The organism is Arenimonas sp. MALMAid1274, assembly GCF_049195245.1.
In the GTDB taxonomy this organism is placed as follows: domain Bacteria; phylum Pseudomonadota; class Gammaproteobacteria; order Xanthomonadales; family Xanthomonadaceae; genus Arenimonas.
The window spans coordinates 493110-605430 of the sequence record NZ_JBMIRR010000027.1; the positions used below are offsets into that span (position 1 = coordinate 493110).

A 112321-nucleotide genomic window follows, 5' to 3' on the forward strand; every position below is an offset into this window, starting at 1 on the left:
GGGGCGAGTGGCGCTGCGATGGTCCCGTGTCCGCCGCCGGCGCCGCCGCGCAAACGCTGGCCCTGTCGATCGCGCCGACCGCGACCCGGGCCGAACTCGCACTCGGCAAGCGTCGGATTGCCTACACGAGCCAGGCCTCTTCTCCGGACCTCTCGCGCATCGACCTGAACGCCGTTCCGGTGGCCTGGCTCAAGGCGTACCTGGCCGGCCTGTGGGCCGAAGGCCAGTGGACTCAGGGCCAGTTGTCGGGCCGCATCGACGTGATCGCCCCGCAGTCCGGTCCGTTCGAAGTCCGCACCGACCTGCAGCTTGACGATATCGGCCTCGAAACGCCGGACGGCTGGCTGGCCGCTGCCGGCCTGTCCACGCGGCTTCGGCTGGACTATCGCGAGCAGGGTACGCGCACGCGCGTGCAGGCCAGGCTGGACACCCGCACCGGCGAATTCCTCGCGCAGGGACTTTATGTGCCGCTCCCCTCCACGCCGGTGCAGCTGCAGGTGACCGCCGAACAGGACGGCGCGGGTCCCTGGCGACTGCCGGAGCTGAGCTGGCTGGACGGCCAGGTGCTGCGCGTGCAGGGGCAGGCGGCACTCACCCCTGACCTCGATCTGGCCGAGTTGAAGCTGGACATGAAGCTGGGCGACCTGGCCGTGGCCCGGGATCGCTACCTCAGCGGATTCCTGGCGCCCGCCGGCTTCGGCGACCTGGTGCTGAGCGGACAGGCCCGCGCGTCCCTGCAGTTGGCCGGTGGCGAACTGGCCGCGATGGCCCTGGACCTGGCGCAGGTCAATGCCGTTGATCCGAAGCAGCGCTTCACGCTGGCGGGCGTTCAGGGCGACCTGCGCTGGACCGCGGCCCCGGCACCCGTGGCAGGTCGGCTGGGCTGGCAAAGCGGTGCGCTCTACGGCATCGGCCTGGGTCCGGCCGAACTGGATTTCGAGAGCCGCGACGGCGAGCTGCGTCTGCAGCAGCCCGAGGCCATCGCCGTACTCGGCGGCAAGCTCAGCCTCGACCAGCTGCGCTGGCAGGCTCCGGCAGGCGGGCAGGGTACGCGTTTCCAGCTCGGCGCCACCCTGGATGGGCTCGACCTGGGCAGCCTCTCGCAGCGCCTGGGTTGGCCGGCCTTTACCGGCTCGCTGTCGGGACGTATCCCGGCGGCGCGCTACGAGAACGGCGTGCTGACGCTTGATGGCGGTCTGGCCATGCAGGTGTTCGGTGGCCAGGTGGCGCTGTCGGAGCTGGTGATGGAGCGCCCCTTCGGTGTCGCGCCGACGCTGTCGGCCGACATCCGGATTCAGGACCTCGACCTGGAGCCGCTGACGGCCGCGTTCGAATTCGGATCCATCACCGGCCGGCTGGACGGGCGCATCGCCGGCCTGCGCATGGTCGACTGGTCGCCGGTGGCCTTCGATGCACGCCTGGAATCGGACCCGGACTGGAAAGGCAAGCGCCGCATCAGCCAGCGGGCGGTGGAGGACATCTCCAAGGTCGGCGGCGCCGGGCTGGTCGCGGGCCTGCAGACCCAGGTGCTGAAGTTCTTCGACGACTTCGGCTACGCGCGCCTGGGCCTGGCCTGCCGGTTGCGCGACAACGTCTGCGCAATGGACGGGGTGGGTTCAGCGGGCGACGGCTATACCATCGTCGAAGGCGCCGGGCTGCCGCGGATCCAGGTGGTCGGCTTCCGTCGCCAGGTGGATTGGCCTACCTTGCTCGAGCGCCTCACCGCCGCCACGCAGGGCCAGTCACCGGTCATCGAATAACCAGGAGCCAAAGATGGGCAAGTTGAAATCGCGTTTCGTGTTCCCCTCGCTCCTGGCCAGCGGCCTGCTGGTGCTGGGCGCCTGCGTCACCATCAATGTCTACTTCCCCGCGGCCGAAGCCCAGGAAGCGGCGGAGGAGTTCGTCGAGAAGGTGATCGGCGAGGACCTCACGCCGGCGCCGCAGGGCGGCGAGCCCCAGGCCTGGCACCCGGCACCGCCCGCGCGCGAGGAAGGCTTCAGCCTGCTCTCGCTGGTCATCGGCACCGCGCACGCGCAGAGCGCTGACATCACTATCCGTACGCCGGCCATCCAGGCCATCCAAGACCGCATGTCGGCGCGCTTCCAGTCCAGCCTGCAGCCGCATTTCGACAGCGGCGCGCTCGGCTTCGGCAAGGACGGCCGGGTGGTGCTTCGCGATGCCGCCAAGGTGGGCCTGAAGGACCGCGTGGCGGTCACCCAGCTGGTGGCCGAGGAGAACCGCGACCGCGATGCCGTCTACCGCGAGATCGCCGTGGCCAACGGCCACCCGGAATGGGAAGCCCAGATCCGTGAGACCTTCGCCAAGCAGTGGGTCGCCAGTGCCCGCGCGGGCTGGTGGTACCAGGCCAGCGACGGCAGCTGGAAGCAGAAATAGCCCGGCCGCCTGGCAGGACCAGGCGGTCAGCGGCAGGCGGGGCGCGGATTTGCGACAATCCACGCCCCGTTTTTTTTTGGTCTCGCCGTGGCCCGATCCCGATCAAAGATCCACCAGGTATTCGAACTGGCCATCGATGGCATGACCCACGACGGCCGCGGCGTCGGCCGGCGCGAGGGCAAGGCGGTGTTCGTCTCGGGTGCGCTGCCGGGTGAGACCGTGCGCGTGGAGCAGACCGGGCGCAACCGCAGCTTCGACGAGGGCCGCACCCTGGAGGTGCTGCAGGCATCGCCGCAACGGGTGGAGCCGCGTTGCCCGCACTTCGGCACCTGTGCCGGCTGCGTGCTGCAGCACCTGGAGGCCCCGGGCCAGATCGCCGCCAAGCACGGCGTGCTGCAGGACAGCCTGCAGCGCCTTGGCCACGTCACGCCCGAGCGCGTGCTCGAGCCGCTGGTGGACGCGGCCTGGGGCTATCGGCGCAAGGGGCGCTTCTCGGTGCGCTACGTGGAGAAGAAGGGCAAGGTGGTGGTGGGCTTCCGCGAGTCCAACCCGCGCTTCGTCGCCGACCTCACGCAGTGCCACACCGTGGTGCCCGAGATCGGCCAGCGCATTCCCGCACTGGCCGACTTGGTCGACAGCCTGGATGGCCGCCGCACCCTGCCGCAGATCGAATTCATCGCCGGCGACGAGGGCGTGGCGCTGGTCTTCCGCCACCTGGAGCCATTGAGCGCGGCCGACGTCGAGCGGCTGCGTGCTTTCGCGTGCGACACCGGGTTCGCCGTCTTCCTGCAGCCGGGCGGGCTGGACACCGTGCATGCGCTGTGGCCCGAGCAGATGCCGCTGTCGTTCTCGCTGGGTGGCCTGGGGCTTTCGCTGGCGTTCCGGCCGCTGGATTTCATCCAGGTCAACGCAGGCCTGAACGACAAGATGATCGCGCGGGCCCTGGAGTTGCTCGACCCGCAGCCGCAGGACCGCGTGCTCGACCTGTTCTGCGGCCTGGGAAATTTCACGCTGCCGCTGGCGCAGCGCGCCGGGCAGGTGGTGGGCGTGGAAGGGGATGCCGGCCTGGTCGAGCGTGCACGGGCCAATGCAATCCGCAATGGCCTGGGCAATGTGGCCTTCCATGCAGCCGACCTGCCCAAGGACCTGTCGGGCGAGCCCTGGATGCGCGACGGCTTTGACAAGCTGCTGCTGGACCCGCCGCGCGCCGGCGCCGCCGAGGTGCTGGCGCAGCTGCCGCTGGAGGGCATCCGCCGCATCGTCTACGTGTCCTGCCACCCCGGATCGCTGGCGCGCGACGCCGGGTTCCTGGTGCGCGAGCGCGGTTATGCGCTCAAGGCGGCCGGCGCGATGGACATGTTCCCGCAGACCGCGCACGTGGAATCGATCGCATTGTTCGAGAAGTGACGCACGCAGGCACTACAATCGGGGCGTGCCGATCCCCGGCACCGCGGCAGGAGCAGTACCGGATGGGCGTGGAAATCGAACGCAAGTTCCTGGTCGCCAGCGACCACTGGCGGTCGCACGTGACGCGGTCCGTGCGCATGGCGCAGGGCTACATCAACGACATGGCCGCGCTGCGCGAGGCGCGCCAGAACGCCTCGGTTCGCGTGCGCATCGCCGGCGACGAGGCCTTCCTCAACCTCAAGTCGCGTGAACCCGGCCCGAGCCGCCAGGAGTTCGACTACCCGATCCCGGTGGCCGATGCCGAGGCGCTGCTGGCGCTGTGCGTCGGCGGGCGCGTGCAGAAGGTGCGGCACTACATCCCGCAGGACGACCTGACCTGGGAAGTGGACGAATTCGACGGCGACAATGCCGGCCTGGTGGTGGCCGAACTGGAGCTGCCGGCGGTGGACGCCGCCTTCGCGCGGCCGGCATGGCTGGGCGAGGAAGTGACCGACGAACAGCGCTACTACAACCTGGCGCTGGCCGAACGACCGTATTCCGCGTGGTCCGCACGGGAGCGCAGCTGATGCTGGTCATCGGTACCAGCGGCCCCGAGCTGCTGCCGTCGGAACGCGACTGGCTGCAGCATCCGGCGGTGGCCGGCGTCATCCTGTTCAGCCGCAATTTCCAGTCGCGCGACCAGGTGCGCGAACTGTGCGCCGCCATCCGCGACGCCGCGCCGCGTCCGCAGCTGATCTGCGTGGACCAGGAAGGCGGCCGCGTGCAGCGCTTCCGCGACGGCTACCATCCGCTGCCCTCGCTGGAAGGCTTTGGCAGGCTGTTCGCGGTGGATCCGCGCGCCGCCACCCAGCTGGCGCGCGAACATGCCTGGCTGATGGCCAGCGAGATCCGCGTCTCCGGCCTGGACCTGAGCTTCGCGCCGGTGGTGGACCTGGGCCGCGGCAACCGCGCGATCGGCGACCGTGCCTTCCACGCCGAGCCCGACATCGTCGCCGAGTTCACCCGCGCCTACGTGGCCGGCATGCACGAGGCCGGCATGGCGGCCACGCTGAAACACTTCCCGGGCCACGGCTCGGTGCTCGAGGACACGCACTTCGACGATGCCGTCGATCCCCGCGGCCTGGACGAACTCGAAGCCGCCGACCTGCGCCCGTTCGCGGCCGGCATCGCCGCCGGCGCCGATGCGGTGATGATGGCGCACGTGCGTTATCCGGCCGTGGCGTCCGAGCCCGCGGGCTATTCGCCGCACTGGATCCGCACCCTGCTGCGCGAGCGCCTGGGCTTCCGCGGCGTGGTGTTCTCCGACGACATCGGCATGGCCGCGGCGCTGGCGGCCGGCGGCGTCAAGGCGCGCATCAATGCCCACCTGGATGCCGGTTGCGACGCGGTGCTGGCCTGCGCGCCGGCGCTGGTGCCCGACGCGCTGGCCTGCATGGACACGCGACCCGCGGTTTCGCCGGGCGGCCTGGCCGCGCTGATGGGGCGCGGAAACCTCGACTGGCCCGGCCTGGCGGCCGAGTCGCGTTACGATCAGGCCCGGACGCGTCTGTCCGGGCTGACCACCGGAGTGAGCTGAGATGCCGATGACCCTGGCCACCGCGTTGCCGCAGTCGGAGTTGCTGTTCGACCGCGAAGAGATCGACTCGCAGATCCGCCGCATCGCCGCCGACATCGACGCCGACTATGCCGAGGGTCCGCGCCCGGTCTACCTCACGATCATGCACGGCGGCATGCCGTTCGCGGCGCAGCTGGCCCTGTCGCTGGCGATCGACCTGGAGTTCGACTACCTGCACGCCACCCGCTACCGCGGCGCCACCACCGGCTCCGGACTGGCCTGGCTGCACCGGCCGGCAACGCCGTTGCGCGGCCGCCGGGTGCTGCTGGCCGACGACATCCTGGACGAGGGCCACACCCTGAAGGCCGTCAAGCACTGGTGCGAGGACGAGGGCGCCGCCGACGTGCGCATCGCGGTGCTGGCGATCAAGAACCACGACCGTCGCGTCGAGGGCATCGAGGCCGATTACATCGCGCTGGAGGTGCCCGACCGCTACGTCTACGGCTACGGCATGGACTTCCACGAACAGGGCCGCAACCTGCCCGCCATCTACGCCCTGGGGCCCTGACATGGATGACATCGCGCTGGCCGTGATCGGCGGTACCGGTCTGTACAAGCTGGCCGCGCTGGACGAGGTCGAAGCGCTGGAAGGCATGACGCCCTACGGCGCGGCCTCGGGGCCGGTGCGGGTGGGGCGCATCGCCGGCCAGCGCGTGGCCTTCATGGCGCGCCATGGCGAGGGGCATTCGCTGCCGCCGCACCAGGTCAACTATCGCGCCAATCTCTGGCGGCTCAAGCAGGTCGGTGCGCGCCAGGTGCTGGCCATCAATGCGGTGGGCGGCATCACCGAACGTTTCGGGCCGCGCGTACTGGCGCTGCCCGACCAGCTGATCGACTACACCTGGGGCCGCATCTCCACCTTCTGCGAGGAGCCCGGCACCGAGGTGCTGCACGTGGACTTCGGTGATCCCTATACCCCGGCCCTGCGCGCGCGCGTGCTGGCCGCGGCCGCCCGCTCGGGCACCGCGCTGGTCGACGGCGGCTGTTATGGCGCCACCCAGGGACCACGCCTGGAGACCCGTGCCGAAATCGCCCGCCTGCGCCGCGACGGCTGCGACCTGGTCGGCATGACCGGCATGCCGGAAGCCGGCCTGGCCCGCGAGCTGGGACTGGACTATGCCTGCCTGGCGGTGGTGGCCAACTGGGCCGCCGGCTGCGGCGACGATGCCGAGATCACGCTGGCCGAAGTGCTGGCCAATGTCGAGGCCGCCAGCGCCGGCCTGCCCGCGTTGCTCGAGGCCCTGCTGGGGTAATTGTCAGGCGTTTTTCCCTTGATTATGCTCGGGCCGTGCACGTGGCCGGGGCACTGGCAGGGGCACGCCTGTACAACCGCATTCGAGGGATGGTCATGAGTCTGGGTACCGTGAAGTGGTTCAACGACGCCAAGGGGTTCGGTTTCATTTCGCCCGAGGACGGCAGCGCCGATGTGTTCGTGCATTATTCGGCAATCGCCGCCAAGGGTTTCCGTTCGCTGCAGGAAGGGCAGCGGGTCAGTTTCGAAGTGGTGCAGGGGCCCAAGGGCGCCCAGGCCGCCAACGTCGCGCCGGCCTGATCTGGTTTTCCATTCGCTTCACCGTAGGCCCTGCGTAAGCGGGGCCTTCTTTTTTTCTAGTGATCGAACTGGAGGCGAGCCAGCTCGGCGTACAGCCCGTTCTGGGCCAGCAGCTCGGCGTGGGTGCCGGTGGCGACGATGCGGCCCTGGTCCATCACCACGATGCGGTCGGCCTTGAGCACGGTGGCCAGGCGGTGCGCGATCACCAGGGTGGTGCGGCCCTGCATCAGCCGCTCCAGCGCCTGCTGCACCGCGCGTTCGCTCTGGGCATCCAGCGCGCTGGTGGCCTCGTCCAGCAGCAGGATGGGCGCGTCCTTGAGCAGGGCCCGCGCGATCGCCAGCCGCTGCTGCTGGCCGCCGGAAAGGCGCGCTCCGCGCTCGCCCAGTTCGCTGTCGTAACCCTCCGGCAGTGCCTGCAGGAACTCGTGCGCTTCGGCGCTGCGCGCGGCGGCCTCGATCTGCGCCGCATCGGCCTCGAGCCGGCCATAGCGGATGTTCTCGCGCGCGCTGGCGCCGAAGATCACCGGGTCCTGCGGCACCAGGGCCACGTGGCGACGCAGCTGCGCCGGATCCAGGCTGCGCAGGTCCACGCCATCCACGCTGACCTGGCCCGCCTCCGGATCATGGAAGCGCAGCAGCAGCTGGAACACGGTGCTCTTTCCGGCACCGGACGGCCCGACCAGGGCCACCGTCTCGCCCGGTTCGACCACCAGGCTGAAGTCCTGCAGGGCGGCCCGGTCCGGGCGGGTGGGGTAGTGGAAGACCACGTCCTGCATCGCGATGCGGCCCCGAACCGGCACCGGCAACATCGCCGGCGGCGCAGGCACGGCCAGGGCCGTGCGTTCCTGCAGCAGTTCGTTGATGCGGGCCATGCCGCCGGCCGCGCGCTGCACCTCGGCCCAGACCTCGGTCAGCGCGCCGACCGAGCCGGCGCCGAGCAGCGCGTAGAGCACGAACTGGCCCAGCGTGCCCGGCGTCATGGTCCCGGCGATCACGTCCTGCGCGCCGATCCACAGCACTGCGGTGATCGAGCCGAACACCAGCACGATGACGATGGCGGTGAGCAGGGCCTGCAGCCGGATCCGCTTGCGCGCGGCGCCCAGGGCCACCTGCACGGCGTCCGAGAAACGACCGCTCTCGTAGCCTTCGCGGGCATAGCTCTGCACGGTGTGCATCGCGCCCAGGGTTTCGCCGGCACGGGCGTTGGCGTCGGCCACGCGGTCCTGGCTGTCCTTGGCCACGCCCCGCACCTTGCGGCCGGAAAGCGCCATCGGCAGCACCACCAGCGGAATGCCCAGCAGCGCGAACAGCGCCAGGCGCGGGCTGGTCACGGCCAGCATCACCGCGCTGCCGGTGACCGTGATGCCACTGCGCAGGGCCACCGACATGCTGGAGCCGACCACGCTGCGCAGCAGTTCGGTATCCGCCGACAGCCGGGAAAGCAGCTCGCCGGTGCGGGTCTTCTCGAAGAAGGCCTGGTCCAGCCCGAGCAGGTGCGCATACAGCGACCGGCGCAGGTCGGCGATCACCCGCTCGCCCAGCAGCGACACAAAATAGAAACGCGCGGCCGTGGCCAAGGCGAGCATCACCGCCACCGCGAACAGCAGCGCGAACCAGCGGTCCACCGAACTGCCCGCGACGAAGCCCTGGTCGATCATGTACTTCACTGCCACGGGCAGCAGCAGGGTGGCGCCGGAAGAAAAGGCCAGGGCGGTGAGCCAGCAGGCCAGCAGTCCGCGGTGCGGCCGCAGGTAGGGCAGCAGTCCGCGCAGGGAATTGACCGGGGGGCGCGGGGCGGCGGCGGTATCGCTCATGCGGGGTCGGTCTCGGAACGGTGGAGGCGGGCCGTGCCCCGGCTCAGGTCGCGCAGGCGATCGGACAAGTCCTGATAGCTGGAGGCGGGGAGGCGCAATCGCAAGTGCAGGCCCTGCGGGTCGAAGCGTTCGTCGAGCTTTTCCGCGCCCAGCGCTTCGATCAGGCCATGCACCTTGCCTGCGAGGTTGAAATCACAGTCGAGCGCGGCCTCGCAGGTCTGCACCAGGCGCCGGCGTGGCGCGGCGCGCAGGCATTCGGCGGCGGCGCAGCCGTAGGCGCGCACCAGCCCGCCGACGCCCAGGTTGGTGCCGCCATACCAGCGGGTCACCACCACGGCCACCTGGTCCATGGCCTGGCCGTCGATCGCGGCCAGGATCGGCCGGCCCGCACTGCCGCCGGGTTCGCCATCGTCACTGGAGCGGTAGTGCTGGCCGATGCGGTAGGCCCAGCAGTTGTGCGTGGCCTCCGGGTCGGCGACCAGCTGCAGCCAGGCGAGCGCCGCGTCGGCCGATGTCACCGGTGTGGCCTGGGCCAGGAACCGACTTTTCCTGGCTTCCAGCGCGAACCGCGCCGGGGCGGCCAAGGTGTCGCGCGGCATCAGCGCAGTCGCGCCAGGTCGCTGGGCACGGGCGCGTCCGGGTAGGTCCTGATGAAGAGCCGCAGGCTGGCGCGAGCACCGGCGGCATCGCCGACGCTGCGCCGTTCGCGGACGCGGTCCAGCCAGGCGGCCGGTGCCAGGCGTGCATCTTCGGCGACCGGCGGCAGGGCAGCGGCACGCGCCTTGGCGGCGGCCTGCTGCAGCGACTGCGGCGCCGGTTCGGCGAGCGCGGCGCGGTCCACATCCGCCGCCTGGTCGGCAAGGGCATCGGCGCGCGTGCGCTGCTCGCTGCGTCGCTGGCTGTTCTCCGCCTCGGCCTGGGCGCGGGCGAACGCGGCCGCTGCGCCGGAGCCTGCGGCGTCCGGCGCCGAGCTTTCCGCGGCAGCGAATTCGTCGGCGGTTGCGCCCAGGCGATAGGCATCGGCGTCATCCGCGGACGGCGGCGGCGCGAAGGCGCCTGCTTCTTCCGGCGCGGCCGGCATCGTCGGCGCCACCACCGGCGGCGCCGCAGGGAAGGGCACGGGGGCCGGCGGCGGTGCCACGGCGGCCGGGGCGGGCGGCGGCGGAGGCGGCGAGGGCCGCACGCGCCGCAGTTCGCTTGACTGGGTCGGCGGCGGCCCGGGCATCGGTACGATCTCGCGTTCTGGCTCGACCAGGTCAACGCTGAGGCGATCGGGGGCCTCGGGCTTGTCCTGGGTCTTCTCGGCCAGGGTGGCCTGCGGCACGGGCGCCAGCGGCGGACGAAGCTGCATGCCCACGCCCACGGCCAGGACGGCGGCGGCCGCCGTGCCGATGGCCCAGCTGGGCAACCAGCGCAGGGGCTTGATGGCGCGCCGCGGACGCGGCGCCTGGGATTCGTCGGCGGCCACCGCATCGGAGGCCGCCTTCAGGATGGCCGCGTCGAGCCGCGCGGACGGCTCGCCGGCCGGCAGGGCACGCAGGACCCGGGCCAGGGCGAGTTCATCGTCCTGGTGCGGGTGCTTGCGGGGATCCTGCGGCTGGGTCACGGGGCTATTGTCACTCTTTGGCCACGGCAATCGAAGCATCGGTGCCGGCAGCCATCGCCGGGCCCTCGGAAGGCGCCAGGCGACGCGCCTGCGCCAGCAGCTGCAGGAACTCCGCGCGGTAGCCCCAGGCATCGCTGCCGCGGGCACCAAGCGCCAGCGCTTCCACCTGGTCCCAGCCGAAGCGGCCCACGTTGCCACCGCCGCGCAACAGGTCGGCGTAGGCCGCGACCGCGGCGGCAAAGCGCAGGCCTTCGCTGGGCTGCATCGTCAGCGCAGAGCGCGTGACCGGTCGCTCCAACAGCACGCTGCGGTCCTCGCCGGGCAACTTGTAGCGGAGCTTGAGGTGGGCCAGCTCCTGGCCACGGCCCTGGGTGGCGGGCTGGGGCGCGTAGCGCAGCGCGTCGCTGGACTCGCAGCCCGCACCCACCAGGCAGATTTCATACAGCGCGGTCACGTCGTGGCCCGCGCCGATCTCGCCCGCGTCCACCTGGTCGTTGTTGAAGTCCTCGCGGGCCAGCGCACGGTTTTCGTAGCCGATCAGGCGGTACTCGGCCACCATCGCCGGGTTGAACTCGACCTGGATCTTGACGTCGCTGGCGATGGTCATCAGCGTCGAGCTCATTTCCTCGACCAGCACCTTGCGGCCTTCCATCAGGTTGTCGATGTACGCGTGGTTGCCGTCGCCCACGTCGGCCAGCTTTTCGGCCAGCGCCTCGTTGTAGTTGCCCTGGCCGAAGCCAAGCGTGGTCAGCGCGATGCCGGACTTGCGGCCCTGTTCGACCTTGGTCTCCAGTGCGCGCTCGTCGTAGATGCCGACGTTGAAGTCGCCGTCGGTGGCCAGCACGATGCGGTTCACGCCGCCGTCGATGAAGGATTGCCGGGCCATCAGGTAGGCCAGGTCGATGCCTTCGCCACCGTTGGTCGAACCGCCGGCCTCGAGCCGGTCCAGCGCCTGCAGGATCTCGTCATGGCGGTCGCCCGACGTCGGCGGCAGCACCAGACCGGCGCTGCCGGCATACACCACGATGGACACGCGGTCCTGCGCGCGCAGGCGCGGCACCAGCTGGCGGAAGCTTTCCTTGAGCAGGGGCAGCTTGTCCTGCTCGGCCATCGAGCCCGAGGTGTCGATCAGGAACACCAGGTTCGAGGCCGGGATTTCGCTGGCGGGTACGTCATAGCCCTGGATGCCCACCTGCAGCAGCAGGCGCTTGTCGTTCCACGGCGCCGGTGCCAGCTCGGTGGCCACCGCGAAGGGCTGGCTGCGATCGCGCGGACCGGCGTAGCCATAGTCGAAGTAGTTGATCATCTCCTCGACCCGCACCGCGTCCTTGGGCGGCAGCTGGCCCTGGGCCAGCATGCGGCGCACATTGCTGTAGCTGCCGGTGTCGACGTCGATGGAGAAGGTGGACACCGGATTCTCGGCGGTGCGCACGATGCCGTTGTCATCGAACTCCGCATAGCGCTCGGTATTCGGCTCGGCCGTGACCATCCTGGGCATGGCCATGACGGCCTGCGGCGCCACCGAAGCGGGCGGGGCGGGCGGGGCCGGCGGCGGCGCGTAGTATTCCTGCGCCACCATGGCCGCCTGGTCCTGTGACTTGCGGCGCGATTCCATCTCGGCCGCACGGCCCGCGGCGGCCTCGGCCAGCAGGCGGTCGGCGCGCGGCTTGGATGTCAGGTTCGCCTGCGGAAGCGGCGCGGTGTCGGCGGTCGCGTCAGCGACGACGGGTTCGGGCCGCGGGTTGCCGGCGCCGGCCGGCTCCGAAGCGGTTTCCATGGACTTCTGGGCGCAGCCGGCGGCTACGGCGAGGGCAAGGCAGCTGATGACGAAACGACGCATGGCAGAACTCCTGGTGGGGGTGGCCCTGCTGTCAACGGGCCAGTCCAGGAAACGGGGTTGACCGGTCATGGCCGCAGCCTCGCGCGCAGCTTGTCCATGGCGTAGCGCAGGCGCGATTTCACCGTCTCCCGGCCCACGCCGGTGATCTTGCCGATCTCCTCCAGGCTCAATTCCTGCTCCAGCCGCAGCAACACCACCTCGCGCTGATCGTCAGGCAACTCCTCCAGGGCCCGCTGCAGGCGGCGGCGTTCCTCGAAGGCCGACAGGGTGCGCTCGGGCGTTTCCGGATCCGGCACCTTGGCGGCCAGTTCGTCGGCGTCCTCGGGCGCACTGGGGCGATGCTGCTTCGCGCGCCAGTGGTCGGTGAGGCGGTTGTGCGCGATCTGGTAGAGCCAGGTGGCGAAGCGGGCATCGGGCCGGTAGCGTTCTCGCGCGGTGATCACGCGCTGCCACACGTCCTGGAAGTACTCCTCGGCCAGGCCCGGATCGCGCAGCTGCCGCGCCAGGTGCCGGAACAGCGGGCCGCGGTGGCGCGAATACAGGGCCTGGAACGCGGCGATGTCGCCGGCCCCGTACGCCAGCATCAATTCTTCGTCGGTCGGCTCCCCCTGCATGCCGGAAGCCTACGGGCTTTCCGGTAGCCGTTGAAGCCGCCCGATGGCCCGCCGGCCGGCGCGCCGCGGGTGTAAATTGCCGGTATGCCGATCCGCCCGCCCAGACGCCAGGCCGAGGGCCGCGAGCTTGCCCCGCCCGGGGGCAGCTGGCTGCGCCCGGGCCGGCATTGGTTGGCCGGGCTGGGCGTTCTCGCGCTGGGCGTCTACTTCAGTGTCAACACCGCCGAGCTCGAACGCGAGCGCGACCTGAGCCAGCGGCGCGCGCAAGTGCAGACCGACCTGCTCAGTTTCCGCTCCCAGCTCGAGCGCGACATCTACGCCAGCGTCGCCCTGGTGCGCGGGCTGGCGGTGCAGATCGTTCTGCGCGACGGGGTGTCGGAGGAGGACTTCCGCGCGACGGCCGAAGAACTGCTGATCAATCAGCCGCGCATCGTCAACCTGTCGCTGGCGCCGAAGTTCGTGGTCACCAGCATCTACCCCCTGCCTGGCAATGAAGCCGCGCTTGGCATCCGCCTGCTCGAGGAGCCGGGGCAGAAGGAGGCCATGCTGCGTGCGATCACCGAAGACGGACCGGTGCTGGCGGGCCCCTTCAAGCTGGTGCAGGGCGGCGAGGCGCTCGCGCTGCGCGTTCCGATCTGGGTGAACGTGGAAGGCGTGCCGCGCTACTGGGGCGCGGTCAGCATGGTGCTGGACTACGAGCAGACGCTGGAGCGCGCGGGCCTGCCGAAGCTGGCCAAGGAATTCGAGCTGGACATCGTCGGTCGCGATGCGACCGGGCCCGGCGGCGAGATCATCCGCGGCCCCCGCCTGCTGGCCTCGGATCGTCCGGTGAAGATGCCGATCTTCCTGCCCGGCGGAAGCTGGCTGATGTCGGCGGTGCCGCGCGAGGGCTGGCATCACAAACCGTGGTGGGAAACCACCGGTTTCCTGGTCCGCGTCGTATTGAGCATGCTGGCGGCGCTGGCGATCGCTCGCATCCTTCACGACCGCCAGCGCATCCGCCGGCTTGCGGGCATGGATGTCCTGACCAACCTGCCCAACCGGCGCTGGGCGCTGCAGCAGCTGGACCGCATGATTGCGCGCGGGCGGCGTGGCGACGATGGTTTCGCGCTGCTGTCCTTCGACCTGGACGGTTTCAAGCCGGTGAACGACACCTACGGCCACGCCGCTGGCGACCTGCTGCTGGCCGAAATCGGCCGGCGCCTCAGCGACGCCGTGCGGCCGGGCGACCTGGTGGCGCGCATGGGCGGCGACGAGTTCCTGGTGCTGGTGCCGACCGCGCAGGGCGTGGATGAAGACTGGCTGCGTGCGGTGGCGCTGCGTGTGCAGTCGGCCATCAACCGGCCGGTGCAGATCGAGGGTCACTGGGTGGTGGTGGGTGCCAGCATCGGCGTGGCGCGCTTCCCCGAAGACGGTGACCAGGCCGAAGTGCTGCTGCGCAAGGCCGACGAGGCGATGTACCGGGCCAAAAGCGGGCGCACCCACGGCGTGGAGTTCGCGGGCGGACCCGTGCGCGCTGGTACGTCGCCCCAAGGGAGCTGAGCCCGCGACCGCGGATCAGGCGTCGCCGGTACCGTCGGGCCCGGAACTGGCCTCTACCCTCAGCGTGAGTCGGCCCTCGGCCAAACGTGCGGTGACGGACTGGCCGGGCGCAGCGTCCGAGGGGCGGCGCAGCACCCCGCCATCGCTGTCGCGCTGCAGGATGGCGTAGCCGCGCGCCAGCGTCGCCAGCGGACTCACGCCTGCCAATGTCCTTGCCAGTCCCTGCAGCTGCAGGCGGCGGCGCTGCATGCGCTGCTGCGTCAAGGCGTGCAGCCGCTCGCGCAGAAGCTGCAGGCGATGGGCGTGCCGCTGCAGCGACTGCTGCGGATGGGCCTGGTCCAGGCGGCGCAGGGCCCGCGCCAGCCGTTCGCTGCGGCGGGCGAGGGAGGATTCCAGGGCCTGGTCCAGCCGTCGCTGCAGGGCGGCGAGGCGGCCACGGCCACGCTCGAGCCGCAGGTGCGGGCGCAGCGCCTGCAGCTTGAGGTAGGCCTGGTCGGCGCGCTGCGCGCGGGCCGCGGTGCCGCGCGCCAGCAGGGCCTGCAGCTGGCGGTGTCGCTGCTGCAGCCGCGCGAGCAGCTCGCCGCGCTCGGGCACGATCAGCTCGGCGGCGGCCGACGGCGTCGGCGCGCGCAGGTCAGCCGCGAAATCGCTGAGGCTCGAGTCGATCTCGTGGCCCACGGCCGACACCACCGGCACCGGCGAGGCGACGATCTCGCGCGCCAGGGCTTCGTCGTTGAAGGCCCACAGGTCTTCCAGCGAACCGCCGCCGCGCGTGAGCAGCAGCAGGTCGTAGCGGCCCGAGCGGCCCGCCCGTACCAGCATGTCCAGGATCTGCGCGGCGGCACCGTCGCCCTGCACCGGCACCGGCAGCACGTCCACCGCCAGCAGCGGAAAGCGGCGGCCCAGCACGCTGATCACGTCGCGCACCGCGGCTCCGCGCGGCGAGGTGATCACGCCCAGGCGACGTGGGAAGGCGGGCAGGGGCCGCTTGCGGGCCGGATCGAACAGCCCTTCGGCCGCGAGGCGCGCCTTCAGCTGCTCGAAGGCGCGGCGCAGTGCGCCTTCGCCGGCCTCCTCCAGGTGGTCGAGCACCAGCTGGTAGTCGCCGCGCGCCTCGTACAGGGTCAGGCGGCCGCGGGCCAGCACCTGCAGGCCATCGCGCGGCTGGAAGCGCAGGGCCTGGGCCTTGGGCTTGAACAGCGCGCAGCGCACCTGGGCGCGGTCGTCCTTCAGGGTGAAATAGGCGTGTCCGGAGGCCGGGCGCGAGTAGTTGCTGATCTCGCCCTCGACCCAGACCTGGGGGAAGCTGCCCTCCAGCAGGTCGCGCGCCAGCGCATTGAGCTGGGACGGGCGCAGGACCTGGCGTTCACGGGCAAGCTGGATCATGTCGGGGGCCGGACTCGGCCTGACAGGATACCGCGCCCGCGCGGGGGTAGGGCCCGGGCACCGCGCCGGTCTAAACTGACGGCACCACGAGGACCCCCGATGAGCGAAAGCTACCGAAGACTGAGCCAGGACCTGCCGCCCACCCACGGGGGCGCCACCGGGTTCGCCGCCGAGCCGCGCAAGGTGAAGGCCTGGGTCGCGGCACTGCCGCGCGCCAACGCCGAGGCCGCCGAGCAGGAACTGGCGCGCGCGCTGGAGGCGCTGTCGTCGCAGAAGCTCGACGGTGGCCAGCGCCTGGCCGCGCTGGAAGAACTGCGCGCGGCCGTGGTCGAGTCCATCACCCTGCTCGAGCGGCAGTTCGCCAGCAACCCGCTGCCCCTGCCGGCCGACAAGGCGCGGGCGGCCGCGTCTGCGGAAAAGTTCCACCTCGCGCTGGGCCACGGCTATCGCGCCGCGGCGGCAGACCTGTGCGCGCCCTCCGGCTCGGTGCCGTTCCTGCGCGGTGGCAGCGTGCTGCAGGCGCTGCAGCGCGCGGCCTGGCACTACTCGCGCGCCCTGGCGCTCGCCTGGCGGGTGTACCGGCCGCCGGCGGCCGGTACCTGGCAGGGCCTGCATCGGGTTCACCGCTTCGCGGCTTCCATCAAGCTCGACCGCAAGACGGTGGACGACAAGCTTGCCGGTGGCCAGGTCGACGTCTACACGGTCTACGTCCAGACGCTGTTGCTCGCGGCGATCAATCCCTATGCCTTCGGTCAGGCCGAGCAGGACAGCCTGTGGCCCATCACCCGCGGCTACGCTGCGCGTTGTGGCCTTAGCGAGCAGCCGCCCGATGCGCTGGCCCCGGTCGTGCCCGAAGACGCCGACCGCGGACCCGGACCGGGGGCGGGCGATGAATCCCATTCCCTGTGGCTGGACCTGCGCGCCTTTTCCACTGATGTCGAGCGCGCGCTGGGCCGGGTGCGCGACGGACAGGCCGAGCTCAGCCCGGGACCGGGTCCCGGCGTGCGCGTCGGCAACGACCTGCTGATCCGCCTGCGTCGTGCCTTCGGCCAGATCGCCGCGCGTGGCCTGGTGCGGCTGCCGGCCGGGCATCGCCTGGAAACCGTGCTGGGCCTGAGCGGCCTGCACTATTTCCTGGCCGGCCAGCGCGATTTCGACACCTTCATGAAACATTCCGCGCAGGGCACGGTGCACGTGGTCAGCGGCGCCAGCTGGACCCAGGGCGCGGCCAACATGACCCGCGTCAACCGCTTCACCGGCAAGGTGCTCGACCAGAGTCTTGGCGGGTATCGCATGGTCTGGGAAAGCGCCGACCAGGCGCGGGCGCGCGTCGGCGAACTGGTCGGCCTGAACTTCGGCGACGAAGGCGAGGACGCCGAGTGGATGGTGGGCGTGATGCGCTGGCTGCGCTACGAGGACGACGGCAGCCTGTCGGCGGGCGTCGAACTTCTGTCGCGCAAGTCCAGCGCGGTCGCCCTGCGGGTGGTCAGCGCCGATGGCGGTAGTCGCCAGATCAACCGCGCCGTGGAGATCTTCCCGATCGAGGGCGGCACCGGTCGCTGCTTCGTTTCCAATGCCGCGATCGAGTCGGGCAGCCGCATCGAGGTCATCCATGACAGCAGCGGCCAGTTCCCGGAGCTCACGCCGCGCGGTCCCGACCTGCTGCCCGAGGTGGAGGTGGTGCTCAACGCCGGCGACTACGTGCTGCTGGGCGAGCGGCGTGCGGAAACGGAGGCGGCGGCATGAGCGAGGCCCGCGCCAACCCGCGCCGCGCCACCCGGGCCGTCAGCGTGGACAAGGTGGTGATCGGTGGCGGCGCGCCCGTGGTGGTGCAGTCGATGACCAACACCGACACTGCCGACGTCGCCGGCACCGTGAAGCAGGTGGCCGAACTCTGGCGCGCCGGTTCCGAGCTGGTGCGCATCACGGTCAACAATCCCGAATCGGCCGCCGCCGTGCCGCGCATCCGCGAAAAGCTCGACATGATGTCGGTGCCGGTGCCGCTGGTCGGCGACTTCCACTACAACGGCGACCGGCTTTTGGCCGCCGAACCGGCCTGTGCCGAGGCGCTGGCCAAGTACCGCATCAATCCCGGCAACGTCGGCTTCGGGCGCAAGCGCGACACGCAGTTCGCGGCCATCGTCGAGATGGCGGTGCGCTTCGGCAAGCCGGTCCGCATCGGCGTCAACTGGGGCTCGCTGGACCAGGCCCTGGCGGCGCGCCTGATGGACGAGAACGCGGCGCGCGCCGAGCCCTGGGATGCGGCGCGGGTGCTGCGCGAGGCGCTGGTGGTGTCGGCGCTGGAGTCGGCCGAGCGCGCGGTCGAGATCGGCCTGCCGCGGGACCGCATCGTGCTGTCGGCCAAGGTCAGCGGCGTGCAGGAGCTGATCGCGGTCTACCGCGACCTGGCCACGCGCTCGGACTTCCCGCTGCACCTGGGCCTGACCGAGGCCGGCATGGGCAGCAAGGGCATCGTGGCCTCCAGCGCCGCGCTGGCGGTGCTGATGCAGGAAGGCATCGGCGACACCATCCGCATTTCGCTCACGCCCGAGCCGGGCGCCTCGCGCAACCTGGAAGTCACCGTAGCGCAGGAGCTGCTGCAGACCATGGGGCTGCGCGCATTCACGCCGCTGGTTACCGCCTGCCCGGGCTGCGGCCGCACGACGTCGGAGTTCTTCCAGGTGCTGGCGCAGAAGGTGCAGGCGCACGTGCGCGGCCAGATGCCGGTGTGGAAGCTCAAGTACCCCGGCGTCGAGAACCTGTCGCTGGCGGTGATGGGCTGCGTGGTCAACGGGCCCGGTGAATCGCGGCATGCCGACATCGGCATTTCGCTGCCGGGCACCGGCGAGGCGCCCACCGCCCCGGTGTTCATCGATGGCGAGAAGGCGATGACGCTGCGTGGCGAGAACATCGCCGACGAGTTCGTCGCGGTGATCGACCAGTACGTGGCACGGCGCTACGCGGGACCGTCGCCCTGACCCCGGTCCGCAGGCTGCTGGCGCACTGGCCTGCGCTGGTCGAGGCCACCGCCCGGTTCCTGACGCGCCGGGTGCGTCGTCTGGCGCTGGCCTTCCTGGGCGTGGCGCTGCCGCTGGCCCTGTTCGCCGAGCTGGCCGAGGACGTGCACGAGGCCGACACCTTCGGCTTCGACGAGCCGTTGCTGCGCTTCGCGCGCGACTTCACCTCGCCCGGCATGGATGCCGCCATGACGCTGGGCAGCGAGCTGGGCTTCGCCTGGGGCGTGATTCCGGTGGACCTGCTGCTGTTCGTGGGCCTGCTGGTGGCCACGCACGTGCGTCGCGCGATCTTCTTCGGCGTGACGGTGGGCGGCTCGGCCCTGCTCAACCTGGCGGGCAAGGCCGTGTTCGAACGCGAACGCCCCGACCTGTGGCTGTCGATCGCGCCCGAACACACCTTCAGTTTTCCCAGCGGCCACGCCATGGGCTCGGCGACGCTGGCGGCCGCGGTGCTGCTGCTGGTCTGGCATACGGCCTGGCGCTGGCCCGCCCTGGTGCTGGGCGGACTGTTCGCGCTGTGGGTCGGCGCGTCGCGGGTTTACCTGGGGGTGCACTATCCGTCCGACATCCTGGCCGGTTGGGCGGCGGCGCTGACCTGGTCCTGCCTGGTCTACCTGATCGTGCGGCCCAACCATCGCGGCCCGCCCGAGCCCGCGGGCGAAGACCTGCCGCCCTAGGCGTCCTGCACGCAGACCCGGTTGCGGCCTTCGTCCTTGGCGCGGTACAGCGCGGCGTCGGCCGCCCGCATCAGGGTGCTGCGGTCGCCGCGGCGCGGATCCAGTCCGGCGATGCCGATGCTGATGGTGATCTGCCTCGGCTCGCCGCCGAGCTCGAACACGCTGGCCGCGACGGCTTCGCGCAGCCGTTCAGCGAAGGCCGTGGCCGCGCCGAGGTCCGACTCCGGCAGCAGCACCGCGAACTCTTCCCCGCCGATCCGCGCGGCAATGTCCTCGCCGCGCACGAAGCCACGCACCACGCCTGCCAGCTGTCGCAGCACGCCGTCCCCGGCGATGTGGCCGTAGCGGTCGTTGACGGGCTTGAACAGGTCCACGTCGATGATGCACATCACCAGCGGCCGGTCGTGGCGCAGCGCCCGGGCGATTTCCTTGTCCACGAGGTCGACGAAGTGGCGGCGGTTGTAGAGCTCGGTGAGGGCATCGTGCGTGGCCAGCTGGTAGACCTCCTCGTGGTAGCGGGCCTCGACGCTGGAGTGGCTGATGAACTTGAGGATGGATTCGCCCAGGGTGACGTGGTCGCCGTCGGCGAGCAGGGTTTCGGTGATGGGCTGTTCGTTCACCCGGGTCCGGTTCGTCGCCTCCAGGTCCCGGATGCGGTAGGCCTCGCCCTCGCGCCAGATCTGGCAATGCTGGCGCGACACCGAGTTGTGCGGAATGTGCAGGTCGGCCTCCTGCGAGCGGCCGACGATGACGGGCTTGTCCTCGATGTCGGCCCGTTTGCCCAGGCCTTCGCCGTGGATGACCACCACGCAGGCCGAACGCGGCCCGCTGCGGCGCGGTCCGGCGCTGAGCAGGGTCAACTGGGCGGTGATGGGGTCGGCGTCGCTTCGGCTCATGGCGGGGGTGGAACGGACATCCCGGGTGGCCAGCCGAGTCTAGCCGAGCCCGGCCGCGACGCGCGCGTCCGGACGTTGGGGTAATGGACGAACCCGGGTGGCCGGTTCCAGAATCGATCCAGCGCCATGACAAGCTCCCAAGACCCCAACGACCTCGACCCGACCCAGGGCCTGCCCACCCGCACGGGGGCGCCGGCGGCTGCCGGCACCGGCACCTTGCCGCCCGGGTCGCGCCTGGGGCGCTACCGCATCGAGACCCTGCTCGGGCAGGGCGGCATGGGCGAGGTCTACCGCGCCGAGCAGCTGGAGCCGGTGCGGCGCACCGTGGCGCTGAAGCTGCTGCATGCGCGCCGGCTGGACGCGCGCCACCTGGCCTACTTCGAAATCGAGCGCCAGCTGCTGGCGCAGATGAAGCATCCGGCCATCGCCCAGGTCTACGACGCCGGTGCGACGCCCGACGGCTTTCCCTTTTTCGCGATGGAGTTCATCGAGGGCGAGCCGCTCACGCGTTACTGCGAGGCGCGCAAGCTGCCGCTGCGGGCGCGCATCGAGCTGTTCATCCGCATCTGCGAAGGCGTGCAGCATGCGCACCAGAAGGGCGTCATCCATCGCGACCTCAAGCCCGGCAACATCCTGGTGGCGGACGTGGATGGCCGTGCCCTGCCCAAGATCATCGACTTCGGCATCGCCACGGCCGCCCGCCGTTCCCTGTCGCCCGGGGAACCCGAGGGCGGGTTCGAGCGCGCCGGCACGCCCGACTACATGAGCCCCGAACAGGCCGGCCTGGCGCCGGGCGTCGAAGTGGACACGCGCAGCGACGTCTACTCGCTGGGTGTGCTGCTGTACGAACTGCTGGCGGGCCGGCGGCCCGGCGTGGGCATGGACACCAGTGCCGCCGCGCACACCGCCAGCACCAGCCTGCGGCCGCCCTGGGAGCAGATCGCGACGCTGGCGCCCGGCAACGTCGAGGCGCGCGCAGAACAGCTGGGGCTGAGCCGGCCACGCCTGCGCAAGCTGCTGCGCTCGGAGCTGGACTGGGTGGTGATGAAGGCCATGCGCCGCGAACGCGCCGAGCGCTACCGTTCGGCGGCCGAGCTGGCCGACGAGTTGCGGCGCTTCCTGGAGGACCGGCCGCTGCTGGCGGTGCCCCATACGCGTCGCTACGTGCTGGGCACCTACCTGCGGCGGCATCGCGTCGCGGCGCTCGCCGTCGGCGCCATCTCGCTGGCGGTGCTGGCGGGCCTGGGCATGTCGCTGTATGGCCTGCACCAGGCGACCGTGCAGCGTGAACTGGCCGAACAACGCAGCGCCGAACTCGAGCGGGTGGCGGCGTTCCAGCAGTCGATGCTGGAAGGCATCGACATCGAGGCGATGGGCATCAGCCTGACTTCGGGCCTGCGCTCGCAGCTGCAGAAGTCGGCGCCGGAGAAGCTGCCGATGCTCGAGCAGGCGCTGGCCAGCAGCAGCCCGCCGGACCTGGCGCGGTCCCTGATCGGGCGCGACGTGCTGTCCGCCGCGCAGGTGGCCATCGGCCGTGATTTCGAAGACCAGCCCGAGCTGGCCGCCGACCTGCGCCTGTCGGTCGGCAAGGTGCAGCTGGCGCTGGGGCTGTCGGAGGAAGCGGCGGCGACGTTCGCGCAGGTGGCCGAGTACCGGGCCGGTGCCCATGGCGCGACCGCGCTGGAAACGCTGCAGGCCCGCAACCTGCAGAGCGAAGCCACCGCGCGGGCCGGCCGGCTGCCCGAAGCGCAGGCGCTGGTCGAGGCCACGCTGGCGGCGACCACCGCCCCGTCGGCCGACCGCGACCTTCGCCTGGACGCGGAACGCCAGCAGGCCAGCCTGGTGTTCGCGCAGGGCGACCGTCCGCGTGCCCGCGCGCTGCAGCAGGCGCTCTACTATCGCGAACGGGCCGTGCGCGCGGCGTCCGATCCGCTGCTGCTGGCTCTGCAGGACGACCTGGGCCTGAGCATGGGTCGCATGGGCGACATCCGCGAGGCGCGGGCCATCTTCGAAACCCTGTACACGCAGCGGCTGGCCGCGCTTGGGCCGGACGACGACACCACCGCCAACACCATGGGCCGGCTGGCGGTGATGCGGGCGATGGACGGCGACACCGAGGCCGCGGTGGCCCTGCAGCGCGAACGCGCGGCGATCAGCGAGCGCAAGCTCGGCGCCGAACACCCGTTCACGCTGTCCGAGCGCGGCAACCTGGCCAACATGCTGCTGGACCTGCGCGAATACGACGAGGCGGAGCGTTTGATGCGGGCGGTGTACGAGGCCCGGCAGGGGCTGATGGGAGCCGATTCACCGGCCACGCTGCGCGCCAAGCTCAACCTGGCCTCGCTGCTCGCGCGCCGGCAGCGCTTCGACGAGGCGCTGGGCATGGAGGGCGAACTGCTGCAGGCGCGCCGTCGGCTGCTGGGGCCGCGCCATCCCGACACCGTGTTCCTGGAGGTCAACCACGCCAGCACCCTGCATCGCGCCGGCCGCCCTCCGGCGGTGGTGCAGGCGCAGCTGGACCATGCCCGCCCGCTTTCGATCGAGGTGCTGGGGGAGAAACATCCGCAGAGCAACGTGGCCGACATGGTGCAGTGCCTGACCTGGCTGCGGGCGGGTCGCTACCCGCAGGCCATCGGGCTGCTGCGCGAGCTTCGGGCGCGCTCGGAGGCCGAGCGCGAAACGGGCGACACGCCGAATCCGCGCATAGGCTGGGCCCTGGCCACCGCGCTGGAGCGCAGCGGCCAGGCCGCGGAAGCGCGCGCGGTCTTCGCCAGCGACGTGCAGTGGCTGCATGACCTGCCGCCGTCTGAGCGCGATGCCGAGCAGCAGGCGGCGCTGGACAGCCTGGCCGAGGAAGCCGCGCACCTGCCGCGCGCACGCTGAGCAGCGGTGCCGCAGGCTCAGCGTGGACCGGGCGTTTCGCCGCCGATGTCGGGATCGGTCACGGTTTGCCGGGCCAGCCGCGATTCGCGCCGGGCGATGTACACATTGGAGCCGAAGATGATGGCCGCGCCCAGCACGGTCCAGCGGTCCAGGCTTTCGTCGAAGAGCAGGTAGCCGAACACCGACACCACCAGGATCTGCAGGAAGCTGATCGGCGTCAGCATCGAGGCATCGCCCAGTTTCAGCGCACGGGTCCAGAACAGGTGCGCCGTGCTGCCCAGGAAGCCGGCCAGCACCAGCCACAGCCAGGTGATGCCCTGCGGCATTTCCCACACCATCAGCGCCGGCACCAGCGACATCGGGATCCACAGCAGGGTGGTGTAGATCACGATCGCGTCCGGGTGCTCGGTGCGCGAGAGGAACTTGATGCTGATCGCGACGCTGGCGCTGGCCACCGCCGCCAGCAGGGCCACCAGGCTGGCGGCGGTGAAGGCATCGCTGCCGGGACGCACGATCACCATCACGCCCAGGAAGCCGACCAGCACCGCGCTCCAGCGCCGCGCGCGAACAATTTCGCCCAGCACCAGCACCGCGCCGATGGTGACGAACAGCGGCGTCGAATACGACAGCGCGATTGCCTGCGCCAGCGGCAGGTGCACGATGGCCCAGAAGCCGGCCAGCATGGACACGATGCCGATCAGGCAGCGCACGACGTAGAAGGGCAGCTTGCGGGTGCGAAGGATCGACGGGCCATGCCGCAGCAGCAGCGGCAGCACGAACACGAAGCCGAACACGTTGCGGAAGAACGCGATCTCGAAGGCGTGCAGCTGCTTGGACGCCAGCCGGATGCACACCGCCATGCAGCCGAAGAACACCGTGCTGGCCGCCATCAGCAGCACCGCGCGGGTGACGTTGGCGGCGCGGGCGTCGGCGGCGCTGGTGGCGCTCACGCGCCGGGGTCGTCGAAGCGGGCGCCGATGATGCGGGGTTCGGGCTCGAGCGCGACGCCGAAGCGGTCGTGCACGGAAGCCGCGACGCGCCGCGCCAGCGCCAGCAGCTGGGCGCCGCTGGCCTGGCCGTGGTTGACCAGCACCAGGGCGTGCTGCGCCGCCACGCCGGCATCGCCCTCGCGGAAGCCCTTCCAGCCGCAGGCTTCGATCAGCCAGGCGGCGGACAGCTTGCGCTGGCCCTCGTCGCCGGGGAACACGGGCAGGGTGGGGTGCCGGTCCTTGAGCGCATCGGCCACCGCCGCCGGCACCACCGGATTCTTGAAGAAGCTGCCGGCATTGCCCAGCACCGCCGGATTGGGCAGCTTGCGCGTGCGGATGCGGCTGATGGCTTCGGCCACGTGCACCGCTCGCGGCGTGTCGACCTTCATGGCCGCCAGCTCTTCGCGCACGCCGGCATAGTCGAGCCGCAGTTCCCGCTGGCGCGGCAGGGTGAACTCGACCGCGGTCACGACCCAGCGTTCGGGTTCCCGCTTGAAGACGCTGTCGCGGTAGCCGAAGGCGCAGTCCTCGCGGTCGAGCCGCTTGACCTGCCCGGTGTCGCGCTGGAAGGCCTCGACCGCGGTGATGAATTCGCCCACCTCGACGCCGTAGGCGCCGATGTTCTGGATCGGCGCCGCGCCCACCGTGCCGGGGATCAGGGCCATGTTCTCCAGCCCCAGCAGGCCGCGGGCCAGGGTCCAGCCCACCAGGTCGTTCCAGTTCATGCCGGCCTCGGCGCGCACCACGGCGGCCTCGGGGCCGTCCTGCACGATGCGCACGCCGGCCATCGTCAGGCAGATCGCCACGCCCGGAAAATCGCCGGCGAACAGCAGGTTGCTGCCTTCGCCCAGCATCAGCACGGGGCCATCGCGCAGCATCGCGAACTCGAACAGCCCGGCCAGTGCATCGGCGCGCGACACGTCGGCCATCATCGCGGCGCGGGCGGGGACCCGGAAGGTGTTGCGGCCGGCCAGCGAGACATCCTCGGCCAGCTGGTAGCCGCTCATGCCGGGCCGCCCTCGCGCCGGCGGCGGATCGCGTCCACGCATTCGGCGATCAGCTCGGGTCCGCGGTAGACCAGGCCGGTGTAGAACTGCACCATCTGCGCGCCCGCCGTGATCTTGCCGGCCGCGTCGGCGCCGCTGAGGATGCCGCCCACGCCGATGATGGGGATGGCCGGATCCAGCCGCGACCGCAGCCGCCGCATGATCGCGGTGGACTTGCCGTACAGCGGCTGGCCCGACAGCCCGCCGGTTTCGTGGGCCAGCTTGTGGCCTTCCACGGGCAGGCGGTCGGTGGTGGTGTTGGTGGCGATCACGCCGTCCACCTTCAGGTCGCCCAGCACGCGCCCGCAGGCGTCCACGTCGTCGTCGGACAGGTCGGGCGCGACCTTCACCAGCATCGGCACGCGTTTGCCGTGCTGGGCGCCGAATTTTTCCTGCGCCTCGCGCAGGGTGCCGATCAGCTGGCGCAGCGCCTGTTCTTCCTGCAGCTCGCGCAGGCCGGCGGTGTTGGGCGAGGAGATGTTGATGGTGATGTAGTCGGCCAGCGGGTACACGCGCTCCAGGCAGTAGAGGTAATCGTCCACCGCGTCTTCGTTGGGCGTGTCCTTGTTCTTGCCGATGTTGATGCCCAGCAGCCCGCGCTTGCGGCGCGCGCGGCCGACGTTGCGCACCAGCGCATCCACGCCCTCGTTGTTGAAGCCCAGGCGGTTGATCACCGCGTTGTGCTCGGGGAGACGGAACATGCGCGGCTTGGGGTTGCCTTCCTGCGGCCGGGGCGTGGTGGTGCCGACCTCGACGAAGCCGAAGCCCAGGCCCAGCAGCGCGTCCACGTGCGCGCCGTTCTTGTCCAGGCCGGCTGCACAGCCGACCGGATTGGGGAAGGTCAGACCGAAGGCCTTGGTGGGCAGGGGCTTGGGCCGCAGCGCCACCATGGGATTGAGGCCGGTGCCGTAGGCCAGCTCCAGGGCCTGCAGCCCCAGCCCATGCGCGCGCTCCGCGTCGAGGTGGAACAGGAACGGTCGGGCAAGGGAATACATCGCGTGGGCTCAGTACTGTCCGCTGATGCCCAGCATCGTCAGCAGCACGGCCAACCCGCCGAGGAAGAACACGAAGGCCAGGATGGTCAGCAGGCTGATGATCACCATGGCCCAGCCCAGCACCAGGCCCACCACGGCCAGCCCATCGCCTTCCATCCCGCCCTGGCTGCGGCGGATTTCCGAGCGCGCCATGTGGCCGGTGACGATCGCGGCCAGGCTGCCCAGCCACGGCAGCAGGGTCCAGCCCAGGATGCCGGAGATCAAACTGATGATGGCCAGCACGCTGGTGGGCTTGCCGGCCGGCGCCGGCGCGGGCGCCGGCGAGGCCGGCGGCAGCGGGGCCGGCGACGGCGGCGGGGAGGGCGGCAGCGGGGTGTCGGTCATCGTCGTTCCTCAGAGGTCGAACTTGATGCCCTGGGCCAGCGGCAGCGCGTTGGAATAGTTGATGGTATTGGTCTGGCGCCGCATGTACACCTTCCACGCATCCGAGCCGGATTCGCGGCCACCGCCGGTTTCCTTCTCGCCGCCGAAGGCGCCGCCGATCTCCGCGCCCGAGGTGCCGATGTTGACGTTGGCGATGCCGCAGTCGGAGCCGGCCGCGGACAGGAACTGCTCGGCCGCGCGCAGGTCGGTGGTGAAGATGGACGAGGACAGGCCCTGAGGCACGGCGTTCTGAAGTTCGATCGCCTCGTCCAGGGTCGCGTACGGCATCACGTACAGGATCGGCGCGAAGGTTTCGGTCTGCACCACCTCGGCGCTGTTGTGCAGTCCGGTGATGATCGTGGGCAGCACGAAGTTGCCCTTGCCCTCGATGCGCGCGCCGCCGGTCTCGACCTTGCCGCCGGCGGCCTTGGCCTTGGCGACGGCGTCGAGGTAGGCATCCACGGCGTCGGAGCTGTTGAGCGGGCCCATCAGGTTGGCCGCGTCGGTGGGGTCGCCGATCTTCTTCTCCACCTGCTTGTAGGCCGCCACCAGCTTGGCCAGCACGTCGGCGTAGATGGATTCGTGCACGAACAGGCGGCGCGTGGTGGTGCAGCGCTGGCCGGCGGTGCCGACGGCGCCGAAGGCGATGGCCGGGATGGCCAGCTTCAGGTCGGCCGAGGGGTCGACGATGATCGCGTTGTTGCCACCCAGCTCCAGCAGCGAGCGGCCCATGCGGCGCGCCACGCGCTCGCCGACCATGCGGCCGACCTTGGTCGAGCCGGTGAAGCTGATCAGCGGGATGCGCCGGTCGTCCACGAAGGCCGAGGCCAGGTCGGTGCCGCCGTCGTTGAACAGGAAGAAGATGTCCGGGAAGCCACCGGCCTGCAGCGCCTCGTTGCAGATCTTCATCGACGCGATCGCCGACAGCGGCGTCTTGGGCGAGGGCTTCCAGATGCAGATGTCGCCGCAGACGCCGGCGAGGAACGAGTTCCAGGCCCAGACGGCCACCGGGAAGTTGAACGCGCTGATGATGCCGACGATGCCCAGCGGCTGGTACTGCTCGTACATGCGGTGGCCCGGACGCTCGGAGTGCATGGTCAGGCCGTAGAGCTGGCGCGACAGGCCGACGGCGAATTCGCCGATGTCGATCATCTCCTGCACTTCGCCGTCGCCCTCGGGCTTGGACTTGCCCATCTCCAGCGCCACCAGCGAACCCAGCGCGTCCTTGTGCCTGCGCAGCGCGTCGGCGCACAGGCGGATCGCTTCGCCGCGCTTGGGCGCCGGCGTGGTGCGCCAGACCTTGAAGGCGGCCTGGGCGCGCTCGAGGATCAGGTCGTAGTCGGCCTGCGACGAGGCCTGCACGCGGCCGAGCACTTCGCCGGTGCTGGGATTGACGGGCTCGATGACGCCGGCGTCGCGGGTCTTGGACCACTCGCCGCGGCCGAGGTAGGTGCCCGATTCGTTGTCGGACAGGCCGAGGGCGGTGAGGACGGGATGGGTCATTGCGGGCTCCAGGGATGCGTTGGCCTATGCCGGCCAGGAATGGCGGCCCCGATACGATTCGAACGTACGACCTTCCCCTTAGGAGGGGGACGCTCTATCCAGCTGAGCTACGGGGCCTAGGTCCGGGATTATCGCAGAAAGCCCCGGCCGCTGGCCCGGCGGCTGCGGGGCTGGCGTCCTGGATCCGCCGCCGGAACACGCCCGGACCCGCGCTACAGGCTCCGCAGGGCCGCGGCCAGGGCCGCCTCGTCCGCGGCCAGCGGCTCGGCGTGGGCAGGGCGCGCAAGCATGGCTTCCAGGGCGGGCGGCAAGGGGACCACGCCACCCACCAGCGGTTCGACCACGTCGGGGAACTTGGCGGGGTGCGCGGTGGCAACCACGCACCAGTCACCGGTTTCCCCACGCTGCCGCAGCCGCTGCAGCACGTGCGCGGCGGTGGCGGTATGCGGGCAAAGCACGCGCTGCAGCCGCCCGTGGACCTCGCGAATGGTCTGCTCGATCTGGCGGTCGGACACCGCCTCGGCCGACAGCGCCGGCCGCAGCTCCTGCTCGTCGGGGTAGAGCCAGTCAAGCCGCTCGAAGTTGCTGGGCGAACCCACGTCCATCGCATTGGCCAGCGTCGGTATCGCCGGGCGCGGCCGATATTCGCCGCCGGCGAAAAACTCCGGCAGCACCTGGTTGGCATTCGTAGCCAGCACCAGCCGATCGATCGGCAGACCCATCCGCTTGGCCAGCAGGCAGGCCAGGCCATTGCCCAGATTGCCCGAGGGCACGATGAAGGACAGCGGACGCCGCAGCGAGCGCCAGTGCGCCAGGCTGGCCTGCGCGTAGTAGGCCATCTGCGGCAGCAGCCGGCCCAGGCTGATGCTGTTGGCCGAGGTCAGCGGCACCTGCGCCCGCAGCGCGTCGTCCGCCAGTGCGGCTTTCACCAGGCGCTGGCAGTCGTCGAAGTTGCCGGCCACCTTGAAGGCATGCACGTTGTCGCCGAAGCAGCCCAGCTGGTGCGCCTGCCTTGGCGAGACCAGCCCGTGCGGATACAGGATGGCCACGCGGAACCCGGGCCGGCGGTGGAAGGCGGCCGCCACTGCGGCGCCGGTATCGCCCGAGGTCGCGACCAGCACCGTGAGCGGCGTGGTGCGCGCCGGTCCGGCTGCCAGGCAGCCCGCGAGAAAGGCGGCGCCATAGTCCTTGAAGGCCGCAGTGGGCCCATGGAACAGCTCGAGCATCTGGTCGCCGCCATCGCCGAAGGCCCGCAGCGGCGGCGGCACCGCGAAGGCCGCGCGGCAGATCCCGGGCAGCGAGGGCGCCAGGGGATCATCCTGAAAGAAGGGCGTCAGCAGCTTTTCGGCGACGGACGCCAGGGAGGAAAGCCCGGAAAAATCCTCTGGGCTGCGTCGGGGCAGGGCCGTGGGCATGTACAGGCCGCCGTCGGGCGCAAGTCCTGCCACCATCGCCTCGCTGGCGCCCACCGGGGCAGCGCGGCCGCGCGTGCTGATCATCCTCATGCGCGCAGCCCCGCCGCCGGGCCGGCGATGGGCGAGACGCGCTGGTCGCTGGCCAGGCCCGCTTCGGCAAAGGCATCGGTCATCGCCTGCGCGGCCACTTCGGCCGCAGCGCGCGACTCGAACCAGCCAAACACGCTGGGGCCCGCGCCGGAAATGCTGGCGCCCATCGCGCCGCAGTCCAGCGCGGCCTGCTTCACGGCAGCGAATCCCGGAATCAGCGCGGCGCGCCGCGGTTCCACCAGCGTGTCGCGCAGGCCCGCGCGCACCAGCCCCGCATTGCCGCGCTCGCAGCCCAGCAGCACCTGCGCCAGCGCCGCGCTTTGCGTCACGAATTCGGGCAAGGCGTAGTGGCCCGCCAGGGCGGCGCGCGCCGCGCGCGTTTCCAGCACGAAATGCGGGTGCACGACGGCGCAGTGCCAGCGCTCGGGCACCGACACCGACACCAGCCGGTCGGCAGTGGCCAGTACCAGCCCGCCCAGCAGCATCGGCCCGACGTTGTCGCCGTGCCGGCCGCCGCTGGCCACCGCCTCGCCTTCCAGCGCAAACGGATACAGGGCGGCGTTGGAAAGTGGCTTCTCGAGCAGCGCATTGGCCGCGACCAATGCCGCCACGCACGAAGCCGCCGAACCGCCCAGGCCCGAACCCAGGGCGATGCCCTTGTCGAGCTCGATCTCGAAGCCGAAAGGCAGCGACAGGGCCGCACGCAGCGCCAGCAGCGCCGCACCGGCGGTGTTGGCGGCCGCGTCGCGGGGCAGCTCGGTTGCCAGTCCGCGCACGGCGGCGATGCGCACCACGGGTTCGTCGATGCGCCGCACGGTGGCGACATCGCCAGGCCCCGACAGGCTGTGGCCCAGGATGTCGAAGCCGACGCCGACGTTGCCCACCGACGCGGGCGCATAGGCGCGGGCGACGTCGGCGATCACAGGCGGGCTCCCAGCGATGCGGCCAGCCGCAACAGGTCGGAGAACACGCCGGCCGCGGTCACTTCCGGGCCCGCGCCCGGTCCCTGCACGATCAGTGGATTGTCGCGATAGCGACGGGTGGTGAACTGCACGATGTTGTCCGTCAGGCGGAGGTGGGCGAAGGCGTGGTCGGCCGGCAGTTCCGCCAGGGCCACACCGGCCCGCCGATCGTGCCCGAGTCGGGCGACATAGCGAAGCACGGCGCCACGCTGGCGGGCGCCGGCAAGCCGAGCGGCCATGGGAGCATCGAGCTGATGCAGCGAGGCCAGGAACCGCTCGCGGTCGCCGCCCGCAAGCGCCGTGGGCACGAGGCTTTCCACGGCGACGTCGGCCAGCGACAGGCCGATGCCGGCCTCGCGCGCCAGGATCACCAGCTTGCGCGCCACGTCCACGCCCGACAGGTCGTCGCGCGGGTCGGGTTCGGTGTAGCCCAGCGCATGCGCCTCGCGCACCAGCGCCGAGAACGGATGGCTGCCGTCGTAGCGGTTGAACAGCCAGGCCAGCGTGCCCGAGAGGATGCCTTCCACGGCGATCAGCTCGTCGCCGGTGTCGAGCAGGTCGCGCAGGGTCTGGATCACCGGCAGGCCCGCGCCGACGGTGGCCTCGTAGCGGAAACGTGAGCCGCCGGCGAGCCGTGCCGCCTCGATGGCCTGCCGGCGCGCCCAGTCGCCGGCGGCCGCATGCTTGTTGGGCGTGATCACGTGGATGCCGGCCGCCAGCCAGGCCGGATAGCGCGCGGCCACGGCATCGCTGGCGCTGCAGTCGATGATCACCGCATGCGGCAGGTGCGCGTCCAGCAGGTGCGGCGCCAGCGCGTCCAGATCGCCTTCGCCCGCTTCGGCCAGGTGGTCGCGCCACTGGCCGGGCGCGCCGTGTTCAGCGCGCCACAGCCGGCGGCTGTCGGCCAGCGCGCGAAGGCGCAGGTCCAGGCCCGCATCGCGCTGCAGCCGCGGCATCGCCGACTGCAGCTGGTCCAGCAGCGCGGCCCCCACCTTGCCCGGTCCGATCACCGCCAGCGCCACCGTCTGTGGTGACAGCCAGAAACTGGCGTGCGCCGCCCGCAGCGCACGGGTGGCGTCGGCCGCGGCGACGGCCACCGAGATGTTGCGCTCGGAGGCGCCCTGTGCGATCGCACGGATGTTCACCCGCGCCCGCGCCAGGGCGCTGAGCAGCTGCGCGGCCACGCCGGGCGTGCCCGCCATGCCGTCGCCGACCGCGGCCAGTACGCTGATGCCGTCCACGCGCTGCACGCCCTGCACCTGGCCCGCCGCCGCCTCGCGTGCGAATGCGTGGCTCAGCGCCGACTCGGCCGCGACCGCGTCCTGCTCGCGCACGACGCAGCAGATCGAATGCTCCGACGAGCCCTGCGAGATCATGACCACCGAAATACGCGCGGCGTGCAGGGCCGCGAACACCCGTTCGGCGGTGCCGGGCACGCCGATCAGGCCCGCGCCTTCCAGGCTGACCAGGGCCAGGCCCGGGCTCAGGGTCAGTCCCTTCACCGGGCCACCGGCATCGCCTTCGGCACCGATGCGGGTGCCGGGCCGCTCGGGGCGGAAGGTGTTGCGGATCCAGACCGGCATGTTGCGCGCGATGGCCGGGGTGAGGGTCTGCGGATGGATCACCTTGGCGCCGAAGTAGGCCAGTTCACAGGCCTCGCGATAGCTCAGGGCCGGCAGGGGCACCGCTTCGGGGACCAGGCGCGGATCGGCCGACAGCACGCCGTCCACGTCGGTCCAGATGTGCAGTTCGTCGGCTTCGAACAGGGCCGCGAAGATCGCGCCGGAATAGTCGCTGCCGTTGCGGCCCAGCACGGTCGGCCGGCCGTCGGCACCGCCGGCGACGAAGCCGGTCGCCACCACGCGCGGCGAGGGGTGACGCGCGCGCCAGTCGCGCAGCGCGGTGGCGCTGCGGGCCCAGTCCACCGTCACGCCCAGTTCGCCGTGCGCGACCACCAGCACCTCGCGGGCATCCAGCACGGCGACGTCGGCCCCGAGGCCCCGCAGGTGCGCCCCGAGCAATCGTGCCGACCACACTTCGCCCAGGCCCTGGATGCGTTCCAGGGTCGGGCCACCCGGCGTGGCCAGTACCGCCACGGCCTGCAGAAGCGCGGCCAGTTGCTCGAACTCGGCAACCAGCCATGCCGCCAGCCCGCCGTCGTCATTGCCGGTCAATGCCGCGGCGGTGTCGTGATGACGTTTGGCCAGCGCCGACCAGGCGGCTCGCCAGTCCCCGCCGCCAGCCGCGGCGTTGGCCAGGGCGATCAGTGCATCGGTGACGCCCTGCATCGCCGAGACCACCACCACCTGTGCCGGCTCTTCCGCCTGCAGCATCAGCTTGGCGACATGTCGTATGCGGTCGGCGTCGGCCAGCGAGCTGCCGCCGAACTTGTGTGCCCGAAGACGCGGAGGCGCGAGGGGAGCGGGAAGGGATTCGGACAGCGACGCGTTCATGCAACCTCCGGTGGAGGCCGCGCATCGGGTCAGGGGGTGGGGGTGTGCGACGGGCCCGCCCTCTGTCGAGGTGCGGGGCCGAGAGTGGATGGATTATCCAGGCAAGACCGACCGCACCACCGCGAAGGTGGTAGTGGTAATGGTCGTGGTGGTCGGACGCCGGGACATGGCCTGACTGTGCCGTTGGCTTGTCGCGCCTGTCAAGGCGGAGTCGGGGGCTTCGGCCCGTCAGGCGCCGACCGGCCGCGAACCCGGGGCAAACGGCCAAAAAAAACCGGACCCAGGGTCCGGTTCCTTGAATCTTGGTGGAGAGGATGGGGATCGAACCCACGACCTCATCGATGCGAACGATGCGCTCTCCCAGCTGAGCTACCCCCCCACAGAAGGTCCGCGAATTATACGGGCGCCGTCGGGCGATGGCTAGCCGGGGGCGCCTGCCCTGGGGATCAGGGGCGCCAGGGCGGGTTCCAGCAGTTCGCGACGCCATCCCTGCAGTGCATCGGGCCAGCCGCGGCCCTCGAGCAGGGCCTCCAGGTGGCGGCGCGCGCACAGCAGGCCTTCGGGCAGCCCGTGCTGCTGCGCCACGGTGGCCACGGCCTCCTGCAGGGCCTTCACCCGCTGCTTGTCCAGGCTGTCGGCCTTGACCAGGGGAATGTCGAGCTCGTCCGCGGCAAGCGGCGCGGTCACGCGGTCGAACAGTTCGCCACGCGCCTTGCGCGGCGCCTTGGGGTGGCGGTCGAGGGTCGCGTTGAACTCGCCCTGGTCCTGCGGCGGACGCCGTGCCAGCGCCACCGCCAGTTCGTTGTCGATGATCCAGCTCTTGGGCTTGTCGCTGCGGCGGGCCTCGATATCGCGCCAGCGCAGGATCCGGCACAGACGGGCCTGGCCGGCCGCGTCGAGGCTTTGCGCGCTGCGCACCGCCAGGTGCGGATAGGGTTCTTCGCCTTCCTGCGCGGCCTGGCGCAGCGAACGTTCCGCGTCGCCCTGCAGCCAGGCGTGGCGGCCGAGCTCGTGCAGTCTTGCGTCGAGCAGGGCATGCACCGCGTGCAGGTGGCGCACGTCGTCGGCGGCGTATTCGCGCTGCGACTCGCTCAGCGGACGCCGCAGCCAGTCCGAACGCGTCTCGCCCTTGGCCAGGGTGATGCCGGTGACCTGTTCCACCAGCTTCTGGTAGCCCAGGCCGGCGCCAAGCCCGGCCAGGGCCGCGGCCACCTGGGTGTCGAACAGCGGCGCGGGCAGGGCGGCGCAGCCCCGCTGCAGGGCCTGCAGGTCCTCGCTGGCGCTGTGCATCAGCTTGGTCACCGCCGGGTCCACCAGCAGCGGGCGCAGGGCCGCGTCCATGCCGGGTACCAGCGGGTCCACCAGCAGGATGTCGTCGGGGATGGCGATCTGCACCAGCGCCAGCTGAGGGTAGTAGGTGCGTTCGCGGATGAATTCGGTGTCCAGCGCCACCAGGGGCTGGCCGGCCCAGCGGGCGAGGCGTTCGGACAGGGCTTGCGGAGTATCGATCCAGAGGCTCAAGGGGGACTGCTGCGGTTGCCAGAAGCCGGCACCTTAGCCTAAGTTCGGTTCGCCCATGTCGTCCCGGCACGCGGCCCTGAACGAGATGCCATGACCCGACTGCCGCGAAACCCCGTTTCGGCCCTGCTGCTGGCCGCGGTGCTGCTGGCCGCGGTGCTGCTGGCCGGCTGCGGCAGCGATGCGCCTGTGCCGGCGGACGCGGGCGAGACTCCGGCCGCGGTGGATCCGGCCGAGCTGGAGGCGGGGGTCGAGGAAGCGGCGGTCGAGGACGATGCCGAGCCGCTGGACTGGACGCCCGACATTCTTCCGGTGCCCAAGGACGATGTGCGTGCGGCCCTTCGCGACGCTGACGAGGCGCGCGGGCAGGGCCGGCTGCTGGGTGGCGACCTGGCGGAAGTCGCCGGCGGCGAGCCGGTGGCCGCTGTGACCGCCACGGAAGCCGCGGCCGCCGATTTGCCGGGGTCGGCACAGGACGAAGACGCGGTTGAACCCGGTGCGCTGGAAATACTGCTTGGCGTGCTGGCCACCGACGCCGCGAACGAATCCGCCAACAGTGGCGTGGATGAAATCGCCAGCGAACTGATCGAACGCGGCCGGCGCGCGCTGGACGAAGGCCGCGTGGCCGACGCACGCCGCCTGGAGCGCGTGCTGGCGCGCGCCAGGGCACAGCACCCGGGGCTGGCCTCGTACCGCGAGGCGATCGAGGCGGCGCGCCGCGCCCAGCTGCTGACCCGTCGCGGCGATGCGCGCGTTCGCGCCGACCGCATCTTCCGGCCCGAAGGCAAGGGCGCCGTGGCCGCCTACCGCGAGGCACTGCAGGCCTATCCCGATTTCCTGCCGGCGCGCGATGGCCTGGTGCGACTGCAGGCCGAGCACCTCAACCGCGCGCTGGCCGCGGCGCAGTCGGGCGACTATGCCGACTCGGAAAAGCTGCAGGCCGATGCGGCCCGCATCCTGCCCTCGTCACCGGCGCTGCAGGACATGGCCGCGCGCATCGTCGAACTGCGCCAGGGCCGCACCGAACAGCTGCTCGAGCAGGGCCATGCGGCGGTGGACGCGCTGGACCTTGAGCTGGCGGCGCGCCGGCTGGCGGAAGCCGAGCGCGTGTCGCTGCAGGCGCGTGGCCTGGACAGCCTGCGCGAACGCATCGAGCTGGCCCGGCACTACGGACGCTTCCGTCCGGGCCAGGTTTTCCGCGAACCGCTGGCGGCCGGCGGCGAAGCGCCGGAGATGGTGGTGCTGGCGCACGGCCGCTTCGTGATGGGATCGCCGGAGGATGAGCCCGGTCGCCAGGAAAACGAAGGCCCCTCGCACGAGATCAGCTTCAACCGCGGCTTCGCGATCGCGCGCAACGAAACCACGGTGGCCGACTTCCGTCGCTTCGTCGCCGCCACGCAGTACCGCAGCGTGGCCACGCGTCGCGGCCGGTCCACGGTGTACGACGAGCGCGGCGGTGCGATGAGCGAACATGCCGGCGTGGACTGGCGCCGTGACCATGCCGGCCGCCCGGCCGAGCCCGAGCTGCCGGTGGTGCACGTGGCCTTCGAGGACGCCGAGGCCTACGTCGCCTGGCTGTCGGCGCAGACCGGCCAGCGCTACCGGCTGCCCAGCGAAGCCGAGTTCGAGTACGCCCTGCGCGGCGGCAGCAGCCAGGCCTATGCCTGGGGCGCCGGTACGCCACCGCGGGTGGTGGGCAACCTCACCGGCGACGGCGACCAGTCGCGGCTCAAGCGCAACTGGTCCAATGCCATCGCGGGGTACTCCGATGGCCATTGGGGCCCGGCGCCGGTGCGCAGTTATCCGGCCGAGGCGATGGGCACCTTCGACCTGGTCGGGAACGTGTCGGAATGGGTGATGGACTGCTGGCACGACAGCTACCGGCGCGCGCCGGCCGACGGCACCGCCTGGGTCAATCCGGGCTGCGAGGAGCGCGTGATCCGCGGCGCCTCCTGGGCGAGCACGCTGGATCGCGCGCGCTCGGCCTATCGGCAGCCGTCGCCGGCCGACACCACGCATGCGCGGCTTGGTTTCCGCGTGGTGCGCGAGCTCTGAAGCTTCGTTGCGGCGGGGTGGTCGGCGCGATCGCGCGGCCGCAGCGGTTCAGCGCGTGCGCGCCTTGGCGGCACGCGTGCGCTTGGCGCGCGGCTTGGCGGGGAGCGTGCCGCCGCCGCCGGTGAGGCCCTGCTGCAGCGAACGCCACAGCTCCATGTTGCGCTCGGCCAGCTGGTTGAGCAGCGCCCAGGGGGTCTGGCCGACCAGGCTGCCGATCTGGCCGCGCAGCTGTTCGCGCTGGTCGAGGAAAAACTGCAGGCTGCGCTCAAGGAAGCCGCCCATCATTCCCTGCAGCGAATCGCCGCGGAAGCGGATCACCTGGGTCAGCAGTTCGGTGGTGAAGATCGGCTGCCCGCGCTCCTCGTGCTCGGCGATGATCTGCATCAGCACGCTGCGCGTGAGGTCGTTGCCCGAGCGCGCGTCGCGCACCTCGAACTGCTCGCGGTCAACGATCAGCTGGCGCACGTCCTCGAGCGTGATGTAGCTGGAGATCTCGGTGTCGTAAAGGCGTCGGTTCGGGTACTTCTTGATGATGCGTACTTGGGACATGCAGGGCACCGGGTCTTGTCCCGCGACGTCCGCGGTTGGGCCCCGAAGCATCCCCCACCGGGGCAGCGCACGCAAGCGGTGCGCGGCCATGTTTTTCAGGCCTTCACGCGGGCGGGGAAGTGCCGCTAACGGCGGCAGCCGACGCGGTGGGGATACGCGCCGGATCGAAGGCCGCGATGGCCTGCACGAGCGCGCTGCCGGGCGCGGCCGTCGTGCGTAATGCCGACTCGTCCTGGCCGAGCAGGCCCCAGGCCGTGCGCAGCGCCGGCCAGGGGTCGGTGCCGTCCACCGGCAGCGACCGCAGTGACTTGCTCAGCTTGTTGCCGTCTTCATCCAGCACCAGGGGCAGGTGCGCGTAATGCGGCGTCGGCAGCCCCAGGCAGCGCTGCAGGTGGATCTGCCGCGGCGTGGAATCGAGCAGGTCGGCGCCGCGCACCACGTGGGTAATGCCCTGCGCGGCGTCGTCCACCACCACCGCGAACTGGTAGGCCCAGCAGCCGTCCGCGCGGCGCAGCACGAAGTCGCCCACCGCGTCAGCCAATGCCTGCGACTGGGGGCCCGCCAGTTCATCAAGAAACGTGATCACGCGTTCGGGAACGCGCAGGCGTATCGAGACCTGAGTCGCCGTCTCGTCGCGGTGCTCGGCCAGGCAGCGCCGATGGATACCGCCGGCCGCCGTCAGCTGGCTGCGGCTGCATCGGCAGGGAAAAGCCAGGCCCGCATCCAGCAGTTTCTGCAGCTGAACGGTGTAGTCAGCTTCGCGCGTTGACTGCTTCATCACGGGTCCGTCGGACACCATCCCGAATGCGGCCAGGGTTTCCAGCTGTCGTTCAGCGGCGCCGGGAACTTCGCGCGGCGGATCCAGGTCTTCGACTCGGATCCACCATTCGCCGCCGGCGCGCCGCGCCATCATCCAGCTGCCCAGGGCCGCCACCAGCGAACCCAGGTGCAGCGGGCCGGTGGGCGAGGGGGCGAAACGTCCCCGGTAGTGAGGGTGCGGGCTCATGGACCTTGAATTTAACGCCCGCGGCGACCATCTGTCCTGCATGCCGCGTGATCGCGGCGATCACCACAACGGAAAACCTACGCCATGTTCAAGCGCATAGCCCTCTTCCTTGCCACCAACCTGGCCGTCATGGTCCTGTTGGGCATCGTCCTGAGCGTGCTCCAGGGCGTGTTCGGCATTTCCTTCGGCAACAACGCCGGCCTGCTGCTGATGGCCGCCGTGTTCGGCTTCGGCGGTGCCTTCATTTCGCTGGCCTTGTCCAAGTGGATGGCCAAGCGCAGCACGGGCCTGCAGCTGATCACCCAGCCGCGCAACGAGATGGAGGCCTGGCTGCTGGCCACCGTGCGCCGCCAGGCCGATGCGGCCGGCATCGCCATGCCCGAAGTGGGCGTGTTCGACGCGCCCGAGATGAACGCGTTTGCCACCGGCCCCAGCCGCAACAATTCCCTGGTGGCGGTGTCCACCGGCCTGCTGCGCGGCATGAACCGCGACGAGGCCGAGGCGGTGCTGGCGCATGAGGTCAGCCACGTCGCCAACGGCGACATGGTGACCATGGCCCTGATCCAGGGCGTGCTCAACACCTTCGTGATCTTCCTGGCGCGCATCGTCGGCCGCATCGTGGATTCCTGGATCACGGGCAACCGCGAGGGCACGGGTCCGTTCTACTTCGTGATCGTGCTGGCGCTGGACCTGGTGTTCGGCCTGTTCGCCTCGATCATCGCGATGGGCTTCAGCCGCTGGCGCGAGTTCCGCGCCGATGCCGGCGGCGCCCAGTTGGCGGGCCGAGACAAGATGGTGTCCGCGCTGCAGCGCCTGGCCAGCACTTACGGCCACAGCAGCCTGCCCAACGAGGTGCGCGCCTTCGGCATCTCCGGTGCCGTCGGCCACGGCCTGCGCAAGCTGTTCATGAGCCACCCGCCGCTGGCCGAGCGCATCCAGGCCCTGCGCGAACTCCCCGCCGCTACCCAGACCGTGCGGGGCTGACGCCAGTGGGCTGCTCCTTGTCTTGATTGCAGGCCTTGTATTCTTGACGCGGATTAACGCGGACGAACGCGGATAAAGCCGATCAAGGCAATGGCTGGACGCAGCCACAAAAAAAAGGGGGCGATCAACCTGATCGCCCCCTTTCTGTTTCTGCCCGGCGGACACTCCAAACTTCTTTGCTTCTATCCGCGTCCCTCCGCGTTAATCCGCGTCAAGAAAATCCGCGTCAAAAAAATCCGCGTTCATCCGCGTAAATCCGCGGCCAAAAAAATCAGCCGAAATCGTAGTTCATGGCAGGACCCGCGGCGGCGAGGAAGTTGCCTTCGACGAAGTCCATGCCCATGCCGAACAGCACGCTCATGGTGCCGGCGTCGGAGACGAACTCGGCCACGGTCTGCTTGCCGGCGGCGTGGGCCTTGGTGACGATGTCGCGCACCTGCTTCTGCACTTCGGCGTTCTTGCCCAGCTCCATGATGAAGCCGCGGTCGATCTTGAGGATGGCCGGGTCGAAGTGGCTCAGCATCTGGAACGAATTCAGGCCTGTGCCGAACTGTTCCAGCGCCACGCGGCAGCCCAGGGCGGACACGGCCTTCTGGAACGACTGCACGGCCTTGAGGTGGGTGAAGACCTTGGACTCGGGGATCTGCAGCACCAGGCGGTCGCCGGCCACGCCGTGCGCCTTGAGCTGCTCGCCGATGAAGACCTCCAGCCCGCCCTCGACGAGGGATGCCGGCGTGACCTTGACGAACAGGTTGGTGTGCTTGCCGGCCTTGGCGCGTTCGGCGATGACGGCGATGGCCCGCTGGATCACCCAGCGGTCGATGTCGTCGAGCAGGCCGTGTTCCTCGGCGATGGCCAGGTAGGTCATCGGCGGGATGATCTCGCCGCCCTGGCCCTTCATGCGCAGGTAGACGTCGTAGTTCTCTTCCTCGGCGCCGGTGAGGCTGATGATCGGCTGGTAGTGCAGCACGAACTGGTCGCCGGCCAGGGCCTCGCGGATGCGTTCGACCCAGGCCTGGATGCGCTCTTCCTCGGCGCGGTCGCGGGCCGCCGGATCGAAGATCTCCGTGCGGTTGCCCCCCATGCCCACGCAGGAGGCCAGGCACTGGCTGGACTTGCCCATCACCTGCGACACGCTGGCGATCTTTTCGCCGATCTGGACGCCGCCGATGCTCACGCCCAGGTTTACGGAGCGGTCGCCCACTTCCAGGATGTGGCCGTGGAAGGCTTCGCGGATCTTCTCGGCCTGGGCCAGGCTGTGGTTGTGGTCGTGCGCCAGGCACAGCACGGCGAAGCCGTGGTCGCTCAGGCGCGCTGCCACGGTGTCGGCGTCCAGCGCCGAGGACAGGCGCTCGGCGATGCCCTTGATCAGGTCGTCGGCGGCCGCCAGGCCGATTTCGCCCAGCAGGTTTTCGTAATGGTCGGGCTCGACCAGCAGGAAAGCCTGCGAGCCCTTGCCCTCGGTGGCGCGCACCACGGCCGATTCGAGCTCGGTCATGAAGTGCTGGCGGTTGTACAGGCCGGTCAGCGCATCGCGCTGGCGGAGGGTGTCGAGCTCCCTGACCATTTCCGCGTCCACCGTCTGCTGGCGGAACACGATCTGCAGGCAGGCCTCGCCCTCGTAGGTGGCCTGGGTGAACTCCATGACCGCATCAAAGGTGCTGCCGTCGGTGCGCTGGGCCTGCAGCTCCATCTGCCGCGGCGGCGTCTCGCCCTTGCTCAGCTTCTTGAGCAGCTGCTTGAAGGCGTCGGCGTGGGCCGAGCCGATCAGGTCGAGCACCGACAGGCCTTCGATCTCGTCGAAGCCCTCGAAGCCGAACATTTCCAGGTAGGCGTCGTTGGCGCGGATGTGCATGCCTTCGTGCACATAGGCAATGGGGTCGCGCGAGGAGGCAATCAGCGCGTCGCAGCGGCGCTCCGTCTCGCGCAGCGAGGCTTCCAGGTGGCGCAGGCCGCGCCGGGCCAGCAGGGCGGCGAATTCGCTGCGCACCACGGCCTGGACGTGCTCCGGGCGGTTGCGCAGGGCGATGTCGCGGGTGCCGGCCGCCAGTGCGGCCAGCGCCGTCTTTTCGTCCAGCACGGTGGTGGACGCCAGCACCGGGATGTCCTTGCCGGTGGCGGTGACCTGTTCGACCACCTTCTGCAGCGCAAGGTACTTCGCGTCGATCGAGGCCAGCACCAGGTCGATACTCTGCGTGGCCAGCAGCTGCACCAGCTCGTCCTCGGACTCGGGGCGCTGCGGGCGCACGGCCATGCCGCCATTGCGCAGATGGCTGATCAGCTGCTCGGCGTCCTCAAGTTGGTCTTCCACCAGGAGCAGGCGGATCACGGCGTCCTGCTGTGCCATCGAGGGGTGCTCCTTTATCCATCAAGGGCTTGCAAGGGGGGATTGAGACAATACCAAAAGAGCCGCAAGGAAAACCATCACAGGGGCAACTTGGCCGGGGCGCCGGCCACCTCGCGCACCAGGCGCGGCACCAGGTAGCCCGGCAGGCGGGCGGCCAGCGCGGCGTGCAGGGCCCGGGAACGGTTCTCGGGCACCTCGAAGTGCGCAGTTCCGGCGACCCGGTCGAGCTGGTGCAGGTAGTAGGGCAGCACCCCCGCCTCGAACAGGGCCTCGGACAGGTCGGCCAGCGTGCCGGCCTCGTCATTCACCCCGCGCAGCAGCACCGCCTGGTTGAGCAGGGTGGCCCCGGCCTGCTGCAGGCGGCGCAGCGCGGCGGCCACCGGCGCGTCGATTTCGTTGGCGTGGTTGGCGTGCACCACCACCACCACGCGCTGGGGCAGGGCCGACAGCCACGCCAGCAGGGGCTCGTCCACGCGTTCGGGCAGCACGATCGGCAAGCGCGTGTGCAGGCGCAGCCGGCGCACGTGACCCAGGCGGGCCAGGCCGCGGGTGAACTCCTCGAGCTTGGCCGTGGCCAGCGACAGCGGGTCGCCGCCCGAAAGCAGCACTTCGTGGATGCCGGTGTCGGCGGCCAGGTAGTCCAGGGCCTCGCGCCACTGGCCGGCCGCGGCCGTCTCCTGGCCGTAGGGGAAATGACGGCGGAAGCAGTAGCGGCAGTGCACCGCGCAGCTGCCGGTGGCCACCAGCAGGGCCCGGCCGTCGTATTTGTGGATCACGCCGGAGCCGCCGCGGGCGTCGGCGTCGCCGACGGCGTCCAGCCCGAAGCCGGGAACCACGCGGTCCTCGTCATCCAGCGGCAGCACCTGGCGCAGCAGGGGATCGTGCGGGTCGCCGCGACGCATGCGGGCCGCGAAGCCGCGCGGCACGCGCAGCGGGAACTGGGCCGTGGCGTCGGCCGAGACCCGGGCCGACAGCGCGGGCAGGTCCAGCAGGGCCAGCAGTTCGGCCGGATCGCGGATCGCATCGCGCCACAGCGTCTGCCACCGGGCCGGGCTGGCGGCGGCGTCGGGCTGCAGGGAAGGGGGCGGGGCGGTTATCATGTCGGGCTTGTACGGGGCCGCAGGGGCCTCTTGGAAGACCACCATTGTAGCCGTGCCGCCGCCCTGTCCCGCGGCGCCCGGCCTTTCACCCAGGAGCAAGGCATGGCCACCTACGGCATGAACGACGTCAAGAACGGCATGAAGATCATCGTCAACGGCGAGCCGTGCGTCATCACCGACACCGAATACGTCAAGCCCGGCAAGGGCCAGGCCTTCACCCGCATCAAGTACCGGTTCATCAAGACCGGCCGCGTGGTCGAGCTGACGATGAAGGCCACTGACGACCTGGAAGCCGCCGACGTCGTGGACACCGACATGCAGTTCCTCTACACCGACGGCGAGTACTGGCATTTCATGCAGCAGGACACGTTCGAGCAGGTGCAGGCCGACTCGGCCGGCGTGGGCGACACCAAGAACTACCTCAAGGGCGAGGAGCCCTGCGTGGTCACGCTGTGGAACGGCACCCCGATCGCGGTGCAGGCGCCCAACTTCGTCGAGCTCAAGATCATCGAGACCGACCCGGGCGTGCGCGGCGACACCTCGGGCGGCGGCGGCAAGCCGGCCAAGCTCGAGACCGGTGCCGTGGTGCGCGTGCCGCTGTTCGTGAACCAGGACGAGATCATCAAGGTCGATACCCGCTCCGGCGAGTACGTCTCGCGGGTCAAGTAAGCCGATGCGCCGGGCGTTGGCCGTCTGTCTCGCGGGGGTGGTGCTCGTGGCGCCCGCCGCGGCGGCACCGCTGGACCGGGAGATCTATCCCAACGCCAGCGTCTACCGCGAGCCGGGCGTCACTGCGCTGCCGGGCAATGGCCTGGCCAAGGTGATCCGAGAGTCCTGCCCCGGGCAGGCCCGCGGAATGATCCACTTTCTGAACCTCGATGGTCGGCTGATCCGCGTCCGCAAGACCTGGCCCATCTATCTGGAACTGGCGCCGGGCGAACGCTCGCTCGAGATGGAGTACCTGGCGCCGTCCAGCCGTGGGGCTGGCCAGTGGTCGGGCACCGTCACGGTCCGCGCGTCGCTGCAGGCGGGCACCGCCTATGTCGTGCGATACCGGCGCACGGCCGAAGACGGCGTCAAAGCATGGTTGGAGCCGCTTCCGGACTTTGCGGGCGTCGGCCAGCTCACCGAAGTGTGTTTCCAGACCCCCGATCGCAAGGATGCCGACCCGCGATGACCGCCCCAGCATCGACGCCAGTTCCCCCCGTGACCTGCGACCTCCTGATCGAGGCGGGATGGGTGGTGCCCGTCGAACCGCATGCGGTGGTGCTGGAAGACCACGCCGTGGCCGTGCGCGATGGCGTGATCCTGGCGGTGTTGCCGCAGGCCGAGGCGCGCGAGCGGTTCAGCGCCCGCGAGGTGGTCAGCCGTCCGGGCTCGGTGCTGATCCCGGGCCTGGTCAATGCGCACTGCCACAACCCGATGACCCTGATGCGGGGCGTCGCCGACGACCTGCCGCTGATGACCTGGCTGCAGCAGCACATCTGGCCGATCGAAGGGCAGGTGATCGGGCCCGAGTTCGTGGCCGACGGCATCGAGCTGGCCGTGGCCGAGATGCTGCGCGGCGGCACCACCTGCTGCAACGAGAACTACTTCTTCCCCGACGTGCAGGCCGCGACCTATTCGCGCCTGGGCTTCCGCGCGCTGGTCGGACTGCCGGTCATCGCGTTCCCGACCGCGTGGGCCAAATCGCAGGACGAGTACTTCGACAAGGCGCTGGAGGTGCACGACAACTGGCGCCGCGATCCGCTGGTGCGCACCTGCTTCGCGCCGCACGCGCCCTATACCGTGGGCGACGACAGCTTCGAGCGCATCCGCATGCTCACCGACCAGCTCGACCTGCTGGTGCACCTGCACGTGCACGAGACCGCGCACGAGGTCGAGGAGTCGCAGCGCGAACACGGCATGCGCCAGATCGCCCGGCTCGACCGCCTGGGCCTGGTGACCGAGCGCCTGATCGCGGTGCACATGACCCAGCTCACCGACGCCGAGATCGCGCTGTGCGCCGAACGCGGCGTGTCGGTGGCGCACTGCCCCGAATCCAACCTCAAGCTGGCCTCGGGCTTCTGCCCGGTGCACAGGCTGCACCACGCCGGCGTCAATCTGGCGCTGGGCACCGACGGCTGCGCCAGCAACAACGACCTGGACATGTTCGGCGAGATGCGCACCGCGGCCCTGCTGGCCAAGGGCGTGGCCAGCGACGCCTCGGCGCTGGATGCCGCCAGCGCCCTGCGCATGGCCACGCTGGGCGGCGCGCGCGCGATGGGGCTGGGCGAGATGGTGGGTTCGATCGAGGTCGGGAAGCAGGCCGACCTGGCCTGCGTGGACCTGGACGCGCTGGAAACCCAGCCGATGTACAGCGCCATCTCGCAGCTGGTCTACGCCACCGGCCGCCACCAGGTCGGCGACGTCTGGGTCGCCGGCGTGCGCAAGCTGGCCGAGGGCCGGCTGGTGGACATGGACGTGCCCGCGATCCGCGCACGAACCCGCCAGTGGCAGCAGCGCATCGCCGGCATCCAGGGGGCGAAGTGAGCGCGCCGGCCGCCAATGCCAGCCAGGCCGAACTGGACAAGTTCGGCGCGCTGGCCAACCGTTGGTGGGATCCGGAAGGTCCGCAGCGCCCGCTGCATGAACTCAACCCGGCACGGCTGGGCTACGTGCGCGATCGAACGACGCTGGCGGGCGCCCGCGTGCTCGACGTCGGCTGCGGCGCCGGCCTGCTCAGCGAGGCGCTGGCGCGCGAAGGCGCCGTCGTCACGGCGCTGGACCTGGCGCCCGAGCTGATCGACGTCGCCCGCCTGCACCTGCTCGAATCCGGACTCACGGTGGACTACCGGCTGCAGTCGGTCGAAGCCCTGGCCGCCGAGGCTCCGGGGTCGTTCGATGCGATCACCTGCATGGAAATGCTGGAGCACGTGCCCGATCCCGCGGCCATCATCGGCGCCTGCCGGTCCCTGCTGCGGCCGGGCGGCCAGCTGTTCCTGTCCACGCTCAACCGTACGCCCGCGGCGTTCGCGGTGGCGATCGTCGGCGCGGAATACATCGCACGCCTTTTGCCACGCGGTACCCACGACTACAAGCAGTTCATCAGGCCGTCGGAACTGTCGGCGTGGCTGCGCGCCGCCGGCCTGTCGATCCGGGACGTCAGCGGTCTGGCCTACGATCCGATCCGCCGCAAGGCCTGGGTCGGCGGGCCCACCGCCATCAACTACCTGGCCTGCGCGGTGAAACCCTGATGTCCGCAAGCCTGGGCGTGGTGCTGTTCGACCTCGACGGCACCCTGGTCGACAGCGCGCCCGACCTCTGCAACGCGGTCAACCGCGTGCTGTCCGACCTGGGTCGCCCGCCGGTGCCGCTGGCGCGCCTGCGGCAGGTGGTGTCGAAGGGTGGCCGCGCGATGCTGGCCGTGGCCCTGCCGGAACTGGACGCGGACCAGCGCGAACCGCTGCTGGCGCCGTTCCTGGCCTACTACGGCCAGGCGCTGGCGAACGACAGCGCGGTGTTCGACGGCGTTGCCGAACTGCTGGCGGCCATCGAAGGCCGCGGCCTGCGCTGGGGCATCGTCACCAACAAGCCCGAAGGCCTGGCGCGCGGCGTGGTCGAAGGCTTCGGCTGGACCACGCGCTGCGCGGTGCTGGTCGGTGGCGACACCTTGCCCCGGCGCAAGCCCGATCCCGATCCGCTGCTGCTGGCCTGCGAGCGGCTCGGCGTGGCGCCTGCGGATGCGCTCTACGTCGGCGACGATCTTCGCGACATCCAGGCCGCGCGGGCCGCCGGCATGCCCTCGGTGGCCGCGCTGTGGGGCTATCGCGAGCCCGGCGACGACCCCTCGGTCTGGGGCGCGGACCACGCCTTCAACCATCCCCGCGACCTGCTGTCGCGCCCGGGCCTGCTGCCGGAATGAACGCGCCGGCGGTCGAAGCGGCGGCCCATTTCGTGGCCAAGTGGCACCGGCGCGAACCGGAGATGGCGCTGGCCGAAGTGTTCTCTGCCCCCGGCCAGCGCGAGCGCTTCCGCGCCTGGGGCGCCCTGGCGCATGAGCTGCGCGAGGCGGCGTTCGAACTCAGCGATGCGCGCGTGACCGCCGTGAAGTGCCAGTGGTGGGCCGAGGAACTGGTGCGGCTGGGGCAGGGCGCCGGCCGGCATCCGGTCAGTACGGCGCTGGCCGTGCCGGCGCTGCCGTGGCCGCGGCTGGCGCGCACCCTGCTGGACCAGGCGCAATACGACGCGCGACCGGCCGATGCGGCCGAGGCCATCACGCCGCTGCTGCCGTTCGCGCAGGCCCTGGCCGAGGTCGAAGCCGGCCTGTTCGATGCGCCGGCCGCGGATGCCCGCGCCATCGTCGTGCACTGGCTGCTGCACCGCCTGCCCGCCGGCCTGGCCTCGCCCGACCAGGCCCGGCTTCCGCTCAAGCTGCTCGCGCGGCATGGCCTCACCGTGGACCAGGTGGCGCAGGGGCAGGGCGAGGCCCTGCTGGCCGACTGGGCCACGATGCTGCTGGCGGAAACGGCGCCCTCGGGTCAGGGCAGCCTGTTCGCGCGCCTGCGCCATCGCTACACCCGCGCCCGCCTGCAGCGGCTGGCGGCGGGCAAAGGCTTCGCGCCGCCGCCGGGCTTCGCCAGCGTCTGGCGCGCCTGGCGCGTGGCCCGCGGCCGCTGAGACGCATCGTTGCGACATCGCCCGCGTGACTTGACGTAGCCTGCACCCGCCCTCACCTAGCTTCCCGTGACCTTGAACAGGAACGCCGACATGGCTCCCAGCACCCTCGACAACACCGCCCGCGTGATGCCCGACATCGCGGCCGAGCCCCGCCAGGCGCAGGCCGGCGTGCTCGACTGGGTCGGCATGGGCGAGATCGAGATGCCCGTCAGCCTCGCCGGCGACCAGGGCAGGACGCTCAGCAGCGGCGCCCGGGTCAACGCCTTCGTGAACCTGCGGCGCGGCGACGTGCGCGGCATCCACATGTCGCGACTGTACCTGCACGTGGACAAGGCGCTGTCGAACGAGCCGGTGACGCCGGCCAGCATCCGTCGCCTGCTGAAGGATTTCCTGGAATCGCACGCCGACCTGTCCGACCGCGCCATGGTCAGCCTGCGCTTCGAGCACCTGGTACGCCGCAAGGCGCTGGCCAGCGACAACAGCGGCTGGAAGAGCTATCCGGTCAGCATCACGGGCGTGATGGACCGCGGACATTTCGCGCTGGAGCTGGGCCTGCAGGCCGAATACTCCAGCACCTGCCCATGCTCGGCGGCGCTGGCGCGGCAGCTGATCCAGGAACAGTTCGACGCCGATTTCGCCGCCGGCAAGCCGGTGGACCGCGAGGCCGTGCTGGCCTGGCTGGGCACCGAGCAGGGCATCCGCGCCACGCCGCACAGCCAGCGCAGCCTGGCCGAGGTGAAGATCCGGCTGGTGCCTTCGTTCAAGGATTTCCCGATCGTCGAAATCATCGACCGCATCGAGGACGCGCTCAAGACGCCGGTGCAGACCGCGGTCAAGCGCGTGGACGAGCAGGCCTTTGCGCTGCTCAACGGCCAGAACCTGATGTTCTGCGAGGACGCGGCCCGGCGCATGCAGGCCGCGCTGGAGCAGGACGAGCGCATCAGCGACTTCTGGCTGCGCGCTTCGCACCACGAAAGCCTGCACCCGCACGATGCGGTGGCGGTGGCGACCAAGGGCGTGGCGGGAGGTTACACCTCGCTGCCCGACGGGCTCGCCGCGCGCTGAGCGGAGTCAGGCGCGGGCGCAGGCCGGCGCTTCGAAATACCGTCCCGCGGCACGGCGCAGCGCCGGCGCCAGGGCGTCGCCCTCCGCTGATACATGCTCGCCGGGCTTGCGGCCCGGCCAGAACAGGTACGCACCCTGCGGGTCGGGCACCACGAGCTCGATCTCTTCGCCGGCTTCCCGCAGCACCATCCGTTGCCCCACCACGACGGCGGAGTCCGGCGCCAGCGCCGTAGTCTCGCGCAGGCAACGCACGGACAGCGCGACCGCGGCTTCGACCTGGGCGACGGTGCCACTGCGAGGGTCCTGCGCGGACGGGTCTGCCGCGACGTAACCCACGATCGCAGGCGCGACCAGCTCGAACGCAGGGGTGCGCATCGCCACCTTCGCGCGCTCGAGCACCAGCAGCGGGTCGATCCGCACATCGAACCAGTTCATGCCCCAGTGCAGGTGCGGCCCCGTGGCACGACCGGTGGCGCCGACCGCAGCCACGACCTGGCCCTGTTCGACGCGGTCGCCGACCTTCACGTCGATGCGCGACAGGTGCAGGAAGTTCGAACTGATGCCGTGACCATGGTCGATGATCAGCGTGCCGCCGGTGATGTAGAAATCCTTCGCGGCCAGCGTGACGATGCCGGCTGCCGGCGCCTTCACCGGCGTGCCGGTGGCCACGGCGATGTCCATGCCCGAATGCGGGCTGCCCGGGCTGCCGTTGTAGATACGCTGGTTGCCGAAGCGCCCGCTGATGCGTCCGGTCACCGGCCAGATGAAGGCCTTGGCAAAATCTGCGCGGGCGTCGTCGGCCTGGCGGGCGGCATTAACCTGCGCCGCCTCGCGCGCGATGCGTGCGGCGACTTCCGGCGGCGGCGACACGGTGCGTGGCGGCACGCCGCTGACCTTCTCCACCGGCCAGTCGCGGGCCGTGACCGCGATCTCGACCGACTGCGGGGCGCCCTCCGGCGGGCGCACCGTCACCTGGATGGGGCCGGTTGCATCGCGGCCAATGCCGAACACCACGCTGCCGTAGCCGGTGACCCGCAGGCGGCGCCCGGCGTACTCCACTTCGCTGCCGGCCGGCACCTTGCCGATCACCATGGCGCCTTGCGACACCGATTCCGGGAACACGACCCGCGCGGCGTCCTGCTCGGGTCCGACGCTTTGCCTGGCCATCGCAGGCATCGCCATCGCCAAGGTCGCCAGCAGGGCGCCCAGCAGCCACCTCATCGCGCGAACGCCAAGGCCTGGCCGATCGGTGCGCCGACATGCTGGCGGCCATCCCAAGCCAGCTGCCCGTTGACGAAGGTCGAGGCCACGCGCGAGCGGAAGGTCTCGCCCTCGAACGGCGACCAGCCGCAGCGCGACAGCACGTCCTCGCGCCGCACCACGAAGGGCGCGTCCGGATCCACCAGCACCAGGTCGGCGAAATAGCCTTCGCGCAGGTAGCCGCGCTGCTGGATGCCGAAGCGGATGGCCGGCGCGTGGCAAATCTTCTGCACCAGGTGCGGCAGGCTGAAGTGGCCATCGTGCACCTTCTGCAGCGCGCAGCTCAGGAAATCCTGCACCAGCGGCAGGCCTGACGGCGCCGTGAGGTAAGGCTGCTGCTTCTCGGCCAGGGTGTGCGGCGCATGGTCGGTGGCCAGCACGTCCACGCGGTCCTCGGCCACCGCGCGGATGATCGCGGCGCGGTCGCTGGCTTCCTTGATGGCGGGATTGCACTTGATGAAGTTGCCGCGGGTGGCGTAGTCGGCGCGCGCGAAGTGCAGGAAGTGCACGCAGGTCTCGGCGGTGATCTGCTTGCCGTCCACCGGGCCGGGCTCGAACAGCATCAGCTCCTCGGCGGTGCTGATGTGCAGCACGTGCAGGGCGGTGCCGTGGCGCCGGGCCAGCTCCAGCGCCAGCCGCGTAGACTTGATGCAGGCCTCGCGCGAGCGGATCTCGCCGTGCAGGTCCACGGGAATGTCGTCGCCGTACTTCGCACGCGCCCTGGCCATCTCGGCGTCGATCATCGGCGTGTCTTCGCAGTGCGTGATGATCGGCACGCGGCACTCGCGGAACATCGCGTCCAGGATGTCGGGGTCGTCCACCAGCATGTTGCCGGTCGAGGCGCCCATGAAGATCTTCAGCCCCGGCGTGGTGGCGGGGTCGATGCGTTTGACGTTCTCGAGGTTGTCGTTGCTGGCGCCGAAGTAGAAGCCGAAATTGGCGCGCGAGCGGCCGGCGGCGCGCCGGTACTTGTCGGCCAGCGCGTCGTTGTCGAGCGTGGGCGGCTTGGTGTTGGGCATCTCCAGGTAGCTGGTGACGCCGCCGGCCACTGCGGCCGCCGGTTCGCTGGACAGGTCGCCCTTGTGTTCCAGGCCGGGCTCGCGGAAGTGCACCTGGGCATCGATCACGCCCGGCAGCAGCCAATGGCCCCGGGCATCGTGCACGGTCTCGCCCTCGCGGGCATCGAGACTGGCGCCGATCTGGTCGATGCGGTCGCCGCGCACGCGCAGGTCGCCCTCGAATTCCCGGCCTTCATTGACCATCCTCGCGTTCTTGATCAGCAGCTGCTTCATGGGTTTCCCTTCGTGGGCCAGGTTTGGGGCACCTCGTCCAGGCCGCCCGGGTGCAGGGGATGGCAGCGGCCGATGCGTTTAACTCCCAGCCAGCTGCCGCGCAGCACGCCGAAGCGGTCCACCGCCTGCATGGTGTACTCCGAACAGCTGGGATAGAAGCGGCAGCGCTGGCCCAGCAGCGGGCTGATGGCCAGCTTGTAGCCCCGGAGCAGCAGGATGACGGTTTTTTTCACTGATTGCGCCGGCAACAAAGCGGGCTTAAGGTTGCCGCTGGAGAAGGACTAGGCTATAACACGCCGCCTTCGAGCCTCAAGGAAAGAGAGGAATCGCCCTAGTGGCCGCAAAGAAACCAGCCAAGAAGGCCGCCAAGCCGGCCGCCAAGAAGCCCGTCAAGGTCAGCAAGCCGGTGAAGAAGCCGGTTGCCAAGTCCAAGCCGGCCGCCAAACCCGTCAAGAAGGCGCCTGCGCCTGCAAAGAAGGTCACCACGTCCGTCAAGAAGGCCGCAAAGCCCGTTGCCAAGGGCAAGCCGGCTGCAAAGCCGGTGAAGAAGGCCGCCAAACCGGCCGCCAAATCCATCGCCAAGAAACCGGCCGCCAAGCCGGCCAAGCCCGCGGTCAAGGCTCCGGCCAAGCCGGTGGCCAAGGTCACCGCCAAGGTCGCTGCCAAGCCCGCGGCCAAGCCGGTCGCGAAGCCGATTGCGAAACCCGCGCCGAAGCCGGCCGAGAAGCCGTCCACCCCGCCGGCCGCCAAGGCCAAGCCGGCGGCAGCGCCCGCGCCTGCGCCCAAGGCGGCCGCTACGGCGCCGAAGCGCGAAGGCGGCGTCCGCGCCGGCTACGTCAAGCCGAGCGCGCCGCGTCCCGAGCGCATGAAGCCCGCGGCCAGCCGCGAACGCGTCACGCTGCCCGCCGGCTACAAGCCGGGCCCGAAAGAGGAATACATGGGCCCGATGCAGCTGGAGTACTTCCGCCAGCGTTTGCTGCAGTGGAAGGACGACCTGGTGGACGAGTCCAAGCAGACCATCGAGAACCTCAAGGAAGAAGTGCGTGACGTCGGCGACGAAGCCGAGCGCGCCAGCCGCGAATCCGAGAACTCGCTGGAGCTCCGCACCCGCGACCGCTACCGCAAGCTGATCAGCAAGATCGACAGCACGCTCAAGCGCATCGAGGACGGCAGCTACGGCTACTGCGTGGACACCGGCGAAGAGATCGGCCTGGACCGCCTGGAAGCCCGCCTCACCGCCGAGCGCACCATCGACGCCCAGGAACGCTGGGAACACCGCCAGAAACAGATGGGCGAATAACCCGCCCGCCTTCTGGCACCGACAGGGCCCCGCGATTGCGGGGCCTTGTTTTTTTTGGCCGCGGATTTACGCGGATAAGAGCGGATCGAATTCAGTTCGTGGGCTGCGCGTTGCACGCGATCGATCGGATGCTTGCAAGCGCCGCGGCCAACACCCATCCAGCACCATCGGCGCTTATCCGCGTCCATCTGCGCAAATCCGCGGCAAAAACCCTACTTACCGAAGTCGTAGAACTTCCAGTCCCCCCGCAGGCCACCCGAGAGCGAGTCACCGCGCAGGCGCGCCCGCACCACGGCCACCGGCATGGGTCCACCCTTGAGGATGGCGTCGTGGAAGTCGCGTTCGCCCATCTTGCCGCCCAGCACGAGTTCCCGGTGCAGGGCCTGGAACTGCAGGCCACCGATCATGTAGGCGATCTGGTAGAGCGGGCCGTAGTCGCCGGCGAAGCTGCGCCGCACTTCGGCGCGTGCGTTCTCACGTTCATGCCCGACGCGTTCCACCAGCAGGTCCACCGCCTGGTCGGGCGTCATCCTGCCGGTGTGGAAGCCCAGCGAGAACAGGATGCGCGCGGCCCGGTGGCTGCGCCAGAACAGCATGCCGATCCTGTCTTCGGGCGTGGCCGCGAAGCCGCGTTCGTACAGGCGGAATTCCCAGTACAGCGCCCAGCCCTCGGTCCAGAACGGCGTGTCGAACAGCTCGCGGTGGGTCTGGTAGCGGGTGTTGTAGAAATATTGCAGGTGGTGGCCCGGGATCAGCTCGTGGTGCACCACGGCGCGCGAGAAGTGGCGGTTGTTGCCGCGCAGTGCCATCAGCTTCTTGTCGTGCGGCATGGTGTCGGTGGGGTAGGCGACCCACACGTCCTGACCGCCCAGGAAGAACGGCGCCTGCAGCTGGTACTCCGGCGTGAGCATGGTCATGCGCCAGTCGCGCTTGGCCAGTTCGGGCACGGTGACCAGGTTGTTGTCTTCCAGGTAGCGGATCGCCTCGTCGGCCAGTTCCACCACGAGCCGCGGCTGGTCGCCGGGCGCCGGGTGGCGCGCCTTCACCGCCTCCAGCGCCTGCCGCCAGTCGGGCTGGCCCATCTCGGCGGCTGCTTTTTCCATTTCGCGCTGGCACCAGGCCAGTTCGCGTTCGGCCAGGGCGATCAGCTGCTCGGGCGTATAGGGGATCAACTCGTGCCGCAGGTCGGCCAGCAGGGCCTCGCGGCCGATTGGATCGCCGATGATGGTTTCCGGGTCGTTGGCGCCGGCCAGCTTTTCCCGCAGCAGCTTGGCATGTGCTTCCAGCGCCTGGTCCAGGGCTTCGTAGGGCTGCCGGGTCCACCAGCTGAACTGCGGGTCGTAGCCGGCATGGAAGCCGTACCACTCCTTGAGGTCGGCGCGCACGCCATCGGCCAGCCGCGCCGCGCGATTGGCGACGATTGGCGACACGTCCAGTGCCTTCGGATCCTTGGCCAGGCGTGCTTGCAGCTGCAGCAGCTCGCGGCGGCTGCGGTCGAGCTGCTCGGCGCTGGCCCGCGCATCGGGATAGGCCAGCGCGCGGCGGGCTTCGGCCAGCGCAATCAGGCCATCCACGCCGGGCAGCAGCGGGGCAGCCGCAACGTACCGCGCCCGCTCGAAGTCGAGCTGCTGCCGCCGATAGTCGAGGTCTCGCCGCATCAGCGACAGGTCGATCGCGTCTTCCACGCCCAGGCTGCCGGCATCCACTTCCTGCAGCCGGGCCTGCCAGGCCTGGTACAGCGCGCGAAGGGCCGCTTCCCGACGCGGTCCGGCGGTGACGTCCTGCACGCGCTGCAGGCTGGCCAGGTCGCTGCGGAAACGCGCGACGATGGGCGCCATGCGCTGCGCATCGGCCGGCATGTCGGCCAGCGCCGGCGCCAGATCGGCGGGCGCGGCCGGCGAAGTCAGCGGCGCGAGCAGCGCAGCGGCGACGCAAAAGGCCAGCAGGCGGCGGGCGATGGGCATGCGGATTACTCCTGGGGCGGCGCGAGCCGGCGGGCGGTGGCCTGGATGAAATCGAGCAGCGAGGCCATGCCATTGCTGCGCGTCGCGGAAAGATGTTTGGCCAGGCCGATGGCGCCGACGTAGTCGGGCGGCGTGGCGAGGATCTCGGCGGCGCTGCGGCCGGAGTACACGCGCAGCGCGAGGAAGATCAGCCCGGACACGATGGTCGAGTCGCTGATGGCGTGAAATTCGATGGCCTCGGCATCGCCTTCGGCCACGATCCAGACCATGGACTGGCAGCCCAGCAGGCGGTTGGCCTCGGTCTTCCATTCCTCGGGCAGCGGCGGCAGCTTGCGCCCGAGGTCGATCAGGTACTGGTAGCGTTCGGACCAGTCGGCGAAGTAGGCGAACTCTTCGGCGATCGCGGCCTGCGCCAGCGCCGCGCTGGCCTCGGTCGGCCGCATCAGCCGCGCCTCCAGCGCACGCCCTGGGCGGTGTCTTCCAACAGTACGCCTTCGCTGGCCAGCTGGCGGCGAATGGCGTCGGCGCGGATGAAGTCGCGCGCCTGCTTGGCAGCGTTGCGCTCGTCCACCAGGGCCTGGATGCGGACGTCGTCGCCATCCACGCTGCCGCGGCCGAACCAGGCGGCCGGCGGCTGCTGCAGCAGGCCCAGCAGCTTGCCGCCGCCCAGCAGTTCGGCCTTGAGGCTGGCACGCGTGAGCGGACTGTCGGCCTTGCGCGCTTCGCCGGCGATGCGGGCCAGTTCGGCCAGCGCGGCCGGGGTGTTGAGGTCGTCGCAAAGCGCGGACTCGACCTCGATCGGCACCATCGGCTCGATCACCGGCACGTCGGCCAGGTCGCGCAGGGTGCCGTACAGGCGATCGAGCGTGCGCACGCTCTGTTCGATCAGGGCATCGGACCAGTCCAGCGGCTGCCGGTAGTGGGCCGAGAGCAGGGCGTAGCGCAGGGCCTCGGGCGGATGCTGCTCCAGCAGGTCGTGCACCAGGTAGACGTTGCCCACCGACTTGGACATCTTGGCACCGCCCAGGTTGAGCATGCCGTTGTGCAGCCAGTAGCGGGCGAAGACCTGGCCGCCGTGGGCGCAGGTGCTCTGGGCGATCTCGTTCTCGTGGTGCGGAAACTGCAGGTCCACGCCACCGCCATGGATGTCGATGGTTTCGCCCAGGTGGGTGGCGGCCATGGCCGAGCACTCGATGTGCCAGCCCGGGCGGCCCACGCCCCAGGGCGAGTCCCAGCCCGGCAGGTCGGGTGGGGAGGGTTTCCACAGCACGAAGTCGCCGGGATCGCGCTTGTACGGCGCCACCTCGACCCGGGCTCCGGCCAGCATTTCTTCGGGGTCGCGGCGCGAGAGCTTGCCGTAGTCGGGGAAGCTGGCCACCGAGAACAGCACGTGGCCCTCGGCGGCATAGGCATGGCCGCTTTCCACGAGCTGCCCCATCATGGCGATGATCTGCGGGATGTGGGCGGTGGCGTAGGGCACCACGTCCGGCGGCGCCACGCCCAGGCGGGCCATGTCGTCCTGGTAGGCCGCAGCGTACTTGTCGGTGATGCGGCTGATGGGCACGCCCAGCTCGCGGGCCGCGTGGTTGATCTTGTCGTCCACGTCGGTGATGTTGCGGGCGTAGACCAGGCGCGGGTAGCGCCGCCGCAGCAGGTTGGCCAGCACGCCGAAGACCACGGGCGGACGGGCATTGCCGATGTGGACGTAGTTGTAGACGGTGGGCCCGCAGACGTACATCGTGACCCGGCGGGGGTCCTGGGGCTCGAAGGCTTCGAGCTGCCTGTGCAGGTTGTTGTAGAGGCGCAGTTCCATGGCGGAAGGCAGTCTGAAAGCCTGAGTCTAGCAAGCCCGGAACGGCCGTTTAACGAAAATCTTAGGCTTGGGTTCAGGCGTTTGCTGTTTGAATGCCGGCCATGAGCATGGCGCGCGGTCCGGCAGGTCCGGACTGGACCGGGGAGGTCCGGCGCCTGGCCCGCCCCGACGGAGATCGACCATGAGCACCGCAACCCGCCTCCTTCCGATCCTGCTGCTGGCCTGCACCGGCCCGGCCCTGGCCCAGTACGACCCCGACTACGACGACGGCAGCTACTACGCCGAAAGCGCCCCGGAGAACGTCAGCTACGGCTACGCCCAGGTCCTGCGGGCCGACGAGGTGGTGGAAACCGTGCGCACCCGGGTGCCGGAAGAGCGCTGCAGCGATACCGAATACCGCCAGTCCGGCCGCACCACCGGCGGCACCGTGATCGGTGCCATCGTGGGCGCCGCGCTGGGCAATACGGTCGGCGACGGCGATGGCCGCCGCGCGGCCACCGTGGCCGGTGCCGTGGCCGGTGGCGCCATCGGCAACAACATCGCCCGCCAGCGCGCCGAGGCCGAGTCCCGGGGCTGCCAGCTGGTCGAGGTCGAGCGCGAGGAGCGCCAGGTCGTGGGTTACGACGTCGAGTACATGTACAAGGGCGACAAGTACATGTCGCGCCTGCCCTACGATCCGGGCAACCGCCTGCGCATCCGCGTCTCGGTCACGCCCGACGACGTCGAGACCGCCGCGCGCTGAGTTGCCACCCGGCCCCGCGCTCGGCATACTCCCGTCCCATGAACCTGTCCAAGGCCGCCACCGACGTCCTCAGCTCCGCCTACATGGCGGCGGGCATGACCTCGCGTGCGCGCCGACCGGAACCCTCCACGCCAGCTGGGTAACCCGGACGTAGCCGCATGTTCACCGGAAAAGCCCAGCCTAGCGCTGGGCTTTTTTGTTTTCCGACCTCCCACAGGACGCCCTGACCCGATGAAGCACTTCCTCAACACCCAGGACTGGACCCGGCCCGAGCTGGACGCGCTGCTGGCGCAAGCGGCTGCGTTCAAGCGCTCCCGGTCCGGCGACCAGCTCAAGGGCAAGTCGATCGCCCTGGTGTTCTTCAATCCCTCGCTGCGCACCCGCACCAGCTTCGAACTGGGTGCGTTCCAGCTGGGTGGCCATGCCGTGGTGCTGCAGCCGGGCAAGGACGCGTGGCCGATCGAGTTCAAGCTGGGCACGGTGATGGACGGCGAGGCCGAGGAGCACATCGCCGAGGTGGCGCGGGTGCTGTCGCGCTACGTGGACCTGATCGCGGTGCGCGCCTTCCCGAAGTTCCAGGACTGGGCGGTGGACCGCGAGGACCAGGTGCTGCGCAGCTTCGCCAAATATTCCACGGTGCCGGTCATCAACCTGGAGACCATCACCCACCCCTGCCAGGAACTGGCGCACGTGATGGCGCTGCAGGAACACTTCGGCACGACTGACCTGCGCGGCCGGAAGTTCGTGCTGACCTGGACCTACCATCCCAAGCCGCTGAACACGGCAGTGGCCAATTCCGCGCTCACCATCGCCACGCGCATGGGGATGGACGTGACCCTGCTGTGCCCCACGCCCGAGTACGTGCTCGACGAGCGCTACATGGGCTGGGCGGCCGACAACGTCGCCGAAAGTGGCGGCTCGCTGCAGGTCAGCCACGACCCGGCCCAGGCCTATGCCGGAGCCGACGTGGTGTATGCCAAGAGCTGGGGCGCGCTGCCGTACTTCGGCCGCTGGGACGCCGAAAAGCCGATCCGCGAGGCGCACCGACACTTCATCGTGGACGAAGCCAAGATGGCGCTGACCAATCAGGGCGTCTTCAGCCATTGCCTGCCGCTGCGCCGCAACGTCAAGGCCACCGACGGGGTGATGGATGCGCCTTACTGCATCGCCATCGAGGAGGCCGAGAACCGGCTGCATGTGCAGAAGGCGATCATGGCGGCGTTGGCCACGCAATAGTGGCACCTCTACTTCTTCGTTCAATTACTTCGGATCGCACACCATGACCCCTGCCAAGCCCATCGTCCTCGCCTTCTCCGGCGGCCTCGACACCAGCTTCTGCATTCCCTGGCTGCAGGAGCGCGGCTGGGCCGTGCATACCGTGTTCGCCGACACCGGCGGCGTGGATGCCGAAGAGCGGGCCTACATCGAGGCGCGGGCGGCCGAACTTGGCGCGGCCAGCCACGTCACCGTGGACGGCGGTCCGGCGATCTGGGACGGCTTCGTCAAGCCCTTCGTGATGGCGGGCGAGGGCTACCAGGGCCAGTACCCGCTGCTGGTGTCGGACCGTTACCTGATCGTGGACGCGGCGCTGCGGCGCGCCGCCGAAGTCGGCACGCGCGCCATCGCGCACGGCTGCACCGGCATGGGCAACGACCAGGTGCGCTTCGACCTGGCGGTGAAGGCCGCCGGCGACTACGAGATCGTGGCGCCGATCCGCGAGATCCAGAAGGAACACACCCAGACCCGCGCCTATGAACAGGCCTACCTGGAGCAGCGCGGCTTCGAGGTGCGCGCCAAGCAGAAGGCCTACACCATCAACGAGAACCTGCTGGGCCTGACCATGTCCGGCGGCGAGATCGACCGCTGGGAGGCGCCGGGCGAGGGCGCCCGCGGCTGGTGCGCGCCGCGCGCCGAGTGGCCGGCCGCGCCGCTGCGCGCCACGCTGAGCTTCCGCGCCGGCGAGGCGGTGGCGCTGGACGGACAGCCGATGGCCGGCGCGGCGCTGCTGGCCCGCCTCAATGCCGCGTTCGGCAAGTACGGCGTGGGCCGCGGCATGTACACCGGCGACACCACGATCGGCCTCAAGGGCCGCATCATTTTCGAGGCGCCCGGCCTGGCCGTGCTGCTGGCGGCGCACCGCGCGCTGGAAGAAGCCGTGCTGACCAAGCACCAGAACCGCTTCAAGCCCGAAGTGGCGCGCAAGTGGGTCGAGCTGGTCTACGAAGGCTTCTACAACGATCCGCTCAAGACCGACCTGGAAGCCTTCCTGGCCTCCAGCCAGGCCTGCGTCAACGGCGAGGTGGTGGTCGAGACCCAGGGCGGCCGCGTGGACGCGGTCGCCGTGCGCTCGCCGCACCTGCTGCATGCCAAGGGCGCCACCTATGCCCAGTCCGCGGACTGGGGCGTGGCCGAGGCCGAAGGTTTCATCCGCCTCTACGGCATGAGCAGCACGCTCTGGGCCGAAGTCAACCGCAGGGACTGAGATGAGCGATCTGCTGCCCGAGGTCCTGGAACACCTGAAGGCGCTGGTGTCGTTCGACACCCGCAACCCGCCGCGCGAGATCGGCACGGGCGGCATCTTCGACTACCTGCGCGCGCAGCTGCCGGATTTCCGCGTGCAGGTCACCGACCACGGCGCCGGCGCGGTTTCCATGCTGGCCGTGCGTGGCGCGCCCCGGCGTGTGTTCAACGTGCACCTGGACACGGTGCCGGCGTCGCCCGCGTGGACCGCTGATCCGCATGTCCTGCGCGTCACCGCCGATCGCGCCATCGCGCTGGGTGCCTGCGACATCAAGGGCGCCGCCGCCGCCCTGGTGGCCGCCGCGCGGCGCACCCCCGGCGACGTGGCCTTCCTGTTCACCACCGACGAGGAAGCCAATGACGCGCGCTGCATCGCGGCCTTCCTGGCCAGTGACCACGGCTTCACCGAAGCCATCGTCGCCGAGCCGACCATGGGCCAGGCCGTGCTGGCGCATCGCGGCATCAGTTCCGTGCTGATGCGCTTCCGCGGCGAGGCGGGCCATGCTTCGGGCCAGCAGGCGCGCGAGACCAGCGCGCTGCACGCGGCGATCCGCTGGGGCGGGCAGGCGCTGGACTTCGTGCAGGCGCAGGACCACCTGCGCTTTGGCGGGCTGACCGGCCTGCGCTTCAACATCGGCCGCGTCGAGGGCGGCATCAAGGCCAACATGATCGCGCCCAGCGCCGAGCTGCGCTTCGGATTCCGGCCGCTGCCCTCGCAGTCGCCGGAGACGCTGCACGAGCTGTTCCGCAGCTTTGCACCCGCCGGGCTGCTGGCGTCGTACGAGGAGACCTTCAGCGGCCCCTCGCTGCCGTCGGGTGACGTCGCCCGCGCCGAGGAGCGCCGCCTGGCCGCGCGCGACCTGGCCGACGATCTGGGCCTGCCGATCGGCAACGCCGTGGACTTCTGGACGGAGGCCTCGTTGTTTTCGCAGGCCGGCCTCACCGCCTTCGTGTACGGACCCGGCGACATCGCCCAGGCCCACACCGCCGACGAATGGGTGTCGCTGGACCAGCTGCATGCCGTCGCCACTTCCTACTGCCGCCTGATGGAACACCAATGAACGACCTGAGCCTGCGATCGCACGTTCCCCTCTCGCCCCTGCTGGCCACCGGCGCCCTGGACGCCAGCCGGAGGACGCTTCCGGGATTCTCCTTCGACCACGCCGACGCTGACCATGACTGAGATGCGCACCACGATCGTCCGGCTGCTGTCCAACATGGCCAGCGCCAAGGAGATCCAGCAGTACCTCAAGCGCTTCTCGCAGCTCGACGCCGAGCGCTTCGCCGTGGTCAAGGTCGGCGGCGCGATCCTGCGCGACGACCTCGATGCGCTGGTGTCCTCGCTGTCCTTCCTGCAGCAGGTGGGCCTGACGCCGATCGTGATCCACGGCGCCGGCCCGCAGCTGGACGAACGCATGAAGGCGGCGAAGATCGAGAAAGTCACCGTGGACGGCCTGCGCGTCACCGACGCGGCCGGCCTGGCGATCGTGCGCCAGGTGTCGCAGCAGGAAAACCTGCGCCTGGTCGAGGCCCTGCAGGCGCAGGGCGTGCGTGCCACCTCGATCACCTCGGGCGTGTTCGAGTGCGATTTCCTGGGCAAGCGCAAGTACGGCCTGGTCGGCAAGGTGGATGCGGTGCACGTGGCCAGCATCCAGGCCGCGATCAAGGTCGGCTCGATCCCCGTGATCGCGTCGCTGGGCGAGACCGCCGGCGGCCAGATCCTCAACATCAACGCCGACTGGGCCGCCAACGAGCTGGTCAAGACCCTGCAGCCCTACAAGATCATCTTCCTCACCGGCACCGGCGGCCTGCTAGACGGCGACGGCCAGGTGATCGACTCGATCAACCTGAGCACCGAGTACGCCGAGCTGCTGCGCCAGCCCTGGCTGCACTCGGGCATGAAGCTGAAGATCGAGCAGATCCACGACCTGCTGATGGAGCTGCCGCCCTCGAGCTCGGTGTCGATCACGCGGCCCGACCAGCTGGCCAAGGAGCTGTTCACCCACCGCGGCTCGGGCACCCTGGTGCGCCGCGGCGAGCAGGTGCGTGCGGTCACGTCGTGGAAGAAGCTCGACCTGAAGCGGCTCAAGGTGCTGATCGAGTCCGGCTTTGGCCGCAAGCTGGCGCCCGACTATTTCGAGCGCACCGTGCTGCACAAGGCCTACGTGAGCGAACACTACCGCGCCGCGCTGGTGATCACGCTCGAGGACGGCATCCCGCACCTGGACAAGTTCGCGGTCAGCGACGACGCGCAGGGCGAAGGCCTGGGTCGCGCCGCGTGGCAGGTGATGCGCAGCGAGATGCCCCAGCTGTTCTGGCGCGCGCGCGCCGGCAACCCGGTGAACGATTTCTACTTCGACGAAGCCGATGGCTGCCTCAAGGGCGAGAAGTGGAACGTGTTCTGGTACGGGCTGGAGGGCTGGGAGCAGATCCGCTATGCGGTCGAGCACTGCCTTGCCCGCCCCGCGACCTTGAAGGGCTGAGCGGATGGATGCGTCCGCCTGGAGCCGGGTGCCGACGCTGCGCGGTGAGCATGTGCAGCTGGAGCCGCTGGAGGCCCACCATGGCGACGACCTGGTCCGGGCCGCCGCCGATGGCGAGCTGTGGAGGCTCTGGTACACGACCGTGCCCGGCCCCAACACCGTGCAGGCCTACCTTGACCGCGCCCTGGCCGATCGCGCCGCCGGCACCGCCATGCCCTTCCTGGTGCGCGACGGCGAGGGCAGGGCGGTCGGCAGCACGCGCTATTTCCAGATGGATCCGTTGATCCCGCGCCTTGAGATCGGCTTCACCTGGTACGCGCGCCGGGTGCAGCGCACGGCGCTCAACACCCAGGCCAAGCGGCTGTTGCTGGGTCATGCCTTTGATGTGCTGGGATGCGCGGTGGTGGAGCTGCGCACGCACGCGTTCAACCACGCCTCGCGCGCCGCGATCGAGCGCCTGGGCGCGCATCGCGACGGGGTGCTGCGCCGGCAGATGCGCATGCCCGATGGCCACCTGCGCGACACCGTGGTCTATTCCATCCTGGACGACGAGTGGCCGGTCGTCCGGCGCCACCTCGACCACAAGCTGCAGAACGGAGCCGCCTCGTGAGCACCAAGATTTCCCTGGGACTGGTGGGCGCGCGCGGCCACGTCGGCGCCGAGCTGATCCGTCTGGTGGCGGCGCATCCGCGCTTTTCGCTGTCCTTCGTCTCCTCACGCGAACGGGCCGGTCAAGGGCTGGCCGAGCATGAGCCGACCTATGCGGGCGATCTGCGCTACGTGAACCTGGACGCGGAGACCGCCGGCCGGCAGGGTGCGGACGCCGTGGTGCTGGCCTTGCCCAACGGCATGGCGTCACCCTTCGTGGCAGCACTGGACGACGCGGCTCCCGCCACCGTCGTGGTCGACCTCTCGGCCGACTATCGCTTCGACGCGGGCTGGTACTACGGCTTGCCCGAACTTACCCGCGCCGCGGCGGCCGGCGCCACCCGCATCAGCAACCCGGGCTGCTACGCCACCGCGATGCAGCTGGCGATCGCACCTATGCGCGACGCGCTGGCCGGGCCGGTGCAGTGCTTCGGCGTGTCGGGCTATTCGGGCGCCGGCACCGGCCCCTCGGACAAGAACGACCCGGAAAAACTGCGCGACAACCTGATGCCGTATGCCCTGACGGGCCACGTGCACGAGGCCGAGGTCACCCGCCAGCTCGGCCAGGCCGTGGAGTTCATGCCGCACGTGGCGCCGCATTTCCGCGGCATCACGCTCACCGCCAACCTGCACCTGGCCGACGCGCACACGCCCGATGGCGTCCGGCAGGCCTACGAGCGCCAGTACGGCGACGAGCCCCTGGTGCGGGTCGTGGACCCGGCACCGTGGGTCAACCGCATCGCCGGGCGCCACCACGCCGAGGTCGGCGGCTTCACGCTGTCGGCCGACGGACGCCGGCTGGTGGTGGTGTGCACGCTGGACAACCTGCTCAAGGGCGCCGCCACCCAGGCCCTGCAAAACCTCAACCTGGCCTTCGGCCTGCCCGAAACGATGGGGATCCCCGCATGAGCGACCTGCTGTGGCAGAAACCGGGCGTGGAAGTCGACGCGCGCATCCAGGCCTTCCTGGCCGGCGACGACGTGCTGCTGGACCGCGAGTTCATCGGCCACGACATCCAGGCCAGCCGGGCGCACGCGCGAGGCCTGGCGCGCATCGGCCTGCTGACGGCCGACGAGTGCGAGGGCCTGTGCCGGGAACTGGATGGGCTGGCCGCCGACGTCGCCAGCGGCGCCTTCGTGCTCGATGCGCGCTACGAAGACTGCCATTCTGCGATCGAATCGCGCCTGGTCGAACGCCTGGGCGACACCGGCCGCAAGATCCACACGGGCCGCAGCCGCAACGACCAGATCCTGGTGGCCACGCGCCTGTGGCTGAAACAGCGCCTGGGCGAACTGCGCGCGCTGTGCGTGGAAACGGCGCGCACCTGCCTGGACCGCGCCGACAGCGAACGCCTGCCGATGCCCGGCTACACCCACCTGCAGCGCGCCGTGGTCTCGTCCACCGCGATGTGGTGGGCGGGCTTCGCCGAGGCCTACCTGGACAACGCCACGCGCGCCACGCAGGCGCTGGACTGGGTGGACGCCAACCCGCTCGGCACCGCGGCCGGCTATGGCGTGAACCTGCCGCTGGACCGTGACTTCACCACCGCCGAACTGGGCTTTGCGCGCACCCAGGTCAGCCCGCTGTACGCGCAGCTCTCGCGCGGCAAGTTCGAGATCGGCGCGATCGACGCGCTGGGCGCCGCGCTGCTGGACCTGCGCCGCCTGGCCTGGGACCTGAGCCTGTTCACCACTGCCGAATTCGGCTTCGTGACGCTGCCGGCGCAGTACACCACGGGCTCCTCGATCATGCCCAACAAGCGCAATCCCGACCTGGTGGAGCTGATGCGCGGCACCTATGCCAGCGTGTCGGCCGCGCGCGTGGAGATCGAACAGCTGCTGTCGCTGCCCTCGGGTTATCACCGCGACCTGCAGTTCAGCAAGGGATCGCTGGTGCATGCCTTCGGCCGCGGGCTGGGCGCGCTGGCGCTGCTGCCGGCCCTGCTGCGTGGCCTGCAGTGGCGGCCGGCGCAGATGGCCGCCGCGTTCGACCCGGGCATGTATTCCACCGACCGCGCCATTGAACTGGCGGTCTCGGGACTGCCCTTCCGCGAGGCCTACCGTCAGGCGGCAGCCGATCCGCTGCCGCGCGCCGGCGCCGATCCGCAGGCCAGCCTGGATGCGCGCGTCTCGCCGGGCGGCGCCGGCGACCTGGGCCTGGCCACGCTGCGCGCACGCCTGGACGCGCTGGACACGTGAGTCCGCGCGTGCGGGCGCCGCGCTGAGCGCTTATTCCGTGGGCTTGCCCGGCGCGCGCAGTACCCGCAGCGACATCGCCAGCACCAGGGCCGCGCCGATCACCAGCACCGCCCAAAGCAACCAGCGGCGATGTTCGGGCCCGCGGTCGGGCTGCAGCACGGCATCGCCGCCATCGCCCGCCCCGCCGGTGCCAAGCGTTGCCAAGGCCGGTTGCCAGCCTGCGGGCCGGTTCTTGCCGGATGCCGCCAGCGCGGCCTGCACCGGATAGTCCGGACGCATCGTGCGCACGCTTCCCGCCATCAGCCGGTACGGGGCCGGGCCCTGGGCCAGCATCACGAAGTTGTCGGGGCGATAGGACAGCACCAGGGTCGGGGCCTGCACCGGCACGGGCTGCACGCGCAGGCGCCACTGGCGGTCGCGCCGTGAGTCGATGTCGGTCGGCAGGTGGCGCACTTCCTCGTCGCCTTCGCCGAGACGGAAGGCGGTCAGTGCAGCGATAGGCGTCCACGACCCGTCGGCGCCCGTGCGGCTTTCGACCTGCACCGACGCGACCGAATTCGCCGCCGGCAGGCGAAGGTCCACGCGCTCGACCGGGATCGGGCCGGGACTGGTGTAATCGTAGGCGCCGGGCTCGTCGGGAACGTCTCGCCCCTGCAGAACGATTTCGCGGCGCGGCGAGCGCAGCCGTCCGGTCTCGACGGTTTCCTGCTCCAGCCCGCCCAGCGAAGGCCAGGCTTCGCCTTCGGCGAGCCGCAGCCGCAGGTAACGGGTGGACGAGGGCGCGAACTCCAGGCGCAGCCGCTCCACCCGCAGACCGTTGTCCACGATCGCCACCACGGCCAGGTCCTGGCCCAGCACCTGCCACTGCGCCAGATCGTCCGAACCCAGCACGCTGACGCGCAGGTTGACCGGCATCGCGGCATCGGCGGCCAGCTGCAGTCGTATCGCCGACACGGCCGACGGGTCTTCACCCAGGTCCACGAGCAGGTCGCTGCCGGGGCTGGTGGCCGGTACGGTGCCGTCGTCGAGCTGCAGCTCGCGCACGCGGCCGTCGGCGTCGCGCTCGAGCCGCAGCGAGAGCGTGTCGTCGCCGCCCCCGGTCGCCGCCACGGGCACCCGCAGCCAGTTCAGGGCGCGCCGCGCTTCCCGCGTGGTGGGCGCGTCGGGCAGCGCGGAGAACGGCACCGCCTGGCCGTCGGCGTTGAACACCATCAGGTCGCGCAGGTCGTCGCGGGCAATGCGGGCGTAGGTCGCCTCGTCGAGTTCGATGCGGTAGGCGCTTTCCTGGCCGGGCACCTGCAGTGGCCATTGCCAGGCAAAGTCGGCGGGAGCCTGCGCCAGGGCCAGGCCTGGCAGGGCAGCGAGCAGCAGCAGCGTCAGGCGCATCGGGACTACTCCGAACGGGGCGGGGTGGGGGCCAGGCGGCCGACGATGATCAGCAGCAAACCGACCGCGACGAAGGAGACGATGCCGGTGATGTTGCCCAGGAACTGGCGGTCCACCAGCAGCAGCTTGAGCAGCACGACACCCAGCAGCCCGGCGCCGATCCACCACAGCGGCCGGTTGTGCCGGCGCGATCCGAGGATCCAGGTCACCACACCGGCCACGCACCAGGCCACGGTCAGGCTGGTCTGGGCAATGCGATCCGACAGCAGCCCCGGCGACCAGGGCAGGTCGGCCAGGTGGTGGCAGGCGCGCAGCACCGACATCGTCAGCGTTAGCAACGCCGCCCCCGCCCACAGCGACCAGCCGGCCTTGCCGTGGCCGCGCGCCTCGCGTTCGCGCAGCACGCCGATGCCCAGGGCCAGCGTGCCGATGAGGAACAGCTCGAGCGGATTGAGCACCGGCAACCAGGCCAGTGGGGTGGCCTTGCCCGGCAGGAACTGCCCGACCAGCCAGCCGCAGGCCAGCGCGAACCCGGCCATCATCAGCCACGCCTTGCGCCAGGTCAGGAAGTCGGGCGCCAGCGGCCAACCGGCCACGGCCGGACGTCGCCACGCAGCCATGAACAGCAATCCCACCGGCGCGAGCGCGGCCGGCAGCAGCCAGCCATCGCCCAGGCCGCCATCGCGATCGAGCACGCGCACCAGACTGATGCCCAGCGCCAGCGAGATCATCGACAGCCAGGCCAGGTGCGCGAAGGGCAGGCCGCCCGAGCGCGGGTCGCGCAAGGGTCGCAGGCTCAGCAGCAGCACCGCCGCCACACCCCACCACGGCAGCAGCGGCGGCGCGAACCAGTGCTGCATCGCGAACGCCGGCCAGACCTGCAGCGGCTCGTCCAGCGCCGCCAGCGACAGCGGCAGCGCGATCACGCAGGCCGCCAGCACCGGCCAGGACAGGCGCGGCCAGGCCAGGGGTTTGCGCAGCAGCGCGGCCAGCATCGCGCTCAGCGCCGCGAACAGGCCATAGGCGGTGGCATCGGACACCGGCCTGAGATTGACCTCGATCTCGCGCATGCCGAGCAGCGTCCACCAGCCCAGGCCCAGCAGGAACAGCCCGATGGCGATCAAGCGATTTCCCTGGCCGCGCTCGTAGAACCACGCGGCGGCCAGCGCGGTCAGCGCCAGCAGCACTAGGTTGAGCGCATGGCCATTGGCCAGGAAGCGGTCCGCCGTGCCCAGGTCGTGGGTGAACAGACTTGCGCCCCAGGCCAGGCCCGCCAGACCCAGCAGGGCCAGGCCCGACCAGCGCGTGAGCCGGCTCGGCTGACGCAGGCCCAGCCACACCATGCCCAGGCCCTGCAGCGCCCATGCGGCCGAGGTCCAGCGCGCCGACAGCGCGAGCGGGATCGCCAGCGTGGCGAACACCACGCCCATCGACGCCGCGCTCCGCGCCAGCAGGCGCAGGCGCGGATTGCGCAGCGCCCACATCGCCAGGCCGGCGTAGACGGCCGCCACCGCGACGGCGCTCAGGGCCAGCAGCATCCGGTCGTCACCGACCAGGCCCGCCTGCATCGGGAAGGCCAGCAGCGGCGTGCCGAACAGCAGCGTGCCGTCCACCTTGCCGTTCTTCTCGCGGCCGGCCAGGGCGTACAGCACCGGGATGGCCACATAGAACAGGAAGAACAGCACCAGGAAGGGTTCGACCGTCGCGAACTTCTCCGGACGGTAGTACTCGGCGCCCCACAGCCCGCCGATGACGAAGGTGAAGGCGAAGCCGATCAGGTTGAGCGCCCGCCACGGGCGCTTCCACGCGATCAGGAACACGGCGGTGTTGAGCACCGCGTAGTAGCTGAAGAGCGCGACATGGTTGCCGCTGCCGGTCGAGATCAGCACCGGGGCCAGGTAGCCGCCGATGAAGCCCAGCACCGCCAGCGCGGGCGCGTCCTGCTTCACTGCCAGCACACTGGCACCCGCCACCAGGATCACGATCATCGCGAAGGCCGGCATCGGATCGAGCAGCTTGTAGTACGCGAAGGCCGCGAACACCGTCAGCAGCAGCACGCCGATCGCGCCGCCCTGCAGGCTCAGGCCGAACGCGGGCCGCTCGCGCGCGGTGCGCAGGCCCCAAAGCAGGCCGGCGATGGCGCCGGCCGCCACCAGGCTCAGGCGCACTTCGATGGGCATCGTGAACCAGCCGGCATCGGCGCCGTACTTGAGCAGGGCGGCCACGCCGAACATCAGCACCAGCAGGCCCAGCTTGACGGGCACGTTGCCTTCGAACAGCCAGGCCTTGGCGGTCAGCAGCGCGCGCTCGAGCACGTTGGGCGGTTCGGGCGGCGGCGGGGTCCAGGCAGGTGCCGGCGCGGCAGCCGCGACCGGCACGGCCGGCGGCTGGGGTACGCCGGTCTGCGGCAGCGGCGCCGGTTCGGCCACGGAGGCCGCGGCGACCCCGGCCGCGGCCGATGGCACCGCGGTCGCGACGGGAAGTTCGGGCGGGGTCGGCGCAGGGGACAGGTCGGCGGGTGTTGTGGCGGCCTCCGGGGTGGCGGCAAGCGTGCCCAGTGCCGGGCGCCGCGCAAGGGCTTCCACCCGGGCCAGCCGCTGCTCGAGCTCGCCCACGCGCCGCCGCAGGCCGCTGGCCTGGCCCAGCAGGGCACCGATCAGTCCGCCGCCGACGAAACCGAAGAAGGCGGCGTGCACGCCCGCCACGATCGCCCCCAGCACCGCGCCCAGCAAGCCCAGAACCCAGCTCATCCGCTTCCCCACGAGATCGACGCGCCGAGTGTAGCCAACCCGGTGGCCGCGTGAACGCCGGGCCCGGAAACGAAAACGCCGCCCTTGCGGGGCGGCGTGTCGTTTGCAACAAGTGGTCGGGGAGACAGGATTTGAACCTGCGACTTCTACGTCCCGAACGTAGCGCTCTACCAGGCTGAGCTACACCCCGAGGGATTCGAGCCGGCTATTCTAGTGGGGAAGCCCGGCACGGGCAAGCCCGGGCCGCGCCACCGCGCCGCGGCGGGGGCCGGCGCGCGCCGCTGTCGGTAGAATGCGCCATCGTCCTGGAGTGCCCGCCTTGATCAAGCCCCGCACCACCCCCGGGGTCATGGAGCTCTTGCCCCGTGACCAGATCGCCTTCCAGCGCATGCTGGACGTGATCCGCCGCAACTACGAGCGCTTCGGCTTCCTGCCGGTGGAAACGCCGGTGTTCGAACTGTCCGAAGTGCTGCTGACCAAGACCGGCGGCGAAACCGAGCGCCAGGTCTATTTCGTGCAGTCCACCGGCGCGCTGGGCAATGCCGCCGAATCCAGCGGCCTGCCCGAGCTGGCCCTGCGCTTCGACCTCACCGTGCCACTGGCGCGCTACGTCGCCGAACACGAGCACGACCTGGCCTTCCCGTTCCGTCGCTACCAGATCCAGCGCGTCTACCGCGGCGAACGCGCCCAGCGCGGCCGTTTCCGCGAGTTCTACCAGTGCGACATCGACGTGATCGGCAAGGACGCACTGAGCGTGCGCCACGACGCCGAGATGCCGGCCGTGATCCACGCGGTGTTCTCCGAACTGGGCGTGGGTCCGTTCACCATCCAGCTCAACAACCGCAAGCTGCTGCGCGGCTTCTTCGAAGGCGTGGGCATCGCCGAGGGCGAACGCCAGGCGCTGGTGCTGCGCGAGATCGACAAGCTGGACAAGCGCGGCGCCGAGGCGGTGCGGGCCACGCTCACCGGCGAGGGCTTCGGCCTGTCGCAGGACGTGGTGGACCGCATCATGGGCTTCGTGCAGGCGCGCTCCACCTCGCACGCCGACGCGCTGGCAAGGCTCGACGCGCTGGGCGCCGGCAGCGCCGTGCTCGACGAGGGTCGGGACGAACTGCGCCAGGTGCTGGCCCTGCTCAAGGGCTACGGCATCCCCGAGAAGAACTACGCGCTCAACTTCAGCATCGCCCGCGGCCTGGACTACTACACCGGCACCGTCTACGAGACCACGCTGGACGCGCATCCGCAGATCGGCTCGGTCTGCTCCGGCGGTCGCTACGACAACCTGGCCAGCAGCTACACGAAATCACGGCTGCCGGGCGTGGGCATTTCCATCGGGGCCACCCGTCTGTTCTGGCAGCTGCGCGAAGCCGGCATCCTTTCGACCGCGGAAAGTTCGGTGCAGGCCCTGGTGGGTCTGATGGACGACGGCAGGCTGGCCGACTCGCTGGACATCGCCCGGCGCCTGCGCGCGGCCGGCATCAATGCCGAGGTGCAGCTGGAAGCGAAGAAGCTGGCCAAGCAGTTCCAGTACGCCGACCGCGCCGGCATCCGCTTCGTGGTGCTGTATGGCGACGACGAGGCCGCGCGCAACGTGGTCAAGGTCAAGGACCTGCGCAGCCAGGACCAGTTCGAATGCAGACGCGAAGAGTTGGCTGCCGCCCTGAAGGTGGAGCTGGAGCAGCAGCGGGCGATGGGGGCGCAGTGACATGAAGCCCATCCTGCTCGACGGCAACAGCCTCAATCGCGCGCAGTTGGCCGAGATCGCGCACGGCGCGCCGGTGCGGCTGGATCCGGCCGGCATGGCGGCGGTGCAGCGCGCCGCGGATTTCCTGGCCGAGCAGGTGCGGCGGCAGGAGCCGATCTACGGCGTCTCCACCGGCTTCGGCAGCAATGCCGACAAGCTGCTGGGTGCGCATCGCGTACGCGCCGGCCTGCCGGGCGCGGCCGACTCGGGCGACAGCGTGCTCGAAGAGCTGCAGCACAACCTGATCGTCACCCACGCGGTCTGCGTGGGCGAACCCTTCGCGCCGCCGGTGGTGCGGGCGATGCTGGCGATCCGCATCAACACCCTGATGCGCGGCCACTCGGGCATCCGCCCGTCGGTGCTGGAAGCCCTGGCCGCGCTGCTCAACGCCGGCATCGTGCCGGTGGTGCCGCAGAAGGGCTCGGTGGGCGCCAGCGGCGATCTCGCGCCGCTGTCGCACCTGGCCATCGTGCTGCTGGGCGGCGGCGAGGCCTTCTACGACGGCGAACGCATGCCCGGTGCCGACGCGCTGCGCCTGGCCGGGCTGTCGCCGGTGAAGCTGTCGCACAAGGAAGGCCTGGCGCTGAACAACGGCACCGCGCAGATGCTGGCCACCGCCGTGCTGGCGATCGAACGCCTGGAAGACCTGCTCGACACCGCCGACCTGGCCGCCGCGATGACGCTGGACGCCTTCGCCGGACGCCTGCGCGCTTTCGATCCGCACGTGCATGCGCTGCGCCCGCATCCGGGCCAGGTGCACGTGGCCGCAAACCTGCGCCAGCTGCTGCAGGGCTCCACGCTGTCGGACATCGCCTACCACCTGGTGCCGCGCTTCCGGCCCTGGCAGCCCGACAGCTGGACCGTGCCGGCGCGCCAGGCGCTGGGCTTCGACCTGGGGTGGGACTGGGTGCCGTTCTCGCAGCGGCACGGGCGCGAGCGTTTTTACCAGCGCTTCCGCCCCTTCCGCGGCGGCAAGAAGCACCAGCCGCAGGACAGCTACTCGCTGCGCTGCATCCCGCAGGTGCACGGCGCGGTGCGCGACGCGCTCGAGCAGGCCAAGCGGGTCGTGGACATCGAACTCAACGCGGTCACGGACAATCCGCTGCTGTTCCCGGACCTGGCCGAAGCGGCCGACGGCAGCGGCCGAGGCATCCAGATCGAAGACCAGGTCGTTTCGGCCGGCCACTTCCACGGCATGCCGCTGGCGCTGGCGATGAGCTACCTCAAGGCCGCCATTCCGGTGCTGGCCTCGATCTCCGAGCGGCGCCTGAACAAGCTGGTCGATCCGGCCACCAATGACGGCCTGCCGCCGTTCCTGATCGGCAACGAGGACGGCACCGAGAGCGGCTTCATGATCGTGCAGTACACCGCCGCCGCCCTGGTCAACGACCTGTGCAGCCGGGCCCATCCGGCAAGCGTGTACTCCATCCCCACCAGCGCCAACGCCGAGGACCACGTGTCCATGGGCGCCAACGAAGGCCGCCACGTGCTGGACATGACCCAGGACCTGGGCCACGTCCTGGCGCTGGAGCTCTACACCGCGGCGCAGGCACTGGACTACCGCCGCGACATGATCAACGCCGCGCGCGGCCTGGCCCGCGACGGCGACGCCGAAGCCCTTGCGGCCAAGGTGCAGGGCGCACCGCTGCCAGGCCATCCGGATCGCGAAGGTTTCCTGGCCGAGGTCGAGGGCCTGCGCCAGGAGCTGGCCGCATCCGCGGAGTTCCAGCCGGGCGTGGCCGTGAAGGCGGCCTGGGCCGCGCTGCGCGAGGCGATTCCGTTCATGGGTCGCGACCGCGCGATGGACGGCGACGTGGCCACGGCCGTGCGCCTCGTGCAGGAAGGCCGGCTGCTGTCGGCGGCGCGGGCCGCGCGGGACTGAGGCTCAGCGCGCGGCCGCGGGCTCGGCCACGTGCACGCAGTTGCGGCCGCGGTTCTTGGCCGCGTACAGCGCGTCGTCGGCCCGGTGCAGGGCCTCGTCCACGCCGATGCCGCTGCCCGGCTGCAGCAGGTAGGCGCCGATGCTGGCGCTGAGGCCGATATTGTTGCCGGCGTAGCGCACCGCCTCGCCGCAGATCTTCAGGCGCAGGTGCTCGGCGACCTGCAGCAGCCGGTCGGCCTCGATGTCGGGCAGCACCACCACGAACTCCTCGCCGCCGAAGCGGGCTAGCAGCGCGCCGTGTTCGACCAGGGTGTCGTGCAGGCAGCGCCCCAGCCAGCGCAGGCATTCGTCGCCGGCCAGGTGGCCGTGGGTGTCGTTGACGTCCTTGAAATGGTCCAGGTCGATCAGCAGCACGCCCAGCGATTGCTGGTGCTCGTTGGCGTGATGCAGCTGGTGCTCGAACATTTCGCGGAAGTGGCGGCGGTTGAACAGGCCGGTGAGCGCGTCGCGGCGGTTGGATTCGCGCAGCCGCTGGTTGGCCTCGGCCAGCTGTTCCAGCGCGGTGCTGAGTTCGGAGGTTCGGCGGGCGACGTGGCGCTCGAGCTGTTCGTTGTGCTCGTGCACCAGCCGCTCGTTCTCGCCGCGCAGCCGGGCGTAGCGGTAGGCCAGGGCGAAGGACAGCAGGATGATCTCCAGCGCCGAACCGATCTGGATCGCGTACTCGGTGATGAAGGTCTTGCGCAGCAGGCCGAAGGACACCGAGGCGTACAGCGCCGTGCCCAGCAGCAGGAAGGCCCAGGCCAGCAGGAACACGCGCGCCGGCGCGTAGCCCTTGCGGATCGAATTGATGGCCAGGTAAAGGATGAACAGCGCGCCCGGGAACACCGCCATCGTCATCGGCCGAACCGAATCGCGGTAGTCGATCACGAACGAGGCCGCGCCCATCAGCACGAAGAAGGCGATCAGCGCCAGCGAGACCTTGTCGGCATAGGGCTGGCGCGTGGCCGTTTCCAGGAACACCCGGCAGAACTGGTGCATCGCGATCTGCGACAGCGCCATGGATAGCGGGATGGCCTGGTTGGCCCACCATGGCGAATTCGGCCACAGGTATTCGAAAGCCAGGCCATTGAGGCAGAACATCACCAGGCCGAAGCCGGCCACGTGGCACATGTACCAGAAGTGGCTGGCGTCCTTCAGCGACAGCCACAGCACCAGGTTGTAGCAGAGCAGGGCCAGCAGGATGCCGTAGAAGATGCCGATGCCGAACTGCGAGTCGCGCTCGAGCTCGGCGAAGGCCTTGGGCGTGTACAGCGCCAACGGCACCTGCAGCGAGCTGCGGCTCGAGACACGCACCAGCAGCTCCACCTCCGTGCGCGGCGGCAGTTCCACCCAGACGTTGGGGTGCCGGTAGCGGATGCTGCGCGCGCTGAAGGGCAGGGTGTCGCCCGAGGCGCGGTGTTCGACGCGGCCGTCGGGATAGCGCAGGTACACGTCCACGTTGTCCAGCAGCGGGTAGTGCAGCACCAGCAGCCAGCGACGTTCCGGGCTGTTGTGGTTGAACAGCTGGGCATGGAACCAGTGCGCGCCGTCGGTGAAGCCGAAGGTGGTGCTGCCGTCGGGCAGGGGCTGGAAGTTGCCGCGCTCGGCCTGCGCGAACTGGCTGGCGGCGTCGGCGTGGCCTTCGGGGTCCACGCGGTACTGCAGGTAGGGTCCGAGAGGCAGGGATTCGCGCCCGGCGTCGAGCACGGCCGGACCGGCCGCGGCCGCCGGCAGGGCGGACAGCAGCAGGCACCAGCACAGCAGGGCGGCGAATCTGAGCGCGGCCACGTTGTCCCTTCCCCTGACCCGGTCACTCTATGCGTGGGCACGCGCCAAGGCCATGGGGCCGGCCAGGCTTGCTTTTGTAATAGCACGCTATTACATTAGCGCAATGAAACGCCGTGACCCCGCCACCGAGCCGCCCAGTCCCGCCCTGGAAGGCCTGATCGACGCCCTGCTGAGCCTGCGCTCGGCGGGCGAGGTCCGGGCCTTCCTGGACGACCTGTGCACCCCCTCGGAACTCGAATCCATCGCCGACCGCTGGCGCGTGGTGCCGCTGCTGATCGCGGAGGTCCCGTACCGGGAAATCCACGACCGTACCGGCGTCAGCGTCACCACCATCGGCCGCGTCGCGCGCTGCCTGGACCTGGGCGCCGGCGGCTACCGCATCGCCGCCGAGCGCCTGGGCACGCACGCCCACGACGCCTCGCACTGAACCCACCCGATTGATTACCCGGAGAGCGTCATGAGGACGCACGACCGTTTGCGCATTGCCATCCAGAAATCCGGCCGCCTGTCCGACCCGGCCCGGGACCTGCTCGCGCGGGCCGGGCTGGTGTTCCGGGAAAGCCGCGACCGGCTGTTCTGCTATGGCGAATCCCTGCCCATCGACCTGCTGCTGGTCCGCGACGATGACATCCCCGGCCTGATCGCCGAGGGCGTCTGCGACCTGGGCGTGGTCGGCGGCAACGTGCTCGAGGAACAGGCCTGCGAACGCCTGGCCGACGGCCGCGGCGAAGCCTTCAAGCCGATCCGCAAGCTGGGCTTCGGCCGCTGCCGGCTGTCGGTGGCCGTGCCCAACGACTGGGACTGGACCGGACCGCAGCGCCTGGCCGGCCTGCGCATCGCCACCAGCTATCCGCAGCTGATGGCGCGCTGGCTGCGCGAGCAGGGCGTGGACGCCGAGCCGGTGATGCTGTCGGGCTCGGTCGAGATCGCGCCGCGCCTGGGCAAGGCCGAGGCCATCTGCGACATCGTCTCCACCGGCGGCACCCTGATGGCCAACCAGCTCAAGGAAGTGGCCGTCATCCTGGAAAGCGAGGCGATGCTGGTGGCGCCTGCGCAGCCCTTCGCCGACGAGCGCGCGGAGCTGGCGGCCATGCTGCTGCGCCGGCTCGACGGCGTGATGAGCGTGCGCGCCAGCAAGCTGGTGCTGTTCCAGGCCAGCCGCGAGTCCGTGCCCGGCCTGATCAAGCTGCTGCCTGATGCCGAGCCACCCACCGTCACCGCCATCGAAGGCCAGGCGGGGCAGGTGGCACTGCAGGCCTTGTGCCGCAGCGCCATGACCTGGCAGCGGCTGGAGGACATGAAACGCGCCGGCGCCTCCGGGTTGCTGGTGCTGCCGGTGGAGCAGATGCTGGCATGAAGCGCATCGTCTGGAATGAGCTGGATCCGGCGCAGCGCCGCGCCTGCCTGGCGCGACCGGGCGCCGACGGCCAGGCCGAAATCGAGGCGGCCGTGCGCCGCGTGTTCGAGCAGGTGCGCGCCGACGGCGACACCGCGCTGCGTGCGCTGACCCGCCGCTTCGACGGCGTCGAGCTGGCGGGCTTCCGCGTTCCGGTGGATGCCATTGCCGATGCGGTGGCCACGCTGGAGCCGCGCCTACGCGAGGCCCTGGTGCAGGCGCGCGACCGCCTGCTGACCTGGCACCGCGCCGGCATGGCGCGCGAGTTCGAAGTGGACACCGCGCCGGGCGTACGCTGCGGCCGGCTCCTGCGGCCGATTCCGCGCGTGGGCCTGTATGTGCCCGCCGGCACCGCGCCGCTGCCGTCCACCGCGTTGATGCTGGGCGTGCCCTCGCAGCTGGCGGGCTGCGCCGAAGTGGTGCTGTGCACGCCGCCGCGCGCCGACGGCAGCGCCGACCCGACCGTGCTGGCCGCGGCCTCGCTGTGCGGCATCACCCGCATCTACACCCTCGGCGGCGCGCAGGCGATCGCGGCGATGAGCCTGGGCACCGACAGCGTGCCGCGCTGCGACAAGCTGTTCGGCCCCGGCAACCGCTACGTCACCGCTGCCAAGCAGCTGGCGGCGATGATGGTCGGCGGACCCGCGATCGACATGCCGGCGGGACCGTCGGAAGTGCTGGTGATCGCCGACGCCGGCGCGCCGCCGGCCCACGTGGCGGCCGACCTGCTGTCGCAGGCCGAGCACGGCCCCGATTCGCAGGTGGTGCTGCTCACCGACGACCGCGGCCTGATCGATGCCGTGGAGCAGGAAGTGCGGCGCCAGCTGGCCGCGTTGCCACGCGAGGCGATCGCGCTGCGTGCGCTGGAGCATGCGCGCCTGGTGCAGGTCGAAGACCTCGGCACGGCCTTCGACATCAGCAACGACTATGCGCCCGAACACCTGATCCTGGCGCTGCGCGACGCGCGCGCCTGGCTCCCGAAGGTGGGCAGTGCCGGCTCGGTGTTCCTGGGCGATTTTGCGCCCGAATCCTTGGGTGATTACTGCTCGGGCACCAACCACGTGCTGCCGACCAATGGCGCCGCGCGGGCCTGGAGCGGCGTCAGCGTCGCCAGTTTCCAGACCTCGATCAGCGTGCAGGAAGTCAGCTGCGAGGGCCTGGCCCTGATCGGTCCGGACGCGGTTGCGATCGCGCGCGCCGAGGGCCTGGAGGCGCACGCCCAATCGGTGCTGCGCCGGCTGGAGGCAGGGGCATGAGCGGCCTGCTGGAGCTGGTGCGACCCGATCTGCGGGACTTCGCCGGGTACGCCTCGGCCCGTCGCGCCGACGTGCGCGGCTCGGTCTGGCTCAACGCGAACGAAAGCGCCTGGCGCAATCCCGCCGACGCTGGCCTGGGCGCCAACCGCTATCCGGATCCGCAGCCGGCCGCGCTGCGCGAGCGGCTGGCTACGCTTTACGGGGTCAGCGCCGAAAGCGTGCTGGTGGGTCGGGGCAGCGACGAGGCCATCGACCTGCTGGTGCGCGCGCTGTGCGTGCCGGGCATGGACGCCGTGGTGGTGGCGCCGCCGGTGTTCGGCATGTATGCGGTCAGCGCCCGCCTTCAGGCCGCGCCGCTGGTGGAGGTTCCGCTGCGCGATGATGCGGAAGGTTTCGTGTGCGACCTGGATGCGATTGCCGATGCCGCCGTGAGCCACGGCGCCAAGCTGGTCTTCCTGTGCTCGCCGGCCAATCCCACGGGGCAGTCGGTGCCCGTGGACGACCTGCTGGCGCTCGCGCGCCGCCTGGCGGGACGCTGCCTGCTGGTGGTTGACGAGGCCTACGGGGAATATTCCGACCAGCCGTCGATCGCGGCGCACATCGAGCGCCAGCCCAATGTCGCGGTCCTGCGCACGCTGTCCAAGGCGCATGCGCTGGCGGCGGCCCGCATCGGCTGCCTGCTGGCCGCGCCCGAGCTGATCCGCGTGCTGCGCAACTGCCAGGCGCCGTACCCGCTGCCGTCGCCCTGCGTGCAGCTGGCGCTGGCGGGCCTGTCGGAGCCGGCGCTGGCGCAGACGCGCGGCCGCGTGCTGACCGTACGCGCCGAACGCGAGCGGTTGCTGCACGAATTGCCCGACTGCGCCGGCGTGCGGCGCGTGTACCCCTCGCAGGGCAACTACCTGCTGGTGCGGTTCGAGGATGCCGAGGCCGCGTTCCGGCGGCTGCTGGCCGCGGGCGTGGTGGTGCGCGACATGCGCGCCTCGCCGCAGCTGGGCGACGCGCTGCGCATCAGCATCGGCAGCCCGGACGAGAACGACCGCGTGCTCGCCGCGCTGGCCACGGGGAGGGCGGCGGCATGAGCAGGCAGCGCATCGTTTTCGTGGACCGCGACGGCACCCTCATCGCCGAGCCGCCTGACTTCCAGATCGACGCCTACGAGAAGCTGCGCTTCGTGGACGGCGTGATCCCGGCCATGCTCAAACTGCGCGACGCCGGCTTCCAGTTCGTGCTGGTCACCAACCAGGACGGCCTGGGCACGGCCAGCTTCCCGCGCGAAAGCTTCGAGGGGCCGCAGGCGCTGATGCTGCAGGTGCTGGCCTCGCAGGGCATCGTGTTCCGCGAGATCCTTATTGATGAAAGCTTCGAGCACGAGGGCAAGCCCACCCGCAAGCCGGGCCTGGGCCTGCTGATGCACTACCTGCGCGATCGCAGCATCGACCTGGCCGGCTCGGCCGTGGTTGGCGACCGCGACACCGACCTGCAGCTGGCCGCCAACCTGGGCTGCCGCGGCTACAAGCTGGCGCCCGGTCCGGATACCTGGGACCAGGTGGCGCACGAGCTGGCCGATGCGCCGCGCGTGGCCACCATCGAACGCGTCACCAAGGAAACGCGCGTGCGCGTGCGCCTGGACCTGGACCGCGCGGCCGACCCGGAGGTGAGCACGGGCCTCGGTTTCTTCGATCACATGCTCGAGCAGCTGGGCAAACACGGCGGCTTCGCCCTGCAGCTCACCTGCGCCGGCGACCTGCACATCGATGAACACCACACCGTGGAAGACAGCGCGCTGGCGCTCGGCCAGGCGCTGCGAGAGGCCTTGGCCGACAAGCGCGGCATCGGCCGCTACGGCGATTCCTCGGGCCAGGGTGCGATCACGCTGCCGATGGACGAAACCCTGGCCAGCGCCGCGGTGGATTTGTCCGGCCGCCCGTACTTCGTGTTCGAAGGCAGCTTCCCGCGCCCCGAGGTGGGTGGACTCGCCACCGAACTGGTGCCGCACTTCTTCCGCTCGCTGTGCGAAACGGCCGGCCTGAACCTGCACCTGCAGGTGCGCGGCGAGAACACCCACCACATGGTCGAGGCCTGCTTCAAGGCCGTGGCGCGAGCGCTGCGCCAGGCCATCCGGCGCGAGGGGCGCGAGCTGCCCAGTACCAAGGGCACGCTGTGAACGTGGTGCTGGTGGATTCGGGCGGCGCCAACATCGGCTCGGTGCGCTATGCGCTGGCGCGGCTGGGGGTGGATGCGGCGATGACCGCCGACGCGGCCGCCATCCGCGCCGCCGACCGCGTGATCCTGCCCGGAGTGGGTGCGGCGGCGCCGGCGATGGCGCGCCTGCGCGAGCTGGACCTGGTTGACACGCTGCGCACGCTGCGCCAGCCGCTCATGGGTATCTGCCTGGGCATGCAGCTGCTGTTCGAGGGATCCGACGAGGGCGACGTGGACTGCCTCGGCCTGCTGCCCGGTCGCGTGCGGGCGATGCCTGCCTCGCCAGGTATCCGGGTGCCGCACATGGGCTGGAACCGCCTGCAGGCTACCCGGCCGACGCCGCTGATGACGGGCATCGCCGAAGGCGCCCAGGCCTATTTCGTGCACGGGTACGCCGCGCCGGTCACCGGCGACTGCGTTGCCGCCTGCGGCCATGGCGAGCCGTTCGCCGCACTGGTGCAACGCGGCAACGTCGCCGGCGCGCAGTTCCACCCGGAGCGTTCCGCCGGGGTGGGCGCGCGGCTGCTGAAAAACTTCCTGGAAGGATCCTGGGCATGACGGGCTTCACGCTGTACCCGGCCATCGACGTGCGCGAAGGCCGCGTGGTGCGTCTGCGCCAGGGCGACTACGCGCAGGAGACGCGCTACGACGACGCGCCGCTGGCGGTCGCCTCGCGCTACGCGCAGGCGGGCGCGAGCTGGCTGCACCTGGTGGACCTGGACGCGGCGCGCGCCGGTGGCTACACGCTGGCTCCGCTGCTGGCCGAGCTCAAGTCCGCCACGCGCCTGAAGGTGCAGACCGGCGGCGGCGTGCGCGGCGAAGCCGACGTCGAAGCCCTGCTGGCCGCCGGCGCGGACCGCGTGGTGGTCGGCTCGCTGGCCGTGCGAGAGTCGGGCCGCGTGGCGTCCTGGGTCACGCGCTACGGCGCCGACCGCATCACCGTCGCGCTCGATACCCGCCGCGATGCCGAAGGGCGTTGGCGGCTGCCGGTGCACGGCTGGACCGAAGAGGGCGGCAAGGAGCTGGACGTGCTGGCCGCCGCATACGCCGAGGTGGGGCTTCGCCACCTGCTGTGCACCGACATCAGCCGCGACGGCATGCTGTCGGGCCCGAACTTCGATCTGTACCGTTACCTCTGCGCTCGCTTCCCGCGCCTGGAAGTGCAGGCCTCGGGGGGCGTGCACGCCGCTTCCGATGTGGCCGCAGCCCGCGCGGCCGGCTGCGGCGGCGTGGTGCTGGGCAAGGCGCTGCTCGATGGCCGCTTCAAGCTGCAGGACGTGATCGGGGAGCAGGCGCCATGCTGAGCCGTCGGTTGATTCCCTGCCTGGACGTGAAGCAGGGCCAGGTGGTGAAGGGCGTGCGCTTCCGGGACCACGTGGTGATGGGCGCGATCGAGGACCTGGCGCTGCGCTACCGCGACGAGGGCGCCGACGAGCTGGTGTTCTACGACATCACCGCCAGCCCCGAAGGCCGCGGCGTGGACGTGGCCTGGGTCGAGCGCGTGGCGCGGCTGGTGGACATCCCGTTCTGCGTCGCCGGCGGCATCCGCTCGGTCGCGCAGGCGCGCGCGGTGCTGCATGCCGGCGCCGACAAGGTCTCCGTCAACACGCCGGCGCTGGAACGGCCGGTCCTGGTGTCGGAACTGGCGGCCGAGTTCGGCGTGCAGTGCGTGGTGGTCGGCATCGACAGCCTGCGCGACGCCGACGGCGAATGGCGCGTGCGGAGCCACACCGGCGATCCTGACCGCACCCGGGCCCTGGCCCAGCGCACGCTGGACTGGGTCGAGCAGGCGCAGTCGCTGGGCGCCGGCGAAATCGTGCTCAACTGCATGGGCGCCGACGGCGTGCGCACGGGCTATGACATCGCCCAGCTGCAGGCGGTGCGCGCCCGCTGCGCGGTACCCCTGGTCGCCTCCGGCGGTGCCGGCGAGGCCTCGCATTTCGTCGACGTGTTCCGCCAGGCCGACGTGGACGCGGCCCTGGCGGCCAGCGTCTTCCATTCCGGCGCGGTCCGGATCCCCGAACTCAAGACCGTCCTGCGCGCGCAGGGCATCGAGGTGCGTGATGACGCCTGAGCAGATCGACGCCCTGGCCTGGGACAAGCAGGATGGCCTGCTGCCCGCCATCGTGCAGGACGCGCGCAGCCGGCGGGTGCTGATGCTGGGCTACATGGACCGCGCCGCCCTGGAGGCCACGCTGGCCACGCGCCGCGTCACCTTCTTCAGCCGCAGCCGGCAGCGGCTGTGGATGAAGGGCGAGACCAGCGGCGACGTGCTGGAACTGGCGTCGCTGGACGCCGATTGTGATGCCGACACCCTGCTGGTGCAGGCCACCCCGCGCGGCCCCACCTGCCACCTGGGCCGCACCAGCTGTTTCGCCGAGGCGCCGGGTGATTTCCTGGCCGAGCTTGACGCGCTGGTGGCGCACCGCGAACGCGATCGTCCCGAGGGCAGCTACACCAGCAAGCTGTTCGGTGCCGGCGTGCGCCGCATCGCGCAGAAGGTGGGCGAGGAGGGCGTGGAGACCGCGCTGGCGGCGGTGGTGCAGGACGATGCCGCGCTGCTGGGCGAAGCCGCCGACCTCACCTTCCACCTCACCGTGCTGCTGCGGGCCCGCGGACTGGGCTGGCAGGACGTGGTGGCGGTGCTGCGCGGTCGGCACGCGGCGCCGACGCCCTAGTCGCGATCCACCGCCAGCGCGGTCGCGCGCCCCCGGGTGAGCACCCCGTGCAGCGATCCGCGCGTTTCGGGCGATAATCGGCGCAACGCCGGGAGTCGCCATGCGTCCACGCTGCCTGTTGCTGCTGATCGCCCTGTTGTCGGTGCCCGCCCTGTCGGCGGCCGCTCCCGCGCCGATGGCCTGCGCCACCGGCCTGGTGTTCGACGATCGCGATGGCGATGGCCGGCAGGACCGCGGCGAGCCCGGCTTGCGCGATGTCGCCGTCGGACTCGGCGCAAGCGTGGTGCGCACCGACGCCCAGGGTCGCTTTCCGCTGTCGCCGAACGCGCAGGGACCGCTGTTCGTGATCAAGCCCGCCGGCTGGCGCGTGCCGCCCGGCAGCGACGGGCTCCCCGGGCACTGGCGTCCCCAGGGTCCGGCGCGTGGCGAAGAGCTGCGTTACGGCGGCCGCGCGGCCGCCGCGACGGACTGCCCGCAGTTCGCGCTGCGCCGCGACCCGCGCCGTGCGGGTGAGCTGGACGTACTGCTGTTCGGCGATCCGCAGCCCAAGACTGCGGTGGACGTGGGCTACTACGAGCGCGACATCGTCGAAAGGGTGCTGGCCCTGCATTCACGTCCGGGCCGCGATGGCCGGCGCGGCTACGTGCCCGCGTCCGCGGGCGACCTGGGCCTGACCCTGGGCGACATCGTCAGCGACGACCTGTCGCTGTACCCGGCCATGAACCGCGCCACCGCGCGCCTGCGCCTGCCCTGGCTGCACGTGGCCGGCAACCACGACTTGGACTTCGACGCCACGCGCGACGAGGACTCCCTGCTCAGCTTCCAGCAGACCTACGGCCCGGACACCTATGCCTGGGAAGAGCACGAGGCCAGCTTCGTGCTGCTCGACGACGTGATCTACCGGCCCGGCCAGAAGCCGGCGTACATCGGCGGCCTGCGCGAGGACCAGTTCGCCTTCCTCGCCGCCTACCTGCCGACGCTGCCGCGCGAGCGGCTGCTGGTGCTGGCCGTGCACATTCCTTTCTTCGACGAGCCCGGCGAGCAAACCTTCCGCCGCGCCGACCGCGAGCGCCTGTTCGCGATGCTCAGGCCGTTCCCGAACCTGCTGCTGCTCAGCGCACACGGGCACAAGCAGCGCCACCACTTCCATGGCGCGGCCGACGGCTGGCAAGGGGCATCGCCGCTGCACGAGTACAACCTGGGCGCGGCCTGCGGCGCCTACTGGAGCGGCGTGAAGGACGGGCAGGGCATTCCCGACGCGCGCATGGCCGACGGCACGCCCAACGGCTGGGGCCGCCTGACGGCCCGCCAGGACGGACGCGTGCGGCTGAGCTGGCAGGTCGCCGGCGCCGACCCCGCGCACGCCATCGGGCTGACGGCGCCGAAGGTACTGCGCCGCGGCGCCTATCCCGGCTACGGCGTGTTCGCGAACGTGTACATGGGCCGGCCCGATACCGTCGTGGAATACCGCATCAACGAGGGCGCGTGGCAGCCGATGCAGAAGGTGGACCGCCCCGATCCGGCCCTGGTGGCCGAAAACCTGCGCGACGACGAGGCCGCCGACTTGCGTGGCTTTGACCGGTCGCCGGAGGCGGAGGTGTCCACGCACCTTTGGCGCGGCACGCTGCCCACCCACCTGCCGGCGGGCGAGCATCGCATCCAGGTCCGCAGCCAGGATCCTTGGCGCGGCGAAGTCAGCGCGGAACGGACCTACCGGCTGCAGGACGCAGCGGAGTAAGGCCGGCGGCGTCGTCGTCGTCCGGCTCCGCGAACGGGTAGGGCAGCGCCGGCCCCGGCGTCATCGCCTCGCGCCAGGCGGCCAGCTGCCGGCCGATGCGGCGGCCCTGGTCGATCTGCGGCCAGGACCAGGGCAGGTCGTCATCGCGCTCGCGCCGCCGGATGTCGCGCCGGGCGCTGTGGAAGGCGCGCACGAAATCCAGCTCGCGATTGAGTCCATCCACCAGCCAGGCGCGGCCGAAATACGTGGCCACCGAATCGTTGCCGCAGCCGAAGGACGGGCGGTCGCGGCGTGCGGCCATCAGCAGCAGTGTGTCGGGATCGCGCAGCGCCGGCGCGAAACCGCCCGAGAAGCAGGCCGAAATCACGATCACGCGATGGCGGATGCCGGCCGCGTCGAGCGCCGCGCGGATCTGCCGGGGCTCGAGCAGGACGTCGCTGCGGCGCGACCGGCGCAGCAGCAGGCGATGGTCGTCGGTGCCGTGGGTGGTGAAGTAGACCAGCAGCAGGTCCTCGTCCACGTCCATGCGTTCGCCGATGCCCGCCAGCGCCCGCTGCAGGTTGGTGACGCTGGCCACGGGCAGCGGTGGCTGGCCGGGCTGGTCGGCGTGGTTGGCCAGCACCAGCACGCGCCCGCGCGCGTCCAGACGCTGCGCCGCCAGGGCCTGCAGGTGCCGCACTTCATTGAGGAAGACCTGCTCGCTGCCGTCGCCGGCGACGCCCAGCACGTACAAGTCAGGGTGACCCGGCCGCTGCGGCGCCAGCGCGTCCAGACCGCTCAGCAGGCGCGGATCGGGGCCGCGTGCCGGTGCGGCGCGGTCGGGCAAGGGCAGGGCTTCAGCCTTGGCCCTCACCGGATCCTTGGCGACGGCTGCGGCGGAAAGCAGCCCCGCGCAGGCCAGCAGCGCCAGCGCGGCGGCGCGGAGTGTCACGTGCGGTCGGGCTCGATGTCGGCGAAGGACTCGACGCGCCGATGCCCGTGGGTGGCCTCGCCGTGGCGGGGCTGCGGATAGTCCTCGCGGCGGTCGAGCAGCACGGTGTGCAGGCCGGCCTCGCGGGCCGCGTCCAGTTCCTCGACCACGTCCGAGAGGAAGACGACCTCGTCGGCGGGACGGTCGATCGCGGCAATGATGCGCCGGTAGCTGTCGGCTTCGCGCTTGCCGCCCACCTCGGTGTCGAACCACTGCGACACCAGGGGCCGCAGGTCGCCCGCATCGCTGTGGCCGAAGAACAGCTGCTGCGCGGGCACCGAGCCCGAGGAATAGACATGGATGGCGTGGCCGGCCTCATGCCAGGCCCGCAGCGCCTGCGCCGCATCGGGATAGATGTGGGCGCGGAAGTCGGCCGATGCATAGCCATGGCTCCACACCATGCCCTGCAGCGCCTTGAGCGCGGTGTGCTTGCGGTCCTGGTCGATCCAGCCCTGCAGCGTCTCCACGATCATGTCGTCCTGGCACAAGCCGCCGCTCTCCGCCGCCACCACGTCCAGCCAACGCCGTACCTCCGGCTCGTCGCCCTGCGCGGCCACGAACGCCGGCAGCGCCCGCCGCGCATACGGAAACAGCACGTCCTTCACGAACGAGATGCTGCTGGTGGTGCCTTCAATGTCGGTCAGGATGGTTTTCATTTTTTTTGGCCACGGATTGACGCGGATGAAATCGGATAGAGCCAAAGACCGAAGTAAGGAAGTACAAGCGCCGAGCGATGGAAAGGCACTTCCACCCTAATCAGTTCAATCCGCTCTTATCCGCGCCCATCCGCGCAAATCCGCGGCAACAGCCTTACCCCGCCGCGCCCGGCTCGTAGCGCGGGAAGCGCCGGGCGATGTCGGTGCCGGTGAAGTGGCCGACCCAGCCGTCGGGCTCGGTGAAGAAGCGGATGGCGATGAAGCGCGGTTCCGGGCCCATGTCGAACCAGTGCGTGGTGCCGTCGGGTACGCCGATCAGGTCGCCGGCCTCGCATCGGATCTCGTAGACCTTGCCGGCCACGTGCAGGGTGAACAGGCCCGAGCCGTCGACGAAGAAGCGCACCTCGTCTTCCTTGTGGAAGTGCTCGTCCAGGAACTTGGCGCGCATCGCCTCCTTGTTCGGGTTGTCCGGCGCGATGCTGACCACGTCCACCGTTTTGAAACCATTCTCCGCCACCAGGCGGTCGATGTCGGTGCGGTAGGCGGCCATCACCTCCTCGGGCGTGGCCCCGGCGGTCACCGGCTGGCTGGCCTGCCATTGTTCGAAGCGCACGCCGATGGGCTTGAGCCAGTCGGCGATCACGCGCACGTCCTCGGTGCTCGCCAGCGGATTGGCGGGGTCGGCGTTGTTGAAGATGCGAAGGCGGCTCATGCGTGCAGTCTCCCGAGGTCTAGTTCGCAGGCGAACAGGAATTCGAAGGCGTCCAGGTGGCGGCGGGCTTCGGCCATGTCGCGGCCCCAGGCGTAGAGCCCGTGGCCGTCGATCAGGTAGCCCCACAGCGGGCCGGCGTCGAGCAGGCGCTCGACCTCGGCGGCCAGCGCGGGCATGTCCTGGGTGTTGGGCAGCACCGGCACGTCGATGGCCATTTCATGCGTCTGGTTGCCTGCGAAGGCCTTGAGCAGCTCGTAACCTTCCAGGCGCACGCGACCCTTCCCGGCCCACAGGCGGGACGACACGGTCTGCACGCGCGAGTGCGTGTGCAGCACGCAGCCGACCTCCGGGAAGCGGGCGTAGAGCTGGGTGTGCAGCAGGGTCTCCGCCGAGGGCCGGTGCGCCGTGGCCACCGGGCGGCCCTGGAAGTCCACGACCATGATGTCGTCCACGCCCAGGCGGCCCTTGTCGCGGCCCGAGACGGTGATGGCGGCATGGCGGTCGTCCAGCCGCATCGAGAAATTGCTGCTGGTCGCGGGCGTCCAGCCCAGCGCCGACAGTTCGCGGGTGTTGGCGACGATCTCGGCGGCCAGTGAGGCCAGGCGGGCGGTGTCGTAGGGCGGCTTGTCCATGCCGGAAGTCTAGCCGAAGCCGGCGTCACCATTCGTTTGACCGGCGTCAACGCTTCATTCACGGCACAGGAATAGACTGCGCGCAGCCATCGGATAACCCGTAGCCAAGGAGCTTCATGAACGCCTCCGTTCCGTCCCGTCGCCAGTTCCTCATCAAGGCCGCCCTGGTGGTCGCCGCCGTGCCTTTCGCCGGCTCCGGCCTGGTCGGCACCGCCTTCGCCCAGGCGCTCAAGCCGCTGCCGGCCGACAACCCCACTGCCATCGCGCTCAAGTACGTGGACGACGCGGCCAAGACCAAGGAGCCCACCTTCAAGCCGGGCTCGAACTGCGCCAACTGCCAGTTCTTCACGGCCGCCAGCGGCGCGTGCACGCTCTTCCCGGGCTTCGCGGTCGCCGCCAAGGGCTGGTGCACCGCCTGGGCCAAGAAAGCCTGATCCGCACCGCGGCGGGGCGTCTCGGCTCCTGAGACGCCCGGCCGGCTAGAATCCCTGCATCGCCGATGCCGGGGTTGCCCTTGTCCGCTTCCGAACTCATTTTCCTGCTGCTGGGCCTGCTGGTCGGCGTGATCGTGGCCGCGATCGCCAGCGTGGCCATCGCCCGTCGCCGGCTGGACGAGGCGCGGGCCAGCGGCCGCAGCGAAATGGCGCCCGAACTGGGGCGCGCCACCGGTGAACTGCAGGCCACGGTCGCCCAGCGCGACGAGCTGCGCGCGCGCCTGGCCGCGATGGACGCCGAACTGCGCGAGATCCGCGGCAGCCGCGACGCCGCCGAAACCCGCGCCGCCGGGCTGGACGCGCGCCTGGCCGAACAGCAGGCCGGCGCCGACCAGCGCTACCGCGACCTGGAAGCCTCGCGCGAGCGCATGAAGGCCGAGTTCCAGGCCCTGGCCGCCGAGATCCTGGAAGAAAAGTCGCGGCGCTTCGGCGAACAGAACGTCAGCCAGCTCGGCAACCTGCTCAATCCGCTGCGCGAGCAGCTGGGCGACTTCCGCAAGGTGGTCACCGACGCCTACGAGAAGGAAGGCCGCGAGCGCACCACGCTGCAGGCCGAACTCAAGCAGCTGTTCGAGCTCAACCGCCAGCTCAGCGACGAGGCCGGCAACCTCACGCGCGCCCTGACCAGCGACAACCGCACCCAGGGTTACTGGGGCGAGCTCAAGCTCGAGCGGCTGCTGGAAACCGGCGGCCTCGAGAAGGGCCAGCAGTACCTAACCCAGGAAAGCTTCAAGGACGAGGCCGGCGACCGCTACCGGCCTGACGCGCTGCTGCTGCTGCCCGACGACCGCCAGATCGTGATCGATGCCAAGGTGGCGCTGCTGGACTACCAGCGTGCCTGCGAGACCGCGGACGACGCCGAGCGCGAGCAGCACATGGTGCGGCACGCGGGCGCGCTGCGCACGCACGTCAAACAGCTGGGCGAGAAGGACTACAGCCGCCTGCACGGGCTGACCAGCCCGGACCTGGTGCTGATGTTCGTGCCGGTCGAGGCGGCTTTCCTGGAAGCACTGCGCCGCGATCCCGAACTCTACGACTTCGCCTTCACCCGCAAGATCATCCTGGTCGGGCCAAGCAACCTGCTGGCCTCGCTGCGGCTGGTGGCGCAGATCTGGCGTACCGAACAGCAGACCAACAACGCCAAGGCCATCGCCGAACGCGGTGCGGTGCTGTACGACAAGTTCGTCGGCTTCGTGGAAGACATGGGCCGCGTTGGCGAGTCGCTCGACCGCGCGCAGAAGGCCCAGCAGGACGCGCTGCAGAAGCTGTCCCAGGGCAAGGGCAACCTGGTGCGCCAGGCCGAGATGCTGCGCAAGCTGGGCGTGGCGCCGTCCAAGAAGATGCCGCTGTCGCTGCAGGACCTGAGCGATACCGACGAGGAGACCCCCGCGCCCTGAGCGCGGGCGGGGCAGGGCTCAGCCGGTTCGGCGCCCGAATACCCGGAACAGCACCCAGGCCAGCAGCGCCACGCCGAAGGCGCCGAAGATCATGGTCCAGGGCGAGCTGAAGATCAGCACCGCGCAGGCCAGCAGGGCCACGCTGCCCAGCGCCTTCTCCTTCGCGCCCGACGGATGCCGTGGCGTGCCCACCAGCAGCGACAGGCCGGCGGCCACGTAGGCCAGCACGATCAGCAGCGTGACCATGCCGACGATGGTGCCGAACTGCCCGGCCACGGTCGGGGCCAGGGTGAGGAAGGCGATGGCGGTCATGGCCACCGCCACGAACAGCAGGCCCCAGCCCGCGGCGCCGTTGGCCCACAGGCGGCCGAAGATCGCCGGCAGGTAGCCGCGGTGCGCGGCGCGTGCGCCCGATTCGCCCGCCACCAGCATCCAGCCGCCCAGGGTGCCGGTGGCCTTGAGCGCGGCGGCGCCTGCGATCAATGCTGCGGCCCAAGGTCCGAACACCGCCGCGGCCACCAGCGCGAATGGCGCGCCCGAGGCCGCCAGCTCGGCCGCGGGCACGATGCCCATCACCAGCACCGACGACACCAGGTACACCACGCCCGCCAGCAGGATGCCGGCGATGGTGGCGCGCGGCACGTTGCGGTCCGGGTCATCCACGATTCCGGCGATCATCGCGCCCGTTTCCAGGCCGACGAAGGACCAGAACACCGGCGCCAGGTTGGCGAACACGACGGCGACATCGGAGTTTTCGGTGACGTTCCAGCCCGCCGCGAACAGCGCCGCATCGAAGCTGCCCCAGCCGCCCACCAGCACCGCCGCCACCGGCAGCAGGCCGAACACCACGCAAAAGGACTGGAAAGTGGCCACCTTGCGCGGCCCGGCCAGGTTGATCGCCAGCATCAGCCAGATCAGCACCAGCTGGCCGGCCAGGCGCACCGTGGTGTTGTCGCCGTCCAGCGGCAGCAGCAGGATCAGGTAGCCGAACGCGGCCACCGCGATGGCGTTGTTGCCGGCCCAGGACGCGGCCCAGTACAGCGTGGTCGCCAGGAAACCCATGTCGCGGCCCAGCGCGGGCCGCACGTAGTCATCGGGGCAGTTGAGGTCGGGATAGTCGCGCGCGAGGCGGGCGAACGCGCCACCCAGCACCACCGCGATCACGGTGCCCACCAGCCAGCTGATGGCGGTGACCGAACCCTGCGTGGCCAGCGAGGCCGGCAGCAGGAAGAAGCCCGAACCGATCATGTTGTTGGCCACCACGAAGGTGGCCAACAACACGCCGATCTTTTTTGGTGCCGCGGCGGTCATGGCTTCAGGGAACCCAGGATCCGGGCTGGCCGGTCCTGCGGTCCGTCAGCGCTTGTCGGGCGCGTCTTCCTTGAACTCCGGCATCTCCGGCGCATCAAGCTGCTCCTGGCCCTTGTTGAGGCGGGAGTGGCTCATGCCGTAGAGGAAGTAGAGCGCGATGGCGCCCAGCACGTACCAGGCGAAGAACACCAGCACGCGCTTCTCGACCGTGAAGATCAGCGCGAAGCAGGCCACGATGCCCAGCAGCGGCAGCACCGGATACAGCGGCACGCGGAAACCGCGGGGGATGCCCGGGTGGGTGCGGCGCAGCCACACCACGGCCAGGCAGACGATGCCGAACGCGGCCAGGGTGCCGACCGAGGTCATGTCGCCCAGGGTGTTGATGTCGAAGAAGGCGGCGGCGATCGCGGTCAGCAGGCCGACCAGGATGGTGTTGACCCACGGGGTGCGGAACTTCGAATGCACCTTGGCGAACACCGCCGGCAGCAGGCCGTCGCGCGCCATCGTGTAGAAGATGCGGGTCTGGCCATACATCAGCACCAGCACCACCGAGGTCAGGCCCACGATGGCGCCCACCTTGATGATCTTGGCGAACCAGCCCCAGCTCGGGCCCAGCGCGTCGACCGCAACCGCGACCGGATCCGGCACGTTAAGGAACTTGTAGTTGACGACCATCGTCATGACGATGGAAACCAGGATGTAGAGCACCGTGCACACCACCAGCGAACCGATGATGCCGATCGGCATGTCCTTCTTCGGGTTCTTGGCCTCCTGGCCGGCCGTGGAAACGGCCTCGAAACCGATGTAGGCGAAGAACACGATGGATGCGGCACGCAGGATGCCGCCCCAGCCGAATTCGCCATCCTCGCCGGTGGGCTCGGGGATGAACGGGGTCCAGTTGGACTTGAGCGAATCGTAGTTCTGGATGACGTACCAGCCCACCACCAAGATGAAGGCGATGATCACCGTCATCTTCACCGCGACGATGAGGTTGTTGACCTTCGCGCTCTCCGAGACACCCACGACCAGCAGGCCGGCCAGCGCCACGCAGATCAGGAAGGCCGGCAGGTTGAACAGCGTGGTCACGGCGGTGCCGTCGGCGTTGAGCACGGCGGCGCCGTTGCGCACCAGGGCGTGGCCGTAGGGACCGGTTAGTTCGGGCGGGATGACCAGGCCGTAGTCACCCAGCAGGCTGACCACGTATCCGGACCATCCGACCGCGACCACCGACGCGGCCAGGCCGTATTCGAGCAGCAGCAGGGCGCCCATGATCCAGGCGGCGAATTCACCGATGGTGGTGTAGCTGTAGGTGTAGGCCGAGCCGGAGACGGGCAGGGTGGAGGAAAGTTCGGCGTAGCACAGGCCGGCCAGGGCGCACACCGCGCCGGCGATCAGGAAGGACAGCAGCACCGCCGGACCCGCATGCAGTGCCGCGGCATTGCCGGTGCGCACGAAAATGCCGGCGCCGATGATGCAGCCGATGCCCAGGAAAACGAGGTTCCAGGGGCCCAGCGTACGCTTGAGCTGGCTGTTTTCGGTTTCCCGCTGCACCTGCTCCACGCTCTTGCGGAGCAACAGGCGGGCGACGAAACCCCGGTTGGACGTGCTGGCCATCAATCTCTCCCCTTGAATTTCTTGTACCGGACCGGGTGCCCGAGGGGCTTTGATCCGAATTTTTGGCCACGACCGGCGGGTCGCGGGCGGCGGCTAACCTTAGCCCAGCAGGCGGAGAGCCACAAGCCAGCCGCAGGGCCGGTTTCAAGGCTAAGCTCTGCGCCTTGCGACGGTGGACGACGATGCCTGAACCTGATTTCGACCTCGCCCGCGCCCTTGAGGCCTACGGTCATCGCTACCCCTCCGAAGCGGAGGCGCAGGACGTGTTCAGCCTGTTCCTGGCCAGCCCGGGCGCGCTGTTCGAACGCAGCCACCCGCCCGGACATTTCACCGGCTCGGCCTGGCTGGTCAGCGCCGACGGGCAGCGCGTGCTGCTCACCCACCACCGCAAGCTGGGCCGCTGGTTGCAGTTGGGCGGGCATGCCGATGGCGACCCGGACCTCGCCAGCGTCGCCTTGCGCGAAGCGGAGGAAGAGTCGGGGCTGGACGCGCTGGTGGTCGATCCGGCCATCTTCGACATTGACCGGCATGCGATCCCGGCCCGCGGACACGAGCCGGAACACTGGCACTACGACGTGCGCTTCGTGGTGCGCGCCACGGGCAACGAAGCCTTCGCGGTCAGCGAGGAATCGCTGGCGCTGGCCTGGAAGCCGATCGCCGACATCGCTGCCGATCCGGGCTCGGATGATTCGCTGCGGCGGATGGCGATGAAGTGGCTGTCCCGCGGACGGTCGTAAGCGGATCAGACGCGGCCGTTGAACTCGCCCGTGGCGGTGCTGACCCAGATTTTTTCACCGTTGGTGATGTACTCGGGCACCATGATTTCCAGGCCGGTGTTGAGCTTGGCCGGCTTGGGCCGCTTGGTGGCGGTGCCGCCCTTGAGCTCGGGCGGGGTTTCCACCACTTCCAGCGCCACGCTAGGCGGCAGCTGCACGGCCACCGGCGCGTCCTCGATCAGCTGGATGTAGCAGCCTTCCAGGCCTTCGGTGATGTAGCCGGCATCGTCGCCCACCACGTCGGCGTCGAGCTGGTAGGGCGTGTAGTCCTCGGCGTCGAGGAACACGAAGGCGTCGCCGTCCTTGTACGAATACGTGCACATGCGCCGGCTGAGCTCGACCTCGCGCAGCTCGTCGTCGGCGCCGCAGCTGAGGTCGTACTTCACGCCGCCCGGCACGCTGTACAGCGTGAAGCGGAACTTGACGTTGCCGCCGCGGCCCTGCGGCGAGCTGCGCTCGATGTCGCGCACCTGGTAGACGGTGCCGTTGTGCTCGATGACGTTGCCTTTCTTGATCTCGCCAGCTTTCATGGTCTTTCCATCGTTGTCTTGCGGAGGCCCCGGGGGCCGATGAAGGTGTCGCAGGGCGCGCCGGGCCTGCCGGCCCGAGGCGAACGGCGGTTTACTTGGGCGCGAGGCGCACGGCGCCGTCCAGGCGGATGGTCTCGCCGTTGAGGTAGGGGCTGCCGAGGATGTACGCCACCAGGTCGGCGAACTCCGAAGGCTGGCCCAGGCGCGAGGGGAAGGGGATCGAGGCGCTGAGCGACTGCTGCACGGCCTCGGGCATGCCGTCCACCATCGGGGTCCAGAAGATGCCGGGCGCGATGGTGTTCACGCGTATGCCGAAGCGCGCCAGTTCACGCGCCATCGGCAGCGTCATCGCGACCACGCCACCCTTGGAGGCGGAGTACGCGGCCTGGCCGATCTGGCCCTCGTAGGCGGCGATGCTGGCGGTGTTGATGATCGCGCCGCGCTCGCCGTCGGGGCCAGGCGCGTTGTGGTGCATCAGGTCGGCCGCGGCCTTGGCCACGTTGAAGCTGCCCACCAGGTTGACCATGACCGTGGTGCTGAAGTTCTTGAGCGGCATCGGCGCGTCCTTGCCCAGCACGCGGCCGGCGCCCAGGATGCCGGCGCAGTTGATGGCGGCATTGAGGCCGCCCATGAACTCGCGCGCCGCGGCCAGGGTGGCGGCCACGCTGCCTTCGTCGCTCACGTCGGTGCGGAAATAGCGGGCCTTGTCGGCCCCGAGCTCGGCCACGGCGGCCGCGCCCTTGTCGTCGTTGATGTCGAGCAGGGCCACCTTGGCGCCGCCGGCCACCAGCCGCTGCGCGACGGCCAGGCCGAGGCCGGAAACACCGCCGGTGATGGCGGCGCGGATGTCGGGGATGAGCATGCGGGGGTCTCCAGGAAGACCCGCGATTCTAGCAGCGCCCTGCGGGCGGAGGCAGCCCGAGGCCCTCGGCGACCGGCCGGCCGGGCCGACCTGCGGGCGTCACGGCTGCCGCGCCGATGGCTTCACAGATCGAGCAGGTAGAAGCGGTTGCAGCCGAAGTGGCCGGTGCTGCCCAGCGGCCCGTCCAGCCGGCGGAAACCGGTGCGCTCGTAGAGCTTCTGGGCCGCGTCCATGCCGCGCAGCGTCTCGAGGTAACACTGGCGGTGGCCGAGGGTCCGTGCCGCGTCCAGGCAACGGGCCATGAGCGCCGCGCCGGCACCCAGTCCGCGCAGTTCGGGCAGGAAATACATCTTGCGCAGTTCGCAGACCCCGTCAGGCCCTCCCTCCAGCGGCGCCACGCCTCCCGCGCCGCGCACGCGACCTTCGTGTTCGACCACGAAATACGCGGCCCCGGGCCGGTCGTAGGCGGCGCACATGGCCGCCACTTCCGGATCGTGGATGGCGAAGCCCGGCCCGTTGGCGCCGAACTCGGGCATCACGGTGCGGATGATGCCGGCGACGTCGGCATCGTCGGCGGGCGTGATCGGACGGATGCGGAAGGCGGTTGTCATGGCGTGACGTTACACAGACCGGCCTGGCGCAGGAAGTCGCAGAAGCTGTCGGGCTCCAGCCCCGGACTGAACAGGAAGCCCTGGCCGGTGCCGATGCCCAGGCCCAGCAGGAAATCGCGCTGCGCCGGGCTTTCCACGCCTTCGGCCACCACGTCCAGGCGCAGGCCGCGGGCGATGCCGGCCACCGCCTGGCAGATGGCCACGTCGGACTCGTTGCCCGGCACGCCCTGCAGGAAGCTGTGCGCCAGCTTCAGGCCATGGATGGGCAGGCGGCGCAGGTAGTTGAGCGCGCTGTAGCCCTCGCCGAAATCATCGATGGTCAGCACCACGCCCAGCGCGCGCAGCGCCTCGAAGGTGTGCAGGGTGTCGGGCGCGTCCTCGATCAGCACGCGCTCGGTGAATTCCAGTTCCAGCGCCGAGCCGGGCAGGCCGTGGTCGCGCAGGGCGTCGCGCACCACCTGCACCAGGTCCTCGTTGAGGAACTGCCGGTAGGACACGTTCACCGCCACCCGCTCCAGCGCGAAACCCGCCGCCCGCCACGTCGCCATCTGCCGGCAGGCGGTTTCGATCACCCAGGCACCGATGCGGACGATGTCGCCGGTGGTTTCGGCGTGGCTGATGAAATGGTCGGGGCGGATCTCGCCCAGGATCGGGCTGTGCCAGCGGATCAGCGCCTCGGCGGTGCGCACGCGGCCGTCGGCCAGCGACACCAGCGGCTGGTAGACCAGCCGGAACTCCTGGTTGTCCAGCGCGCGCCGCAGCTGCGCCTCGATCTGCACGCGGTCGTGCTGCTTCTGCGCCAGCTCGGGGTTGAACACCTGCCAGGTGTTGCGGCCCCGGCGCTTGGCGTCGTACATCGCCGCGTCGGCGTTGTTGACCAGCTGCTGCACGCTGCGGCCGTGCTCGGGGTGGCGCGCCAGGCCGACGCTGGTGGTGATGGTGAACTCCTCGCCGGCGTAGCGGAAGCTGTCGCCGAAGGCCCGCGTGATCTCGTCGGCCAGCGCCTCGCCGCGCGCGGGATCGTCGCCGGTCTGGGCCACCACCAGGAACTCGTCGCCGCCGAAACGCGCCAGGATGCCGTGCTCGCCGATGCAGCGCTCCAGCCGCCGCGCCGCGTTCACCAGCAGGTGGTCGCCGGCGCTGTGACCCAGCAGGTCATTGACCAGCTTGAAGCGGTCCAGGTCGATGTAGATCACCGTGGTACCGGCCGGTCCGTCGCCCAGCCGCCGCTCCAGCTCGCCCAGGATGCCGTCGCGGTTGAACAGGCCGGTGAGCGGATCGGTGCGCGCCTGGCTGCGCAGCGCCTCTTCGATCTGGCGCCGCTGGGTGATGTCCTGCAGCGTGCCGGTGATGCGGGCCGACATGGGCGCGCGGCCCTCGGACTGGCCGATCAGGCGGGCCCAGTGGCTCTCGCCGTCGGGACGCACCACCTGCACCTCCAGGTCGAAGCCGCCGCCGTCGCGGATCACGCTTTCGATCGCATCCTCGACCTGCCGGCGATGGCTGTCGGCGATCTGGGTCATCACGCCGGCCAGGGTGCGCGGCGGGTCATCGCGGCGGCCGATGATGCGCAGCGCCTCGTCGGTGAGATAGAGCCGGTTGCGCCCGCCGTCCCACTCCCAGCCGCCGATGCGCGCCAGCGCCTGCGCGCGCAGGAACAGGGCGCTGTCGCGCTTGAGTTCGGTCACGTCGGAGAACAGCGAAATGACCTGGTGCGGGGTGTCGGCACCGGGCTTGAACTGCGGCACGGAAGTGGCCGTGACCCAGGTCAGCTGCTTGCGGCGATGGTGGTAAAGGCCCAGCAGCGTGCTTTCCACCAGCTTGCCGGTGGCCAGCGCACGCACCGGCGGCATTTCGCGGAAGGAGATGGGGTAGCCGCGGTGGTCGATCACCAGCCAGTCGTCGAAACGCAGGCCGGCGGCCACGTCCAGGCCCTCGTCCAGGCCCAGGATGCGGTAGGCGGCGGGATTGGCCGACAGCACGCGGCCGTCGAAGCCCTGGAACAGCACGCCCTTGTCGATCGCCACCAGCAGCGCGTGGTAGTTGAGCTCGGCCTCGTGCCGGCGCGAGAGGTCGCGCGCCACCGCGATCACGTGCTGGTGCGGGCCGTCCTGGATGCTGGCCGAGTGCACCTCCACCGGGAAGCGGGTGCCGTCGGCGCGCATGTTGTTGACCTCGACCACGTAGGTGTCGCCGCGCGAGAGCGCGTCCATCACCGGATTCATGTGGTCTTCGGGCAGGTCCGGGTTGATCACGTGCACCAGCTGGCCGACGATCTCATCGCGCGGCCGGCGGTAGGCGCGTTCACCGGCGCGGTTGAGGTCGAGCACGCGGCCGCTGGCGTCCAGGATGCTGATGGGATCGGGCACGGCGTTGAACAGGCCGTCGTAGCGCACGCGCAGGCTGTCGGCCTCGCGCTGCAGGCCGCGCAGGCAGGCCAGCAGTTCGGACAGGAAACGGGCATCGGGCGCGGCGGCGCCGTCGATCAGCTGGCGTTCCAGGCGGTCCAGCAGCACGCGGTCACGGGCCTGCCGGTCTTCCGGCGGCGTGCCGTCCTGGCCACTGCTGGTCTGCTTGTCTGCTTGCATGCCTGGCTGGCGCGGGCATCCCCTGGGTTGCCCCGAGCATACACCGGCGCCGTGACCGGCCGGTCAGGGGCTGGCGAGGGTGACCTTGCTGCCCGGAATGCGGCCCAGCAGGGCCGACAGCCAGCGCCCGGTGTCCACCAGCGCGGGCAGGTCCACGCCGGTGGGGATGCCCAGGCCCTCGAGCATGAAGACCACGTCCTCGCTGGCAACGTTGCCGCTGGCTCCGGGTGCGTACGGGCAGCCGCCGGTCCCGGACACGGCCGAGTCCACCACCGCCACGCCTACCTCCAGGCAGGCCAGGATGTTGGCCAGGGCCTGGCCGCGGGTGTCGTGGAAGTGGATGGCCAGTGCCGCCATCGGCACCTCGGCCGCGACCGCGCGCAGCATGGCGCGGGCCTTGCCCGGCGTGCCGATGCCGATGGTGTCGCCCAGCGAGACTTCGTAGCAGCCGGCCGCGTGCAGGCGGCGCGCCACCCGCACCACGTCGGCCAGCGGCACCTCGCCCTGGTAGGGGCAGCCGAGCACGGTGGATACGTAGCCGCGCACGCGCACGCCGTCCGCCGCGGCACGCTCGAGCACCGGCAGGAAGCGCTCGATGCTCTCGTCGATGGAGGCGTTGATGTTCTTGCGGTTGAAGGCTTCCGACGCGGCGGTGAACACCGCCACTTCCTCGACACCCACCGCGCGGGCGCGCTCGTAGCCCTGCAGGTTCGGCACCAGCGCCGGATAGGCGATCCCGGGCCGGCGCGTGATGCCGGCATACACTTCAGCCGCGTCCGCCAGCTGCGGCACCCATTTCGGGCTGACGAAGCTGGTGGCCTCGATGCTGCGCAGGCCGGTCGCCGACAGCCGGTCGATCAGTTCGATCTTGGCGGCGGCCGGGATCATCGTCTTTTCGTTCTGCAGCCCGTCGCGCGGGCCCACCTCGACGATGCGGACGGCGGACGGCTGGCTCACCGTGCGGTCTCCGTGGCACGCCGGAACTGTGCGGGCTCGGCCTTGAAGAAACCGGGCCGGTCCAGCACGGCCGGGTCGGCCTCGCCGGTAAGGCGGTTGAACAGCCGACTGTCGCGCGAGATCACTTCGCCGGTGAGCTCGTTGTCGATGATCGCGTGGGCGATGAGCTTGTCGTCGGTGGTCCACAGTGACAGCACCCCGCCTTCGATGGCATAGCGCATCAGGTAGACGTCGCCGGCGGGCGGCACGTGCGCCTCCTCGAAGCGGGTATGCACCCAGCGCGCGTCCACCCAGGCGTAGCGGTGGCTGCCGTGGCGGCCCACGTGTGCCTGCACGCCGTCGCCGCGCTTGAGCCCTTCGGGCTTGCGCTCGTCCACGTGCAGCCGGCAGCGTGCATCGATGCGCAGGATGACCTCACCCACGTCCTCGGGGTCCTCGTCCTGCGACAGCCAGGTGCCGGCCAGCGCGGGGTCGCAGCCGGCATCGGCCACCGGTGCCGCCCGGAAGGTGGTGCCCTGGCAGGCGCACAGCAGCAGGGCGACCAGTGCGGCCGCAGGCAGTCGCAGGGGCGTGGCAGGGTTCATGGCGTCTCCAGTCGGATCAGCACCGCATCGGCATCGACGAAATCGCCGGCCACCGCCTGCACCGCCGATACCTTGCCGGCGCGTGGCGAACGCAGGCTCAGCTCCATCTTCATCGCTTCCATCACCAGCAGCTCCTCGCCCTCGGCCACGTCCTGGCCCGGCACGGCCTTCACCAGCACGATGCGCCCGGGCATCGGGGCATTCAAGCGGTCGCCGCGGGTGGCGCTGGCACCTTCGGCGAAGCGGTAGGCCGGCACGCGGCTGAGCCGGATGCGGCGCTCGCCGTCGTGCACGGTCACGGTGTCGGCATCGGCGCGGGCGCGCATGCGGTGCTGCTGGCCGTCCACTTCGGCCACCAGCCGGCCGGCGACCGCGGCGGCGCGGGCCAGGCGGGTTTCGATGCCGGCATCGAGCAGGCGGTAATGGCCGCCGCTGCCCTGGGCATGCAGTTCGATGCGCTCGCTGCCGTGGGTGAAGTGCAGCAGGCGTTCACCCGCGTGGCCCAGGCGCCAGCCGTCGGCGATGGCCCAGGGCGAATGCGGATCGGGGCTGGTCGTGGCCTGGTCGAGCGTGGCGGCTTCGTCATGCAGCAGGCAGGCGGCCGCCGCCATGGCCAGGTGCGCGTCGGGCAGGCCCTCGTCGCGCGGCAGCACTTCGTCCAGGTGGCGGTCCAGATAGGCGGTGTGGATGCTGCCTTCGACCACGCGCGGGTGGCGCACCAGCTTTTCGAGGAAATCGATGTTTGACTTGGGGCCGACGATCTCGCAGTCGGCCAGGGCCTCGCGCAGGCGCGCCAGCGCGCGCGGGCGGTCCAGGTCCCAGACGATCAGCTTTGCGATCATGGGGTCGTAGAAGATGGTGACGGTGTCGCCTTCCACCACCCCCGCGTCCACCCGCACGTGTGCCGACGGTTCCGGCAGGCGCAGCACCTCGAGCCGGCCCGAGCCGGGCAGGAAACCCTGGGCCGGGTCTTCGGCATACAGCCGCACCTCGATCGCGTGGCCATGCTGCCGCACGTCTTCCTGGCGCTGGGGCAGTGCTTCGCCCGCCGCCACGCGCAGCTGCCACTCGACCAGGTCCAGCCCGGTGACCATCTCGGTGACCGGATGCTCGACCTGCAGCCGCGTGTTGATCTCCATGAAGTAGAAATCGCCGTCGGTGCCGACGATGAATTCGACCGTGCCGGCGTTGACGTAGTCGATGGCGCGCGCGGCCTCGACTGCCGCCGCACCCATCTGCGCGCGCAGCGCGGGCGTCAGGAAGGGCGAGGGCGATTCCTCGACCACCTTCTGGTAGCGGCGCTGGGCCGAGCACTCGCGCTCGTTGAGGTGGATCAGGTTGCCGTGCGCGTCGCCGAAGACCTGGATCTCGATGTGGCGCGGCTCGCCGATGTAGCGCTCCAGCAGCACGCGGTCGCGGCCGAAGGCGCTGGCCGCCTCGCGCTGGCACGACTCCAGCGCCGCGGCGAACGCGCCGGACTCGCGCACGATGCGCATGCCCTTGCCGCCGCCGCCGTGCGCGGCCTTGATCATCAGCGGATAACCGATGCGGTCGCCCTCGGCCTGCAGCAGCGCCGGCGACTGATCCTCGCCGGTGTAGCCGGGCACCACCGGCACGCCGCGCGCGTCCATCAGCTGCTTGGCGCCGGCCTTGCTGCCCATCTTGCGCATGGACGCCGCCCTCGGCCCGATGAACACCAGCCCCGCGGCCTCGACCGCCTCGGCGAAGTCGGCATTCTCCGACAGGAAGCCGTAGCCCGGATGGATGGCCTGCGCGCCGGATTTCTTGGCGACCTCGATGATGGCGTCGCCACGCAGGTAGCTGTCCTGCGGCCGCGGCCCACCGATCGGCCAGGCTTCGTCAGCCAGCCGCGCATGCTGGGCCGTGGCATCGGCCTCGGAGTACACCGCCACGGTGCGCACGCCCAGCTTGCGGCAGGTGCGGATGACCCGGCAGGCAATCTCGCCACGATTCGCTATCAATACTTTAGTGAACATTATTTTTTGGCCACGGATTTGCGCGGATGGTCACGGATAGAGCGGTCGGAAAGGATGCGGCGTTTAAACTGGGGCCGGGGGCCAAAATTCAGCAGCAGGCCCACCACCAGTCCCGATGCCTTCAGGTAGTTGATCAGCTGGGCATCGTGACCCGGTGCCAGGGTGGAAGCGGCCTTGATTTCGACCATCATCCTGCCTTCAACCAGTAAGTCCGCCCGGTATTCGCCGACGACACGGCCACGGTATCGCACTTGAATGCCTGCCTGTTGAACTACCGCCAAACCGGCCTCCCTCAGCGCAATCGCCATGGAGTTCTCGTACACGGATTCCAGAAACCCCGGCCCAAGCTCGTTGTACACATCGAAAAACGCGCCAATGACCGCATCCGACAATGCCCCTTCGACCAATCCGCCCTTATCCGCGTCCATCCGCGAAAATCCGTGGCTAAACCCAGGAAGGCGCGCGTTTGGCGAGGAAGGCGGTGAGGCCTTCCTGGCCTTCGGGGGAGACGCGCAGGCGGGCGATGAGGGCGGCGTTGTGTTGGTCGGTGAGTTCGGCCGATTCACGGGTCATGCCCGACATGCGCAGGGCCAGCTGCTTGGCTTCGCGCTGGGCCAGCGGGCCGCCCTTGGCCCAGAAGTGCAGGGCGCGGTCCACGGCGGCATCGAGGTCCTGCGACGGCACCACCGCGTGCAGCAGGCCGATGTCGCGGGCTTCGGGCGCCTCGATGACTTCGGCACCGGTGAACAGGCGGCGCGCGTGGCGGCCGCCGATCGCCGCGACCACGTACGGCGAGATCACCGCGGGCACCAGGCCCAGCTTCACTTCCGACAGCGAGAACTTGGCGCCCTCGGCGCCGATGGCGTAGTCGCAGCAGGCGACCAGGCCCACGCCGCCGCCGTAGGCCGAGCCGTTGACGCGGGCCAGGGTCGGCTTGGAAAGGAAGTTGAGCGTGCGCATCAGCCGCGCCAGGCGCAGAGAGTCATCGCGGTTTTCGGTTTCGCTGGCCAGCGCCATGCGCTGCATCCAGCCCAGGTCGGCGCCGGCCGAGAAGGTGCTGCCCTCGCCGGTGAGCACCACGGCGCGCACGGCGTCTTCGGTGTCCAGGCGCTCGAGCGCGTCGGTGAGTTCGGCGATCAGGGTGTCGTCGAAGGCGTTGTGGGTCTGGGGCCGGTCCAGCGTGAGGCGGGCCACCCCGGTGCGGGGGTCGAACTGCTGGCGCAGGCGCGGGGCGTCGCTCATGGCGGGGCGGATCCTGGGGGCATGCGGTGGGTGGCCGGATTATCGGCCATGCGGGGACCGAGGGCGACCGTGCCGACTCACCGCAGCAGCCAGCCGACCAACACCGCCGTCGCGGCGAGGGCGCCGACGATCGCGACCACGCGGCCCTGCGACATCCAGGATTCGCCGTACACCACGTGCTCGATCGGCAGGTCCTGCCGCATTGCCTGCAGGCGGTCCACGCCGATCACGATGGCGGTGGCGCCGGCCAGGCCCAGCAGCATCGGCGAGAACGGCGAATCGAACAGGTCCAGCGTGTTGAGCAGCAGGTCGGCCGCGCCCAGCAGCAGGCCCACCACGTAGCCGGTCTGCAGCCGCGCCACCGTGACGACGCGGCTCAGGCCCACCACCGCCAGGATGTAGACGATCGAACGTGGGACGCCCGGCGCCAGCAGGTCCAGCGACAGGGCCGCTAGCACCAGCAGCACCGCGCTGCCCTCGCGCACCAGGTGCCCGTGGCCGCGGCGCTCGATGCCCCCGCGCAGCCACGAGTACACGCTCACGCCCAGCTGCCAGCCGGTGAACACCACGCCCAGCACCAGGCCCGCCTCGATGATCTCGAAGGCGAGGGTGCCGTTGCTGGCGTACAGCAGGCCCAAAGCCAGCGCGGTGTAGACCACCGTGCGGATCCAGGTCAGGGCCAGGCGCGCGAGGTTGGTGCGCTGGCGATCGGCCAGGCGCGCCGACAGCGAGGACAGGCCAGGGTTGACCAGGGGCGCGCTGGCGCCCTCGGTCAGCTGGTCCAGTTCAAGCACGCGCGCATGCACGCGGCTGGGCATGCCCGGCAGCAGCATCAGCGCCAGGCTGCGCGGGCCCAGGCCCTGCCGCATCAGTTCCCGGTCGATCAGCTGTTCGAAGTAGCGCGGCGGCGCACTGCCGGGGCTGCGCGGCAGCTCGCCAGCCTGCACCTGGGCGCGGGTGCGGGCGATGGTGCGGCAGGCGTCCACCTGTTCCACCAGCCACCAGTCGCGCGGGCCCAGGGACTGGATGGCGAAGAAGTCGGCGATCACGTCCAGCGTGTCCAGCGGCGGCAGCGGTTCACGGTCGGTGACGGCCGACACGACTTCCACGGTGATCGCGGATTTCAGGCCGATCGAATACAGCGCGGGCTCGGCCTGCAGCCAGGCCAGCACCTGGTCGGCCGGGGCGCGGTCGATCTGGGCGAACAGCCGGTCGAGGAAGGCGGAGAGGTCGAACTCTTCCGGCTCGTCCGCGGGCTCGCGTTGTCCGGCCTGTTCCGCCGCATCGGGGTCATCGGATCCTTCCGGCGTCGCGCGCGCGTGCCCGGCAAGGTCTTGCGCGACCGGGGAGGGAGCGTCGTCTTGATCCTCTGCGCCTTCCTCGGCCTCCACGGTTTCCCATTGACGTCGCCGCACCTGGGCCAGGCAGGCCTGGTAGGCCTCGTTGAGGCGCTGGAAGGCCACCGGGTCGTCGTCGGGCCGGTTCTGCTTCAGCAGGCGGGCATAGGCGCGGCGCACGGCCAGTTCGTCGGCGTCCGGCGCCAGGCCCAGGTGGCGGAAGGGCATCAGCGCACCTGCGATTCGAACTGGTCCAGGGCCTCGCCCAGTTCCTGGCGGTGCTGCTCGATCAGCTTGAGGTCCTGGCTTTCCAGCGTGGCCATGAAGCGGGCCAGCCAGTCCTGCAGCATCTGCCGGGCGTTGCCGATGTGTTCCTCGTACAGGCGCTCGAGCCGGGCGATGATGGCGATGTTGGGCTGCTGGTCGCGCGGGTGCACCTTCAGCGCCGACAGCGACTTGAGCCGCTCGCGGATTTCCTCCGGGCTCATCGCGCCCGGGCTGTTCTGCAGGATCAGTTCGTGGCGGGTGCCGGCGGCCACCACCAGCGCCTCGACCTGCAGCACGCCGTTGATGTCGTAGGTGAAGCGCACGTCCACCGGATTGTCTTCTGCCTTCTTGCGCGGCAGCGGCAGGGTGAGTTCGCCCAGGCGCACGTTGTTGGCCACGCGCGGGCTCTCGCCCTGGAATACCTCCAGCTTCAGGTCGGTCTGCCAGTCCTGCGCCGGCCAGAAGCGCTCGACCCGGCTGACCGGCACCGTCGAGTTGCGCTCGATCAGCGGCGAGAAGTGGCCCGAGGTGCGACGGCCTTCCTCGCCGCGCGAGGTGGCGATGCCCAGCGTGTACGGGCAGACGTCGGTCAAAACGATCTCTTCCAGCGACTGGTTGCGCGCCTTCATGCCGGCCGCCACCGCGGCGCCCAGCGCGATCGCCTGGTCGGGATTGATGTGGCGCAGCGGCAGCTTGCCCAGCATGCGCGCCGCCAGGCGCGAGACCAGGGGCATGCGCGAGGCGCCGCCAACCAGAACCACTTCATCCAGTCGGGTTGGATCGATGCGCGCGTCGCGCAATGCGCGTTCGATCGGCTGGCGCAGCCGCTGCACAAGGGGTTCGACCAGGCGCGCGAAACGCGTTTCGTCGACCTTCCAGCTCACGTCCTTGTCACCGATGCGCATCTCGACGGTGGCTTCGGCCTGGCTGCTTAGCTGCTGCTTGGCGCGCTCCATGCGCGCGGCCAGCTGGGCCTGTTCGCGCGGTGCGAGGTCGGACAGGCGAAGCTGGTTGGCCTCGCAGAAATCGCGAACGAGTTCGGTCACGAAATCCTCGCCGCCCAGGTAGTTGTCGCCGGCGGTCGCGTGCACCTGCATCACGCCATCGAAGGCTTCCAGGATCGAGACGTCGAAGGTGCCGCCGCCCAGGTCGAACACCAGGAAAGTGGAGTTGTCCTTGCGCTCCTGCAGTCCGTAGGCCAGCGCCGCCGCGGTGGGCTCGTTGATGAGGCGCTCGACCTTGAGGCCGGCGAGTTCGCCCGCGACACGCGTCGCTTTGCGCTGCGAATCGCTGAAGTAGGCCGGCACGCTGATCACCGCCTCGGTCACCGGTTCGCCCAAGTGCGACTCGGCGTCCTCGACCAGCTGGCGCAGCACCAGCGCCGACAGCTCCTCGGGCCGGAACGCTTTCCGCCCCAGCGTGATGGTGCGCTCGGCGCCCATGTAGCGCTTGAACGCGGCGGTGGCGCTGCCCGGATGCGTGGACAGCCGGTCGCGGGCGGCGCTGCCCACCAGCACGCGCTCCTGCACGTCCAGGCCCACCACCGACGGGGTCAGGAAATCGCCCAGGGCGTTGGGAATCAGGACCGGGCCCTCGGGCCCGTAGTAGCCGATGAGGGAGTGGGTGGTGCCGAGGTCGATGCCGACGATCATGCGATGAGATTCTTACCGTGAGGGCTAGTTCGGGTCGTCTGTCTGGGCCGCGTCGCGTCCCGAAACAGGCAGGCGTTTTCCAGTTTCCTTCCCGCTGCGCAGGTCGAGCAATCGCAACGCCGCGGGCTCCGTGACCAAGGCTTTCAGCGCAGGAAATTGACGTTTTCCAATCCTTCTATCGCAGGCCTTGAGCAAGTCCGGCAGGCCCCAGCCGCTCCAGTCCGGCGTCCAGTTGAGCAATTGGTCGCGCGGCAACTGCAGGTACTCCGCAGCGAGTTCCACCAGCCAGCCTGGGCTTCGCCGGGCCGAATATCCGATGTCGGCGTCATCGCCTGGGTGGCGATCACGTGGAACCGCCCAAATCGTGTCTTTGCCTTGCGTGATCCAGAACTTGCAAGCGGCGTCGCCTTCCCAAGGTGTCTGGATGGCTTCCTGCCGATAGGCAGTGAAACGAAACCTCAACTTCAGCGAAGGATCCGGAAGATCACGGAGTCGGCGTTCAAGTTTGCTCCACGGATGCGATGCCATCGCCTACATCCGGAACACGCCGAAGCGGCTCTTCTCGATCGGGGCATTGAGGCTGGCCGACAGCGCCAGGCCCAGCACGCGGCGGGTGTCGGCCGGGTCGATGATGCCGTCGTCCCAGAGGCGTGCCGTGGCGTAGTAGGGATGGCCCTGGCGCTCGTACTGGTCGCGGATGGGAGCCTTGAACGCGGCCTCCTCGTCGGCGCTCCAGGTCTTGCCGGCGGCTTCGATGCCGTCGCGCTTCACGGTGGCCAGCACGCTGGCCGCCTGTTCGCCGCCCATCACGCTGATGCGCGCGTTGGGCCAGGTCCACAGGAAGCGGGCGCCGTAGGCGCGTCCGCACATGGCGTAGTTGCCGGCGCCGAAGCTGCCGCCGATCACCACCGTGAACTTGGGCACGTGCGAACAGGCCACGGCCGTCACCATCTTGGCGCCGTCCTTGGCGATGCCGGCGTTTTCGTATTTCTTGCCGACCATGAAGCCGGTGATGTTCTGCAGGAACACCAGCGGGATGTCGCGCTGGTTGCACAGCTCGATGAAGTGCGCGCCCTTGAGCGCGCTTTCGGCGAACAGGATGCCGTTGTTGGCGACGATGCCGACCGGGTAGCCGTGGATGTGCGCGAAGCCGCAGACCAGGGTCTTGCCGTAGCGCGCCTTGAATTCCTGGAACTCGCTGCCGTCCACGACCCGGGCGATGACCTCGCGGATGTCGAAGGGCTTGCGCGTGTCCCTGGGGATGACGCCGTAGAGTTCTTCGGCCGCGTAGCGCGGCTCGCTGGGCGCCTGCACCGCCACCGGCAGCGCCTTGCGGCGGTTGAGGTGGCGCACGATGTCGCGGGCGATCTGCAGCGCGTGCAGGTCGTTCTCGGCATAGTGGTCGGCCACGCCTGACACTGCGGTGTGCACGTCGGCGCCGCCCAGCGACTCGGCGTCCACCACTTCGCCGGTGGCCGCCTTCACCAGCGGCGGGCCGCCGAGGAAGATGGTGCCCTGGTCCTTGACGATGATGGACTCGTCGCACATCGCCGGCACGTAGGCGCCGCCGGCGGTGCAGCTGCCCATCACCACGGCGATCTGCGGGATGTTCATCGCGCTCAGGCGCGCCTGGTTGTAGAAGATGCGGCCGAAGTGCTCCTTGTCGGGGAACACCTCGTCCTGCAGCGGCAGGAAGGCGCCGCCCGAATCCACCAGGTACACGCAGGGCAGGTGGTTTTCCATCGCCACTTCCTGCGCGCGCAGGTGCTTCTTCACCGTCATCGGGAAATAGGTGCCGCCCTTCACGGTGGCGTCGTTGGCCACCACCACCACTTCCTGGCCGTGCACGCGGCCGATGCCGGTGATCACGCCGGCGGCCGGCGCGGCGTCGTCGTACATGCCGCCGGCAGCCATCGCCGACAGCTCAAGGAAGGGTGAGCCCGGGTCGAGCAGCGCGCTGATGCGGTCGCGCGGCAGCAGCTTGCCGCGCTCGGTGTGCTTGCGGCGGGCGCTGTCGCCGCCGCCCAGGGCCACCTTCGCCAGCTGGGCCTCGAAGTCGGCGACGGCGGCGCGCAGTTGCGCGGCGTTGTCCTGGAACTCCGGGGCGCGGGGATCGATCTGGCTGGTGAGGATGGGCATGCGCGGCCGCTCTGGGGAAACCGGGTCGAGTTTACGGGGCGCGGCGGACCGAGCCTAGCGCCGCCCGGACGAAAAAAAACCGCCGGCGCGGGCCGGCGGTTTCGTGCAGGGCGTGGCGGGCGCGATTATTCCTCGCCCTTGGCCGCTTCCTCGTCGGTGGTGACGGCTTCGTCCACGGCTTCGGCAGTGTCGTCCACGGCCTGCTCGGTGGCATCGGCGATGGCCGCGCCTGCGGTCTCGGCGTTGGCGGCGGCGTTGTCGAGCGCTGCATCCGTGGCCACGGCGGCGTCGTCGATCGCGGCGCCGGCGGTCTCGGCGGCCTGGCCGAGGTCTTCGGCGGCGGCTTCGGTGGCGGCGCCGGCGGCTTCGGCGGTTTCAACGGCGGCGTTTTCGATGGCGTCGCCGGCTTCGGCGGCCTGCTGCTCCGACTGCGGGCTGCAGGCGGCCAGGCCGAGGACGATCAGGGCGAGCGCGAGGGGCTTGAGGGTCATCGTTTTTCCTTGGCGGGGTCACGCCCCGGGGAATCCGGGGCCGCGCCGAGGATAACGGGACGCGGCCACGCTTGCATCCCGAGCGCCGGCCAAAAGAAAACGGGCGCGACTTGCGTCGCGCCCGTTCACTTGCAGCCTGTTGCCGGGGCGATTACTCGCCGTCGGCAGCGTCAGCCGCTTCTTCGGCCGTGTCAGCGGCGTCTTCGGCCACGTCGGCAGCGGCGTCGGCCATGTCGGCGGCGGCGTCGGCAGCTTCCTCGGTGCCGGTGGCAACCGCGTCAGCGGCAGCGTCGGCAGCGTCGGTGGCAACTTCGGCAGCGTCCGCAGCAACGTCGGCCGAGGCCTCGGCAGCGTCGGCAGCGACTTCGGTCGCGGCGTCGGTGGCAGTGGCAGCAGCGTCGGCAGCCTCGGTGGCGGCAGCATCGGCAGCAGCAGCGGCATCGGTAGCCGCGTCGGCCGCCTGCTCAGCCTGGTTCGAGCAGGCCGCCAGGGCCAGGCCCAGGGCCATGGCGAGCAGGGTCTTGTTCAGGGACATGGGTTGTTTCCTCGTCTAGACGTTTTTAATAGCAGAACGTGCGCCAGTCGGCGCACGTGGTGAAAATCATGTCAGGAACTGGCTAGGAGTCAAGCAGAACCCAGCATTAACGGAAAAATAGTTTTTCCGGCCCGGCCGGCCGGAGGGGGCCGGCCGGTCCGTTTCAGGCCAGTTCGATGGCGATGGCCGTGGCCTCGCCGCCGCCGATGCAGAGGGCGGCGACCCCCTTTTTGCCGCCTTTGCGGCGCAGGGCGTGGATCAGGGTGACCACCAGGCGGGCGCCCGAGGCGCCGATGGGGTGGCCCAAGGCGCAGGCGCCGCCGTGCACGTTGAGGCGGTCGTGGGGTACGCCCAGCTCCTTGATCGGGGCCATGGCAACGGCCGCGAAGGCCTCGTTGACCTCGAACAGGTCCACGTCGCCCACCGACCAGCCGGCCTTGGCAAGCACCGCCTGGATGGCGCCGATCGGGGCGGTGGTGAACCATTCCGGGGCCTGGGCGAAGCTGGCGTGGGCCACGATGCTGGCCAGCGGCGCCAGGCCCTGGGCCTTGGCGGCGTCCTCGGACAGCAGCACCACGGCCGCGGCGCCGTCGTTGATGCTCGAGGAGCTGGCGGCGGTAATCGTGCCGTCCTTGGCGAAGGCCGGACGCAGGCTGGGGATCTTGGCGATGTCGCAGCGACCGGGCTGTTCGTCGGTGTCCACCACCACGTCGCCCTTGCGGCCGGCGACGGTGACCGGCGCGATCTCGTCCTTGAACGCGCCCTCGGCCTGCGCGGCTACCGCGCGGCGCACGGACTCGGCGGCGAAGGCGTCCTGGTCTTCCCGGGTGAAGCCGTACTTGCCCGAGCACAGCTCGCCGAACACGCCCATGGCTTTCTTGTCGTAGGGATTGGTCAGGCCATCCCAGGCCATGTGGTCCAGCATTTCGGTGCTGCCGTACTTGATGCCGGTGCGCGAGCCCATCAGCAGGTGCGGGGCATTGGTCATCGACTCCATGCCGCCGGCCACCACGACTTCGGCCGAACCGGCCTTGATCAGGTCATGGCCCAGCATGATGGCCTTCATGCCCGAGCCGCAGACCTTGTTGATGGTGGTGCAGGCCGCCGAGGTCGGCAGGCCGGCGCCCAGGGCCGCCTGGCGGGCCGGGGCCTGTCCCAGGCCGGCGGGCAGCACGCAGCCCATGATCACTTCCGACACCTGGGCGGCGTCCACGCCCGACTGCGCCATCGCGGCCTGGATGGCCGTGGCGCCCAGCTGGGTGGCCGGCACGCCGGTGAACTGGCCCAGCAGGGCTCCGAGGGCAGTGCGCTTGGCACCGACGATGACGACCTTGGACATGGGGACTCCGGGGTGGGAAAGGGATGGGTGGATTATGGGGGCGGGGCGGGGGATCGGAAGGGGCGGGGCCGACGGCGTTGGCGGGAATCGCCCTGCCTTCAGCCGCGTTCCTCGAACAGCTCGCGCCCGATCAGCATGCGGCGGATTTCATTCGTGCCCGCGCCGATCGCGTACAGCTTGGCGTCGCGCAGGATGCGTCCGGTCGCGTACTCGTTGATGTAGCCATTGCCGCCCAGGGCCTGGATGCCTTCCAGCGCGACCTGCACGGCGCACTCGCTGGCGTGCAGCAGGCAGCTGGCGGAATCCACGCGGCTGGCGTGGCCGGCGTCGAAGTCGCGCGCCACCTGGTAGGCGAAGGCGCGGCTGGACTGCAGCGCCGTGTACATGTCGGCGATCTTGCCCTGCATCAGGCCGAAGGTGCCGATGGCCTGGTCGAACTGCCGGCGCTCGCGCACGTAGGGCAGGGCAATGTCGAGTGCGGCCTGCATCAGGCCGATCGGGCCGCCGGTGAGCACCAGGCGCTCGGTGTTCAGCCCGCTCATCAGCACCTTGACGCCCTGGTGTACCTGGCCCAGCACGTTGGCGGCGGGGATCTCGCAGTTCTCGAACACCAGCTCGCAGGTGTTGGAGCCGCGCATGCCGAGCTTGTCGAGCTTCTGGGCGGTGCTGAAGCCCTTCATGCCCTTCTCGACCAGGAAGGCGGTCATGCAGCGGCTGCCGGCGTCCTTGCCGGCGGTGCGCATGTAGACGATCAGCACGTCGGCCTCGGGGCCGTTGGTGATCCACATCTTGTTGCCGTTGGCGATCCAGGTGTCGCCGCGCAGTTCCGCGCGGCAGCTCATCGAGCCCACCACGTCCGAGCCGGCGCCCGGTTCGCTCATCGCCAGGGCGCCCTTCCACTCGCCGCTGCACAACCTGGGCAGGTAGTGCTGCCGCTGCGCGTCGGTGCCGTTGGCGTAGAGGTTGGCCACGCACAGGTTGCTATGCGCGCCGTAGCTCAGGCCGACCGATCCGGACGCGCGGGAGATTTCCTCCATCGCCACCAGATGGGCCAGGTAGCCCATCTCGCTGCCGCCGAATTCGCCGGGCACGGTGATGCCCAGCAGGCCCAGTTCGCCCAGCTTGGTCCACAGGTCGGCCGGGAACAGGTTGTCATGATCGATTTGCGCAGCCCGCGGCGCGATCTCGGTCTCGGCGAACCGCCGCACGGCGTCCCGAAGGGCATCAAGATCTTCACCAAGGGGAAAAGTGCGCATGGGAATCCAATCCGGGGTCAGAGTGCATTTATATTCGCGCCCACTGCTCCAGGGAGTCGGTGGGCGGACGGCAGCCAAGTGTCCGGGGCAGGGCGTGAAGATAAACGCACTCTGACCCCGGACTTGCCGGAGTGGGTCAGTTGCCGCGGCGGCCCTGGAAGCGGGGGGCGGGGGCGCCCAGGTGCGGCAGGCGCAGCTTGCCGATGGCGGTGATGCGCTCTTCGGCCATGCGGTCGGCGGCCTGGTTGGTCGGGATGCCGTCGCGCTTGGCGATCTCGAAGATGCGGCCCAGGTTGTAGTAGATGGTGCGCATCATGCGCATCGCGCGCTCGCGGTTGTAGCCGTCGATCTCCAGCGACACGTTCATCAGGCCACCCGCGTTCACCGCGTAGTCGGGCGCGTACAGGATGCCCTTGGCGGCCACTTCCAGGCCCATCTGGTCGTTGGCCAGCTGGTTGTTGGCGGCGCCACAGATGACCTTGCACTTCAGGCGCGGCAGCGTCTTCTCGTTCACCGTGCCGCCCAGCGCGGTCGGCGAATAGACGTCGGCGTCCACGTCGTAGATGTCGTCCAGGGCCACGGCTTCGCAGCCGAACTCGTCCACGGCGCGCTGCACCGAATCCTTGTTGATGTCGGTGACGAACACCTTGGCGCCGCGCTCGCGCAGCAGCTTCACGAACTCCATGCCCACGTGGCCCACGCCCTGCACGGCGTAGGAGTAGTTGCCCACGTCCTCGTTGCCGAACTTGACCTGCAGCGCGGCCATCAGGCCCTGCAGCGTGCCGTAGGCGGTGAACGGCGACGGATCGCCCGAGCCGCCGTGCACCTGGTGCACGCCGGTGACGAACTCCGTCTCGCGCAGCACGTATTCCATGTCGTTGACGTCGATGCCCACGTCCTCGGCCGTGATGTAGCGGCCGCCCAGCGAGTTGACGAAGCGGCCGAAGGCGCGGAACAGCGCCTCGGACTTGTCCTTGTTCGGGTCGCCCCAGATCACCGCCTTGCCACCGCCCAGGTTCAGGCCCGACACCGCCGCCTTGTAGGTCATGCCGCGGCTCAGGCGCAGCACGTCGTTCAGCGCTTCGGCCTCGCTGGCATAGGGCCACATGCGGGTGCCGCCCAGCGCGGGGCCGAGCACGGTGTTGTGGATCGCGATGATGGCCTTCAGGCCCGCGTCCTTGTTGTGGCAGAACACCACTTCCTCATGGCCCGAGGTGGAGATGGTTTCGAAGATCATGGAAGGCTCCGGTACGGCGGACAGCGCCGGCCTGCGCGACTGCAGGCGTGCACCGTTACTTCAGGAAGTGTCCGCAAGTAATTGAATTTAAATGGGCTGTCCCGGGACAGAACGGGTGTTCCGGCCGATAGGCGCGCCGTAGTGTAAAGCAATCGCTCTAAAGGCGACCGGGCCCCGGGACATACGCCGCGGTAGGGCCCTGTCCGGCCCCGGAGCCGTGCTGCGTTCCTTTGAAGGCTTGGTGGTTTTGTCTCTCCCCGGAAAGCCGCCAGCCTCCAACCCTAGAGCAGGGTTTCTTGGGGCGACCGCCACGCGGTCGCCCTCTTTTTTGGTGCGGCCTTCACGCCGTCTCCCGCGCCGGTATCGGCTAATCACGCATCCCTGACGCCGGCGCTCCGTCCTGTCCATCGCCTCGCCCGAACTGAGCCGCGCCCCCGTCGAGGCGCCCGATGAAGCGGCCCTGGTCGCGCTGATCGGCCGCATCCGCTTCGGCGACGCCGAGGCGCTGGGTACGCTGTACGACCTCGCGCTGGGCCGCGTCTACGCGGTCGCGCTGCGGGTACTGCGCCAGCCACAGGACGCCGAGGAAGTGGTGGGCGACGTGTTCCTGCAGGTCTGGGACAAGGCGGTGAGCTACTGCCCCGAGCGCGGCGC

Annotated in this window: 100 protein-coding genes, 3 tRNA genes and 1 pseudogene (2 of these 104 only partly in view); 48 read left to right on the forward strand and 56 right to left on the reverse strand. The window is 70.3% G+C overall.

The window, feature by feature from the left end; translation table 11 throughout:
- The 8 genes from ACOQFR_RS10855 to ACOQFR_RS10890 form a co-directional block, all read left to right on the forward strand.
- Window positions 1-1760: the 3' portion of a hypothetical protein gene (locus ACOQFR_RS10855; RefSeq protein WP_421381749.1), read on the forward strand. 268 nt of this gene lie to the left of the window's left edge; the window shows 1760 of its 2028 coding nt (coding positions 269-2028); its start codon lies off the left edge, out of view; its stop codon occupies window positions 1758-1760.
- A gap of 13 nt (window positions 1761-1773) precedes the next feature.
- The gene (locus ACOQFR_RS10860) at window positions 1774-2394 is read left to right on the forward strand and encodes a YdbL family protein (protein ID WP_421381751.1); all 621 of its coding nucleotides are present in this window, start codon (window positions 1774-1776) and stop codon (window positions 2392-2394) included.
- A gap of 87 nt (window positions 2395-2481) precedes the next feature.
- The gene (gene rlmD, locus ACOQFR_RS10865; protein WP_421381753.1) at window positions 2482-3801 is read left to right on the forward strand and encodes a 23S rRNA (uracil(1939)-C(5))-methyltransferase RlmD; all 1320 of its coding nucleotides are present in this window, start codon (window positions 2482-2484) and stop codon (window positions 3799-3801) included.
- A 62-nt stretch (window positions 3802-3863) separates the two neighbouring features.
- Window positions 3864-4367, forward strand: coding sequence for a CYTH domain-containing protein (locus ACOQFR_RS10870; RefSeq protein WP_421381755.1), 504 nt, complete (start codon window positions 3864-3866; stop codon window positions 4365-4367).
- Entirely contained in the window at window positions 4367-5377 is a 1011-nt protein-coding gene (gene nagZ / locus ACOQFR_RS10875) for a beta-N-acetylhexosaminidase (protein WP_421381757.1), read from the forward strand. The genes ACOQFR_RS10870 and nagZ overlap by 1 nt, the downstream gene beginning before the upstream one ends.
- 1 nt (window position 5378) lies before the next feature.
- Window positions 5379-5924 (forward strand): hypoxanthine-guanine phosphoribosyltransferase, encoded by a 546-nt coding sequence (locus ACOQFR_RS10880; RefSeq protein WP_421381759.1) that lies wholly within the window; start codon window positions 5379-5381, stop codon window positions 5922-5924.
- A gap of 1 nt (window position 5925) precedes the next feature.
- The gene (locus tag ACOQFR_RS10885; RefSeq protein WP_421381761.1) at window positions 5926-6669 is read left to right on the forward strand and encodes an S-methyl-5'-thioinosine phosphorylase; all 744 of its coding nucleotides are present in this window, start codon (window positions 5926-5928) and stop codon (window positions 6667-6669) included.
- Between the two features lie 95 nt (window positions 6670-6764).
- Window positions 6765-6968: a cold-shock protein gene (locus tag ACOQFR_RS10890; protein ID WP_421381763.1), complete on the forward strand. Its 204-nt coding sequence runs from the start codon at window positions 6765-6767 to the stop codon at window positions 6966-6968.
- A 56-nt stretch (window positions 6969-7024) separates the two neighbouring features.
- On the opposite strand, the gene ACOQFR_RS10895 is transcribed toward ACOQFR_RS10890, so the two are convergent.
- From ACOQFR_RS10895 to ACOQFR_RS10915, 5 genes are all read right to left on the reverse strand, one after another.
- Window positions 7025-8782, reverse strand: coding sequence for an ABC transporter transmembrane domain-containing protein (locus ACOQFR_RS10895; protein ID WP_421381765.1), 1758 nt, complete (start codon window positions 8780-8782; stop codon window positions 7025-7027).
- The gene (locus ACOQFR_RS10900; RefSeq protein WP_421381767.1) at window positions 8779-9381 is read right to left on the reverse strand and encodes an IMPACT family protein; all 603 of its coding nucleotides are present in this window, start codon (window positions 9379-9381) and stop codon (window positions 8779-8781) included. The genes ACOQFR_RS10895 and ACOQFR_RS10900 overlap by 4 nt, the downstream gene beginning before the upstream one ends.
- Window positions 9381-10388 (reverse strand): hypothetical protein, encoded by a 1008-nt coding sequence (locus ACOQFR_RS10905; RefSeq protein ID WP_421381769.1) that lies wholly within the window; start codon window positions 10386-10388, stop codon window positions 9381-9383. Before ACOQFR_RS10905 ends, ACOQFR_RS10900 begins: the two co-directional genes overlap by 1 nt.
- 10 nt (window positions 10389-10398) lie before the next feature.
- On the reverse strand, window positions 10399-12228 hold the full coding sequence (locus ACOQFR_RS10910; RefSeq protein WP_421381771.1) for a vWA domain-containing protein: 1830 nt from the start codon (window positions 12226-12228) through the stop codon (window positions 10399-10401).
- A 65-nt stretch (window positions 12229-12293) separates the two neighbouring features.
- On the reverse strand, window positions 12294-12842 hold the full coding sequence (locus ACOQFR_RS10915; protein ID WP_421381773.1) for an RNA polymerase sigma factor: 549 nt from the start codon (window positions 12840-12842) through the stop codon (window positions 12294-12296).
- Window positions 12843-12926: 84 nt separating this feature from the next.
- Here ACOQFR_RS10915 and ACOQFR_RS10920 point away from each other — a divergent pair, with 84 nt between their 5' ends.
- Window positions 12927-14384: a diguanylate cyclase domain-containing protein gene (locus ACOQFR_RS10920; RefSeq protein WP_421381775.1), complete on the forward strand. Its 1458-nt coding sequence runs from the start codon at window positions 12927-12929 to the stop codon at window positions 14382-14384.
- A gap of 15 nt (window positions 14385-14399) precedes the next feature.
- On the opposite strand, the gene xseA is transcribed toward ACOQFR_RS10920, so the two are convergent.
- A complete protein-coding gene (gene xseA / locus ACOQFR_RS10925) occupies window positions 14400-15770 on the reverse strand; it encodes an exodeoxyribonuclease VII large subunit (RefSeq protein ID WP_421381777.1) in 1371 nt (456 codons plus the stop codon).
- 99 nt (window positions 15771-15869) lie between these two features.
- On the opposite strand from xseA, the gene ACOQFR_RS10930 reads away from it, so the two are divergent.
- From ACOQFR_RS10930 to ACOQFR_RS10940, 3 genes are all read left to right on the forward strand, one after another.
- Window positions 15870-17516, forward strand: coding sequence for a hypothetical protein (locus ACOQFR_RS10930; protein WP_421381779.1), 1647 nt, complete (start codon window positions 15870-15872; stop codon window positions 17514-17516).
- Window positions 17513-18748: a flavodoxin-dependent (E)-4-hydroxy-3-methylbut-2-enyl-diphosphate synthase gene (ispG, locus tag ACOQFR_RS10935; RefSeq protein ID WP_421381781.1), complete on the forward strand. Its 1236-nt coding sequence runs from the start codon at window positions 17513-17515 to the stop codon at window positions 18746-18748. The genes ACOQFR_RS10930 and ispG overlap by 4 nt, the downstream gene beginning before the upstream one ends.
- Before the next feature lie 71 nt (window positions 18749-18819).
- Window positions 18820-19464 carry a phosphatase PAP2 family protein gene (locus ACOQFR_RS10940; RefSeq protein WP_421381783.1) on the forward strand — a complete coding sequence of 215 codons (645 nt, stop codon included), beginning with the start codon at window positions 18820-18822 and terminating at the stop codon, window positions 19462-19464.
- Here the strand turns inward: ACOQFR_RS10940 and ACOQFR_RS10945 are convergent.
- Window positions 19461-20360 carry a GGDEF domain-containing protein gene (locus ACOQFR_RS10945; RefSeq protein ID WP_421381785.1) on the reverse strand — a complete coding sequence of 300 codons (900 nt, stop codon included), beginning with the start codon at window positions 20358-20360 and terminating at the stop codon, window positions 19461-19463. The genes ACOQFR_RS10940 and ACOQFR_RS10945 overlap by 4 nt on opposite strands.
- A gap of 126 nt (window positions 20361-20486) precedes the next feature.
- Between ACOQFR_RS10945 and ACOQFR_RS10950 the strand changes: the two genes are divergently transcribed.
- Entirely contained in the window at window positions 20487-23243 is a 2757-nt protein-coding gene (locus ACOQFR_RS10950; RefSeq protein WP_421381787.1) for a protein kinase domain-containing protein, read from the forward strand.
- A gap of 17 nt (window positions 23244-23260) precedes the next feature.
- On the opposite strand, the gene ACOQFR_RS10955 is transcribed toward ACOQFR_RS10950, so the two are convergent.
- From ACOQFR_RS10955 to rnd, 11 genes are all read right to left on the reverse strand, one after another.
- Window positions 23261-24193 (reverse strand): DMT family transporter, encoded by a 933-nt coding sequence (locus tag ACOQFR_RS10955; protein WP_421381789.1) that lies wholly within the window; start codon window positions 24191-24193, stop codon window positions 23261-23263.
- The gene (gene murB, locus ACOQFR_RS10960; protein WP_421381791.1) at window positions 24190-25239 is read right to left on the reverse strand and encodes a UDP-N-acetylmuramate dehydrogenase; all 1050 of its coding nucleotides are present in this window, start codon (window positions 25237-25239) and stop codon (window positions 24190-24192) included. The genes ACOQFR_RS10955 and murB overlap by 4 nt, the downstream gene beginning before the upstream one ends.
- Complete coding sequence (locus ACOQFR_RS10965) at window positions 25236-26273, reverse strand: quinone-dependent dihydroorotate dehydrogenase (protein ID WP_421381793.1); 1038 nt, start codon at window positions 26271-26273, stop codon at window positions 25236-25238. Before ACOQFR_RS10965 ends, murB begins: the two co-directional genes overlap by 4 nt.
- Window positions 26274-26282: 9 nt before the next feature.
- Window positions 26283-26609, reverse strand: a complete 327-nt coding sequence (locus ACOQFR_RS10970) for a DUF4190 domain-containing protein (RefSeq protein WP_421383281.1) — start codon at window positions 26607-26609, stop codon at window positions 26283-26285.
- Window positions 26610-26666: 57 nt separating this feature from the next.
- Window positions 26667-28199 carry an aldehyde dehydrogenase family protein gene (locus ACOQFR_RS10975; RefSeq protein ID WP_421381795.1) on the reverse strand — a complete coding sequence of 511 codons (1533 nt, stop codon included), beginning with the start codon at window positions 28197-28199 and terminating at the stop codon, window positions 26667-26669.
- Between the two features lie 40 nt (window positions 28200-28239).
- Window positions 28240-28316, reverse strand: a tRNA-Arg gene (locus tag ACOQFR_RS10980).
- A gap of 95 nt (window positions 28317-28411) precedes the next feature.
- The gene (gene thrC / locus ACOQFR_RS10985) at window positions 28412-29704 is read right to left on the reverse strand and encodes a threonine synthase (RefSeq protein ID WP_421381797.1); all 1293 of its coding nucleotides are present in this window, start codon (window positions 29702-29704) and stop codon (window positions 28412-28414) included.
- The gene (locus ACOQFR_RS10990) at window positions 29701-30627 is read right to left on the reverse strand and encodes a homoserine kinase (protein ID WP_421381799.1); all 927 of its coding nucleotides are present in this window, start codon (window positions 30625-30627) and stop codon (window positions 29701-29703) included. Before ACOQFR_RS10990 ends, thrC begins: the two co-directional genes overlap by 4 nt.
- Complete coding sequence (gene thrA / locus ACOQFR_RS10995) at window positions 30624-33119, reverse strand: bifunctional aspartate kinase/homoserine dehydrogenase I (RefSeq protein ID WP_421381801.1); 2496 nt, start codon at window positions 33117-33119, stop codon at window positions 30624-30626. Before thrA ends, ACOQFR_RS10990 begins: the two co-directional genes overlap by 4 nt.
- Window positions 33120-33422: 303 nt before the next feature.
- Window positions 33423-33498, reverse strand: a tRNA-Ala gene (locus tag ACOQFR_RS11000).
- A 41-nt stretch (window positions 33499-33539) separates the two neighbouring features.
- Complete coding sequence (gene rnd, locus ACOQFR_RS11005; protein ID WP_421381803.1) at window positions 33540-34640, reverse strand: ribonuclease D; 1101 nt, start codon at window positions 34638-34640, stop codon at window positions 33540-33542.
- A 90-nt stretch (window positions 34641-34730) separates the two neighbouring features.
- Between rnd and ACOQFR_RS11010 the strand changes: the two genes are divergently transcribed.
- Window positions 34731-36692, forward strand: coding sequence for an SUMF1/EgtB/PvdO family nonheme iron enzyme (locus tag ACOQFR_RS11010; RefSeq protein WP_421381805.1), 1962 nt, complete (start codon window positions 34731-34733; stop codon window positions 36690-36692).
- Between the two features lie 48 nt (window positions 36693-36740).
- Here the strand turns inward: ACOQFR_RS11010 and phaR are convergent, their stop codons facing one another.
- Both phaR and gluQRS read right to left on the reverse strand, forming a co-directional pair.
- Window positions 36741-37241 carry a polyhydroxyalkanoate synthesis repressor PhaR gene (gene phaR, locus ACOQFR_RS11015; protein ID WP_421381807.1) on the reverse strand — a complete coding sequence of 167 codons (501 nt, stop codon included), beginning with the start codon at window positions 37239-37241 and terminating at the stop codon, window positions 36741-36743.
- Window positions 37242-37344: 103 nt separating this feature from the next.
- On the reverse strand, window positions 37345-38247 hold the full coding sequence (gene gluQRS / locus ACOQFR_RS11020) for a tRNA glutamyl-Q(34) synthetase GluQRS (protein ID WP_421381809.1): 903 nt from the start codon (window positions 38245-38247) through the stop codon (window positions 37345-37347).
- 84 nt (window positions 38248-38331) lie between these two features.
- On the opposite strand from gluQRS, the gene htpX reads away from it, so the two are divergent.
- The gene (gene htpX / locus ACOQFR_RS11025; RefSeq protein WP_421381811.1) at window positions 38332-39231 is read left to right on the forward strand and encodes a protease HtpX; all 900 of its coding nucleotides are present in this window, start codon (window positions 38332-38334) and stop codon (window positions 39229-39231) included.
- 271 nt (window positions 39232-39502) lie between these two features.
- Here the strand turns inward: htpX and ACOQFR_RS11030 are convergent, their stop codons facing one another.
- Window positions 39503-41578, reverse strand: coding sequence for an EAL domain-containing response regulator (locus ACOQFR_RS11030; protein WP_421381813.1), 2076 nt, complete (start codon window positions 41576-41578; stop codon window positions 39503-39505).
- A gap of 77 nt (window positions 41579-41655) precedes the next feature.
- Window positions 41656-42678 (reverse strand): EF-P beta-lysylation protein EpmB, encoded by a 1023-nt coding sequence (gene epmB, locus ACOQFR_RS11035; protein WP_421381816.1) that lies wholly within the window; start codon window positions 42676-42678, stop codon window positions 41656-41658.
- Window positions 42679-42780: 102 nt separating this feature from the next.
- Between epmB and efp the strand changes: the two genes are divergently transcribed.
- The 7 genes from efp (at window position 42781) to folE2 (ending at window position 48402) form a co-directional block, all read left to right on the forward strand.
- The gene (efp, locus tag ACOQFR_RS11040; RefSeq protein ID WP_421381818.1) at window positions 42781-43347 is read left to right on the forward strand and encodes an elongation factor P; all 567 of its coding nucleotides are present in this window, start codon (window positions 42781-42783) and stop codon (window positions 43345-43347) included.
- A gap of 4 nt (window positions 43348-43351) precedes the next feature.
- On the forward strand, window positions 43352-43855 hold the full coding sequence (locus tag ACOQFR_RS11045) for a hypothetical protein (RefSeq protein WP_421381820.1): 504 nt from the start codon (window positions 43352-43354) through the stop codon (window positions 43853-43855).
- Complete coding sequence (locus tag ACOQFR_RS11050; protein ID WP_421381822.1) at window positions 43852-45210, forward strand: TRZ/ATZ family hydrolase; 1359 nt, start codon at window positions 43852-43854, stop codon at window positions 45208-45210. The genes ACOQFR_RS11045 and ACOQFR_RS11050 overlap by 4 nt, the downstream gene beginning before the upstream one ends.
- The gene (ubiG, locus tag ACOQFR_RS11055; protein WP_421381824.1) at window positions 45207-45914 is read left to right on the forward strand and encodes a bifunctional 2-polyprenyl-6-hydroxyphenol methylase/3-demethylubiquinol 3-O-methyltransferase UbiG; all 708 of its coding nucleotides are present in this window, start codon (window positions 45207-45209) and stop codon (window positions 45912-45914) included. The genes ACOQFR_RS11050 and ubiG overlap by 4 nt, the downstream gene beginning before the upstream one ends.
- Window positions 45914-46582, forward strand: a complete 669-nt coding sequence (gph, locus tag ACOQFR_RS11060; protein ID WP_421381826.1) for a phosphoglycolate phosphatase — start codon at window positions 45914-45916, stop codon at window positions 46580-46582. The genes ubiG and gph overlap by 1 nt, the downstream gene beginning before the upstream one ends.
- Window positions 46579-47337 carry a hypothetical protein gene (locus tag ACOQFR_RS11065; protein ID WP_421381828.1) on the forward strand — a complete coding sequence of 253 codons (759 nt, stop codon included), beginning with the start codon at window positions 46579-46581 and terminating at the stop codon, window positions 47335-47337. Before gph ends, ACOQFR_RS11065 begins: the two co-directional genes overlap by 4 nt.
- A gap of 90 nt (window positions 47338-47427) precedes the next feature.
- Complete coding sequence (gene folE2, locus ACOQFR_RS11070; protein WP_421381830.1) at window positions 47428-48402, forward strand: GTP cyclohydrolase FolE2; 975 nt, start codon at window positions 47428-47430, stop codon at window positions 48400-48402.
- A gap of 381 nt (window positions 48403-48783) precedes the next feature.
- Here the strand turns inward: folE2 and ACOQFR_RS11075 are convergent.
- From ACOQFR_RS11075 to yidD, 3 genes and pseudogenes are all read right to left on the reverse strand, one after another.
- Window positions 48784-49623, reverse strand: a pseudogene (locus ACOQFR_RS11075) (M23 family metallopeptidase); the annotation flags it as partial.
- Window positions 49620-50954, reverse strand: coding sequence for a dihydroorotase (locus ACOQFR_RS11080; RefSeq protein WP_421381832.1), 1335 nt, complete (start codon window positions 50952-50954; stop codon window positions 49620-49622). The pseudogene ACOQFR_RS11075 and the gene ACOQFR_RS11080, both read right to left, overlap by 4 nt.
- The gene (gene yidD, locus ACOQFR_RS11085) at window positions 50951-51187 is read right to left on the reverse strand and encodes a membrane protein insertion efficiency factor YidD (RefSeq protein WP_421381834.1); all 237 of its coding nucleotides are present in this window, start codon (window positions 51185-51187) and stop codon (window positions 50951-50953) included. Before yidD ends, ACOQFR_RS11080 begins: the two co-directional genes overlap by 4 nt.
- A 101-nt stretch (window positions 51188-51288) precedes the next feature.
- Here yidD and dksA point away from each other — a divergent pair, with 101 nt between their 5' ends.
- Window positions 51289-52254, forward strand: coding sequence for an RNA polymerase-binding protein DksA (dksA, locus tag ACOQFR_RS11090; RefSeq protein WP_421381836.1), 966 nt, complete (start codon window positions 51289-51291; stop codon window positions 52252-52254).
- 212 nt (window positions 52255-52466) lie between these two features.
- Here the strand turns inward: dksA and ACOQFR_RS11095 are convergent, their stop codons facing one another.
- Genes ACOQFR_RS11095 through cysS form a run of 3 tightly spaced genes read right to left on the reverse strand, consistent with a single transcriptional unit; the run spans window position 52467 to window position 56031 of the window.
- The gene (locus ACOQFR_RS11095) at window positions 52467-54218 is read right to left on the reverse strand and encodes a DUF885 family protein (protein ID WP_421381838.1); all 1752 of its coding nucleotides are present in this window, start codon (window positions 54216-54218) and stop codon (window positions 52467-52469) included.
- Between the two features lie 5 nt (window positions 54219-54223).
- On the reverse strand, window positions 54224-54661 hold the full coding sequence (locus ACOQFR_RS11100) for a SufE family protein (protein ID WP_421381840.1): 438 nt from the start codon (window positions 54659-54661) through the stop codon (window positions 54224-54226).
- Entirely contained in the window at window positions 54661-56031 is a 1371-nt protein-coding gene (gene cysS / locus ACOQFR_RS11105; RefSeq protein ID WP_421381842.1) for a cysteine--tRNA ligase, read from the reverse strand. The genes ACOQFR_RS11100 and cysS overlap by 1 nt, the downstream gene beginning before the upstream one ends.
- Before the next feature lie 181 nt (window positions 56032-56212).
- Here cysS and ACOQFR_RS11110 point away from each other — a divergent pair, with 181 nt between their 5' ends.
- From ACOQFR_RS11110 to ACOQFR_RS11150, 9 genes are all read left to right on the forward strand, one after another.
- The gene (locus ACOQFR_RS11110) at window positions 56213-56773 is read left to right on the forward strand and encodes a glycine zipper 2TM domain-containing protein (RefSeq protein WP_421381844.1); all 561 of its coding nucleotides are present in this window, start codon (window positions 56213-56215) and stop codon (window positions 56771-56773) included.
- Between the two features lie 231 nt (window positions 56774-57004).
- Entirely contained in the window at window positions 57005-58009 is a 1005-nt protein-coding gene (locus tag ACOQFR_RS11115; RefSeq protein WP_421381846.1) for an N-acetylornithine carbamoyltransferase, read from the forward strand.
- A 43-nt stretch (window positions 58010-58052) separates the two neighbouring features.
- Window positions 58053-59255, forward strand: coding sequence for an argininosuccinate synthase (locus ACOQFR_RS11120; protein WP_421381848.1), 1203 nt, complete (start codon window positions 58053-58055; stop codon window positions 59253-59255).
- Between the two features lies 1 nt (window position 59256).
- Entirely contained in the window at window positions 59257-60354 is a 1098-nt protein-coding gene (locus ACOQFR_RS11125) for an acetylornithine deacetylase (RefSeq protein WP_421381850.1), read from the forward strand.
- Complete coding sequence (locus tag ACOQFR_RS11130) at window positions 60351-60476, forward strand: hypothetical protein (protein ID WP_421381852.1); 126 nt, start codon at window positions 60351-60353, stop codon at window positions 60474-60476. The genes ACOQFR_RS11125 and ACOQFR_RS11130 overlap by 4 nt, the downstream gene beginning before the upstream one ends.
- On the forward strand, window positions 60469-61776 hold the full coding sequence (locus ACOQFR_RS11135) for an acetylglutamate kinase (RefSeq protein WP_421381854.1): 1308 nt from the start codon (window positions 60469-60471) through the stop codon (window positions 61774-61776). Before ACOQFR_RS11130 ends, ACOQFR_RS11135 begins: the two co-directional genes overlap by 8 nt.
- Window positions 61777-61780: 4 nt before the next feature.
- Window positions 61781-62386 carry a GNAT family N-acetyltransferase gene (locus tag ACOQFR_RS11140; RefSeq protein ID WP_421381856.1) on the forward strand — a complete coding sequence of 202 codons (606 nt, stop codon included), beginning with the start codon at window positions 61781-61783 and terminating at the stop codon, window positions 62384-62386.
- Window positions 62383-63333: an N-acetyl-gamma-glutamyl-phosphate reductase gene (gene argC / locus ACOQFR_RS11145; RefSeq protein ID WP_421381858.1), complete on the forward strand. Its 951-nt coding sequence runs from the start codon at window positions 62383-62385 to the stop codon at window positions 63331-63333. The genes ACOQFR_RS11140 and argC overlap by 4 nt, the downstream gene beginning before the upstream one ends.
- A complete protein-coding gene (locus tag ACOQFR_RS11150) occupies window positions 63330-64622 on the forward strand; it encodes an argininosuccinate lyase (protein WP_421381860.1) in 1293 nt (430 codons plus the stop codon). The genes argC and ACOQFR_RS11150 overlap by 4 nt, the downstream gene beginning before the upstream one ends.
- A 30-nt stretch (window positions 64623-64652) precedes the next feature.
- Here the strand turns inward: ACOQFR_RS11150 and ACOQFR_RS11155 are convergent, their stop codons facing one another.
- The 3 genes from ACOQFR_RS11155 to ACOQFR_RS11165 all read right to left on the reverse strand — a co-directional run bounded on the left by ACOQFR_RS11155 (window position 64653) and on the right by ACOQFR_RS11165 (window position 68948).
- Window positions 64653-66008: a DUF3999 domain-containing protein gene (locus tag ACOQFR_RS11155; RefSeq protein ID WP_421381862.1), complete on the reverse strand. Its 1356-nt coding sequence runs from the start codon at window positions 66006-66008 to the stop codon at window positions 64653-64655.
- Window positions 66009-66013: 5 nt separating this feature from the next.
- Entirely contained in the window at window positions 66014-68758 is a 2745-nt protein-coding gene (locus ACOQFR_RS11160) for a DUF2339 domain-containing protein (protein WP_421381864.1), read from the reverse strand.
- Between the two features lie 113 nt (window positions 68759-68871).
- A tRNA-Pro gene (locus tag ACOQFR_RS11165) sits at window positions 68872-68948 on the reverse strand.
- A 129-nt stretch (window positions 68949-69077) separates the two neighbouring features.
- Here ACOQFR_RS11165 and hisS point away from each other — a divergent pair.
- Window positions 69078-70463 (forward strand): histidine--tRNA ligase, encoded by a 1386-nt coding sequence (gene hisS / locus ACOQFR_RS11170; protein WP_421381866.1) that lies wholly within the window; start codon window positions 69078-69080, stop codon window positions 70461-70463.
- 1 nt (window position 70464) lies between these two features.
- The gene (locus ACOQFR_RS11175; RefSeq protein ID WP_421381868.1) at window positions 70465-72384 is read left to right on the forward strand and encodes an HAL/PAL/TAL family ammonia-lyase; all 1920 of its coding nucleotides are present in this window, start codon (window positions 70465-70467) and stop codon (window positions 72382-72384) included.
- Between the two features lie 3 nt (window positions 72385-72387).
- On the opposite strand, the gene ACOQFR_RS11180 is transcribed toward ACOQFR_RS11175, so the two are convergent.
- A complete protein-coding gene (locus tag ACOQFR_RS11180) occupies window positions 72388-74211 on the reverse strand; it encodes a sensor domain-containing diguanylate cyclase (RefSeq protein ID WP_421381870.1) in 1824 nt (607 codons plus the stop codon).
- 103 nt (window positions 74212-74314) lie between these two features.
- Here ACOQFR_RS11180 and ACOQFR_RS11185 point away from each other — a divergent pair, with 103 nt between their 5' ends.
- The 10 genes from ACOQFR_RS11185 (at window position 74315) to ACOQFR_RS11230 (ending at window position 83481) form a co-directional block, all read left to right on the forward strand.
- The gene (locus tag ACOQFR_RS11185; RefSeq protein WP_421381872.1) at window positions 74315-74638 is read left to right on the forward strand and encodes a YerC/YecD family TrpR-related protein; all 324 of its coding nucleotides are present in this window, start codon (window positions 74315-74317) and stop codon (window positions 74636-74638) included.
- Between the two features lie 30 nt (window positions 74639-74668).
- Window positions 74669-75568 (forward strand): ATP phosphoribosyltransferase, encoded by a 900-nt coding sequence (gene hisG, locus ACOQFR_RS11190; protein WP_421381874.1) that lies wholly within the window; start codon window positions 74669-74671, stop codon window positions 75566-75568.
- Entirely contained in the window at window positions 75565-76863 is a 1299-nt protein-coding gene (hisD, locus tag ACOQFR_RS11195; RefSeq protein ID WP_421381876.1) for a histidinol dehydrogenase, read from the forward strand. Before hisG ends, hisD begins: the two co-directional genes overlap by 4 nt.
- A complete protein-coding gene (gene hisC, locus ACOQFR_RS11200) occupies window positions 76860-77942 on the forward strand; it encodes a histidinol-phosphate transaminase (protein WP_421381878.1) in 1083 nt (360 codons plus the stop codon). The genes hisD and hisC overlap by 4 nt, the downstream gene beginning before the upstream one ends.
- On the forward strand, window positions 77939-79027 hold the full coding sequence (gene hisB / locus ACOQFR_RS11205) for a bifunctional histidinol-phosphatase/imidazoleglycerol-phosphate dehydratase HisB (RefSeq protein WP_421381880.1): 1089 nt from the start codon (window positions 77939-77941) through the stop codon (window positions 79025-79027). The genes hisC and hisB overlap by 4 nt, the downstream gene beginning before the upstream one ends.
- A complete protein-coding gene (gene hisH / locus ACOQFR_RS11210) occupies window positions 79024-79623 on the forward strand; it encodes an imidazole glycerol phosphate synthase subunit HisH (RefSeq protein WP_421381882.1) in 600 nt (199 codons plus the stop codon). The genes hisB and hisH overlap by 4 nt, the downstream gene beginning before the upstream one ends.
- Window positions 79620-80369, forward strand: coding sequence for a 1-(5-phosphoribosyl)-5-[(5-phosphoribosylamino)methylideneamino]imidazole-4-carboxamide isomerase (hisA, locus tag ACOQFR_RS11215; RefSeq protein ID WP_421381884.1), 750 nt, complete (start codon window positions 79620-79622; stop codon window positions 80367-80369). Before hisH ends, hisA begins: the two co-directional genes overlap by 4 nt.
- Complete coding sequence (hisF, locus tag ACOQFR_RS11220; protein ID WP_421381886.1) at window positions 80363-81139, forward strand: imidazole glycerol phosphate synthase subunit HisF; 777 nt, start codon at window positions 80363-80365, stop codon at window positions 81137-81139. Before hisA ends, hisF begins: the two co-directional genes overlap by 7 nt.
- Window positions 81129-81743, forward strand: a complete 615-nt coding sequence (gene hisIE / locus ACOQFR_RS11225) for a bifunctional phosphoribosyl-AMP cyclohydrolase/phosphoribosyl-ATP diphosphatase HisIE (protein WP_421381888.1) — start codon at window positions 81129-81131, stop codon at window positions 81741-81743. The genes hisF and hisIE overlap by 11 nt, the downstream gene beginning before the upstream one ends.
- Window positions 81744-81843: 100 nt before the next feature.
- A complete protein-coding gene (locus ACOQFR_RS11230) occupies window positions 81844-83481 on the forward strand; it encodes a calcineurin-like phosphoesterase C-terminal domain-containing protein (RefSeq protein ID WP_421381890.1) in 1638 nt (545 codons plus the stop codon).
- Here the strand turns inward: ACOQFR_RS11230 and ACOQFR_RS11235 are convergent.
- The 4 genes from ACOQFR_RS11235 to ACOQFR_RS11250 form a co-directional block, all read right to left on the reverse strand.
- Window positions 83438-84412, reverse strand: coding sequence for a C13 family peptidase (locus ACOQFR_RS11235; protein WP_421381892.1), 975 nt, complete (start codon window positions 84410-84412; stop codon window positions 83438-83440). The genes ACOQFR_RS11230 and ACOQFR_RS11235 overlap by 44 nt on opposite strands.
- On the reverse strand, window positions 84409-85107 hold the full coding sequence (gene mtnC / locus ACOQFR_RS11240; RefSeq protein ID WP_421381894.1) for an acireductone synthase: 699 nt from the start codon (window positions 85105-85107) through the stop codon (window positions 84409-84411). Before mtnC ends, ACOQFR_RS11235 begins: the two co-directional genes overlap by 4 nt.
- 154 nt (window positions 85108-85261) lie before the next feature.
- Window positions 85262-85819, reverse strand: a complete 558-nt coding sequence (locus ACOQFR_RS11245; protein WP_421381896.1) for a 1,2-dihydroxy-3-keto-5-methylthiopentene dioxygenase — start codon at window positions 85817-85819, stop codon at window positions 85262-85264.
- Window positions 85816-86451 carry a methylthioribulose 1-phosphate dehydratase gene (locus ACOQFR_RS11250; RefSeq protein ID WP_421381898.1) on the reverse strand — a complete coding sequence of 212 codons (636 nt, stop codon included), beginning with the start codon at window positions 86449-86451 and terminating at the stop codon, window positions 85816-85818. Before ACOQFR_RS11250 ends, ACOQFR_RS11245 begins: the two co-directional genes overlap by 4 nt.
- 116 nt (window positions 86452-86567) lie before the next feature.
- On the opposite strand from ACOQFR_RS11250, the gene ACOQFR_RS11255 reads away from it, so the two are divergent.
- Together ACOQFR_RS11255 and rmuC are read left to right on the forward strand one after the other, a co-directional pair.
- The gene (locus tag ACOQFR_RS11255) at window positions 86568-86885 is read left to right on the forward strand and encodes a high-potential iron-sulfur protein (protein ID WP_421381900.1); all 318 of its coding nucleotides are present in this window, start codon (window positions 86568-86570) and stop codon (window positions 86883-86885) included.
- A gap of 80 nt (window positions 86886-86965) precedes the next feature.
- Window positions 86966-88342, forward strand: a complete 1377-nt coding sequence (rmuC, locus tag ACOQFR_RS11260) for a DNA recombination protein RmuC (RefSeq protein ID WP_421381902.1) — start codon at window positions 86966-86968, stop codon at window positions 88340-88342.
- An 18-nt stretch (window positions 88343-88360) separates the two neighbouring features.
- Here the strand turns inward: rmuC and ACOQFR_RS11265 are convergent, their stop codons facing one another.
- Both ACOQFR_RS11265 and ACOQFR_RS11270 read right to left on the reverse strand, forming a co-directional pair.
- Window positions 88361-89653 carry an amino acid permease gene (locus ACOQFR_RS11265; RefSeq protein WP_421381904.1) on the reverse strand — a complete coding sequence of 431 codons (1293 nt, stop codon included), beginning with the start codon at window positions 89651-89653 and terminating at the stop codon, window positions 88361-88363.
- Between the two features lie 45 nt (window positions 89654-89698).
- Window positions 89699-91267, reverse strand: coding sequence for an amino acid permease (locus ACOQFR_RS11270; protein WP_421381906.1), 1569 nt, complete (start codon window positions 91265-91267; stop codon window positions 89699-89701).
- A 182-nt stretch (window positions 91268-91449) separates the two neighbouring features.
- Between ACOQFR_RS11270 and ACOQFR_RS11275 the strand changes: the two genes are divergently transcribed.
- Window positions 91450-92004 carry an NUDIX hydrolase gene (locus ACOQFR_RS11275; protein ID WP_421381908.1) on the forward strand — a complete coding sequence of 185 codons (555 nt, stop codon included), beginning with the start codon at window positions 91450-91452 and terminating at the stop codon, window positions 92002-92004.
- 5 nt (window positions 92005-92009) lie between these two features.
- On the opposite strand, the gene yeiP is transcribed toward ACOQFR_RS11275, so the two are convergent.
- The 18 genes from yeiP to ACOQFR_RS11365 form a co-directional block, all read right to left on the reverse strand.
- A complete protein-coding gene (gene yeiP / locus ACOQFR_RS11280; RefSeq protein WP_421381910.1) occupies window positions 92010-92573 on the reverse strand; it encodes an elongation factor P-like protein YeiP in 564 nt (187 codons plus the stop codon).
- Window positions 92574-92664: 91 nt separating this feature from the next.
- Complete coding sequence (locus ACOQFR_RS11285) at window positions 92665-93435, reverse strand: SDR family NAD(P)-dependent oxidoreductase (protein WP_421381912.1); 771 nt, start codon at window positions 93433-93435, stop codon at window positions 92665-92667.
- A gap of 122 nt (window positions 93436-93557) precedes the next feature.
- Window positions 93558-94046, reverse strand: coding sequence for a GNAT family N-acetyltransferase (locus ACOQFR_RS11290; RefSeq protein ID WP_421381914.1), 489 nt, complete (start codon window positions 94044-94046; stop codon window positions 93558-93560).
- Window positions 94043-96634: a sensor domain-containing protein gene (locus ACOQFR_RS11295; protein WP_421381916.1), complete on the reverse strand. Its 2592-nt coding sequence runs from the start codon at window positions 96632-96634 to the stop codon at window positions 94043-94045. The genes ACOQFR_RS11290 and ACOQFR_RS11295 overlap by 4 nt, the downstream gene beginning before the upstream one ends.
- Window positions 96635-96697: 63 nt before the next feature.
- On the reverse strand, window positions 96698-97591 hold the full coding sequence (locus ACOQFR_RS11300) for a hydroxymethylglutaryl-CoA lyase (protein ID WP_421381918.1): 894 nt from the start codon (window positions 97589-97591) through the stop codon (window positions 96698-96700).
- Entirely contained in the window at window positions 97588-98175 is a 588-nt protein-coding gene (locus ACOQFR_RS11305) for a hypothetical protein (RefSeq protein ID WP_421381920.1), read from the reverse strand. Before ACOQFR_RS11305 ends, ACOQFR_RS11300 begins: the two co-directional genes overlap by 4 nt.
- Window positions 98172-100172, reverse strand: coding sequence for an acetyl/propionyl/methylcrotonyl-CoA carboxylase subunit alpha (locus ACOQFR_RS11310; protein WP_421381922.1), 2001 nt, complete (start codon window positions 100170-100172; stop codon window positions 98172-98174). The genes ACOQFR_RS11305 and ACOQFR_RS11310 overlap by 4 nt, the downstream gene beginning before the upstream one ends.
- Window positions 100172-100600, reverse strand: coding sequence for a GxxExxY protein (locus ACOQFR_RS11315; RefSeq protein ID WP_421381924.1), 429 nt, complete (start codon window positions 100598-100600; stop codon window positions 100172-100174). Before ACOQFR_RS11315 ends, ACOQFR_RS11310 begins: the two co-directional genes overlap by 1 nt.
- 16 nt (window positions 100601-100616) lie before the next feature.
- Window positions 100617-101414, reverse strand: coding sequence for an enoyl-CoA hydratase-related protein (locus ACOQFR_RS11320; RefSeq protein ID WP_421381926.1), 798 nt, complete (start codon window positions 101412-101414; stop codon window positions 100617-100619).
- A 77-nt stretch (window positions 101415-101491) separates the two neighbouring features.
- A complete protein-coding gene (locus ACOQFR_RS11325) occupies window positions 101492-102979 on the reverse strand; it encodes a J domain-containing protein (RefSeq protein WP_421381928.1) in 1488 nt (495 codons plus the stop codon).
- Window positions 102979-104670 (reverse strand): Hsp70 family protein, encoded by a 1692-nt coding sequence (locus tag ACOQFR_RS11330; RefSeq protein WP_421381930.1) that lies wholly within the window; start codon window positions 104668-104670, stop codon window positions 102979-102981. Before ACOQFR_RS11330 ends, ACOQFR_RS11325 begins: the two co-directional genes overlap by 1 nt.
- Before the next feature lie 24 nt (window positions 104671-104694).
- Window positions 104695-105198 (reverse strand): hypothetical protein, encoded by a 504-nt coding sequence (locus tag ACOQFR_RS11335; RefSeq protein ID WP_421381932.1) that lies wholly within the window; start codon window positions 105196-105198, stop codon window positions 104695-104697.
- 3 nt (window positions 105199-105201) lie between these two features.
- Entirely contained in the window at window positions 105202-106809 is a 1608-nt protein-coding gene (locus ACOQFR_RS11340; RefSeq protein ID WP_421381934.1) for a carboxyl transferase domain-containing protein, read from the reverse strand.
- A 125-nt stretch (window positions 106810-106934) separates the two neighbouring features.
- Window positions 106935-107300, reverse strand: a complete 366-nt coding sequence (locus ACOQFR_RS11345; RefSeq protein ID WP_421381936.1) for a hypothetical protein — start codon at window positions 107298-107300, stop codon at window positions 106935-106937.
- Window positions 107301-107451: 151 nt separating this feature from the next.
- On the reverse strand, window positions 107452-107835 hold the full coding sequence (locus tag ACOQFR_RS11350) for a hypothetical protein (protein ID WP_421381938.1): 384 nt from the start codon (window positions 107833-107835) through the stop codon (window positions 107452-107454).
- Window positions 107836-107998: 163 nt separating this feature from the next.
- A complete protein-coding gene (locus tag ACOQFR_RS11355) occupies window positions 107999-109174 on the reverse strand; it encodes a thiolase family protein (protein ID WP_421381940.1) in 1176 nt (391 codons plus the stop codon).
- 98 nt (window positions 109175-109272) lie between these two features.
- A complete protein-coding gene (locus ACOQFR_RS11360) occupies window positions 109273-110430 on the reverse strand; it encodes an isovaleryl-CoA dehydrogenase (RefSeq protein ID WP_421381942.1) in 1158 nt (385 codons plus the stop codon).
- 136 nt (window positions 110431-110566) lie between these two features.
- Window positions 110567-111667, reverse strand: a complete 1101-nt coding sequence (locus ACOQFR_RS11365; RefSeq protein ID WP_421381944.1) for a Glu/Leu/Phe/Val dehydrogenase dimerization domain-containing protein — start codon at window positions 111665-111667, stop codon at window positions 110567-110569.
- 505 nt (window positions 111668-112172) lie between these two features.
- Here ACOQFR_RS11365 and ACOQFR_RS11370 point away from each other — a divergent pair.
- A protein-coding gene (locus tag ACOQFR_RS11370; RefSeq protein WP_421383283.1) for a sigma-70 family RNA polymerase sigma factor crosses the window boundary here: on the forward strand, window positions 112173-112321 show its 5' end (the start). 364 nt of this gene lie beyond the right edge of the window; 149 of the gene's 513 nt are visible here — the first part of the coding sequence; the start codon lies at window positions 112173-112175; the stop codon falls past the right edge of the window.

Coding starts and splice junctions, on each gene's coding strand:
- ACOQFR_RS10860 (WP_421381751.1), top strand. CDS start 1,774: ATGGGCAAGTTGAAATCGCGTTTCGTGTTCCCCTCGCTCCTGGCCAGC.
- ACOQFR_RS10870 (WP_421381755.1), top strand. CDS start 3,864: ATGGGCGTGGAAATCGAACGCAAGTTCCTGGTCGCCAGCGACCACTGG.
- nagZ (WP_421381757.1), top strand. CDS start 4,367: ATGCTGGTCATCGGTACCAGCGGCCCCGAGCTGCTGCCGTCGGAACGC.
- ACOQFR_RS10880 (WP_421381759.1), top strand. CDS start 5,379: ATGCCGATGACCCTGGCCACCGCGTTGCCGCAGTCGGAGTTGCTGTTC.
- ACOQFR_RS10885 (WP_421381761.1), top strand. CDS start 5,926: ATGGATGACATCGCGCTGGCCGTGATCGGCGGTACCGGTCTGTACAAG.
- ACOQFR_RS10890 (WP_421381763.1), top strand. CDS start 6,765: ATGAGTCTGGGTACCGTGAAGTGGTTCAACGACGCCAAGGGGTTCGGT.
- ACOQFR_RS10895 (WP_421381765.1), bottom strand. CDS start 8,782: ATGAGCGATACCGCCGCCGCCCCGCGCCCCCCGGTCAATTCCCTGCGC.
- ACOQFR_RS10900 (WP_421381767.1), bottom strand. CDS start 9,381: ATGCCGCGCGACACCTTGGCCGCCCCGGCGCGGTTCGCGCTGGAAGCC.
- ACOQFR_RS10910 (WP_421381771.1), bottom strand. CDS start 12,228: ATGCGTCGTTTCGTCATCAGCTGCCTTGCCCTCGCCGTAGCCGCCGGC.
- ACOQFR_RS10915 (WP_421381773.1), bottom strand. CDS start 12,842: ATGCAGGGGGAGCCGACCGACGAAGAATTGATGCTGGCGTACGGGGCC.
- ACOQFR_RS10920 (WP_421381775.1), top strand. CDS start 12,927: ATGCCGATCCGCCCGCCCAGACGCCAGGCCGAGGGCCGCGAGCTTGCC.
- xseA (WP_421381777.1), bottom strand. CDS start 15,770: ATGATCCAGCTTGCCCGTGAACGCCAGGTCCTGCGCCCGTCCCAGCTC.
- ACOQFR_RS10930 (WP_421381779.1), top strand. CDS start 15,870: ATGAGCGAAAGCTACCGAAGACTGAGCCAGGACCTGCCGCCCACCCAC.
- ispG (WP_421381781.1), top strand. CDS start 17,513: ATGAGCGAGGCCCGCGCCAACCCGCGCCGCGCCACCCGGGCCGTCAGC.
- ACOQFR_RS10945 (WP_421381785.1), bottom strand. CDS start 20,360: ATGAGCCGAAGCGACGCCGACCCCATCACCGCCCAGTTGACCCTGCTC.
- ACOQFR_RS10950 (WP_421381787.1), top strand. CDS start 20,487: ATGACAAGCTCCCAAGACCCCAACGACCTCGACCCGACCCAGGGCCTG.
- murB (WP_421381791.1), bottom strand. CDS start 25,239: ATGAGCGGCTACCAGCTGGCCGAGGATGTCTCGCTGGCCGGCCGCAAC.
- ACOQFR_RS10965 (WP_421381793.1), bottom strand. CDS start 26,273: ATGTATTCCCTTGCCCGACCGTTCCTGTTCCACCTCGACGCGGAGCGC.
- ACOQFR_RS10975 (WP_421381795.1), bottom strand. CDS start 28,199: ATGACCCATCCCGTCCTCACCGCCCTCGGCCTGTCCGACAACGAATCG.
- thrC (WP_421381797.1), bottom strand. CDS start 29,704: ATGAGGATGATCAGCACGCGCGGCCGCGCTGCCCCGGTGGGCGCCAGC.
- thrA (WP_421381801.1), bottom strand. CDS start 33,119: ATGAACGCGTCGCTGTCCGAATCCCTTCCCGCTCCCCTCGCGCCTCCG.
- ACOQFR_RS11010 (WP_421381805.1), top strand. CDS start 34,731: ATGACCCGACTGCCGCGAAACCCCGTTTCGGCCCTGCTGCTGGCCGCG.
- phaR (WP_421381807.1), bottom strand. CDS start 37,241: ATGTCCCAAGTACGCATCATCAAGAAGTACCCGAACCGACGCCTTTAC.
- gluQRS (WP_421381809.1), bottom strand. CDS start 38,247: ATGAGCCCGCACCCTCACTACCGGGGACGTTTCGCCCCCTCGCCCACC.
- htpX (WP_421381811.1), top strand. CDS start 38,332: ATGTTCAAGCGCATAGCCCTCTTCCTTGCCACCAACCTGGCCGTCATG.
- ACOQFR_RS11030 (WP_421381813.1), bottom strand. CDS start 41,578: ATGGCACAGCAGGACGCCGTGATCCGCCTGCTCCTGGTGGAAGACCAA.
- epmB (WP_421381816.1), bottom strand. CDS start 42,678: ATGATAACCGCCCCGCCCCCTTCCCTGCAGCCCGACGCCGCCGCCAGC.
- efp (WP_421381818.1), top strand. CDS start 42,781: ATGGCCACCTACGGCATGAACGACGTCAAGAACGGCATGAAGATCATC.
- ACOQFR_RS11045 (WP_421381820.1), top strand. CDS start 43,352: ATGCGCCGGGCGTTGGCCGTCTGTCTCGCGGGGGTGGTGCTCGTGGCG.
- ACOQFR_RS11050 (WP_421381822.1), top strand. CDS start 43,852: ATGACCGCCCCAGCATCGACGCCAGTTCCCCCCGTGACCTGCGACCTC.
- gph (WP_421381826.1), top strand. CDS start 45,914: ATGTCCGCAAGCCTGGGCGTGGTGCTGTTCGACCTCGACGGCACCCTG.
- ACOQFR_RS11065 (WP_421381828.1), top strand. CDS start 46,579: ATGAACGCGCCGGCGGTCGAAGCGGCGGCCCATTTCGTGGCCAAGTGG.
- folE2 (WP_421381830.1), top strand. CDS start 47,428: ATGGCTCCCAGCACCCTCGACAACACCGCCCGCGTGATGCCCGACATC.
- ACOQFR_RS11080 (WP_421381832.1), bottom strand. CDS start 50,954: ATGAAGCAGCTGCTGATCAAGAACGCGAGGATGGTCAATGAAGGCCGG.
- ACOQFR_RS11095 (WP_421381838.1), bottom strand. CDS start 54,218: ATGCCCATCGCCCGCCGCCTGCTGGCCTTTTGCGTCGCCGCTGCGCTG.
- ACOQFR_RS11100 (WP_421381840.1), bottom strand. CDS start 54,661: ATGCGGCCGACCGAGGCCAGCGCGGCGCTGGCGCAGGCCGCGATCGCC.
- cysS (WP_421381842.1), bottom strand. CDS start 56,031: ATGGAACTGCGCCTCTACAACAACCTGCACAGGCAGCTCGAAGCCTTC.
- ACOQFR_RS11110 (WP_421381844.1), top strand. CDS start 56,213: ATGAGCACCGCAACCCGCCTCCTTCCGATCCTGCTGCTGGCCTGCACC.
- ACOQFR_RS11115 (WP_421381846.1), top strand. CDS start 57,005: ATGAAGCACTTCCTCAACACCCAGGACTGGACCCGGCCCGAGCTGGAC.
- ACOQFR_RS11120 (WP_421381848.1), top strand. CDS start 58,053: ATGACCCCTGCCAAGCCCATCGTCCTCGCCTTCTCCGGCGGCCTCGAC.
- ACOQFR_RS11125 (WP_421381850.1), top strand. CDS start 59,257: ATGAGCGATCTGCTGCCCGAGGTCCTGGAACACCTGAAGGCGCTGGTG.
- ACOQFR_RS11130 (WP_421381852.1), top strand. CDS start 60,351: ATGAACGACCTGAGCCTGCGATCGCACGTTCCCCTCTCGCCCCTGCTG.
- ACOQFR_RS11135 (WP_421381854.1), top strand. CDS start 60,469: ATGACTGAGATGCGCACCACGATCGTCCGGCTGCTGTCCAACATGGCC.
- ACOQFR_RS11140 (WP_421381856.1), top strand. CDS start 61,781: ATGGATGCGTCCGCCTGGAGCCGGGTGCCGACGCTGCGCGGTGAGCAT.
- ACOQFR_RS11150 (WP_421381860.1), top strand. CDS start 63,330: ATGAGCGACCTGCTGTGGCAGAAACCGGGCGTGGAAGTCGACGCGCGC.
- ACOQFR_RS11155 (WP_421381862.1), bottom strand. CDS start 66,008: ATGCGCCTGACGCTGCTGCTGCTCGCTGCCCTGCCAGGCCTGGCCCTG.
- ACOQFR_RS11160 (WP_421381864.1), bottom strand. CDS start 68,758: ATGAGCTGGGTTCTGGGCTTGCTGGGCGCGGTGCTGGGGGCGATCGTG.
- ACOQFR_RS11175 (WP_421381868.1), top strand. CDS start 70,465: ATGAAGCCCATCCTGCTCGACGGCAACAGCCTCAATCGCGCGCAGTTG.
- ACOQFR_RS11185 (WP_421381872.1), top strand. CDS start 74,315: ATGAAACGCCGTGACCCCGCCACCGAGCCGCCCAGTCCCGCCCTGGAA.
- hisG (WP_421381874.1), top strand. CDS start 74,669: ATGAGGACGCACGACCGTTTGCGCATTGCCATCCAGAAATCCGGCCGC.
- hisD (WP_421381876.1), top strand. CDS start 75,565: ATGAAGCGCATCGTCTGGAATGAGCTGGATCCGGCGCAGCGCCGCGCC.
- hisC (WP_421381878.1), top strand. CDS start 76,860: ATGAGCGGCCTGCTGGAGCTGGTGCGACCCGATCTGCGGGACTTCGCC.
- hisB (WP_421381880.1), top strand. CDS start 77,939: ATGAGCAGGCAGCGCATCGTTTTCGTGGACCGCGACGGCACCCTCATC.
- hisA (WP_421381884.1), top strand. CDS start 79,620: ATGACGGGCTTCACGCTGTACCCGGCCATCGACGTGCGCGAAGGCCGC.
- hisF (WP_421381886.1), top strand. CDS start 80,363: ATGCTGAGCCGTCGGTTGATTCCCTGCCTGGACGTGAAGCAGGGCCAG.
- hisIE (WP_421381888.1), top strand. CDS start 81,129: ATGACGCCTGAGCAGATCGACGCCCTGGCCTGGGACAAGCAGGATGGC.
- ACOQFR_RS11230 (WP_421381890.1), top strand. CDS start 81,844: ATGCGTCCACGCTGCCTGTTGCTGCTGATCGCCCTGTTGTCGGTGCCC.
- mtnC (WP_421381894.1), bottom strand. CDS start 85,107: ATGAAAACCATCCTGACCGACATTGAAGGCACCACCAGCAGCATCTCG.
- ACOQFR_RS11245 (WP_421381896.1), bottom strand. CDS start 85,819: ATGAGCCGCCTTCGCATCTTCAACAACGCCGACCCCGCCAATCCGCTG.
- ACOQFR_RS11250 (WP_421381898.1), bottom strand. CDS start 86,451: ATGGACAAGCCGCCCTACGACACCGCCCGCCTGGCCTCACTGGCCGCC.
- ACOQFR_RS11255 (WP_421381900.1), top strand. CDS start 86,568: ATGAACGCCTCCGTTCCGTCCCGTCGCCAGTTCCTCATCAAGGCCGCC.
- ACOQFR_RS11265 (WP_421381904.1), bottom strand. CDS start 89,653: ATGACCGCCGCGGCACCAAAAAAGATCGGCGTGTTGTTGGCCACCTTC.
- ACOQFR_RS11270 (WP_421381906.1), bottom strand. CDS start 91,267: ATGGCCAGCACGTCCAACCGGGGTTTCGTCGCCCGCCTGTTGCTCCGC.
- ACOQFR_RS11275 (WP_421381908.1), top strand. CDS start 91,450: ATGCCTGAACCTGATTTCGACCTCGCCCGCGCCCTTGAGGCCTACGGT.
- yeiP (WP_421381910.1), bottom strand. CDS start 92,573: ATGAAAGCTGGCGAGATCAAGAAAGGCAACGTCATCGAGCACAACGGC.
- ACOQFR_RS11285 (WP_421381912.1), bottom strand. CDS start 93,435: ATGCTCATCCCCGACATCCGCGCCGCCATCACCGGCGGTGTTTCCGGC.
- ACOQFR_RS11290 (WP_421381914.1), bottom strand. CDS start 94,046: ATGACAACCGCCTTCCGCATCCGTCCGATCACGCCCGCCGACGATGCC.
- ACOQFR_RS11295 (WP_421381916.1), bottom strand. CDS start 96,634: ATGCAAGCAGACAAGCAGACCAGCAGTGGCCAGGACGGCACGCCGCCG.
- ACOQFR_RS11305 (WP_421381920.1), bottom strand. CDS start 98,175: ATGAACCCTGCCACGCCCCTGCGACTGCCTGCGGCCGCACTGGTCGCC.
- ACOQFR_RS11310 (WP_421381922.1), bottom strand. CDS start 100,172: ATGTTCACTAAAGTATTGATAGCGAATCGTGGCGAGATTGCCTGCCGG.
- ACOQFR_RS11315 (WP_421381924.1), bottom strand. CDS start 100,600: ATGGACGCGGATAAGGGCGGATTGGTCGAAGGGGCATTGTCGGATGCG.
- ACOQFR_RS11320 (WP_421381926.1), bottom strand. CDS start 101,414: ATGAGCGACGCCCCGCGCCTGCGCCAGCAGTTCGACCCCCGCACCGGG.
- ACOQFR_RS11325 (WP_421381928.1), bottom strand. CDS start 102,979: ATGCCCTTCCGCCACCTGGGCCTGGCGCCGGACGCCGACGAACTGGCC.
- ACOQFR_RS11330 (WP_421381930.1), bottom strand. CDS start 104,670: ATGATCGTCGGCATCGACCTCGGCACCACCCACTCCCTCATCGGCTAC.
- ACOQFR_RS11335 (WP_421381932.1), bottom strand. CDS start 105,198: ATGGCATCGCATCCGTGGAGCAAACTTGAACGCCGACTCCGTGATCTT.
- ACOQFR_RS11340 (WP_421381934.1), bottom strand. CDS start 106,809: ATGCCCATCCTCACCAGCCAGATCGATCCCCGCGCCCCGGAGTTCCAG.
- ACOQFR_RS11345 (WP_421381936.1), bottom strand. CDS start 107,300: ATGACCCTCAAGCCCCTCGCGCTCGCCCTGATCGTCCTCGGCCTGGCC.
- ACOQFR_RS11350 (WP_421381938.1), bottom strand. CDS start 107,835: ATGTCCCTGAACAAGACCCTGCTCGCCATGGCCCTGGGCCTGGCCCTG.
- ACOQFR_RS11355 (WP_421381940.1), bottom strand. CDS start 109,174: ATGTCCAAGGTCGTCATCGTCGGTGCCAAGCGCACTGCCCTCGGAGCC.
- ACOQFR_RS11360 (WP_421381942.1), bottom strand. CDS start 110,430: ATGCGCACTTTTCCCCTTGGTGAAGATCTTGATGCCCTTCGGGACGCC.
- ACOQFR_RS11365 (WP_421381944.1), bottom strand. CDS start 111,667: ATGATCTTCGAAACCATCTCCACCTCGGGCCATGAGGAAGTGGTGTTC.